Annotated in this window: 101 protein-coding genes, 3 tRNA genes and 4 pseudogenes (1 of these 108 running past the window's edge); 41 read left to right on the top strand and 67 right to left on the bottom strand. The window is 39.1% G+C overall.

Annotated features, from left to right (window positions below):
- The 3 genes from POD11_RS13775 to dxs form a co-directional block, all read right to left on the bottom strand.
- Window positions 1-972 carry the 5' portion of a DEAD/DEAH box helicase gene (locus POD11_RS13775; protein WP_016143582.1) on the bottom strand. The gene continues 891 nt to the left of window position 1, outside the view, so 972 of the gene's 1,863 nt are visible here — the first part of the coding sequence; it begins with the start codon at window positions 970-972; the stop codon falls past the left edge of the window.
- 406 nt (window positions 973-1,378) lie between these two features.
- On the bottom strand, window positions 1,379-2,209 hold the full coding sequence (locus POD11_RS13770; RefSeq protein ID WP_005078362.1) for an inositol monophosphatase family protein: 831 nt from the start codon (window positions 2,207-2,209) through the stop codon (window positions 1,379-1,381).
- Between the two features lie 121 nt (window positions 2,210-2,330).
- Window positions 2,331-4,235, bottom strand: coding sequence for a 1-deoxy-D-xylulose-5-phosphate synthase (gene dxs, locus POD11_RS13765; RefSeq protein ID WP_262457549.1), 1,905 nt, complete (start codon window positions 4,233-4,235; stop codon window positions 2,331-2,333).
- A 303-nt stretch (window positions 4,236-4,538) separates the two neighbouring features.
- On the opposite strand from dxs, the gene ribA reads away from it, so the two are divergent.
- The 3 genes from ribA (at window position 4,539) to aroE (ending at window position 7,185) form a co-directional block, all read left to right on the top strand.
- The gene (gene ribA / locus POD11_RS13760; RefSeq protein ID WP_002116908.1) at window positions 4,539-5,141 is read left to right on the top strand and encodes a GTP cyclohydrolase II; all 603 of its coding nucleotides are present in this window, start codon (window positions 4,539-4,541) and stop codon (window positions 5,139-5,141) included.
- Between the two features lie 125 nt (window positions 5,142-5,266).
- Window positions 5,267-6,217 carry an oxygen-dependent coproporphyrinogen oxidase gene (gene hemF, locus POD11_RS13755; RefSeq protein ID WP_016142953.1) on the top strand — a complete coding sequence of 317 codons (951 nt, stop codon included), beginning with the start codon at window positions 5,267-5,269 and terminating at the stop codon, window positions 6,215-6,217.
- Between the two features lie 179 nt (window positions 6,218-6,396).
- Complete coding sequence (gene aroE, locus POD11_RS13750; RefSeq protein WP_262457547.1) at window positions 6,397-7,185, top strand: shikimate dehydrogenase; 789 nt, start codon at window positions 6,397-6,399, stop codon at window positions 7,183-7,185.
- A 47-nt stretch (window positions 7,186-7,232) separates the two neighbouring features.
- Here the strand turns inward: aroE and POD11_RS13745 are convergent, their stop codons facing one another.
- A complete protein-coding gene (locus POD11_RS13745; protein WP_262457546.1) occupies window positions 7,233-9,566 on the bottom strand; it encodes a hypothetical protein in 2,334 nt (777 codons plus the stop codon).
- A gap of 256 nt (window positions 9,567-9,822) precedes the next feature.
- On the opposite strand from POD11_RS13745, the gene POD11_RS13740 reads away from it, so the two are divergent.
- Window positions 9,823-11,646, top strand: a complete 1,824-nt coding sequence (locus POD11_RS13740) for an acyl-CoA dehydrogenase C-terminal domain-containing protein (RefSeq protein ID WP_224993443.1) — start codon at window positions 9,823-9,825, stop codon at window positions 11,644-11,646.
- A 68-nt stretch (window positions 11,647-11,714) separates the two neighbouring features.
- Here the strand turns inward: POD11_RS13740 and POD11_RS13735 are convergent, their stop codons facing one another.
- Window positions 11,715-12,362, bottom strand: coding sequence for a hypothetical protein (locus tag POD11_RS13735; protein WP_262457545.1), 648 nt, complete (start codon window positions 12,360-12,362; stop codon window positions 11,715-11,717).
- 248 nt (window positions 12,363-12,610) lie between these two features.
- On the opposite strand from POD11_RS13735, the gene POD11_RS13730 reads away from it, so the two are divergent.
- Window positions 12,611-12,865, top strand: coding sequence for a PspC domain-containing protein (locus POD11_RS13730; RefSeq protein ID WP_016142948.1), 255 nt, complete (start codon window positions 12,611-12,613; stop codon window positions 12,863-12,865).
- Window positions 12,866-12,928: 63 nt separating this feature from the next.
- Here the strand turns inward: POD11_RS13730 and POD11_RS13725 are convergent, their stop codons facing one another.
- The 3 genes from POD11_RS13725 to POD11_RS13715 all read right to left on the bottom strand — a co-directional run bounded on the left by POD11_RS13725 (window position 12,929) and on the right by POD11_RS13715 (window position 16,224).
- Entirely contained in the window at window positions 12,929-14,029 is a 1,101-nt protein-coding gene (locus POD11_RS13725; protein WP_057074650.1) for an HPP family protein, read from the bottom strand.
- Between the two features lie 132 nt (window positions 14,030-14,161).
- The gene (locus tag POD11_RS13720) at window positions 14,162-14,959 is read right to left on the bottom strand and encodes a TIGR03915 family putative DNA repair protein (RefSeq protein WP_262457543.1); all 798 of its coding nucleotides are present in this window, start codon (window positions 14,957-14,959) and stop codon (window positions 14,162-14,164) included.
- A 2-nt stretch (window positions 14,960-14,961) separates the two neighbouring features.
- Window positions 14,962-16,224, bottom strand: coding sequence for a putative DNA modification/repair radical SAM protein (locus POD11_RS13715; protein ID WP_262457541.1), 1,263 nt, complete (start codon window positions 16,222-16,224; stop codon window positions 14,962-14,964).
- Window positions 16,225-16,995: 771 nt separating this feature from the next.
- Between POD11_RS13715 and glyQ the strand changes: the two genes are divergently transcribed.
- From glyQ to POD11_RS13695, 4 genes and pseudogenes are all read left to right on the top strand, one after another.
- Complete coding sequence (gene glyQ, locus POD11_RS13710) at window positions 16,996-17,973, top strand: glycine--tRNA ligase subunit alpha (RefSeq protein ID WP_002044989.1); 978 nt, start codon at window positions 16,996-16,998, stop codon at window positions 17,971-17,973.
- The gene (gene glyS, locus POD11_RS13705) at window positions 17,973-20,042 is read left to right on the top strand and encodes a glycine--tRNA ligase subunit beta (protein WP_262457539.1); all 2,070 of its coding nucleotides are present in this window, start codon (window positions 17,973-17,975) and stop codon (window positions 20,040-20,042) included. The genes glyQ and glyS overlap by 1 nt, the downstream gene beginning before the upstream one ends.
- Window positions 20,043-20,127: 85 nt before the next feature.
- Entirely contained in the window at window positions 20,128-20,601 is a 474-nt protein-coding gene (locus POD11_RS13700) for a hypothetical protein (protein WP_262457537.1), read from the top strand.
- 53 nt (window positions 20,602-20,654) lie between these two features.
- A pseudogene (locus POD11_RS13695) lies at window positions 20,655-20,780 on the top strand (hypothetical protein); the annotation flags it as partial.
- A gap of 119 nt (window positions 20,781-20,899) precedes the next feature.
- On the opposite strand, the gene POD11_RS13690 reads toward POD11_RS13695, so the two are convergent.
- The gene (locus POD11_RS13690; RefSeq protein ID WP_262457535.1) at window positions 20,900-21,802 is read right to left on the bottom strand and encodes a DMT family transporter; all 903 of its coding nucleotides are present in this window, start codon (window positions 21,800-21,802) and stop codon (window positions 20,900-20,902) included.
- A gap of 108 nt (window positions 21,803-21,910) precedes the next feature.
- On the opposite strand from POD11_RS13690, the gene POD11_RS13685 reads away from it, so the two are divergent.
- The 3 genes from POD11_RS13685 to POD11_RS13675 all read left to right on the top strand — a co-directional run bounded on the left by POD11_RS13685 (window position 21,911) and on the right by POD11_RS13675 (window position 23,873).
- Window positions 21,911-22,777, top strand: a complete 867-nt coding sequence (locus tag POD11_RS13685; RefSeq protein ID WP_262457534.1) for a LysR family transcriptional regulator — start codon at window positions 21,911-21,913, stop codon at window positions 22,775-22,777.
- Between the two features lie 148 nt (window positions 22,778-22,925).
- Window positions 22,926-23,345 carry a hypothetical protein gene (locus POD11_RS13680; protein ID WP_262457533.1) on the top strand — a complete coding sequence of 140 codons (420 nt, stop codon included), beginning with the start codon at window positions 22,926-22,928 and terminating at the stop codon, window positions 23,343-23,345.
- A gap of 96 nt (window positions 23,346-23,441) precedes the next feature.
- Window positions 23,442-23,873, top strand: coding sequence for a hypothetical protein (locus POD11_RS13675; protein ID WP_016142936.1), 432 nt, complete (start codon window positions 23,442-23,444; stop codon window positions 23,871-23,873).
- A 98-nt stretch (window positions 23,874-23,971) separates the two neighbouring features.
- Here the strand turns inward: POD11_RS13675 and POD11_RS13670 are convergent, their stop codons facing one another.
- Entirely contained in the window at window positions 23,972-25,327 is a 1,356-nt protein-coding gene (locus tag POD11_RS13670; protein WP_262457532.1) for a S8 family peptidase, read from the bottom strand.
- 35 nt (window positions 25,328-25,362) lie between these two features.
- Window positions 25,363-25,671, bottom strand: a complete 309-nt coding sequence (locus tag POD11_RS13665; protein ID WP_262457530.1) for a hypothetical protein — start codon at window positions 25,669-25,671, stop codon at window positions 25,363-25,365.
- A 590-nt stretch (window positions 25,672-26,261) separates the two neighbouring features.
- On the opposite strand from POD11_RS13665, the gene POD11_RS13660 reads away from it, so the two are divergent.
- Window positions 26,262-27,029 carry a hypothetical protein gene (locus POD11_RS13660; protein ID WP_262457528.1) on the top strand — a complete coding sequence of 256 codons (768 nt, stop codon included), beginning with the start codon at window positions 26,262-26,264 and terminating at the stop codon, window positions 27,027-27,029.
- Between the two features lie 60 nt (window positions 27,030-27,089).
- Here POD11_RS13660 and astE read toward each other — a convergent pair whose 3' ends face one another.
- The 8 genes from astE to POD11_RS13620 all read right to left on the bottom strand — a co-directional run bounded on the left by astE (window position 27,090) and on the right by POD11_RS13620 (window position 38,739).
- Window positions 27,090-28,064 carry a succinylglutamate desuccinylase gene (astE, locus tag POD11_RS13655; RefSeq protein ID WP_262457527.1) on the bottom strand — a complete coding sequence of 325 codons (975 nt, stop codon included), beginning with the start codon at window positions 28,062-28,064 and terminating at the stop codon, window positions 27,090-27,092.
- Window positions 28,065-28,076: 12 nt separating this feature from the next.
- Window positions 28,077-29,420, bottom strand: coding sequence for an N-succinylarginine dihydrolase (astB, locus tag POD11_RS13650; protein ID WP_262457526.1), 1,344 nt, complete (start codon window positions 29,418-29,420; stop codon window positions 28,077-28,079).
- Window positions 29,421-29,439: 19 nt separating this feature from the next.
- Complete coding sequence (astD, locus tag POD11_RS13645; protein WP_262457525.1) at window positions 29,440-30,909, bottom strand: succinylglutamate-semialdehyde dehydrogenase; 1,470 nt, start codon at window positions 30,907-30,909, stop codon at window positions 29,440-29,442.
- Window positions 30,909-31,940 carry an arginine N-succinyltransferase gene (gene astA, locus POD11_RS13640; protein WP_016142929.1) on the bottom strand — a complete coding sequence of 344 codons (1,032 nt, stop codon included), beginning with the start codon at window positions 31,938-31,940 and terminating at the stop codon, window positions 30,909-30,911. The genes astD and astA overlap by 1 nt, the downstream gene beginning before the upstream one ends.
- An 18-nt stretch (window positions 31,941-31,958) precedes the next feature.
- On the bottom strand, window positions 31,959-33,173 hold the full coding sequence (locus tag POD11_RS13635; RefSeq protein WP_262457523.1) for an aspartate aminotransferase family protein: 1,215 nt from the start codon (window positions 33,171-33,173) through the stop codon (window positions 31,959-31,961).
- Window positions 33,174-33,308: 135 nt separating this feature from the next.
- Window positions 33,309-34,580: a Glu/Leu/Phe/Val family dehydrogenase gene (locus POD11_RS13630; protein ID WP_032054674.1), complete on the bottom strand. Its 1,272-nt coding sequence runs from the start codon at window positions 34,578-34,580 to the stop codon at window positions 33,309-33,311.
- Between the two features lie 1,033 nt (window positions 34,581-35,613).
- Window positions 35,614-37,047 (bottom strand): amino acid permease, encoded by a 1,434-nt coding sequence (locus POD11_RS13625; RefSeq protein WP_239967083.1) that lies wholly within the window; start codon window positions 37,045-37,047, stop codon window positions 35,614-35,616.
- A gap of 414 nt (window positions 37,048-37,461) precedes the next feature.
- Window positions 37,462-38,739 (bottom strand): hypothetical protein, encoded by a 1,278-nt coding sequence (locus POD11_RS13620; RefSeq protein WP_262457521.1) that lies wholly within the window; start codon window positions 38,737-38,739, stop codon window positions 37,462-37,464.
- A 127-nt stretch (window positions 38,740-38,866) separates the two neighbouring features.
- Between POD11_RS13620 and POD11_RS13615 the strand changes: the two genes are divergently transcribed.
- Both POD11_RS13615 and POD11_RS13610 read left to right on the top strand, forming a co-directional pair.
- Window positions 38,867-39,655: a class I SAM-dependent methyltransferase gene (locus POD11_RS13615; protein ID WP_262457520.1), complete on the top strand. Its 789-nt coding sequence runs from the start codon at window positions 38,867-38,869 to the stop codon at window positions 39,653-39,655.
- Window positions 39,656-39,681: 26 nt separating this feature from the next.
- Window positions 39,682-40,215, top strand: a complete 534-nt coding sequence (locus tag POD11_RS13610) for a hypothetical protein (protein WP_262457519.1) — start codon at window positions 39,682-39,684, stop codon at window positions 40,213-40,215.
- Window positions 40,216-40,266: 51 nt separating this feature from the next.
- On the opposite strand, the gene POD11_RS13605 is transcribed toward POD11_RS13610, so the two are convergent.
- Together POD11_RS13605 and POD11_RS13600 are read right to left on the bottom strand one after the other, a co-directional pair.
- Window positions 40,267-40,830 (bottom strand): hypothetical protein, encoded by a 564-nt coding sequence (locus tag POD11_RS13605; protein ID WP_239967079.1) that lies wholly within the window; start codon window positions 40,828-40,830, stop codon window positions 40,267-40,269.
- A 139-nt stretch (window positions 40,831-40,969) separates the two neighbouring features.
- A complete protein-coding gene (locus POD11_RS13600) occupies window positions 40,970-41,437 on the bottom strand; it encodes a Holliday junction resolvase-like protein (protein ID WP_016142921.1) in 468 nt (155 codons plus the stop codon).
- 158 nt (window positions 41,438-41,595) lie between these two features.
- Here POD11_RS13600 and POD11_RS13595 point away from each other — a divergent pair, with 158 nt between their 5' ends.
- The 4 genes from POD11_RS13595 to yccS all read left to right on the top strand — a co-directional run bounded on the left by POD11_RS13595 (window position 41,596) and on the right by yccS (window position 46,531).
- Window positions 41,596-42,240, top strand: a complete 645-nt coding sequence (locus tag POD11_RS13595; RefSeq protein ID WP_262457518.1) for a ParA family protein — start codon at window positions 41,596-41,598, stop codon at window positions 42,238-42,240.
- Between the two features lie 123 nt (window positions 42,241-42,363).
- A complete protein-coding gene (locus tag POD11_RS13590; protein ID WP_016142919.1) occupies window positions 42,364-43,482 on the top strand; it encodes an AI-2E family transporter in 1,119 nt (372 codons plus the stop codon).
- Window positions 43,483-43,607: 125 nt separating this feature from the next.
- Window positions 43,608-44,177 carry a superoxide dismutase [Cu-Zn] SodC gene (gene sodC / locus POD11_RS13585; protein ID WP_262457577.1) on the top strand — a complete coding sequence of 190 codons (570 nt, stop codon included), beginning with the start codon at window positions 43,608-43,610 and terminating at the stop codon, window positions 44,175-44,177.
- Window positions 44,178-44,380: 203 nt separating this feature from the next.
- Entirely contained in the window at window positions 44,381-46,531 is a 2,151-nt protein-coding gene (yccS, locus tag POD11_RS13580; protein WP_262457517.1) for a YccS family putative transporter, read from the top strand.
- Window positions 46,532-46,573: 42 nt separating this feature from the next.
- Here yccS and craA read toward each other — a convergent pair whose 3' ends face one another.
- Window positions 46,574-47,803: a chloramphenicol efflux MFS transporter CraA gene (craA, locus tag POD11_RS13575; RefSeq protein ID WP_239967077.1), complete on the bottom strand. Its 1,230-nt coding sequence runs from the start codon at window positions 47,801-47,803 to the stop codon at window positions 46,574-46,576.
- Between the two features lie 366 nt (window positions 47,804-48,169).
- Window positions 48,170-48,538: a hypothetical protein gene (locus POD11_RS13570; RefSeq protein WP_262457575.1), complete on the bottom strand. Its 369-nt coding sequence runs from the start codon at window positions 48,536-48,538 to the stop codon at window positions 48,170-48,172.
- 236 nt (window positions 48,539-48,774) lie between these two features.
- Here POD11_RS13570 and POD11_RS13565 point away from each other — a divergent pair, with 236 nt between their 5' ends.
- The gene (locus tag POD11_RS13565; RefSeq protein WP_224992037.1) at window positions 48,775-49,362 is read left to right on the top strand and encodes an NAD(P)H-dependent oxidoreductase; all 588 of its coding nucleotides are present in this window, start codon (window positions 48,775-48,777) and stop codon (window positions 49,360-49,362) included.
- 13 nt (window positions 49,363-49,375) lie between these two features.
- Window positions 49,376-49,690, top strand: coding sequence for a putative quinol monooxygenase (locus tag POD11_RS13560; protein ID WP_262457516.1), 315 nt, complete (start codon window positions 49,376-49,378; stop codon window positions 49,688-49,690).
- A 49-nt stretch (window positions 49,691-49,739) separates the two neighbouring features.
- Here POD11_RS13560 and POD11_RS13555 read toward each other — a convergent pair whose 3' ends face one another.
- On the bottom strand, window positions 49,740-50,108 hold the full coding sequence (locus POD11_RS13555; protein ID WP_016142912.1) for a hypothetical protein: 369 nt from the start codon (window positions 50,106-50,108) through the stop codon (window positions 49,740-49,742).
- Between the two features lie 95 nt (window positions 50,109-50,203).
- Window positions 50,204-51,613 carry an FAD-binding oxidoreductase gene (locus POD11_RS13550; RefSeq protein WP_016142911.1) on the bottom strand — a complete coding sequence of 470 codons (1,410 nt, stop codon included), beginning with the start codon at window positions 51,611-51,613 and terminating at the stop codon, window positions 50,204-50,206.
- Between the two features lie 379 nt (window positions 51,614-51,992).
- Between POD11_RS13550 and serA the strand changes: the two genes are divergently transcribed.
- The 3 genes from serA (at window position 51,993) to POD11_RS13535 (ending at window position 55,163) form a co-directional block, all read left to right on the top strand.
- Window positions 51,993-53,225 (top strand): phosphoglycerate dehydrogenase, encoded by a 1,233-nt coding sequence (gene serA / locus POD11_RS13545; protein WP_224992038.1) that lies wholly within the window; start codon window positions 51,993-51,995, stop codon window positions 53,223-53,225.
- A 98-nt stretch (window positions 53,226-53,323) separates the two neighbouring features.
- Complete coding sequence (locus POD11_RS13540) at window positions 53,324-54,208, top strand: EamA family transporter (protein WP_224992039.1); 885 nt, start codon at window positions 53,324-53,326, stop codon at window positions 54,206-54,208.
- Between the two features lie 91 nt (window positions 54,209-54,299).
- Window positions 54,300-55,163, top strand: a complete 864-nt coding sequence (locus POD11_RS13535; protein ID WP_262457515.1) for an EamA family transporter — start codon at window positions 54,300-54,302, stop codon at window positions 55,161-55,163.
- A 7-nt stretch (window positions 55,164-55,170) separates the two neighbouring features.
- On the opposite strand, the gene POD11_RS13530 is transcribed toward POD11_RS13535, so the two are convergent.
- The 3 genes from POD11_RS13530 to truB all read right to left on the bottom strand — a co-directional run bounded on the left by POD11_RS13530 (window position 55,171) and on the right by truB (window position 57,528).
- Window positions 55,171-55,614, bottom strand: a complete 444-nt coding sequence (locus POD11_RS13530; protein ID WP_001019905.1) for a hemerythrin domain-containing protein — start codon at window positions 55,612-55,614, stop codon at window positions 55,171-55,173.
- 212 nt (window positions 55,615-55,826) lie between these two features.
- A complete protein-coding gene (locus tag POD11_RS13525) occupies window positions 55,827-56,603 on the bottom strand; it encodes a sulfite exporter TauE/SafE family protein (protein ID WP_125738862.1) in 777 nt (258 codons plus the stop codon).
- A gap of 19 nt (window positions 56,604-56,622) precedes the next feature.
- Window positions 56,623-57,528 (bottom strand): tRNA pseudouridine(55) synthase TruB, encoded by a 906-nt coding sequence (truB, locus tag POD11_RS13520; protein WP_239967073.1) that lies wholly within the window; start codon window positions 57,526-57,528, stop codon window positions 56,623-56,625.
- Window positions 57,529-57,681: 153 nt separating this feature from the next.
- Here truB and POD11_RS13515 point away from each other — a divergent pair, with 153 nt between their 5' ends.
- Both POD11_RS13515 and POD11_RS13510 read left to right on the top strand, forming a co-directional pair.
- Window positions 57,682-58,716, top strand: coding sequence for a lipase secretion chaperone (locus tag POD11_RS13515; protein ID WP_262457513.1), 1,035 nt, complete (start codon window positions 57,682-57,684; stop codon window positions 58,714-58,716).
- Window positions 58,717-58,831: 115 nt separating this feature from the next.
- Entirely contained in the window at window positions 58,832-59,773 is a 942-nt protein-coding gene (locus tag POD11_RS13510) for a lipase family alpha/beta hydrolase (RefSeq protein WP_224992249.1), read from the top strand.
- Between the two features lie 51 nt (window positions 59,774-59,824).
- Here the strand turns inward: POD11_RS13510 and rplS are convergent, their stop codons facing one another.
- From rplS to ispH, 12 genes are all read right to left on the bottom strand, one after another.
- Window positions 59,825-60,193, bottom strand: coding sequence for a 50S ribosomal protein L19 (gene rplS / locus POD11_RS13505; protein WP_002116654.1), 369 nt, complete (start codon window positions 60,191-60,193; stop codon window positions 59,825-59,827).
- 268 nt (window positions 60,194-60,461) lie between these two features.
- Window positions 60,462-61,214, bottom strand: a complete 753-nt coding sequence (trmD, locus tag POD11_RS13500; protein ID WP_262457511.1) for a tRNA (guanosine(37)-N1)-methyltransferase TrmD — start codon at window positions 61,212-61,214, stop codon at window positions 60,462-60,464.
- 42 nt (window positions 61,215-61,256) lie between these two features.
- A complete protein-coding gene (rimM, locus tag POD11_RS13495) occupies window positions 61,257-61,805 on the bottom strand; it encodes a ribosome maturation factor RimM (RefSeq protein ID WP_002116736.1) in 549 nt (182 codons plus the stop codon).
- Between the two features lie 20 nt (window positions 61,806-61,825).
- Window positions 61,826-62,077: a 30S ribosomal protein S16 gene (gene rpsP, locus POD11_RS13490; RefSeq protein WP_000260334.1), complete on the bottom strand. Its 252-nt coding sequence runs from the start codon at window positions 62,075-62,077 to the stop codon at window positions 61,826-61,828.
- A 147-nt stretch (window positions 62,078-62,224) separates the two neighbouring features.
- Window positions 62,225-62,650: a type IV pilin protein gene (locus POD11_RS13485; protein ID WP_239967070.1), complete on the bottom strand. Its 426-nt coding sequence runs from the start codon at window positions 62,648-62,650 to the stop codon at window positions 62,225-62,227.
- Window positions 62,647-63,129 carry a type IV pilin protein gene (locus POD11_RS13480; protein ID WP_239967069.1) on the bottom strand — a complete coding sequence of 161 codons (483 nt, stop codon included), beginning with the start codon at window positions 63,127-63,129 and terminating at the stop codon, window positions 62,647-62,649. Before POD11_RS13480 ends, POD11_RS13485 begins: the two co-directional genes overlap by 4 nt.
- A gap of 10 nt (window positions 63,130-63,139) precedes the next feature.
- On the bottom strand, window positions 63,140-66,994 hold the full coding sequence (locus POD11_RS13475; RefSeq protein WP_262457510.1) for a PilC/PilY family type IV pilus protein: 3,855 nt from the start codon (window positions 66,992-66,994) through the stop codon (window positions 63,140-63,142).
- 11 nt (window positions 66,995-67,005) lie between these two features.
- Window positions 67,006-67,815, bottom strand: a complete 810-nt coding sequence (locus POD11_RS13470) for a PilX N-terminal domain-containing pilus assembly protein (RefSeq protein WP_262457508.1) — start codon at window positions 67,813-67,815, stop codon at window positions 67,006-67,008.
- On the bottom strand, window positions 67,812-68,813 hold the full coding sequence (locus POD11_RS13465) for a PilW family protein (protein ID WP_262457507.1): 1,002 nt from the start codon (window positions 68,811-68,813) through the stop codon (window positions 67,812-67,814). Before POD11_RS13465 ends, POD11_RS13470 begins: the two co-directional genes overlap by 4 nt.
- Entirely contained in the window at window positions 68,813-69,373 is a 561-nt protein-coding gene (pilV, locus tag POD11_RS13460; protein ID WP_262457506.1) for a type IV pilus modification protein PilV, read from the bottom strand. Before pilV ends, POD11_RS13465 begins: the two co-directional genes overlap by 1 nt.
- A complete protein-coding gene (locus POD11_RS13455; RefSeq protein WP_216967680.1) occupies window positions 69,367-69,840 on the bottom strand; it encodes a pilus assembly FimT family protein in 474 nt (157 codons plus the stop codon). Before POD11_RS13455 ends, pilV begins: the two co-directional genes overlap by 7 nt.
- 171 nt (window positions 69,841-70,011) lie before the next feature.
- A complete protein-coding gene (ispH, locus tag POD11_RS13450; RefSeq protein ID WP_016142896.1) occupies window positions 70,012-70,962 on the bottom strand; it encodes a 4-hydroxy-3-methylbut-2-enyl diphosphate reductase in 951 nt (316 codons plus the stop codon).
- A 122-nt stretch (window positions 70,963-71,084) separates the two neighbouring features.
- Between ispH and gmk the strand changes: the two genes are divergently transcribed.
- The 5 genes from gmk to POD11_RS13425 all read left to right on the top strand — a co-directional run bounded on the left by gmk (window position 71,085) and on the right by POD11_RS13425 (window position 74,908).
- Window positions 71,085-71,714 carry a guanylate kinase gene (gene gmk, locus POD11_RS13445; protein ID WP_262457503.1) on the top strand — a complete coding sequence of 210 codons (630 nt, stop codon included), beginning with the start codon at window positions 71,085-71,087 and terminating at the stop codon, window positions 71,712-71,714.
- A gap of 72 nt (window positions 71,715-71,786) precedes the next feature.
- Window positions 71,787-72,065: a DNA-directed RNA polymerase subunit omega gene (gene rpoZ / locus POD11_RS13440; RefSeq protein ID WP_002116990.1), complete on the top strand. Its 279-nt coding sequence runs from the start codon at window positions 71,787-71,789 to the stop codon at window positions 72,063-72,065.
- A 38-nt stretch (window positions 72,066-72,103) separates the two neighbouring features.
- Window positions 72,104-72,259: a hypothetical protein gene (locus POD11_RS13435; RefSeq protein WP_014207816.1), complete on the top strand. Its 156-nt coding sequence runs from the start codon at window positions 72,104-72,106 to the stop codon at window positions 72,257-72,259.
- A gap of 15 nt (window positions 72,260-72,274) precedes the next feature.
- Window positions 72,275-74,380 carry a RelA/SpoT family protein gene (locus tag POD11_RS13430; RefSeq protein ID WP_016142894.1) on the top strand — a complete coding sequence of 702 codons (2,106 nt, stop codon included), beginning with the start codon at window positions 72,275-72,277 and terminating at the stop codon, window positions 74,378-74,380.
- A gap of 144 nt (window positions 74,381-74,524) precedes the next feature.
- Window positions 74,525-74,908 carry a RidA family protein gene (locus tag POD11_RS13425; protein WP_002116996.1) on the top strand — a complete coding sequence of 128 codons (384 nt, stop codon included), beginning with the start codon at window positions 74,525-74,527 and terminating at the stop codon, window positions 74,906-74,908.
- 37 nt (window positions 74,909-74,945) lie between these two features.
- Here the strand turns inward: POD11_RS13425 and POD11_RS13420 are convergent.
- Window positions 74,946-75,026: pseudogene (locus POD11_RS13420) on the bottom strand (hypothetical protein); the annotation flags it as partial.
- Window positions 75,027-75,128: 102 nt separating this feature from the next.
- Between POD11_RS13420 and POD11_RS13415 the strand changes: the two are divergent.
- Both POD11_RS13415 and bfr read left to right on the top strand, forming a co-directional pair.
- Window positions 75,129-75,323 carry a bacterioferritin-associated ferredoxin gene (locus POD11_RS13415; protein ID WP_000289091.1) on the top strand — a complete coding sequence of 65 codons (195 nt, stop codon included), beginning with the start codon at window positions 75,129-75,131 and terminating at the stop codon, window positions 75,321-75,323.
- A 243-nt stretch (window positions 75,324-75,566) separates the two neighbouring features.
- A complete protein-coding gene (bfr, locus tag POD11_RS13410; RefSeq protein WP_000678123.1) occupies window positions 75,567-76,031 on the top strand; it encodes a heteropolymeric bacterioferritin subunit Bfr in 465 nt (154 codons plus the stop codon).
- A 43-nt stretch (window positions 76,032-76,074) separates the two neighbouring features.
- Here bfr and POD11_RS13405 read toward each other — a convergent pair whose 3' ends face one another.
- The 17 genes from POD11_RS13405 to POD11_RS13325 all read right to left on the bottom strand — a co-directional run bounded on the left by POD11_RS13405 (window position 76,075) and on the right by POD11_RS13325 (window position 97,664).
- Entirely contained in the window at window positions 76,075-77,703 is a 1,629-nt protein-coding gene (locus tag POD11_RS13405; protein ID WP_262457502.1) for a PglL family O-oligosaccharyltransferase, read from the bottom strand.
- A 104-nt stretch (window positions 77,704-77,807) separates the two neighbouring features.
- Window positions 77,808-79,121 carry an O-antigen ligase family protein gene (locus POD11_RS13400; protein ID WP_262457501.1) on the bottom strand — a complete coding sequence of 438 codons (1,314 nt, stop codon included), beginning with the start codon at window positions 79,119-79,121 and terminating at the stop codon, window positions 77,808-77,810.
- A 57-nt stretch (window positions 79,122-79,178) separates the two neighbouring features.
- Window positions 79,179-79,610 (bottom strand): pilin, encoded by a 432-nt coding sequence (locus tag POD11_RS13395; protein WP_262457500.1) that lies wholly within the window; start codon window positions 79,608-79,610, stop codon window positions 79,179-79,181.
- A 348-nt stretch (window positions 79,611-79,958) separates the two neighbouring features.
- Window positions 79,959-80,519, bottom strand: coding sequence for a TPM domain-containing protein (locus POD11_RS13390; protein ID WP_224992053.1), 561 nt, complete (start codon window positions 80,517-80,519; stop codon window positions 79,959-79,961).
- The gene (locus POD11_RS13385) at window positions 80,513-81,595 is read right to left on the bottom strand and encodes a TPM domain-containing protein (RefSeq protein ID WP_262457498.1); all 1,083 of its coding nucleotides are present in this window, start codon (window positions 81,593-81,595) and stop codon (window positions 80,513-80,515) included. Before POD11_RS13385 ends, POD11_RS13390 begins: the two co-directional genes overlap by 7 nt.
- Before the next feature lie 24 nt (window positions 81,596-81,619).
- Window positions 81,620-82,210, bottom strand: a complete 591-nt coding sequence (locus POD11_RS13380; protein WP_002117090.1) for a LemA family protein — start codon at window positions 82,208-82,210, stop codon at window positions 81,620-81,622.
- 128 nt (window positions 82,211-82,338) lie between these two features.
- Window positions 82,339-83,226, bottom strand: coding sequence for a metal-dependent hydrolase (locus POD11_RS13375; protein ID WP_262457497.1), 888 nt, complete (start codon window positions 83,224-83,226; stop codon window positions 82,339-82,341).
- Window positions 83,227-83,400: 174 nt separating this feature from the next.
- A complete protein-coding gene (locus tag POD11_RS13370; protein ID WP_016142888.1) occupies window positions 83,401-84,822 on the bottom strand; it encodes an FAD-dependent oxidoreductase in 1,422 nt (473 codons plus the stop codon).
- A gap of 69 nt (window positions 84,823-84,891) precedes the next feature.
- On the bottom strand, window positions 84,892-89,367 hold the full coding sequence (gltB, locus tag POD11_RS13365; RefSeq protein WP_239967086.1) for a glutamate synthase large subunit: 4,476 nt from the start codon (window positions 89,365-89,367) through the stop codon (window positions 84,892-84,894).
- A gap of 461 nt (window positions 89,368-89,828) precedes the next feature.
- Window positions 89,829-90,713: a hypothetical protein gene (locus POD11_RS13360; protein WP_262457495.1), complete on the bottom strand. Its 885-nt coding sequence runs from the start codon at window positions 90,711-90,713 to the stop codon at window positions 89,829-89,831.
- 16 nt (window positions 90,714-90,729) lie between these two features.
- Complete coding sequence (gene aroB, locus POD11_RS13355; protein WP_016142885.1) at window positions 90,730-91,812, bottom strand: 3-dehydroquinate synthase; 1,083 nt, start codon at window positions 91,810-91,812, stop codon at window positions 90,730-90,732.
- A gap of 28 nt (window positions 91,813-91,840) precedes the next feature.
- Window positions 91,841-92,410 (bottom strand): shikimate kinase AroK, encoded by a 570-nt coding sequence (aroK, locus tag POD11_RS13350; protein ID WP_016142884.1) that lies wholly within the window; start codon window positions 92,408-92,410, stop codon window positions 91,841-91,843.
- Window positions 92,411-92,421: 11 nt separating this feature from the next.
- Entirely contained in the window at window positions 92,422-94,587 is a 2,166-nt protein-coding gene (pilQ, locus tag POD11_RS13345; protein WP_262457494.1) for a type IV pilus secretin PilQ family protein, read from the bottom strand.
- A gap of 62 nt (window positions 94,588-94,649) precedes the next feature.
- Window positions 94,650-95,177, bottom strand: a complete 528-nt coding sequence (locus POD11_RS13340) for a pilus assembly protein PilP (RefSeq protein WP_239975230.1) — start codon at window positions 95,175-95,177, stop codon at window positions 94,650-94,652.
- An 11-nt stretch (window positions 95,178-95,188) separates the two neighbouring features.
- Entirely contained in the window at window positions 95,189-95,968 is a 780-nt protein-coding gene (locus POD11_RS13335) for a type 4a pilus biogenesis protein PilO (protein WP_239975231.1), read from the bottom strand.
- Window positions 95,965-96,606: a PilN domain-containing protein gene (locus POD11_RS13330; RefSeq protein WP_262457493.1), complete on the bottom strand. Its 642-nt coding sequence runs from the start codon at window positions 96,604-96,606 to the stop codon at window positions 95,965-95,967. Before POD11_RS13330 ends, POD11_RS13335 begins: the two co-directional genes overlap by 4 nt.
- On the bottom strand, window positions 96,606-97,664 hold the full coding sequence (locus tag POD11_RS13325) for a pilus assembly protein PilM (RefSeq protein WP_224992062.1): 1,059 nt from the start codon (window positions 97,662-97,664) through the stop codon (window positions 96,606-96,608). The genes POD11_RS13330 and POD11_RS13325 overlap by 1 nt, the downstream gene beginning before the upstream one ends.
- 161 nt (window positions 97,665-97,825) lie before the next feature.
- Between POD11_RS13325 and ponA the strand changes: the two genes are divergently transcribed.
- Window positions 97,826-100,387 carry a penicillin-binding protein PBP1a gene (ponA, locus tag POD11_RS13320; protein WP_262457492.1) on the top strand — a complete coding sequence of 854 codons (2,562 nt, stop codon included), beginning with the start codon at window positions 97,826-97,828 and terminating at the stop codon, window positions 100,385-100,387.
- A 57-nt stretch (window positions 100,388-100,444) separates the two neighbouring features.
- Here the strand turns inward: ponA and POD11_RS13315 are convergent, their stop codons facing one another.
- The 9 genes and pseudogenes from POD11_RS13315 to POD11_RS13275 all read right to left on the bottom strand — a co-directional run bounded on the left by POD11_RS13315 (window position 100,445) and on the right by POD11_RS13275 (window position 110,025).
- Window positions 100,445-101,269: a putative RNA methyltransferase gene (locus tag POD11_RS13315; protein WP_016142877.1), complete on the bottom strand. Its 825-nt coding sequence runs from the start codon at window positions 101,267-101,269 to the stop codon at window positions 100,445-100,447.
- A 2-nt stretch (window positions 101,270-101,271) separates the two neighbouring features.
- The gene (locus POD11_RS13310) at window positions 101,272-101,604 is read right to left on the bottom strand and encodes a DUF7709 family protein (RefSeq protein WP_016142876.1); all 333 of its coding nucleotides are present in this window, start codon (window positions 101,602-101,604) and stop codon (window positions 101,272-101,274) included.
- A 59-nt stretch (window positions 101,605-101,663) separates the two neighbouring features.
- Window positions 101,664-102,781: pseudogene (gene mraY, locus POD11_RS13305) on the bottom strand (phospho-N-acetylmuramoyl-pentapeptide-transferase).
- Window positions 102,782-104,182 (bottom strand): UDP-N-acetylmuramoyl-tripeptide--D-alanyl-D-alanine ligase, encoded by a 1,401-nt coding sequence (locus POD11_RS13300; protein ID WP_262457491.1) that lies wholly within the window; start codon window positions 104,180-104,182, stop codon window positions 102,782-102,784. It lies immediately after the preceding pseudogene.
- 8 nt (window positions 104,183-104,190) lie between these two features.
- Window positions 104,191-105,690: a UDP-N-acetylmuramoyl-L-alanyl-D-glutamate--2,6-diaminopimelate ligase gene (locus POD11_RS13295; protein WP_262457490.1), complete on the bottom strand. Its 1,500-nt coding sequence runs from the start codon at window positions 105,688-105,690 to the stop codon at window positions 104,191-104,193.
- Window positions 105,691-105,693: 3 nt separating this feature from the next.
- Window positions 105,694-107,526, bottom strand: a complete 1,833-nt coding sequence (ftsI, locus tag POD11_RS13290) for a penicillin-binding protein PBP3 (protein ID WP_016142873.1) — start codon at window positions 107,524-107,526, stop codon at window positions 105,694-105,696.
- An 11-nt stretch (window positions 107,527-107,537) separates the two neighbouring features.
- The gene (gene ftsL, locus POD11_RS13285) at window positions 107,538-107,870 is read right to left on the bottom strand and encodes a cell division protein FtsL (protein ID WP_016142872.1); all 333 of its coding nucleotides are present in this window, start codon (window positions 107,868-107,870) and stop codon (window positions 107,538-107,540) included.
- Window positions 107,870-108,793, bottom strand: a complete 924-nt coding sequence (gene rsmH / locus POD11_RS13280) for a 16S rRNA (cytosine(1402)-N(4))-methyltransferase RsmH (protein ID WP_262457488.1) — start codon at window positions 108,791-108,793, stop codon at window positions 107,870-107,872. The genes ftsL and rsmH overlap by 1 nt, the downstream gene beginning before the upstream one ends.
- A 230-nt stretch (window positions 108,794-109,023) precedes the next feature.
- Entirely contained in the window at window positions 109,024-110,025 is a 1,002-nt protein-coding gene (locus POD11_RS13275; RefSeq protein WP_262457487.1) for a sulfate ABC transporter substrate-binding protein, read from the bottom strand.
- Between the two features lie 398 nt (window positions 110,026-110,423).
- On the opposite strand from POD11_RS13275, the gene POD11_RS13270 reads away from it, so the two are divergent.
- The 7 genes and pseudogenes from POD11_RS13270 (at window position 110,424) to POD11_RS13240 (ending at window position 115,343) form a co-directional block, all read left to right on the top strand.
- Window positions 110,424-110,723, top strand: coding sequence for a DUF4179 domain-containing protein (locus POD11_RS13270; protein WP_262457486.1), 300 nt, complete (start codon window positions 110,424-110,426; stop codon window positions 110,721-110,723).
- Between the two features lie 115 nt (window positions 110,724-110,838).
- Window positions 110,839-112,347, top strand: a complete 1,509-nt coding sequence (gene gltX / locus POD11_RS13265) for a glutamate--tRNA ligase (RefSeq protein WP_262457485.1) — start codon at window positions 110,839-110,841, stop codon at window positions 112,345-112,347.
- 57 nt (window positions 112,348-112,404) lie between these two features.
- Window positions 112,405-112,480: transfer RNA gene (locus POD11_RS13260), tRNA-Ala, on the top strand.
- Between the two features lie 25 nt (window positions 112,481-112,505).
- Window positions 112,506-112,581: transfer RNA gene (locus POD11_RS13255), tRNA-Glu, on the top strand.
- Between the two features lie 128 nt (window positions 112,582-112,709).
- Window positions 112,710-114,130, top strand: a pseudogene (locus tag POD11_RS13250) (amino acid permease).
- Between the two features lie 120 nt (window positions 114,131-114,250).
- Window positions 114,251-115,150, top strand: coding sequence for a hypothetical protein (locus POD11_RS13245; RefSeq protein WP_224992070.1), 900 nt, complete (start codon window positions 114,251-114,253; stop codon window positions 115,148-115,150).
- A gap of 121 nt (window positions 115,151-115,271) precedes the next feature.
- Window positions 115,272-115,343, top strand: a tRNA-Glu gene (locus POD11_RS13240).

The following is a 115,343-nucleotide window of genomic DNA, read 5'->3' as shown; positions in this document are numbered from 1 at the left end:
AGAAATTGTCGGTACGTCAAGACCACGTGCAGCAACGTCTGTTGCTACCAAGATTTTTGCACGACCTTCACGAATACTACGTAAACGACGGTTACGAACTGTTTGTGGCATTGCACCATGAAGTGCAACTACAGAGTGACCTGCTTCTGCAAGTTCTTCAGCCAACATATCTGTATCTTCTTGAGTGCTCGCGAATACAACCGCTTGATCAAGAGTTTCATCAGCCAACCAGTGAGTCAGAAGTTTCTTCTTATGTTCGAAACCGTCTGTCCAGTGTAAAGTTTGGGTGATGTCAGTGTTTGTGCTGTGACCTGTTTCAATTGCAATACGCTCAGGCTCATTCATCATGCGCTCAGCAAGACGAATAATACGGTCAGCGAAAGTTGCAGAGAACATTAATGTTTGACGACGGTTACCAGCTAAATCGCTGATCGCTTCTAAATCTTCTGAGAAGCCGAGGTCTAACATACGGTCAGCTTCGTCAACGATTAAAGCTTCAACTTTATCTAACTTTAATTGACGACGGTTAACTAAGTCTAATAAACGACCAGGAGTCGCAACGATAACTTGCGCACCTTTAAGCTGTTGGATTTGCTTACCAAAAGGCATACCACCCATGATTGCAGCAATACGAACACCTTTCATGTGACGTACAAAAGCAATCGCATCTTGGCTAACTTGTTGAGCCAATTCACGTGTTGGGCATAAAACTAAAATATTAGGTTGGGTCACAGCTTTCATGCGTTCTTTGAACGGAACAAAAGTTTCTTGACCAGCTAAATTATGTAATGTCGGTAATAAAAATGCCGCAGTTTTACCAGAACCAGTCTGGCTAGATACTAGAAGGTCTTTTCCTTCTAAAGCTGCAGGAATAGATTGTTCTTGCACAGGAGTCGGGGTAGTAAAACCTAAACCTTCAAGCGCTTGTTGTAAGGTTTCATGCAAAGAAAATTCGGCAAAAGTTTTGCTCATAGAGAGTTTCACCCTAGTGGGTGCTCCATTTTTAATAAATACAAAATAGACATCGGCACAAAGCGGCAAAGCAAAGTTAGCTGAAACGTTTTTTCAGCAGCAATCCGAGTAACGACGATGTGGACTAAACGCACGCTTGATTACGGCCGAACCTGAAGAATCGCTGAGCGATCGGGGCGCAAGAAATGGTCCTCTCTATGGACAGCGTGCGCTTACAATGAATAGAACAGAATGTTCAGGTAATGAACGGAAATTTAAGTGCGTGGGCGGATTATAGCAGAAAGAAATTAAAAGTCATGTGTTTTAATCAACTTTCTTCATATTTATTGAACTCAGTAATATTTACCCATGGCTTAAAAAAATAAAACCCTCTGATAAAAGAGGGTTTTATTTATAAATAATTAAATTATTTTGCGGCTTGAGCCCAAGCTGGAACTACAGTTTGCATTAAAGGTTTTAGCATTTTGAGTGAACTTGCAAGCACTTGACCATTTTCAAGAGATTCATTACCACCGCGTGCATCAACCACTACACCGCCTGCTTCTTTAATAATAAGCTCACCAGCAGCGATATCCCATGGTTTTAAACCAAGCTCAAAGAAACCATCAAAACGACCAGCAGCCACATATGCTAAATCTAGGGCAGCTGAACCACCACGACGAATTTGTGCACCTGCTTGAGTAACAGCTAATAATGAAGCAAAGTGTTGTTCTGCATAAGATACGATCTCACCAGCACGTTTAGCACGGTAAGGATGGCCTACTGCCAAGAATGTATTTTCTAAAGTATCTTTTACATTTACACGAATACGGCGTTGGTTCATCACCGCGCCGCGACCGCGACTTGCAGAGAATAATTCGTCACGTACTGGGTCGTAGATTACGCCGTGCTGAGTAACACCTTTATGCTGAACTGCAATAGAAATACAGAAATGAGGGAAACCATTAATAAAGTTTTGCGTGCCATCAAGTGGGTCGATTACCCAGCACCAGTCTGCATCATGGCCTTTGCCTTCTTGCAAACCGAACTCTTCACCTAAGAAGCTATGGTTTTTATAACTTTTACGTAATGTATCAATCGTCAATTGTTCCAAATAACGATCTACACGTGTTACTGGGCCATCAATGCCTTTCTCTTCAACTTGCAAATCGAGTTTATGACGATTTTGATGCGCTTTTAAAAGCTCTTGACCAACTGTTTGAGCCGCACGCGCAGCCATAACCACCATAGGTTCCATTGAACACCCACTACAATACAAATTTGAAGATTTTGACAAAGAATAATGCATAAAAGCGCATACATTTTAGCAAATGAATGCGCTTTAGGGGAAAAAATGTTTCAAAAATTTTATTAAAGGCTTAAACCACCTGATTTAGCTTAAGCCAAGCTCGCTCAATTGAGCTCAAAATACCTTTAGCATCTAACCCACAATCTTGTAGCATTTGACCGTGTGACGCCTGTTGTAAGAACAAATCTGGCAGACCTAAATTGATAATAGGCTTCACAATTTGTTCTTGTGCCATGAACTCATTTACCGCACTGCCTGCACCACCCATAATTGCGTGCTCTTCGACAGTAACAAATAAATGTGTGTGTTCAGCCAACTCACGAATAATTTTTTCATCAAGTGGTTTCACAAAACGCATATTTACAACGCGCACACCGACATCGTGTTTTTGTGCAAATTGCTCAGCAGCTTCTATGGCAACCATAACGCGGCTACCAAATGCCAAAATCGTAATCTGCTCATCACAAGCAGATTTAATTTCAGCAACGATTTCGGCTTTACCTAATTCAATCGCAGTTAACTCTTGCTGAATTTCAACCCCTACCCCTGCACCACGTGGGTAACGTACTGCCGCTGGTCCATTATAGACATAGGCAGTATGTAGCATTTGACGACATTCATTTTCATCTTTTGGTGCCATGATGACCATGTTCGGGACTGTACGCATGTATGCATAATCATATGCACCTGCATGAGTTGGACCATCTTCACCCACCAAACCAGCACGGTCAATACCGAAAGTTACATCAAGATTTTGTAATGCAACATCATGAATAAGTTGATCATAACCACGCTGTAAGAATGTTGAATAGATCGCAACGACAGGTTTTAACCCTTCACACGCCATTCCCGCTGCAAGTGTTACTGCATGCTGTTCAGCAATTGCAACATCGAAGAAGCGCTTTGGAAATTCTTTAGCAAACTTAACCATGCCTGAGCCTTCGCACATAGCTGGAGTAATCGCTAATAAACGTTCATCTTGTGCAGCTTCGTCACACAACCATTGACCAAATACATCTGAATATTTTGGCGGTGTTTTACCCGCTGAAGTCGCATTAACTTTACTAATTGCATGGTAGGTAATTGGGTCAGCTTCTGCCGGAGTAAAGCCCTTACCTTTTTTAGTATAAACGTGGACTAAGCGTGGACCTTTACGTTTTTTTAATGCGTTAAATACCTGAACAAGTTGATTTACATCATGCCCATCGAAAGGACCGAAGTAATCGAAACCAATAGCTTTAAATAAATTATCGGCCGCATCTGTTGCCGATTGATGTAAACGAGAGTTGTACGTCCATTTCGGATGTGGCTGTACATATGCCTCGCCATGTTCATCGACATTAACTAAATGGCCTTTTTCCCAAATTGCAGCTAAATGCTTAGCAAAGCCACCTGTGCTACAAGAAATTGACATGTCATTGTCATTAAGTACAACAATTAAATCAGCGTCATGTGCGACAGCATCGTTCATGGCTTCAAATGCCATACCTGCCGTCATTGCACCATCACCAACAATACAAACCACTTCACATGGGTCGTTTTGATAGCGACGCGCTAAAGACATTCCTAAACCTGCTGAAATTGCAGTTGATGAATGTCCTACACCGAAGGTATCAAAAACTGATTCTTCTCTAGCTGGAAATGCTGCTAAACCGTTTTTAGCACGGATGGTTGTCATTTGCTCACGACGACCAGTCAGGACTTTATGCGGATACGCCTGATGTCCTACATCCCAAACTAATCGGTCATTTGGAGTATTAAAGCAATAATGCAGCGCAACCGTCAGCTCAACCACGCCGAGGTTAGCACCGAAATGGCCACCACTCTGGCCTGCTGCATATAAAATATATTGACGCAACTCATCAGCCACTTGAACCAATTGGCTATGCTCGAGCTGACGTAATTGTTGAGGATGATCAATTGCATCTAACAATGGCGTAACAGGGCGTTGAGTTGGAATTTCGGTATACAACATATGTGGCAAAGCCTTTATAAGCCTGGCAAATCCTAAGCTGGGTCAAAATGGGTCGATCATACAATCGAATGAAGTCACCTTCAATCAGCCACATTTGCGAACGAGGTCATGCAAAGCAGTCTCTCATACAGTATGGGTATGGTTGGCAGATTATCCTGAATAATCTGACTATTTATCAACTATTATCGTCTTCTTTATACAAAAAAGAAAACCTTAGTGCTCAAAATGATTATGACAATTCGACCAATCTCCCAGCATTACGCTATACTTTAAACCGTTTTCGGTTAAAAGATGAGTTAATCTGTGCCTATAGAGTTCATTGCAACATCAAAACTCCCGACCGCTTTTGGTGAATTCAATATTTCTGTGTTTCAAGATCCAGTATCAGGTGAAGAACATGTGGCACTTTCTAAAGGGTTAGAAAATCCACCCACAGGCCCTGTTTTAGTACGTGTTCATTCAGAATGCTTAACAGGTGATGCTTTTGCGTCATTAAAATGTGACTGCGGCCCTCAATTACAGGCAACTCAAAAGCTCATCAACGAAGCAGGTCAAGGCGTTATTTTATATTTACGCCAAGAAGGCCGTGGTATTGGGCTCACAAATAAAATTCGTGCCTATGCCTTGCAAGATCAAGGTCATGACACGGTAGATGCAAATTTACTTTTAAATTTACCCGCCGATGCACGCCGTTACGACATGTGCAGCATTATGCTCGATCACTTAAAAGTAAAAGAAGTTAAGTTAATTACTAACAATCCTTTGAAAATTCAGGCACTCAAGGACCAAGGTATTAATGTGGTTGGTCGTGTTCCATTAACCGTTGGACGGAACCCTTTTAATGAACAATATTTAAAAACTAAACGTGAACGTATGGATCATCTTTATCAAAAAGATGATTTCTAAAAAATTAGAAATTTAAAAATAATTAGAAGGGATTTTTAAGACATTTCTTAAAAATCCCTTACTTTTTTTATGGTTTTGTGTTTTGATGTATCAATCTCCTATCTCAATCATCTTTGAGGGTCACTATGCAGCATCCGACTTCAACAGATATTCAACGTGTCCGCGAATTTCTCCTCGATTTACAAGCCCGTATATGTGCTGGTTTAGAACAACAAGAAAAAGCTGGGGGCGGTACGAGTGAATTTATTATTGATGATTGGGAACGTCCAGAAGGTGGTGGTGGCCGTTCACGAGTTTTGCAAAATGGCACCGTGATTGAAAAAGGTGGTGTGATGTTTTCTCACATCAATATTAGTAAACTGCCCGCTTCTGCTACAGAAAGACATCCACAAATTGCTGGTGCAAAAGCTCAAGCGCTTGGTGTGTCATTGGTGATTCATCCTAAAAACCCCAATATTCCAACTTCTCATGCCAATGTACGTTTATTCGTTGCGGAACGTGAAGGTCAAGATCCGATTTGGTGGTTTGGTGGTGGTTTTGACTTAACACCGTTCTATCCAGATGAACAAGATGTTATCGATTGGCATCAAGCCGCATACGACCTATGTCAACCTTTTGGAGACAATGTCTACACTGAACATAAAAAATGGTGTGATGACTACTTCTATTTAAAACATCGTGATGAACAGCGCGGTGTCGGTGGTTTATTCTTTGATGATTTAAATTGCTGGGATTTCGAAACCTGCTTTAAATATATCCAAGCTGTAGGCAATGGTTATTTAAATGCCATTCTGCCAATTTTTGAAAAACACCGTGAACAGCCTTACACCGAAGCTCAAAGAGAGTTCCAGCTCTACCGTCGTGGTAGATATGTCGAATATAACTTAGTCTACGACCGCGGAACATTGTTTGGCTTACAAACAGGTGGACGTATCGAATCTATTTTAGTCAGCCTTCCTAACCTTGCAGGTTGGTCGTATCGTCCAGAATGGGATGAAGATTCACCAGAGAAACGTTTAACTGACTATTACTTAAAACCACGTGACTGGTTAAATCTAAAAGAAAAAGTCGCTTAATTTTTTGCTTTTTGGAGATTCTTTGGCTTCCACCCTAGAGAATCTCCTTTTTTATTTTCAATTTTCTGAACCTCATTCAAATATTTTTTCTTATTCTAATTTGGCTTATAGTGAGGCCTACTGAAAATTCAGTACAGACTTTATCTGCCTCATGCCATTTTAAAATTTTGGATATAAGAATGACCAAACAGTTTGCAGTAATTGGCAACCCAATCGAACAATCACGCTCTCCTGAATTGCATCATGCTTTCGCTCAAAAAACAGGTGTTGACCTAGACTACCAAAAACGTCTTGCACCTCTTGATGGTTTTGAATCGAGTATGCGTAGTTTCTTTGAAAATGGCGGAAGTGGCATGAATGTTACCGTACCATTTAAAGAACAGGCTTTTGCTTTGTGTGATGTGCTGACTGAACGTGCTCAAATTGCCAAAGCCGTAAATACACTATGGATGGAAAACGGCAAATTACATGGTGACAATACAGATGGCCAAGGCTTAGTTGCCGCAATTCAAGCTTTAGATTGGAAGCTAAAAAATACTACTATTTTAATTTTAGGGGCTGGTGGTGCAACTCGAGGGGTTATTTACCCTCTTGTGCAGGCTGGCGCTAAAAAGATTGTGATTGCAAACCGGACGCTTGCTCGCGCTGAACAACTTGTAGACGACTTAAAAACAGCAGTCCCGCAAGCTCAATTACAAGCAATTTCTCTAAATGAGTTAGAAGGGAAATTTGATATTGTCATTAATGCAACTTCTGCAAGTTTGTCTGGTGACTCTTTACAATTACCGGAAAATTTAGACTTCAAATATGCCTATGAAATGGCTTATGGCAAGCCATCTAGCTTTCTTGATCAAGCTAAACAACGCAACGTACCTTATGCAGAAGGATTTGGCATGTTAGTCGGTCAAGCCATTGAAGCCTTTTATATCTGGAACGGCGTAAAACCAGAATTAAAAGATTTTCTATAAATCAAAAAAAAGAACCTACATCAGTAGGTTCTTTTTAGGCTCATCTTTTATTTTTTCGCTGTAACCATCTGCTTATAAACTTTTCGGAAAATCTCATAATCAATAAATTCGTTATGTTCAGGTTTTAAATTCTGAATTGTTTTTTCCGTAAGTTGCTGTTTACGTGCAGCGACATAGACCTTACCTAAAATATCTGCCGTTTGTGACAACAATTGTTTTTCTTCAGCAGAAGCACCATTTTGTTGTTCAAATTCTAATTGATACTGTTTTGAGAAAAGCTGCTCTGGTTGCTTATATTGTTTCTGTAGCTTTTGCCATGCTTCACGCCCAGCTTCACCTTGTATTGTTGTGATTACAATATGATCCACAGCTCGACCTAAGTCATTATCAAATTGATCTTCTTGCTCAAGATGATGCTTTTTCTGTAATGTCTCGATACGTTCTAAAGCTTTACCTTGAGGATTATAAGTTTCTTCTTCAGAGAACCAATAAGCATAAACCTCGGCAATTTCTTGTAACTGTTGAACTGAGTAATAATGAATATATGACGGTTTTTCAGCAGTCAATTTTGCAATAAAAACAGCCTTATACGTTTTGTCATAAGCATGCGTTGCATCATAAGTTTGGTTAGCCAACAGTGCTAGACTTGAATCTAAATCTTGTACATCGCTATGTGAGCCAACTGGATGTTCAGAAACATCACTCTGTCCAAGTTTTTCACTAAACCCTTTTATGAAGTTTTCAAATAAAGAACCTTTGCTTGCTTCTGCAACTGATTTCGCTTGTTTAAGTTGCTGCTGATTAATTGAGGTCGCTTTACCATAATTTAAAATTTGCATGTCTGCTTTAATATTAAAGCGATGATTAAATTCAGATGGCGTATATGCAATATCATAATCTGCGTTGACTAAACGGCCTTTTTCATCCAGCCCTACATCAACCGTAATTGGGTTTCTTTGTTTTGGTAAAGCTTGTTCAATTTCTGCCTTATGTTTGATCCATAGTGCTTTAAATGCTTCATCATCAACAAACTGGTTTTGATCATAAGCAGCGAAAGTTTGTTTTAGAGCAGCCCGATGCGCTTTAACCTGAGTTTTTTCAGTATTTACAGCGCTCTGATCAAGCACATTAATACCGTAAATTTGACAGTAATTAATATCACCTAAGGCAACTGGTTTTTTTAGAGACTGTAATTCAACACACTGGTCTTGTGTAAGTGAAGCTACTTCCTCACCTTGTTCATCGTCTGCTACAGCAGCATCCTCAGCTTGAGCTGAATCAGAAGCTTCCTCGGCTGCTGCGACATCTTGAGCTGTATTGACTTGATCTTCGTCCTCATCTTCAGAAGCCAATGTATTGCCAAAATGAGCATTAATAAGTGAATAAAGTTGCTGGCTAACTGCGGCTGCATCTTCAGAAGAAACTTTTTGCCCCTCAGCATTACCCTCTTTACTCTTCGCTTCCGAAGCAGCTAAATCAGTTGCTATAGTTTCGGCAATCTTTTCTTCATCAAAACCGAAAACATTTTTTTGCAGATATTTTTCATTGACCTGCCCATAGAGTTCCGATTGCAGCAACAACGCTTCAACCGTATCTTTTAAACGAATTTTTTCTACAATCCCCGCTTTACGCTCAGCGTCACTAACCGATAAACGTTGTAAATTTTGTGGTTCGGCCAAACGATATGATACCGCACCAGAAGCTTTCGCATATTCAACGAATTTCTTCATATCCACGTTTGTAAACAGGTTTTTATATTTTGAAAAATCGACATACGCCAAGTTATTTTGATTATCTTTATTGACCAGATAAGGCATTAATCCGAAATAATTTACGTAAAATTTATAATCCTTCAGATCCAGTACCATTGGCAATTTTGCCTGTACTAAAAGCGTCGGTTTTTCATATCTTGCCGTGAGATTTAAAGACCCCATTTTTTGACGATAATGAACTGAACCATCGTAGCTAAATTGAAGATCATTTAATAAATTAATTAATACGGTGTTTATTTTTTCTGAGCGTGATTCACCAGAAACACCTAAATCCGCTTGCTCATTTGCAATTGCGGCATAAAGCGCCTGCTTCTGTTTTTTATTCAAATTAATTTTTTGTTCACGTAAATATTGATCTACTTTTTTTTGCACTACAGCATCTAACTGTACTGTTTTTTCATCATTATTTATTTTCTTTGACTGATTTGAATCAACATTAATTTTAAAATGTCCACGGTAGTCATAGCTTGGGTATTCATACATTGCATTCATACCCTGAATGACTTTTTGATCTAACTGAGTAGATGCTACTGATGGACGTAGGTTATGTTGCGCACAAGCGGTCAAACCCAAACTAAATAAACATAAACTGAGATATTTTAAATGCATAACCTTTTTTAAAACCTTATTGCTTTATCTTTTTAGCGAATCTTGCTAAAAATAAAAAAATAGTTGTTTTTTCACATAAAAGTATAAGTCCTGAATGTAGCAGAAAATATAATTTCAGGTGTATTTATTTTCGACAAAATTCGCTTTTCTGACATTTCTTTCGGATGTCATTATCATTGTATTTTTATCATGTGAGTGAATAATCAAATCATCGATTCAGATAATCCCACAATGATTCAAAATTAGGATTAAAGCCATGCCAGCATATAAAGCTCCGCTACACGATATCCGCTTCTTAATGAATGAAGTATTAGATTACCCTGCTCACTATAAAACTTTATCAAATGGTGAAAATGCAGATCCAGATACAGTTGATATGATTCTTGAAGGTGCGGCAGATTATTGTGAAAACGTATTGTCGCCACTTAACCAATCTGGTGATGAGGAAGGTTGCCATTTTGACAACGGCGAAGTAACTACTCCTAAAGGCTTTAAAGAAGCTTATGACCAATTTGTAATGGGCGGTTGGCAAGGTCTTTCTTATCCAGAAGAATTTGGTGGTCAAGGCCTTCCAATGTCTTTAAATCTGATTAAATCAGAGATGATGGGTACTGCAAACTGGTCATTTACCATGTATCCAGGTTTAAGTTCTGGTTGTATGAATACTATTTTGCAATTCGGTACTGATGAGCAAAAACAAACCTATATGCCTAAGCTGGTTGAAGGAACTTGGAGCGGCACAATGTGCTTAACCGAACCTCAATGTGGTACAGACTTAGGCCAGGTAAAAACTAAAGCTGAACCTCAAGCAGATGGTACTTATAAAATTACTGGTACGAAAATCTTCATTTCTGCCGGTGAACATGACCTAACTGAAAATATCATTCATATCGTACTTGCGCGCCTTCCAGATGCACCGGCAGGTACTCGCGGTATCTCATTATTCATCGTACCAAAATTCATCCCTACAGCTGATAATGGTGTTGGTGAACGTAACACAGTTACTTGTGGTTCAATCGAACATAAAATGGGGATCCGTGCGTCTGCAACTGCGGTACTCAACTTTGATAATGCCACTGGTTATTTAATCGGTGAAGTTAACAAGGGCCTACATGCAATGTTTACCTTCATGAATACAGCACGTATTGGTACTGCTGTTCAAGGTATTGCACACGCTGAGTTATCTTTCCAAGGTGCATTACCATATGCCAAAGATCGTATGTCAATGCGTGCGCTTTCTGGTAAAAAAGATCCAGATAAAGTTGCTGATGCAATCATTCACCATGCAGACGTACGTCGTATGCTGTTAACTCAAAAAGCAATCGCTGAAGGCGGTCGCTCAATGATTTACTACGCGGCTCAAATCGCTGACAAAATGACAGATGCTTTAGCACGTGGTGACCAAGCTGCTTACGAAGACTATGATGATAAACTTGGTTTCTATACGCCGATTTTAAAAGGTTTCTTAACTGAACTTGGTTTAGAAGCTGCTAACCACGGTATGCAAGTTTACGGCGGCCATGGCTACATTAAAGAATGGGGTATGGAGCAAATCGCGCGTGATGCACGTATTGCGACTTTGTATGAAGGAACAACTGGCGTTCAAGCGCTCGACTTGATCGGTCGTAAAGTGTTGTTAAGTTCAAAAGGTAAAGTGGTTCGTGAATACACTGCTGAAATCTTAAAATTCTGTGCTGCACATGCACGTAATAAGTATTTACGTCGTTTTGCTTGGGACTTAACTAAGCTTTGTGCTCAGTGGAATACTTTAACCGTTCGTATCATGCTTGCTGCACGTAAAGATCGCGACATCGTATCTTCTGCTTCTGTAGATTTCTTGATGTTCTCAGGCTACGTCATGATGGCTTATTTCTGGGCTCAACAAGCTGTGGTGGCTTCTGAGAAATTAGAAGCGGGTAATGGCCAAGAAACTGCTGAATTCTATAAAGCAAAAATTAAAGTTGCTGATTTCTACTTTGACCGTTTATTGCCACGTGCTCAAGGCCATGCAGAATCGATGGTGACTACATCTCGTACATTAACCTCATTACCAGTTGAACACTTTAGCTTTGACTACTAATGATTTTTAATTAGTAAAATGAAAAAGAGCGCAATTTATATTGCGCTCTTTTTATATCAAACGGTTATCTATTCTTTAGTCAAAACATACGCCCGATTTGGAACAAAATAATTTTGCTCTAAAAATTCACGATTTTTTCCATAGTCACTATAAAGTAATTTTTCTAAATTCGTGACCAATCTTTGATTTGCATCCAGATTAAAATAAAAATTAACTTTAGATAAGGGACATTGAATCGTTAACTCATGCTCTTTTTCATCTACTTTCCAATTTAGAGTAGGACACAACTGATTTACAGCGGCACTTTTAGATCCATCTTTACTTCCTACACGACCAAAATGGACAACATTCCAATACGCCGACCCATTTGGTAATAAATTTAAAATGTACTCCGCTTCACCCGATTCACAATCAGCAAAAGCATCTTCACAGGAAATACGAGTGTGATATCGCCCGACATATTGCAATGAAGCTGCGTTTAATTTTTGGGTTTGATCTGAGGTAACTTCAGGTAAGAAAGTTCGACCAGCAACATAATCTAATGTTTTTATAGATGCGCTACTTTTTATTAAATTTTCTTCATGATTAGAATTAGAGCTTGCAGTAGAGTGATCTTTTGAGTTGGTATGGTTTATATCGCAAGCACTTAGCGTCATGCACATCGCAGCCACTATAACCAAATGCTTAACTGATAACCTAGACCACTTCAAAGACATATACATTATTCACAGATAACAGCAACAGCTACGTTTATACTCAATTCAGGCACTAGCTGATTGCTGCTTTAAACCTTTAAGCCCTGAAAAGGTGCATTTTAGTAGATGTTGGTTTCCTTCATTTCAATCCTTTACATATTTTAACTATTTTACTTTTTAAACGACTTTAAACCCTTAATTTCGTCACCATATTTCTATTAAGCAAGAGCAATAGCTTCTTGTAATTTTTTATTTTTAAGGAGAATTAGATGGCCAGTTCTGGTTTATATCGCTCGAACCGACACAGCATGATCGCCGGTGTAATGGGTGGTATTGCTGAACGTTTTGGTTGGAACGTAACTTTACTACGCATCATTTTTGTTTTGATTTCAGTTATGAGTGCTGCCTTTCCAGGAATTTTAGTTTATCTGGTTTTATGGTTAGTCATTCCGAAAAAACAGCCAGAACATATTGAAGGCTATCGACAATCCGTCCGAACAGTAAATGAAGAACAAGTACGTTAATTTATAACTTTGGTCGCTACGGTTGCATCCCCTAATCAACCGTAGCTTTTTTTATTCTGAAAATTATAGCTTTCGATTTAACTGTTGCTGTAACGCAGCAATCATATCTGCGCGGCTAATCATTCCTATAAGTTTACGATCTTCAACCACAGGAATATAGTTAAACGACTTTTCAACAAAGTACGGCACTAAATCTTGAATAGGTTGAGTTGGTAGCACCGTGACCACTCGACGACTCATAATTTGTTTTACGTAGTGCTGCCAAGAGTTTCTTGGGTCTGCTGCCCCCTTAAACCATTCTACGACTTCATATAACGCTAAAGTGCCTACCAAATGGTTCTCTGCATTGACTACTGGCAGGCTCATTAGGTTCACTTGTTTAAACTTATCTAATGCCTGATGAATATCATCATCTTCATGTAATTTAATCACATCGCGACTCATAATATCTTGACAGACATATTGATTGACCATGCGCTCATTAGCATGCTCTTGCGCTTCTAAAATGATTTTTTCTAAGTCGTATTGGCTAATATCTAAAAGTTCAGTGTGATGCTCTAATGCGTACTCAATATCTTTTGGTTGAATCGATACCTTTTGAGTAGGCGTTGGGTCCTTGCTACGCTCATTCAAATGTGCAGTAACTGGATAGTGTCGCCCAATTAATCGGTTAAAAAATACGGCAAAACCTAATAGAAGCAATGAATTGAGTAAAACTGGATAAAAAATAAAATAAAAGCCTAACTTATGAATCGCAGCTCCACCCAGTACGGCTGTAATCGCAACCGCTCCACTCGGTGGATGTAAAGAATCGGTGGTCATCATTAAAAAAATGGCAAAACCTACCGCGACACTAAAAGCCGTTGTTAAGTCAGGAATCCACTGTGCACAAGCAACGCCAATAATTCCGGCTAAGGTATTACCGACAATCACATTCCATGGTTGAGCCAAGGGACTGGTCGGCACAGCAAACAATAGAACAGATGAGGCACCCATTGGAGCGATGTACCATGCATTAATCCCCCCTAGAACATACCAGCTAATTAAGGAAGAAATTGCTAAACCACACAACGCTCCAATACCGCAAAGTAACCGTTCTTTTAAAGGTAAAACCTTAAAATTTGGTTTTAAAATCTGTAACCATTGTCGCTGTATAACACTCACAGTACACCTTTAGGGATATGCCGTCATTTATAACGGGCAAAAGTATACGCCCAAAGCCACATAAAATGCATTTAAATTATATCTTTGAATAATAAGAAAACCTGCTGAACTATTTTTTATGATTTTAAAACTTTAATATTCCATCAATTTTTCATTTAAATAACGCCAGTAGCGTTTAGGTAAATATTGCACATGGAGTTTTATATTTTGGCGTTCAGTAATATTCACGCTCTTAAAATAATCTTTCCAAAGCTGGTCATATAAAACTTCCTGCTCATCAAGCTCAAGCTGAAAGCTTTGACTCATTCCATTTTTTAAATTACGGTCAACTTCAGAAGCCTCGAGTGAAACTTCATGTATTTCTCGTAAATCATAGTACAGCCCGAACTTACGTTTCTCATCATAGATCAGCCAACGCTGATCTTGATAACGCCGTTTAAAATGGGGCTGAATAAGCGGCAAAACATTAAAATCGGGACGTACCAAACTTAAAAAAAGCTCATCTTTAGTTTTCTTAAACCGAATAAAAGCTTCCATTCGATGCTTCTCTCGTCCGACCTTTTTCGTCCACTGTGCAATCGCTAAAACACTAGGATTTGAATAATCTTTTTCTACAGAAAAATGACTAGTAAACACATAAATACAGTAATTAAATAAATGTTGATAGGCATCTAAAGATTCAGATAAAGAGGCAAAATAGAATTGTTTTAATGAAGAAGATGAAAGCTTTTTTTGCAGGGCAGACCAAACACGCTCGGCATGTTGCTCGTTATTTGAAACCTCAATTTTATCAGCAAATAAGCCATGTTGAGCCGCATCACTTAAACAGAGTCTGACCTGCAATTCTTTAAATTGAAATGCACGAAAAACACAGCTCAGCAGCCCAACCATTGAACCATCAAAATAGTAAGCCACTTCATCATTAAACATGGCTAAAACCCGAGGCTTAACTGTGGCGAGAGTTGCTGCATATATTTCGAGGAACCCTGCGTTAAAATCTGCTGCCGAATAAAACTTGAAGAAAGTTCTTTTTGGAACTTTGGGCTGTCTTCACAGCGAATAAAGAATTTTGCACGCTGATAAGCTACTCCGAGTTTTTTAAGTAAATCGATATGGATTTTTCCAAAACGGCGAGCTTGCACAATTTTCTTCGCCGATTTCACACCAATGCCTGGTACACGCAAAATCATCTGATAATCGGCACGGTTTAAATCTACTGGAAACTGCTCAGGATGTCTTAAAGCCCAGCTTAATTTCGGGTCAACATCAAGGTCTAAGTTTGGGAATTTTTCATTGACAATTTCATTGACTTCAAAACCGTAAAAACGCATCAGCCAATCGCTTTGGTAAAGTCGGTTTTCCCGCAATAATGGCGGTGCAGAACCCACTGCTGGCAAGTAATTATTTTCGGTATTAATTGGGATATAACCCGAAAAATAGACACGTTTGAGTTTAAATTCTTTATAGTGTTTGTCAGCCATAAACAAGACATCTTGATCTGACTCTTGATGAGCGCCAACAACCATTTGCGTAGTTTGCCCTGCGGGTACATATTTCGGTACATGCTTAATGATTTGGCGTTCATCTTTAAGCTGAATGAGTCTGTCACGGACCAAACCTAAATCTTTTTGCACTTCCTGATGTGATTTTTCTGGTGCAAAAGTTTTTAGGCCAACCTCTGTCGGCATCTCTAAATTAATACTCATACGGTCAGCATATAAACCTGCTTCATGAATCAGTTCAGGTGATGCCCCCGGAATTGTTTTTAAATGAATATAGCCATTAAAGTTTTCTTCAAGACGCAACTTCTTCACAACTTGAAGCATACGCTCCATCGTATGATCCGCCGATTTAAAAATGCCTGAGCTTAAAAATAAGCCTTCAATATAATTACGGCGGTAAAAATTAATGGTTAAATCTACAACCTCTTGTACCGTAAATGCTGCACGCTGGACGTCGTTAGAACGACGTGAAACGCAATAGGCGCAATCAAAAATACACACATTACTAAATAGAATTTTTAAGAGAGATACACAGCGGCCATCTTCGGTATAACTATGGCAAATACCCGAATGACTGGCATCCCCTAGACCTTTATCTTTGTTTTTACGGTCACTGCCACTTGATGAACAAGACACATCATATTTAGCAGCATCAGCAAGAATCTGTAGTTTTTCTCGAATGCGATCAGACATATCAAACGACTCATTTATGGCATCGTTTAAAAAATATCATTTTGCATTCTTAAATTTAATCCAGTGAAGTACGCTCAGCGTCATGAGATGACGTGACAATCCCCGAAAAATAAAACGGAATATCGCAATTGAGCAGATAAGCTGTGATATAAAAAGAGGTTCGCTTTTTTGTATGGGTACAACACCAATGCTGAATCCCATTTTTTCTTTTTTTAAACTTCTCATTCGTAATTTAAATGTAAATGAAGATCAAATTTGGAGATGTTTGTCATTGACTACACCTCTCTATGCTTCCATCACTATTTATGTCTTTTTTCTTATTTTTATGTTTTACCCCAACATTATTAGATTTGAACTGCCTGATTTTAACTTCATCTTTCAATTCGGATTATTTATTGGATTCTTACTCATTATCTACTACATCTTCGTATTTTTTCCTGCCATTTTTGTTCAACTTAAATTACATAGGTATCATCGTATTAATTTTTTTACCGTCATTCTAAGCGCGCTGTTTCTTACGTACGTCATTCCAACCTTACTTATGTTGATATTCGCACCACTAGAACAGTTTGAATTCTTTGTGATTGAATTCTTCTATGTATTAGGTCCATTTTCGTTGATCTATGCTGTCATCTATTGGATATTACTACTCAGAGCAGATCTCAAACAGCATTTAAAAAACGGGACGTAATTCCCCAACTAGCCTTTGCCACTCACCACCAAAATCCTTATACTTAACCACAATTTTTGTTTGATTCCAGTGGATGCACCATGAGTCGTGCTATATCGCATATTGATACATTTCAGGGTTTAATTCTTGCCCTACAAAACTATTGGGCCGAACAAGGCTGCGTCGTACTACAACCGTACGACATGGAAATGGGCGCTGGAACATTCCACACCGCAACATTCTTACGTGCTTTAGGGCCTGAGACTTGGAACGCGGCATACGTTCAACCTTCACGTCGTCCAAAAGATGGCCGCTATGGTGAAAACCCGAACCGTTTGCAACATTACTACCAATTCCAAGTGGTACTTAAGCCAAACCCAGACAACATCCAACAGCTTTATCTTGATTCTTTAAAAGCAATCGGGATTGATACGCTTACTCACGACATTCGTTTCGTAGAAGACAACTGGGAATCTCCAACTCTTGGTGCGTGGGGCTTAGGCTGGGAGGTTTGGCTTAACGGTATGGAAGTAACTCAGTTTACTTACTTCCAGCAAGTCGGTGGTGTTGAATGTTACCCAGTAACAGGTGAAATCACTTACGGTTTAGAACGTCTTGCCATGTACCTTCAAGGTGTTGACTCGGTTTATGACCTTGTGTGGACCAAAGGCCAATTCGGTACGGTAACTTACGGCGACGTATTCCATCAAAATGAAGTTGAGCAATCGACTTACAACTTTGAATACGCTCCAGTTGAAAAACTATTTGAACTGTTTGATTTTTACGAATCAGAAGCAAACCGTTTAATTGAAGCAAAACTTTCTCTTCCTGCTTATGAGCAAGTTGTTAAAGCATCTCATACCTTTAACTTGCTTGATGCACGTGGCGCAATTTCTGTGACTGAGCGTCAACGTTACATTTTACGTGTACGTACTTTAGCGCGTGCTATTGCACAAAGTTATGTACAAGCGCGTGCAGAACTTGGCTTCCCAATGGCAGAACCACATTTACGTGATGAAGTATTGGCACAGTTAAAAGCACAAGCTGAAAGTGAAGCAGCAAAGGCGGAGAAAAACTAATGAGCAAACATACTGTTTTATTCGAACTTGGCTGTGAAGAGCTTCCACCAAAAAGCTTAAAAACTTTACGTGATGCTTTACAGGCAGAAACGGTAAAAGGCTTAAAAGATGCGGGTTTAAATTTTGCATCTATTGAAGCTTATGCAGCACCACGTCGTTTAGCACTTAAAATTGTAGATATCGATGCTGCTCAAGCGGACACACAAAAGCGTTTTGACGGCCCTGCTGTTCAAGCGGCTTACGACGCAGAAGGTAAACCGACTAAAGCACTTGAAGGCTTTATGCGTGGTCAAGGCATTACTGTAGACCAGCTTTCTACTTTCCAAGCAGGTAAAGTTGAAAAAGTTTGCTATTTAAAAGATGTGAAAGGTCAAAGCCTTGATGCTTTACTTCCTCAGATCTTACAAACTGCGCTAGACAACTTACCAATTGCGAAACGTATGCGTTCTGCTGCAAGCCGTACTGAGTTTGTACGTCCAGTGAAATGGGTTCTCTTACTCAAAGACGACCAAATTGTTGATGCAACCATTCAAGATCATAAAGCTGGCAATGTGACTTATGGTCACCGTTTCCATGCACCTGAAGCTGTGACTTTAGCGCATGCAAATGACTATTTAGCTGCGTTAGAAAAAGCATATGTTGTAGCGAACTTTGAAAAGCGTCAGGCAACCATTCAAGAACAAGTGAAAAAGTTAGCTGATGAAGTGAATGCGACTGCGATTGTTCCAGCTGACTTACTTGATGAAGTAACAAGTCTGGTTGAATGGCCTGTAGCTTTACGTGCAAACTTTGAAGAGCGCTTCCTTGCTGTTCCTCAAGAAGCACTCATTACGACGATGCAAGACAACCAGAAATATTTCTGCTTGATCAATAGCGAAGGTAAATTACAGCCTTACTTCATTACTGTTTCAAACATTGAGTCTAAAGATCCGACTCAAATTATTGAAGGTAATGAAAAAGTTGTTCGTCCTCGTCTGTCGGATGCTGAATTCTTCTTCTTACAAGATCAAAAGCAACCGCTTGCATCTCGTAAAGAAAAACTAGCAAACATGGTATTCCAAGCACAACTTGGTACGCTTTGGGACAAATCAACACGTATTGCAAAACTTGCAGTTGCATTATCTTCAATCACTGGTGCAAACCCAGCCGATGCTGAAAAAGCTGCATTACTTGCTAAATGCGATTTAACTTCTGAACTTGTGGGTGAGTTCCCAGAACTTCAAGGTATTGCGGGTACTTACTACGCGCGTATTGAAGGCGAAAACACTGAAGTTTCAGAAGCTTTAGGTGAGCAATATTTACCAAAATTTGCAGGTGATGTTTTACCAAAAACCAAAACAGGTACAACGATTGCCCTTGCTGACCGTTTAGATACCCTAGTTGGTATTTTCGGTATTGGACAAGCGCCTACAGGTTCTAAAGACCCGTTTGCTCTTCGCCGTTCAGCAATTGGTATCTTACGCTTAATCATTGAAAATGAATTAGATGTAACGATTGAAGAGTTAGTAAATCTTGCGCTTCAAGGTTATGGCGATATTGTTAAAGATCACGATAAGACTCGCGCTGATGCTGTTACATTCTTGGAAGGTCGTTACCGCGCTAAGTATGAAGACCAAGGTGTTGCTGTTGACGTACTTCAGGCTGTTCAAGCACTTGCACCGAAGTCTCCACTTGATTTTGACAAGCGTGTAAATGCAGTAAATCACTTCCGCACATTACCTGAAGCTGCTGCACTTGCTGCTGCAAACAAGCGTGTTGCTAACATTCTTGCAAAAGAAGCTGCACCAGAAGGTTCTGTAGTTGAAGCAAACTTGGTTGAAGATGCTGAGAAAGCATTATTCGCTGAGCTTCAAGCAGTGACACCTGTGGTTGAACCATTACTTGCAGCAAAAGACTACACAGCTGCCCTTTCTAAGCTTGCAGCACTTCGCGCGCCGATTGATGCATTCTTTGATGGCGTAATGGTAATGGCAGATGATGCTGACCTAAAAGCAAACCGTTTACGTTTATTGGCTCAGTTACGTAACTTGTTTACTGCTGTGGCTGATGTGAGTGTGTTGCAAGGCTAAGCCTTAATTGGTTGTAATTTAATGAGAACCCCTCTATAAATTAGTGGGGTTTTTTAATATTAAGAATAAATCAGCAGTCATCATAATGAATAACACTTCAATTAAAAATTTTTACCGTATAGATGCTTACCTTGTTCTTTGCCACACTCTTTTGCTGGCATTCGGTTATGGTCTATGGAAGCTATATCCTCATATACAGACCAAACCAGATATGAGCGGCCTGTTCTTTATGATTATCTCTATTCTAGGCGGTTTTGCAGGGCTGATTATACTAGCTATAACTTTGCCTCGTTTAGATCGTTCTGTTCGTAATTTATCAGTGAACAAATTTATTTTGGCTCTGCTGTATTGGGTTTCTAGTACTATTATTTTCGTACTATTTGGCATCAGCAAATTCTTCTTCAATAATCCGCTAGTTTTGCTGGTTTTTGTTTTGGTTTTTTTCAGCAGTGTTTATCTTTCGGTGATTCGCCTTGCAGATATGCGTAAAAAAGACTGGCTGATCTTAAGCGGAATTTTTGGAGCTATTGTGCTGTTCTTCTTTTTGCCAGAGCTTTAGAAAATGGTTTAAGTAAAGATTCTGAGCTTGTAATGCTTTGCGTACTTAACAATACATTCTTTGATGGTGTAATGGTCATGGCAGATGATGCTGACCTAAAAGCAAACCGTTTACGTTTATTGGCTCAGTTGCGTAACTTGTTTACTGCTGTGGCTGATGTGAGTGTGTTGCAGGGTTAATTAGCTCGTTATTAAATAAAGGGATCTTCTATAGATCCCTTTATTTTTTTGAGTTAAACAAACTCTTTAATTTCTTCTATCTATAGTATCAATCTAAAGATCGTTGAATGATCTATAGCTTATTCGATAGGGCGCCTATTACCCCAATTCATCCACACCAGACTCCCCACAATAATTACTCCACCTAGTAACACCATCATTGATGGTTTTTCATTTAAGAAAAGCACTGCTAAACTCATCGCGACAATCGGTGAGCAATATAAAAAATTCGATGCAATCGTTAATGGCATATTTTTAAGTACATATCCCCACAGTACATAAGCCATCGCACTTGGAAAAATACCCAATAAAACAACCGACATATTGGCTTGCCAAGTAGCATGTAAAATTTCACTAGGCAAATGAGCACTATAAAATAGTAAAGGAATAGTCCCGAACCAGATGATGTAGCACATCATGCTCAATGCATCATAATTTAAGGCAAATTTTTTATATAAATTAAAGTACAGACCCCACGCAATTGCGGCTAAAACAATCAATAAACTATAAGGACTCGGTACACCAAAACCATGATCTCCACTAACCACTAACACGGCGCCGCCAAGTCCCAATAAAATACATAACCACTGTTTAAAACTGATTTTTTCTTTAAAAACTAAAACTGAAATAATAAAAGTAAATAAAGGAATGGATTGGCTTAAGATGCTGGATGCAACCGCAGTCACATATTGCTGCCCTGTATTTATGAGCAAATGATGTAGCGTTACAGAGAAAAATCCTAATACAGCAAGAGCAGGAACATCCTTCCAATTTAAAGGCTGAATGCCTTTTTTCATGACCAAAAGTAGTAAAAAAAACGATGCTATCAAAAAACGGAGCAAGGCAATATGCTGCGGTGTATATGAATGCAAGGCACTATGTACACCAATAGGTGAATAGCCCCAACAAAAAACGGTCACAGCAATACATAAATAGAGCTTAAAAGCTGGAGACTGGGTTTCGGCAGCAAGAGAAATTGCCATGTTAAATCTGCATTAGTGGAATAGAACACTTTCATCATATGCGCATGGATAGTTGAATAAAATTAACTTATATTGAGCTAAATATTCATTAAAAGTGAATGATAAAACATGGATATCGCTCAGTTAAAAATGTTCCAAACCGTGGTTGAATGCGGAACTATGGCTAAAGCCTCAATGCAACTGCATTGCGTACCATCCAACATCACAACACGCATTAAGCAGCTTGAAGAAGAACTCAGCGCACCGCTGTTTTACCGAGAAGGGAAAAGTTTAAAACTCACACCATCAGGAGAAATCTTTCTCGATTATTGCCATAAAATTTTAGCACTATGCGATGAAGCCAAACGGAGTATTCATCCTGATGCACCGCCCTCAGGTCCATTAAAAATTGGGGCGATTGAATCTTCAGCTACGACTCGCCTACCTAATTTGCTGGCGAAATACCATCAATGTTTTCCAGAAGTTTCCATTCAAATTATTACTGGCACATGGAAACAGCTATTACTCGATATTTCTCAGCATAAACTTGATGGTGCGATTGTCGCGGGTAATATTGATTTTCCAATGCTTAATAAACTCAGCATTTACCAAGAAGACATGGTCTTAATTGCATCTCACTCTTTGGGCGAAATTAATTGCCAAGAAGACCTGATTGGCAAAGAAATCTTTATGTGGACTGAAGGCTGTCCTTACCGTGCAGCCCTTGAAGAATGGCTTAAACTTAAGAATATCTCTCTTCCCATCACCAGCATTACCAGCTATGCCACTATTATTGGTTGTGTTAGTGCAGGTTCTGGCGTGGCTTTGGTGCCCAAGAGCATTTATGAGCAATATAAAAATTTAGCCCATATTCAAAGTTATAAGTTTGAATATCTGTCCTTTATGCAAAATCACTTTTTCTGGCACAAAAATGTGAGCAACCATAAAGCGAGAGACATGTTTATAGAATTGATTAAGACTGAATTTAGCTTATGAATCATTGCAATGATTGGTTTAACGCTATTAAATGATGATTTATCGTAATCAAATCGTATGGGTTTTATCTCATTGCAGTACAAGCTTTATTTTTAACAGTAAGATCACCACTTCATCTTTTGATTCTGGTTGGGGAGATTGATCCAAAATGAAAACCCTACAAATTTTATGTATTACGACCTCTATATTGGCTTCATCAACCTTATTTGCAGAAACAACACAGCCACAACAAGTTGTTGAAACAACACCTAAAACACAACCTTATGGTGACAACCCAAGCTTAGGTCGTGTATTACTGTATAAAACAGGAAAAGGCATACAAAATTTAGGAGACTCTATTCAAGGAGCTTCTGAAAAAACTTCAAATAAAATTAGCGAAAAGTGGAAAAATACCAAAGAGTTTACGGCTGAAAAAGCAGAAGTCGTTCAGCAAAAAGCAGATACCGCAAAAGCTTTTACCGAAACAAAAATAGATCAGGCGAAGCAAAATATTACCAGTAGTCGAAACGGTGAAAACATTCCGATAGAGCAAGGCGAGTTAAGCAAATCAAGCACAACAACTAACTAATTTGCTTGGACAGCGCGATAAATTCGCGCTTTTATAAATACATATATTCATCTAGAACTAATGATCATCCACTATAAAAAGCTAGGAATCTGCCTTATGAATAGTCACAAACTTCTCTTTTCCACCCTATGCTGCTTGGCATTAACTGCATGTGCAACTTCAGCACCTATCTCTCCTTATTCTCAGGCACAAGTTTTAGAGCAAGATACGAATATTGAAGCTTATCCATCAACGACAGGTAATGTAGCTAAACTTATTAAACAAGATAAGCAAGCTTGCATGATTGAGTTTACGGGATATTTAGGTGGTGGACATGTGACTGAACACTGGGTATTTAATGATAAAGGCCTAATTTCAGCTACATCGTTCACTCAACAATACCCTGATGAATCAGGCATATTAAATCAGGCAACAAACTCTACAACTAAAAGCTCAACCACTTTTAATATTCAAGATCCAGAAATTCAGAATAATTTCAAAAAACTCCAAAGCAACTTTAATCCTGCAAATTTAGCAAAATGTCATTAACTTTTTCATAAAAAACCCGTTGCAAAAGCTGCCCTTCGCAACGGGTTATAGCTATTTAAAAATTTCTTGGACTTAATTTAAAATTATAAATAAGCGATTTAATTAATGGTTAAACCATTTGTTGCTGCCAGTAAATCAATACGTGGGAAAACTAAGCCCGTTCTTGAGTCAGTAATTGGTTTACCTGTCGTTTTTAAACGGCTGATGGTTTGATCAATACTTTCTGTTGGACTTACGCTATTCGCTCGTAATAAAGCAATCGCACCTGCCACATGTGGTGTCGCTTGAGATGTACCACCCATGGTGTAGCCACCTGCCGTAATCATTGCTCCCGGTGCCAACAAAGTCACTAAGCTACCGCCATTACTAAAGCACGCCACTTTGTCTGCTGCTGTTGTCGGGTCAGAACATTTCACCGGATTCCCCCATGACACACCACCAATATTACTATCATAAACAGCCCCCACTCTTACGGCACCGGCAACACAGGCAGGAGATGAAATTCCATCTGAAAATGCATCATTACCTGAAGCTACAACCGGAACCACACCAGCAGCTCGTGCATTGGCAAATGCCGTTCCATAACTGCTATCGCTACACTCCGAGGTATATTTAACACCCGGTACACCAAGGCTTAAGTTAACTGCTTTAATATTGTAGGTTTGTGCATTATTTACAGCCCAGTTAATCCCCGCGAGAATATCACTATCATAAGCTGTGCTTACCCATTTACCTTGGGATCTGACCTTTCTAAAAACATCAATGCCTATAATTTTGGTCTTGGTCGCAACCTTAGACACAATGCCTGAAACATTACTCCCATGCCCATCATCATCTAAAACGCCATCATCTGGTGCACTATCAAATGAGTAAACAACGCGACAAGTATTTGATGGTGTGTTTACTGCCGTACAACCAAAATCAGAATGAAGATAATTCACCCCTGTATCAATCACTGCCACACTCGAGCCTTCACCAGTGAAACCATTGGTGTTTGCTTGTGGTTGATTAATCAAAGGTAAACTTTCATTGGTCGTAGTACGGTTAATACGGTTCGGATAAACCGCTTTAACATTCGGATCATTCAATAAAGTGACTAAAGCCTCGCGATTACTAATCCGATAAAAAGCTAAAGGCAAATTATTGTAGTCCCGAAGTAATTGAACACCACCAGCACGGTTAAACCTTGCCTGAATATTCTTTTTATTTGTAGCAATATAACTACGCCGTTCTAGACCGGAAGGCACACTCGCCGAAGGAATATTGTATTCAACAATTAAATCATTCGAATCATTATTGACTAAGGCATCCAAATCGATTTTGCCCTGAAATACTTTTTGTTTTGCTGCTTGATTTAATCGCTGCTTAGCACCTTTAGAATCTAAAGGAAGAGCGGATGCTGTTGTACTTAAAATCGTACATAGACCTAATAGAAATAACGTTTTACTTTGCATTATTTTTCTCCGTAGTTTTTCAACTAACAATTTGCTTATTTCGCTTTTATTTCATTTGCTGGATCTTTTTCTGGATCAATCGGTTGAATAGAAAGATCACTTTTCGTGTCATATAAAGGAACGGTATTAACTGCTACCGATTGAGAATGAGTTGAATGTTGAGATAGATTTTTAGGTTGGGTAGGCTCCTTAAGTTTTGAAAGAAAAGACGATGTATTTGGCTGTGGTGAATTCGACTCATGTAAAGCAGAATTGAACACATCAGCTGCACCGCTTGTGGGTTTAAAGTAGAAAACAACGGCGATTAAGCCGACTAATACAAGAAGGGAAGCAATAATTTTCATCTGTAAGATCTCTGTTTTTTTGTTTATAGACATCTATTTTTATTTTTGATTATTCGAAATAAAGTGTTATTTCTTTAGATATATTTCATGTGAAATTTACATTTCCTGAAATATATAACCATGAGAAAAGCTAAATTACCTTTTCCCGAATAAGCAAAAATACAGTTCTGCCCTGTACATTTATATTTCTGGCAGAATATGGTTCAAAAAAGTGCTAAAAAAGCACCCTATTCTCATAATAAGCAATTAGCATGCCGTTTCCTCTAATAAATAATGAGAACTACATCACATCTAGAGATATAGGCAAATAGCTTATGAATAATGATAAAAAATTTAGGAGATGGGAGTTAAAAAGCTGTAAGGGGGAAATAGGGCCAGCTTAATTAGAATAACTAAAAAATAAATGTTCTTTTTCACTTTATTATTAATTTTTATTAATCTTCACAATTTATCCCTAGTCTGTTTACTCAATGTAACACTGTTGTAACGTTTTGATGAAGTGAGTTCCCAAGCTCCTATTTCCTTAGCTATGATGCGATTGCGTTTATGAAATACCTCACTAAAGGGTATATTCTTTGAAGGATATCGCAATGAAAATGATGAAAACAGCTATCGTTACTGCAAGTGTTCTTGCTTCTGCCTCTATTTTTGCACAAAGTGCGGGCGTTAATGCAGGTGCTTCTGCTCAAGTAAATGTACAACCGGGTGGTCTTGTTAGTGGCGTAGCCAATACAGTCAAAAATACTGCACACACTGTAGGCAGCACAGCAAAGCATGCGGGCCATGTCGCTGCTGACACTACAGTTAAAGCAACTAAAAAAACAACAGGAAAAGTGACTGAACTTTCTTCTAAAGCTGCAACAGGTACTAAAAATGTAGCGGCTAAAGCTACAAATGGTACTAAGCATTTTGCTACCGAGGCAGTAACAGGTACTAAAGACGTAGCAACTAAAGCTGTAAACGGTACTAAAAATCTAGCAGTTGAAGCTAAAGCTGATACTAAAGCACGTGTTGATGCTGTAAAAACTAAAGTTGCTGAAAAACAAGCTGACCAAAAAGAATTTACTGCTGAAAAACAAGCTAATGCCCAAGCGCACGTAGATGCAGTAAAAACTCGTGTAGCTCAAAACCAAGCTGACCAAAAAGAATTTGTAGCTAACACTAAAGCTGATGCTCAAGCACAGTTAAATGCAGCTCAACCAGCACATGCTGTTAATGCTCAAACTGGTGTAAATGTTGGCGTAAACGTTGCTCCTGTTGGAATTAATGCAAACGCAAATGTAAATGCTGGTGCTGAAACTTCTACTCAAAAAGCTGAAAAGAAATCTTGGATTAAAGGCCTTTTCGGTACTAACTAATTTCTTACAAATAAAAAAGGGCAATCAATTGCCCTTTTTTATTTCTCTAAAATCAATGATTCAGTTTATTTCAGTTAAAACTAAACCCGCACGCAAACCAAGCTTCACATTTGGATTTGGAAATAAAATCCAGACCTGATCTTGCTCAACCACATAATTACCAGAAGGCTGAGTCGCAATGATTTCACCCTTGGTAAAAGTTGAAAAATTTGGGGCCTCAGCCGATAAATTCATCTGAAAATCTTCATCTTTTTTAATTAAAGAATCCGATACATTAAAGACCCGAATTTTTGTTTTATTGCGTGGTGGTAATGCTTGTTCAGAAACTACATTACGAATGACTTCGTCAATTGCAGCAAACTGACTCAGGTCATTTTGTCCAAATGGCAAGGCCTTGCCTAACTCTAAAGTTGCACTCGCAGCTTTAAAATTTTCACTGGTAAAATGTGTAAATGTTTTTCCGACCGCATTGTGATAAACCAAAGCATCTAAATCAGCTGCTTCAAGGCTCGCTTTCAAACCTGCATCATAAGCATGCGTTTGGTATGGAAATAAAGCAAAAGTAGGCAATAAAGAAGCACGAATTGCAGTGTGCAAATCATAGTGATAGCGTTTAGCCTCACTTGAGCTTTCCTGAAAGAAAGTCGTGACAACTTGCTCTAAAACCTCAGCACGCTTTGATTCTTCAGTCACAGGTAGATTTTTATATCCACCACAAAACATTCGATTTACATCATCATGCACATAGCGTTTGCCTTGACGCATTGCATAGGGGTTACCCAATACAAACAGCAACCTCACAGCAAGGTTTAAACGTCCTGCAAATAAATCTGTGCAAAGATGAGATAACAATTCAATTGGTGCTGTTTCATTACCATGTACTCCAGCTGACAGTACGACGGCTTTGTCGTACTGTGCGTTTGGCGTACATTCAAGAAGTCCTTCACCCAACCAACGCCAAGAAAAACTATCTTGTTTTCCTTCGCGGGTTTTAGGCTGCTCACCTTGTAAGGTTAATGCTAGAAAATCCTGCATGCCACCTCCTCACTATTTTTGGAAAGGATAAACCGAACCCAAACCTAAAATTTTGGTCAGTTCATCGAGCGCCATACGGCTTTCCATTAACAAATGCGGATCAGCTAAATCTTCTTGTGCTAAACGATCACGATAATGTTTATCTACCCATTGATTGAGTGTGCCAAACAATTGATCATTCATTAGTACTTTTGGATTTACAGCATTTAACTCAGTTTCGTTTAAAGCTACACGTAAACGTAAGCAAGCCGGACCACCACCATTACGCATACTTTCACGTAAGTCATATACCTGAATAGCATCAATTGGTGTACCCATTTGAATCATATCGTTCAAATAGCCCCACACTGCTGCATTTTGACGAGACTCTTCTGGTACAACAATAGTCATTCCACCATCTGGACGAGTCAAAATCTGGCTATTAAATAAATAGGTCGCTACAGCATCGTCAACCGTAACACGGTTTTCAGGAACTTCAATCGAGATAAAATCTTCACCGATACTTGCCATTTTTTGACGAATTTCAGCAAAAGCCTGATCTTGATTTAAGAATGCATGTTGATGATGGAATAAAACCTGTTGGTTACTTACCGCGATCACATCGTTATGGAATACACCCTGATCAATTACATCCGGATTTTGCTGAACAAAAACTGTATGTGCATCATCCAAACGGTGCAAACGTGCAATTGCTTCACTCGCCTCACGTGTCTGACGAGCTGGATAGCGTTTTGGTCCCGGTAAGCCATTATTTAAATGCTGCTGGCCATAAACAAAAACTTGAACACCGCGCTTAGCATAATCACCACCTAAACGATTGTGATTTGCTGCTCCTTCATCACCAAACAAAGCCACTTGTGGCAAAGCTTCATGATGAACAAAGTGACGTTCATTTTTAAAGATCGCTTGTAAAACCTGGCTGGTCGTTTCGGCTTCAATTGAACGGTGAAACTTATTGTTCAGATTCGCTGCGGTAAAATGCACTCGTTCGTCTTGGCTATCTGCCGAAGGTGAAACAGTTGCTGCATTTGCAGTCCACATCGGTGAAGCTGAGCTTAAAGATGATAATAGTTCTGGTGAATGACGCATTGCTTGAGCAATAACACTAATGTCATCTCCCGTAAAACCTAAACGGCGTAACATTGGAACATGTGGGCGCTCATGCGGGACAAGCACACCTTGTTTCATTCCCATGTCAGCTAAGGCTTTCATCTTTAGCAAACCCTGTTTAGCTGCTAATTTTGGATTCGAGGCGTTATTACGGTTTTTTGTCGATGCTTCATTACCAAAAGACAACCCCGCATAGTGATGCGTTGGCCCCACTAAACCATCGAAATTTACTTCATATCCTTTCATTTTTTTCTTTCCCTAGTGTTTAAGGCAACACAATCCCTGGAGATAATTTTTCTGGCAAGCTTAAGCTGTCACTTTCAAGTGAAGCCATCGGCCAAGCACAATAGTCAGCAGCGTAAAAAGCACTCGCGCGGTGATTACCTGAAGCCCCAACACCACCAAATGGTGCAGCACTTGAAGCACCAGTTAATGGCTTATTCCAATTCACAATACCTGCACGCGCTTCAATGAGTAAGTCATCAAACAGTTCACGCTTTGGAGAAACCAAACCAACCGACAAGCCAAAACGAGTTGCGTTAGCAATTTTTAATGCTTCTTCAAAGTTGTCATAACGTTGAATTGTCGTAAGTGGACCAAAATATTCTTCATCCGGAATATCTTTCACACCTGTAACATCAACAATACCCGGAGTGAGTAATGAGCTGTCTTGTTGTGGGCGCGTCATTGGTAATAAACTTTTTGCACCAAGCTCAAGTAACTTTTGTTGAGCATTCATCATGTTTGTTGCAGCAACCGATGAGATAACGCCGCCCATAAATGGTTGTTGTTCATCATTCCAACGACCAACTTTTAGGTTTTTAGCAACTTCAACAAAACGTTGAATAAATGCATCACCTTCATCACCATTTTTCACCAAGATGCGACGTGCACATGTACAACGCTGACCTGCCGAAACAAAAGCAGATTGAATAGCAAGATTCACTACTGCATCGACATCAACAATTTCATCAATAATCAACGCATTATTGCCGCCCATTTCAAGCGCAAGAATTTTTTCGGGTGCACCTGCCATTTGCTTATGCAAGTGGTAACCGGTGTTTGCACTTCCAGTAAACAATAAACCATCAATTTCATGTGAAGCAGCTAATGCTTCGCCCGTGGTACGACCACCTTGAACTAAGTTCATCACACCATTTGGCAGGCCAGCTTGCTGCCAAAGTTTTACAGTTTCTTCAGCAGTCCAAGGCGTTAATTCACTTGGTTTAAATACAACTGTGTTACCAGCCAACAAGGCAGGAACAATATGCCCATTGGGTAAATGGCCCGGGAAGTTATATGGCCCGAAAACTGCAAGCACACCATGCGGACGGTGACGTAAAGAGGCTACGCCATCGGCCATTTCAGTTGAGCTTTCGCCTGTACGCTGATGATAAGCACGAATTGAAATCGCAACCTTACCAATCATTGACTGAACTTCAGTTAAGGTTTCCCAAAATGGCTTGCTGGTTTCTTGGCTAATGACTTCTGCTAAATGCTTTTTATTTTCTTCAAGCAAAGCCGCAAATTTTTCAACAATTGCTACACGCTCTGCAAGTGGTAAACGTGCCCATGCTGGAAATGCAGTACGCGCTGCCTGACAAGCTTGCTCTACATCAGCAGCAGTTGCTTCTGTACCTGACCATACAGTTTGGTTATCAACTGGATTTGTTTTTTCAAATGTTGTGCCGTTGCCTTGTAACCAGACACCGTTTATAAATAAAGAGTTTGACATCAGGATACTTCCATTGGATTTAGTGATAACACACGAACAACGTGACCTTCTTGTACACCGAGTTTTTCAGCTTGTTCATGCGTTAAATTTATAGTGTTATCAACAAGATCAAGCTTCAACAACATTGCCTTATAGTCATGATAATTATCATTGGCAATGAGATATTGGGTCTTACCGACCGTAGCTTCACTTGTAATTTTGACGTTTAATAATTGACTTTCTTTTACTGCACGTAACTCATCAATATTGGCTTCAATCGTTGGTCCCGCATCAAAAATATCGACATATCCTTGATAACGTAAGCCTTCCGACTCAAGCACATGATAAGCAGGCAATGTTTGTGGATGCATTTTTCCAATCACCTCTTGCGCATCTTTTGGCAAGAGATCTACATAGACTGGAAAACGCGGCATAAGCTCTGCAATAAATACTTTTTGCCCGATTCCACTCAAATAGTCTGCTGTTGAGAAATCCATATTAAAGAAATGGTGACCAATCGCGTCCCAAAATGGAGAACATCCATTTTCGTCTGAGAAACCACGCATTTCAGCAATTAATTTTTTCTCGAAATATTGTTTAAAGGCAGCAATAAACATAAAACGGATTTTCGATAAGAATTTACCGTTTTGATTTTCACGACGCTCTGGATCTAAAAATAATGTACAGAGTTCGCTACTACCTGTTCTGTCATTACTTAAAAATAAAGTAGGTAGTGACTTATAAACATTTAATGCTTTTGAAGCGTGTACTTGAGTACCAACATGAAAGTTGTACCAAGGTTCAATGAGTCCTACAGCGACTTCAATTGCACTTAATCCAATAACACGTTGTGCTTCTGTATCTTCAAGAACAAACAGATAGCCTTGTTCACTTTTATGGACATTGCCATTTAAGGTATTGCGAGTACGTGAAATTCGAGCCGAAAGTGTATCCATATTTTGTGGCAAGGAAGTCAGGCCTACACCCGACTTACCCGCTAATTTATAAATATCTTCAAGGTCTCGAAACTCGGCATGACGGACGATCATCATGGCTAGCTTTCCTTTTTCTTATTTAGCCAACTTTGCCAATGCTCTTTTTAAACGAGCAATCCCTTCATCAATATCTTGTTCAGGAATAATCAGAGACGGTGTAAAACGAACTACATTCGGGCCTGCAATTAAAGCAAGTAAACCTTCTTCACCCGCCCAAGTCGTAATATCTTTCGCTTTCCCTGCATATTCAGCTTTTAATTCACAGCCAATCAATAAACCTTGTCCACGAATTTCTTCAAAAATCTGATGCTCAGCATTTAATTTATTTAATGCGTCAAGGAAATATTGATGACGGTGTTTTACACCTTCAAGTACTTCAGGCGTATTAATAAATTCAAATACTGCACCCGCAACCGCACTTGCTAGCGGGTTACCACCATAAGTCGTGCCATGTGTACCCACTGAAAAATGCGGAGCAAACTTATCGGTTGTTAACATTGCACCGACTGGAAAACCGCCGCCCAATGCTTTTGCAGTGGTTAACACATCTGGAATAACACCAGAGTTCATATAGGCATAAAGTGCACCGGTACGGCCAACACCCGTTTGTACTTCATCAAAAATCAGTAAAGCACCGAACTCATCACACAGCGCGCGTAAACCTTTTAAAAATTCAATGTCAGCAGGAATAACGCCTCCTTCACCTTGGATTGGCTCAACAATAACAGCACATGTTTGCTCATTGATCACTGCTTTTGCAGCTTCTAAATCATTAAAGGCAACATGGTTGATACCATTTGGAAGTGGTGCAAAGTCTTGTGAATATTTAGGTTGACCACCTGCTGAAACGGTAAATAAGGTACGACCGTGGAACGCATTGTTAAATGCAACGATGCCGCTTTTACCCTCAACACCACTGTCTAAACCAACTTTACGAGCTAGTTTTAGTGCGGCTTCATTGGCTTCTGCACCTGAGTTACAGAAGAATACTTTATCTGCAAAAGTGTTTTCGGTGAGTTGTTTTGCAAGACGTAGAACAGGTTCATTTGTATAACCGTTACCAACGTGCCAAAGTTTTGTTGCTTGTTCTGTTAAAGCATTTACTGCCACTGGATGCGCATGACCTAATGCGTTTACTGCAATCCCGCCTGCAAAATCGATATATTCTTTATTTTCTTGATCCCAAATACGTGAACCTTCACCACGTACCGGAATGAAATTTGCCGGTGCAAAAACTGGAACCATCCAGTCGTTAAAGTTGCTTCGAGTTACAGAAATTGGCTGTTCCATGCTTACCTCAGTATTTATTTAATATATTCGATAACACTTAAATTTGAATCATTGAGAAAAAGGGAGTGAGCAAATAAACCCTATAACATCCTTTATATTTGCTCAAACCACTTTTTCTAAAGTAATTTCCGCAGATTAGCCTGGGAAAATACCGCGCTCTTTACGAGCTTTTAAGATACGCTCACATGCCAAGATGTAAGCTGCTGTACGTAAAGTACAAGCGTTGCTGTTTGCTGTATTCCAAACGTCGTCCATAGCTTGAACCATCAATTTGTCTAAACGCTCATTGATTTCTTCTTCAGTCCAGAAGTAGCTCGCCATGTCTTGAACCCATTCGAAGTAACTTACAGTTACACCGCCGGCGTTACATACAACGTCAGGAACGACAACAATGCCACGCTCAACTAAAACGTCTTCAGCTTTAGGATAAGTCGGGCCGTTTGCGCCTTCTAAAATCAACTTAGCTTTAAGTTTTTGCGCACGTTCAACAGTGATTTGGCCTTCCAATGCAGCAGGAACAATAATGTCAACTTCAGCTGTCCAGAAATCTTCGTCAGCAATTGATTGAGCACCAGCAAAGCCACCAACACCTTGGTTTGCATTTACGTGATCACGTAATGCTTCAAGATCAATACCATCAGCATTGAAAATTGTGCCAGTATGGTCTTGAACGTGTGTAACTTTCGCTTTTGATTCAACAAATAAGAAAGCTGCTTCACTACCTACGTTACCAAAACCTTGAATAGCGATTTTCGCACCTTCAATTGGTAAATTGATTTTTGCAGCTACTTCACGACCTGTAACAAATACGCCACGACCAGTCGCTTTTACACGACCTAAAGAACCACCTAAGTGAACTGGTTTACCAGTTACAACACCTGTTACTGTATAACCTTGGCTTGTAGAATAAGTATCCATCATCCAACCCATAATATTGGCATTTGTACCAACGTCTGGAGCAGGGATATCTTTTTGAGGCCCAATAATGTGACCAATTTCAGTCGTATAACGACGAGTCAAACGCTCTAATTCACGATTAGATAATTTACGTGGATCAACACGAATACCACCTTTCGCACCGCCAAATGGCAAGTTCAAAACAGCAGTTTTAATTGTCATCCATGCAGACAACGCCATCACTTCATTCAAGTCAACATTTGGATGGTAACGAACACCACCTTTACCAGGACCACGAGACAAGTTGTGTTGTACACGGTAGCCTTCAAAGTGCTGAATAGAACCGTCATCCATCACGATTGGCACGTCTACAATAAGTGCACGTTTTGGACGTTTTAAAGTGTCGATAAACTCGGCTAAGTGGTCTAAGTATGGAGCAACACGGTCAATTTGTGCCAAGTAAGTTTGCCATGCATCGCTGTGTTCGTTTACGTATGAAAGATCTGACATCTTTTTTCCTATATACCTTCATAGACTCAGAATTGATAAATCTGCAGTCTTTATTATTCAGCAACCAAAACCTTGAAATAACAATGCTTTAGTTTATTTACTAAATCTTTTGCTCTTCTAAAGCATCAGATTTTTTAAATTCCATTTGTTGATACTAAAAGTATGATCTACTTTTATATATCGATATCTTTTACAAGCTTTCTTTCATTTAACTTACTGTTTATAAAGCTATCTTTATAAAAGTAAAGTTTAACCACAACCCACTTAATCCAGTCGGCTGAAATATAAGTACAAAAGAAATGACATAACCGTTTGGGAGTTAAAAAGAACGATGATTTATCGAAAAATCATGTGTCCATAAAAATTATTTTGACTAATCGATAGATCCCTCCATTAGTCTTTTTAAAAATAAACATTGTTCAATAATGCTACAGATTAATTATCTCTACAGATACTGCTTAAAATTAAGCCGAAACATAGCTATAAAATCTTCTAATAAATATAGCATAGAGCGCACTCATTTAGAACATTTTAAAATAAATAAGCAGAGAAAAAATAATCAATTCATACTACTTCTTATAATAAAAAAACAACAAATATTAAAAAAACCTTAACTTTGATAAAAATTTTTTATAGAAAACAAATATCCATAAATAAAAAAAATACTTCAAATTTAAACCATAAATAACAATAACTTAAAAATTAGATATCTATAAAAAATCATCAAAAAATTATGTATTCTCTACATTAAATCTATATTAAGTTCATTTCTAATACATATTCTATAAAACCCTAAATTCCTCATTATTAAATAATCAGATGAAACATAGACTTAATCAATGAGTTATAACAAATAAATATTAATAAGAATCCGATAAATGGTAATTTTATAAAACAATATTTGTTTTTATGATTAAAATTAAAAAAACATTTTAAAAAAAAATATATATTTTTTGCTTTTAAAGTTTCTTCTCAGCCATAAAAAAGGCCCCATATGGGGCCCCTAAAACTACATTTCTGTGTGCTTACAAGTTTAGCTCTGCACTTCATCTTTGTTTCGATAAAAAATGAAATAACTTAGATAACATAGAAGCATAAAAATAATGCAACAGATAAAACCAACTTGCATAGATGGATCAAACACCATACTGATACAGGTAACGATACAGAATAGCCCACCTACAATTGGAGTAAGAGGGAAAAGAGGTGCGGCGAAACGTAAATCTTTTGCTGTTTTACCTGACTTATACCATTGTCTACGGAAGTTAAATTGTGAAACACAAATCGCAATCCAAACCACAACCATTGTAAAAGCCGCAACACCCAATAAATTCTTAAAAATTGTTTCTGGTGCAAATTGTTCTGAAAGTAATCCAGGAATTGCACCAAACATAGTTACAGTAATGGCAACAATAGGTGTTCCTGAAGGAGTTAATTTAGAAAATATTTTTGGTAATTGATTTTTTGCTGATAGTGACCACATCATACGTGAAGCAGCAAACAAACCAGAATTTGCAGCAGATAGTAAAGCCGTAATAATTACAAAGCGAATAATGTCTTCTGCATAAGGGATCCCAATATAATTAAATACTGTCACAAAAGGGCTATTACTTACTTCATTCGCGCTAAGACCTGCAAGTTGATACGGTAGTAATGAACTAATCACCACAATTGTACCCACAAAGAAAATCAGTAGTCGCCAAATAGCTGCATTAATTGCTTTAGGAACTGTCTGTGCTGGATTTTCCGCCTCCCCAGCGGCTACCCCAATTAATTCTGTACCGGAAAAAGCAAAGTTAACAATAAGCATGGTGGCAAAAATTGGGAAGAGACCATTTGGAAACCATCCATGAGCCGTCAAGTTGCTAAACAATGGCGCCGTTTCATGTCCGTGATAAGGAATAAAACCAAAAATTGCCAGTAACCCAAGCCCAATGAAACAGATGATAGTGATAACTTTGACGAGTGCTAACCAAAATTCAGACTCGGCAAATAATCGAGTTGAACTAATATTAAGGAAAAAAACTAAGGCACCAAAAAAAAGAGTCCAAGCCCATACTGAGGTAGAAGGAAACCACTCCTGAACCAGTAAAGCCGCAGCGGTAAACTCAGTTCCTAAAGTTGCAGTCCAAGTTAACCAATAGAGCCAAGTAATCATATAGCCCGTACCTGGACCAATATAACGGCGGGCGTATTCACCAAAAGAACCTGATTCAGGCACATGGACCGCCAGCTCACCAAGACATAACATCACGGTATAGGCAATTAAACCGCCCAAAAAATAAGAAATAATTGCGCCAATTGGGCCGGCTTGGGAAATTACATCACCAGACCCTAAAAAAAGACCTGTACCTATGGCACCGCCAAGGGAGATCATCACCAAATGTCGAGTACTCATTGCTCGTTTCAAAGGTGCAGAACTTCCATGTTGCGATGCATCATTATTCCGATAATTTAATGATTGCATATAAAAAACTGTAACGACAATTTAGTAAAAAATCATTTTAGGAGAAAAAAATAAATATGCAATTATCTTTAAGGAGTGGACTTATTTTAACCAAGTCTCTTGCACTAAAAACAAATAATATTTAAAAACAATTATTTAATATTTTTTATAGTTATAACTGTATTTTAATTAACCTTATATTATTTCCAAAATTTATATATATTAAAACCCCATTTATTTTTAAATATAATATTTATATACATGGCTGGTCATGGCTGCTTTTAATACAGAGAATATGTACATAATAAACCCACTATTTATTTAAATAATGAGTTTTAAAATAATATACAAATAAATTTATAAAAAAATTTATTTTTAAGCAAAAAATAAAGCTCAAACTTTCAGGTTTGAGCTTTATTTAAGCGCTATAAATTTTTAATAGCTAATCGGAGTCAATTGTTCTGTAGGCTGGATTGAACCTTCTGTAAATTCACACAACCCTTGTTCATCACAAGACAAATTTAGTTGCTTATAGCTAATTGAAAAAGAGTCAGAATATTTTTTGACTACAAACGGGCTCATATCCGACGTTAAAGGCTCTTCACTCTTGAACAATTTAATAATCTTACGATCATTCATAGCTAACAAATAAATTTCATTATTTAATTCAATATGCACTACACCTGTGTGTTCAGCCACAATTGGAACCAAATAAGATTTATTCACCAGCAGAGTATCTACCGCATAGCTTTCAAACTTTGAATTAATGAGGTTGAATACCAGAATTGAACCAAAGCTGGTCTGCAAACCTTCTTTATAATTTGCTGCTTCCTGAATTCGCTGTACTTTAATCCCCAACTTTTGAAAGTCTAGCTCAGTTGCTTGCTTACTCTTTATCAGGCTACGCGTAATAGCCTGTTTAAGTGGGTTATCAAAATAACGTTCATCGAGCTGAAAATCGTTCTGGCGCAATATTTTCAACAACATTTCGTCATGATGGGTAAGAACATGCGCAAGTACATTACGGAAATAAAATTTACTTTGCTTTTTGACCTTACGAACCTGCTTATAAAAATAGATTTCATCAAAGTCATGTTCAATAAAATCATGCAATAAGCTTGAACTTGCCAATACAGACAATGCTTCATGACCAGTAAATGGCAAATGAATCGTATGTAAGTTTGGTAACAGCTCTTTTATTTTTAAATAATGTTCACGGTCAACCGAGAAATATGGATCATAAACAATCACGTATTCACGCGCTGCATCCACATCTTGCGGCTGGATTTGCATGTCTTTATTTGCCACAGCGTCGAAAAACTCAGCATAGCGTCGATCTTCAACCTGCTCAGGATCAATTGAATATTGAGGCACAAATGCAATCACACGGTTCATATTCAATAAATTAGAATATTTAATTGCTGCATAGCCGCCCATTGAACCGCCATAACCCACAATATTTTTAAAGCCTTCTAAAATAGGCGAAATCGCTTTTGCCAGCTCAATCATGCTTGCTTGAGGAAACCATGATTTTTGTTTTGGCATTACCCCAATAACATTATATTGGTATTTAATTAGGGACTTTTCAGCATTGATAGATAAGCCACTCGCTCGGGTAATCAAATCGCCAAAAGAGAGAACTAATGTATTAGAATCGCCTGGTAAAAAAATGGCTCTAATGTGTTCGTCTTCAAAAATAATTTGCTTATCCATGCTCACACCGAAAGAAAATTTACTCCCACATACAACGTCAAAAATGAAACAAAATAGGTGTTTTGCCAATTTATGATTGCGGAGTATCTTATTTTATAGATGCCAGTCAGATTAAAAAGCGCAAAATATGACACAATCCTTACATCCTGCCGCTCAAAAAGGCTTCAGTTCAGCTGCTGAACTATATCAGCAAGTTAGACCCAATTATCCCGCAGAAATAGTAAGTTGGCTGCAAAATTGCCTACAAATACAGGAAAACTCTACTGTTATTGACCTTGGATCGGGTACTGGCAAATTCTTACCCTACTTAAAACAAACACATGCAGATGTTATTGCAGTTGAGCCAATTGGCGAGATGTTACAGCAGCTCCAACAAGTTTATTCTGATATCAAAACATTACAGGCTTTTAGCAATTCAATTCCTGTAGCAGACCATATAATTGATGCCATTATTTGTGCGCAATCTTTTCACTGGTTTGATAACCTTGATACCTTAACAGAAATGTATAGGGTCTTAAAACCGCAAGGACATTTAGGACTCGTTTGGAATCAACGCGACGAACGTACGGACTGGGTAAAAGCCTTAGCTGATTTTTTACTCTCACTTGAAGGAGACACGCCGCGTTACCATAGTGAAAAGTGGAAACGTGTGTTTGAACAACAAGATTTATTCGTGTTTGATAGTCTACAAACATTTACACAATCGCAATGTGGTCCTGTCGAACAAGTCGTAAGTAAACGTTTACTCTCTACGAGTTTTATTGCTGCAATGACTGAAAAAGATCAGTTACAACTCAAAGCACAGTTTGAAAAAATTGTTTATGATTTTACGGGATTAGGTCCTCAAGATCAGATTCATTTTCCATATGTTACGTATGCATATCACTTTCAGAAAAGTACGTTAGCCGTTAAATAATTAGTGAATAGGTTTGGTTGAAAGTTATGAAGAAGAAAACACCTCAAATCATATTAATGTCTTTGCTTTGCTCTGGCCTATTTCTTACTGCCTGTAAAAAAGCGGATGAGCCTGCTAAGACGGAGCAACCTTCTGCCACCTCGTCTACCGATCAGGTTTTAGAAAAACTAAATGAAAGACCAGTTAAGACATTCCCTGCCACTGCTGAGGACGCACACGATATTGCGCTATTAGAAGATTATGACCGTCGCTTTACAGAAATGAGTGACGAGATGGAAAGCGAATTAGCAAAAATGCATGAAGCTGGAACTCTGACTACAGAGTTTGAGCAACAACGTACTCTTGATCATGTCCGCTCTTCTCTGACCATGTTAAAAGATTTAGATTTAAAAACTGAGCAAGGCCGTTACATTCAGGGTTTATTTTATCAATATTGGGAAAACCAAGAAAAACATTTGAGTGATAATCAGGCTAATAAAGATGAACAGATCAACGATCTTGCTGACTATTTACAAGCGCAAAATCAATTGAAATATTGGAAAGCATCGCAACAGAAATAAATATTAAATTGCTTATAAAAAGCCTTCATGAATATGAAGGCTTTTTTAAAATTATATATTTTGTTTTTCAACCCAATGAATTGCCTGAACGCGGAATAATTCACATGCTCCATCGCCTGTATCGGTTGGCGTAAGAGACGATTTCCAGACTAAATTTTTGTCCTTAATTTCGACAAGGTCACCTTTAAGATAGACCAGATCACCACGTTTAACGTGTTTAATCTGTTCTGCAATTTTCGGGTTTGCAGGAATGATATGCATGTTAGACACCATTTGCATAGCTTGCTCTGCTGGAACAGGTAATTTAGGAATTTTCCAGTTTAAATAACGGTCATATTGTTTCACTGAAATATGACGTGCAATTTCAGGCTGTGCAAACAATCCCCAACTTACGGCATAGTCGATAGGAGAAAATTTAGCTTGTTCATCATTTTGATAAACTTTTGAGCCCAAGATTCTGAAATTTCCTTGAAAAGGTTGTAATACAGAAATAGATTGATCTTTTTCTATGGGACTCAAACCATTGGCAATATTATATTCACTTGAGGTCGATGCAAATGCTGAACTCATGCCAATAGCAGCTAAAAAGCCCATCATCAAACGTTGTTTTTTCATCGCGTTACACCTCAAATATTGCTAGATCAAAGTGAATAGATCTTCAATTTATAATAGCTTTAAGCGATGAAAAAAATATCGAAATTTAGTAACAATACAGATCAATTTCGTCTATTTTTGTGCTGAATTAAACAGCTTATTAGTCTTCAAAATCTATTCGCAAAGTTTCAAAACGAACTCTACCTTGTTGGACCGCTTGTGCAATCGCCTGTTGACCTTTCGTCAGTCTAGCCCCACCGCTTTTTACATCGAGTAGAATAATATTGATGTCTTCTGCTGTCCCATCACCATCGCGGAAATCGGTATATCCATCAAAGATAATATAGTCCACTGGATCGCCCATGAATTTTGCATCACTGGGTAAATATTGAAATTCAGGTAAAACCGGGGCAAATTGTTCTGCCATTTTTCCTTTCAACACTGCACGGCTTGTATTTACACTTCTCTTTTGTGCTTGAGTGAGGGCTTGTTGATGCTCTAGTTCAAGTTCAGCAATATATTGCTCATATTCAGCCTTAATTCGTCCATTGCGAGTATTTGATAAAATAAGAGTAGTGATAATGATGCCAATTCCAGCACCAATAAGCATGGCAAGCCATACAGACATAAACTTTCCTTAAAAAGTGCGAATTAAGATTACAGATCTAATCATATCTAAAATAACGAAACAGCTTAAACTTTTGTCAAATGTGGTCATCTCCTTCACATAAAAAGATGCTAAGGTATAAAACATAAACAAATGTGCTGCTGAAAATAATTGGATTTATGAAAACGATACTTATTGCAAATCAAAAGGGCGGATGCGGAAAAACCATGACGGCCATTACGTTGGCAACAGCATTGGCACAAAAAGGATATAAAGTAGCATTAGCAGATTCTGACAATCAAAAATCGGCTTTACAGTGGTTAAAACAGCGCCCCGATGGTGTCGCAAAAATTCAAAGCCTCGACTGGCGTCATGAAAAATCAATTGGTGACGCACCAAAAAATCTGGATTATTTAATTATTGATGCACCAGGTGCTCTTTCAGGCGAGCATGCTGAACAGCTTATTAGTGAAGCTCACGCCATTATTACCCCACTTCAGCCATCATTTTTTGATATAGACAGTACTCGCCGCTTTTTAAAGCATTTACAAGATATTAAACGTATTCGTAAAGGCAAAGTTCAGATTTTACTGCTTGCAAATCGCGTCAAACCCAATAGTGCTAGTTCAAAAGACATTCAACAGTTTTTTGAAAAAATTGAGCAAGAACCTGTTGCCTGGATTGCGGAACGCACTGCATATGGCAGCTTGGCAATGCAAGGTTTAAGCATTTTCGATAAGCCACAAAAAAACTTTATTACGATTCAAAATCAATGGCAACCAGTTCTAAATAAATTAATTGAAGATAAAGCTGAGTGGTTTTAAAGGAATTTTAGCACTGAAACTGAATGTATAAGGTTCTTTACATTAGGATCCTAAAATTTGCCTCAGGTTATTTTTCAGTTAAGATGACTTTATTCTATGTAGAAAATTAGAGAAATATTGTTCGTGCATCCATACGCTCCTAATTTACAGCGCGTTTTATTGTTTGGGCTGTTTTTTATTTTAATTTTTTTGGGATTTAATATCCTGAAATACTTTATTGTTCCTGTACTTTGGGCTGCCATCATTGCTTATATGACTTGGCCTATTTATTTAAGAATTCAACGTTTTTTTGGAGAAAGCCGTAATACTTTAAATGCAACACTCATGATTAGCTTGGTCATTTTGGTTGTGGGCGTTCCTTTTACATGCGCTATTTTTATTTTGCAGCATGAAGGACGCAATTTATATTTTGACTTACAACGTCAGGTTTTTTCAGGCCATTTAAGTGTTCCTGATTTTATCCGGAATCTTCCTTTTATAGGAAAAGAAATCTCTCGCACACTCAATGAATTAAATAATGATCCTAATAGCACGATTCAAAATATCGCAGCTTGGGTACAAAGCCATTTAAGTTATGGTCGTGTGTTGCTCGGTGAAATTAGTAAAAATGTTGTCAAACTCGGCTTTGCGGTATTTAGCCTATTTTTCTTCTATCGTGATGGACAACTGATTTTATCTCAGGTGAGTAAAGCTTTAGAAATGGTGATTGGCCCTCGTATTCATCATTATCTTGATACGATTTCCGAGACAACTCGTGCAGTCGTGTATGGCGTGGGTTTAACTGCAATTGCTCAAGCTGTTTTAGCTGGTTTAAGTTACTTCGTAGCAGGTGTACCAAACCCTATGGTACTCACTATTGCTACTTTCTTATTGGCTTTAATTCCATTTGGTACTCCAATTTCTTATTTAGGCGTTGGCTTATGGTTGTTCTCTCAAGGTCAAACCATGGAAGCAATTGGCGTGGTTGTGTGGGGTGTAGTGATTGTCAGCAGTTCAGATAATGTTATTCGTCCACTGGTGATTTCTGGTGCTACCAAAATTCCATTCTTATTAATTATGTTCGGTGTATTAGGTGGTATTGCAAGTTTTGGATTGGTAGGTCTATTTATTGGTCCTGTCATTTTGGCTATTTTGCTAGCAATTTGGCGTGAATGGTTACATGAAACGATTGAACCAGAACCTATGCCAAAAACCACTATGATTTATGATTCTGATCATGAATCTTCAACTGATAAAGAGTGACATCGCTATTTAATTTAAAAATGTTTCTAGATACAAATTAACTATTTAAATTAACTTGTAGGTTAAACCTGCGTTTGTTTGAATCAAACGATCATACATATTTATAAGGACATCCAATTATGCAGATGTTTAATAAAATTGGCGCGGTCTGCGCGCTTACGGCTCTTTTTACGGTTGGCTGTAGTTCGGTAACAAAAACTGTTTCTGATACAGCTCAAGCATTAACCACAATGCATACAAAAAAAGTGGTTGATGTAAATGAAGTAACTGCTAACGGTATAGGTAAAAAAATTGGTACGGTTAGCTTCCAAGATAGCGATAAAGGTTTAATTATTACCCCAGCCCTTGCTGACTTACCAAGCGGTACTCGTGGTTTCCATATTCATGAAAATGGTTCTTGTGCACCTGCTGTAAAAGATGGAAAACCTGGTGCGGCTTTAGCTGCGGGTAGTCACTATAACCCGAACCAAGCACCTCATCATGGTACACCAACCACAGGCCATCTCGGTGATCTACCTGCCTTGGTGGTCGATAACACAGGTGTTGCAACAACAGCTGTGATCGCACCTCGATTAAAACTTGCTGACATTCAAGGTCGAGCTATTATGATCCACGCGGGTGGCGACAATTACTCAGACTCACCTCAACCTCTTGGCGGTGGCGGAGCACGAATTGCGTGTGGCGTGATTAAATAATTGATGTCTTTTTTAAATTGTGGGTATCTAAAAAGATATCCACAATTTTGCTAATTTTTTAATCATTACAACTTGGTCTAAGCATAATAAAATCTTAAAAATTGACTGACTTTTGTAGATAAAAAGAATAATATTTTTGAAGTAATAAAAATTTAAAGTTCCATACTGCTTTCTCACGTATTCTCTAAGTTAGAACAAAAGCCGTGAATTATCTGACCCAATTAATTAATAGCTTTAAGACAAACTCTATTTTAATTTATTGCCTGCAAATTTTGATTGTACTCACAGGCACAACTTTAGGTTTGCTTTGGTTAGGACATAACGAGCTAATTGTTCCAGTCACTTTAGGAGCAATTGCAGCAGCTTTAACGGACTTTGATGATCGTTTAAGTATTCGATTACGTAACTTGGCCTATGTCTGCCTGCTCTTTTTTACAGTCAGCAGTATCCTTGGCTTTTTAGCTCCCTACAAAATTTTCTTTATTTTATATCTCTCAATCTCAAGTGCTTTTTTTATTTTACTAGGAGCCTTAGGGCAACGTTATGCCACGATTTCTTTTGGCACAATTTTGCTCTCCATTTATAGCATGTTCGGGGTAGGTGAATATGTACATTGGTATCAACAACCTACCTATTTTGTGTATGGTGCTCTCTGGTACGGTTTAACTTCTATTTTATTTTTTATTATTAAACCTACCCTTCCCTTACAAGACAAACTCTCACAAATCTTTCAAGAAATTTCTGCATTACTGCAAGCTAAAGCACGTTTGTTTGATCCTGACAATAAAGAGAATGTAGAACAGCTTTTATATGAACTATCCTTACAAAATACGCAAGTTGCTCAAAGTCTTAATCAAATCCGCAGCTCCTTGCTTACTCGATTGAAAGCTTCGAGGGTGAGTAATAGAAGTATCTATTGGCTAAACCTGTATTTTTTCGCCCGTGATATTCACGAGCAAGCGACTTCAAATTATTTACATTACGAACATATTCAACAGAATTTTAGCCGCAGTGATCTTATTTTCCGTTTCCAAAAAAACCTACGACTACAAGCGCAAGCATGCCAAAAATTAGCTCAATGTATTTTATATAACCAGCCATTTCAGCCTTCGCAAGAAAGTCAAACCGTATTAGGACATTTGGAAAGTTCTTTAAAAGACTGGATACAACAACATCCACAAAATTTTGAAGTTAAAAATTTAAAACTTATTTTTGATAATTTAAAAGGAATGCATGAACAGTTTGAACAACTGCAATATGCCCAACCTGTTCCTGAAAATAACACTCAAACAAGACAAGAACACTTAAATTTACTTGATGATGATATTCAAGGATTTTCAGATCTTATCTTAAAACTTCGGCAGCAACTTACGCCGCAGTCAGCCCTGTTTAGACACGCTATACGAATTGCTGTCGTTTTCGCGGTAGGTTATGCGATTTCATTATTACCCTTTGCACAGCATGGTTATTGGATTTTGCTCACTAGCTTATTTGTCTGTCAGATTACTTATTTTGCGACTAAAAGCCGTCTTAAACTAAGAACTATTGGTACTTTGCTCGGCGTTTTATTAGGCGTACCTATTTTATATTTTGTTCCAAGTATTGAAGGCCAGCTCATTCTTACCATTATTTGTGGAGTTAGCTTTTTCTACTTACGCCAGAAGAAATATGCCCTAGCAACACTGATGGCAACCTTAATGGTATTGCTCATTTTTAACTTAAAAGGCGCAGGTTACAGCATTATTTTACCTCGCCTAATCGATACCTTATTAGGCTGTTTGATTGCATGGCTTGCCGTAAACTTTATTTGGCCCGACTGGAACTTCCGTAATATTCCAAACAATATTAAGAAAAGTAGCAAAGCCACCTTAGATTATTTCAATGTGATTGTTGAACAATATCAATATGGAAAAAAGCAGGATATAGAGTACCGCCGAATTCGTCGTGCTGCGCATAATGCTCAAATCGAGCTATCAAATATGATCTCGAGTTTAAGTGCCGAACCGAACCCTAACCCTCAACTCATCCATTATGCTTTTCGTTATCTGGTCTATAGCCACAGCCAACTGAGTTACGTAGCAGCGTTAGGAAGTCAGCGTCAAAAAATTGATGATGAGCAGATTTTGCAATTATTGTTACGCTGCCAGCAAATGATAAGCCAGAGTGTTCTTGAGCAATCACTTCCCAATCCGAAGCTTATTGAACAAATCTTACAAGAAATTCAAAGCATAACTGCACATGAACACCTTTCCGAAAAATATATATTAGTCTTGAAACAAATCACTTTATTGTTAGAAACCTTGCCTGAACTATTAACACTTAAAGGCAAGCTTTTAGAACAAGAAATGATGTAAAACTAAAAAAAATACCGGAATATTGATTCCGGTATTTTTAATTTAATCATTTCCTTCGAGCTTTCTTTCTTGCATTTCCTGCTTTAGAGCAATTCGCGGTTGGCTAAACCAAAGAGCAATAAAGGTAAATGCAGATAATGCAAAAGCCCATAAATGAAATTGTGTATAGAGGTAACGTACTAGCTCAATCATTGCAAAGAAACTCATCATCAACAACATCGAAACTGCTGCGGCAACTGTTCCTTTTGATACTTCAGATGACATGAGAGCAAAACGATATAAGACTGAGAAACTAATCCCTTCACCAAAACAAATCAGAGTCATACCTGTAAGCAAACAAGGTATGAGATAGGTTTGCCACATCACACCCAAGATTAAAATGAGTGTACCCAACAGCATAATAGGCAAACCCATCATGACCGTTTTCCCTAAAGCCAAACGGTCAATAATTTTAATTAAGACGATGTTACCTACAATTAAACCCAAAAATACAGGGAATTGAGCTAAACCATATTGCACACTGGTAAGTTTTAATTCATCTACTAAAATGATTGGAGATAAAGCAATCCATAACATTAAAGGCATGCCCACTAAGGGTAATGCAAGGCTTAGACCTAAAAAACGGCGGTTGGTAAACACCTTCTTAAAGTCATCAAAAAGATAACTAAAGGGTTGCTTGGTTACACTCGCTTGCTGACTTGGCATCTGTTTTTTCAAACCGATCCAGCTGAGTAATGCCAATACAGCGATGGCGACAAAACCCCAATGCCAAGACACATAATCAATTAAGAAAGCACCAAGTACAGGTCCGAGCAAGGGTGCAAGTAACGAGATATTCGCCATGAGTGCCATGACTTTAATCGCATCACGCTCAGCAAAACTCTCTTGAATGGCCGCATAACCAACAGCTGAAATTACAGTTAAGCCAATTCCCTGCAAAAATCTTAAAGCTAGAAATTGCTCGATTTGCGTCGTCAGTAAAATTAAAAAACAGCATAGAGCAAAAAATAAAACTCCTGCTAATAGTACTTTTTTACGTCCGAGCCGGTCCGACAAAGGCCCCAGCAACCATGCAACTGTGGCGCCACCTAATAAATAAAATGACATTGAAGAGGGTGCCCAAGTTGCACTCACCCCAAAATCTTCAGTAATTGCCAACATGGCTGGCTGAATCAAGTCATTACCAATATAAACCGCAAATTCAAATAGCACTAAAGCTAAAGGAAACATCAACGTTGTACGGTTCAACGTTGTCGTTTGAATATTTTTCATGAGTTTTACACTTCAAAATAGCGGCCATATGTCTCTATGACTATCTAAAAAATAAGATGTAGTCATGACGATGACATGTATGGTCAATCAATCTTTAGTTAAGTTGTTATATGCCGTGAGAGTGCATGTTTAGAATGTGAAACACCGTATTCACAGGGTGTCTAAAACGAGAAAAAATGTATGACGTGAGATTCGGTAATTTTTACCAATCGGCACAATTGCCGAGCGCAACAATAGCATTTTTTAAATTGATCAGCAATCATGCAATTTCAAGAAATTCAAATTTCAATTTTTGCCCTAAAAAACTAAAAACTTCTGTTGTGTACAAAATCAAAGTTATCCACATATTCGATAAAAAATTAAACATTAAGGACAAGGGTTAACTTGAAAGTCTGTGGTTTCCTCCCCTTTTGTACATTGATAGCTTTGCTTTTTATTCACAATTTTCCAAACTTGCTGATCTCGTTTTAATAAATATTCAGTACGTGTTTTCGAGACAGCATCTGGACTAGGCTCTGTTTGTAAAATAGTAACTTGCGCATTGGAAGGATCATCTGCAGCATTCATTTGCTGCGAAATATCTAAATTGCTTGCATCATTTAAAAGATCTGGTTGATCAAGTAATACAGCCTGTATCGGACTATCAGCAAGTTGAGTCGAAGAATTTTGAGGCGGAGCACAAGCCGTTAATATGCTTAAGCTGAAAATAATCAACAAACAATTTTTTTTCATTATCCTTCCCCTCTATTTACTCAAAATTAATGCTAAAACGAATAAGCTGTTTTTTCCTTTGAACTTTGTAAACATCCATAAGATGAGTGATATGAATGAGATAGGAAGTTTTTAAAAAGAAAAATCTTAATAATTGTTGATTTTTAATCAATAATATTTTTCCAATTCATGCATTTTTCTACAACAGTAAATCCCATAGAGTATGTCTCAAATACAGGAATTTAATGAGAGCAACTTCCATGAGTAAGATTTTAGTGATTAATGGCGCTAAACAATTTGCCCATTCAAACGGTGAATTAAATGACACATTAACCACCCTCGCAACTACACATCTCACGGAACTCGGACACGAAGTTCAAGTCACTCGTGCAGACAGCAATTATGATGCTGAAAGTGAAGTTGAAAAATACTTGTGGGCAGATGTCGTTATCTATCAAATGCCAGGCTGGTGGATGGGTGCACCTTGGACAGTCAAAAAATATATTGATGATGTGTTTACCACAGGCCATGGTTCCCTTTATGCAAGTGATGGCCGTAGCCGTTCTGATGCCTCAAAAAAATATGGTTCAGGTGGTTTAATTCATGACAAAAAATATATGCTATCACTCACCTGGAATGCACCGATGGAAGCATTTGACGATGCAGATCAGTTCTTCCATGGCATAGGGGTAGACGGCGTTTATTTACCATTTCATAAGGCCAATCAATTCTTAGGCATGACTACATTACCTACTTTTATTGTAAACGACGTGATTAAAATGCCTGACGTTGATAGTTATATTGAAGAATATAAAGCACACTTAAATACTGTATTTGCAGCAGCCTAATAAGGAGAAATCCATGCTAACCATTATTGCGGAAATTCGTACTCAATCAGGCGGACAACATCGCCAGAATGTATTGGATGCCTTTCAAAAAATCATTCCCACTGTTTTAGCAGAAGATGGTTGCCATGGTTATGAACCTTTAGTTGATCACAAGCCAAGTGCGAGCTTTCAGACTCAAGATCCTGACACAATTGTCATGTTGGAAAAATGGGAAAGTGTGGCTCACCTTGAAGCACATTTAGCTACTCCGCATATGCAAGCACATCACGCAGCAGTTAAAGATGATGTTATTGATGTCAAAATTAAAATTTTAGAAAGCGGCGTATAATTTATTTAGACCATAAAAAAAGACGATATATTTATCGTCTTTTTTATTTTTAAGAACAAAGCTGCGTTTGAAAGCCTCTAGAGCCTTTCCCTCTCGCGCATTGATAGCTCTTTTGTTTATTTTGTAATTGCCACTTTTCATCAATCAATTTAAATGAATATTCTGTTCGGATTGCAGAAACAGAATCATCCATTAAACCAGTTTGAATCACGGTAATACGGGAAACTGTTGGAGATTCTACACGGTTAAATACTTGCTGAACTGAGGTATTGTTATGCTCTTTTACGATCTCTGGTTGAGCTTTAAGTACTTGTTGCATTGGGGTTTCAGAAGCCACAAAAGGAATTAGTTTACTGGTGGTCGCACAGCCAGTAAAAAGTCCCGCACAAAGCGCTGAAATTAAAAATAAACGTTGCATTTTTATCACCAAAAAACAAAAGCCATAGCTTTATGATGCTATGGCTTTGTCGGTTACTCTGTAGAAACTATGTAGCTCTACAAAATAGATCTAACTTAAAGATCAAATAATTTACCTGGGTTCATCAAACCATTTGGGTCAAATACTTTTTTCAATGCCTTCATATATTCAATTTCTTCAGGCGAACGTGAATATTCCAAATATGGCTTTTTCGTCATACCGACACCATGTTCAGCAGAGATTGAACCATCGTATTTTTTCACGGTATCAAACACATATTTATTCACAACCTGACACTTCGCAAAGAACTCATCTTTGGTTAAGTTTTCAGGTTTTAAAATATTTAAGTGCAAGTTACCGTCACCGATATGACCAAACCAGCAAATTTCAAAGTCTGGGTAGTTTTCTTGAACAATCGCATCAATCTCACGAATAAATGCAGGCACGTGAGTAATTAACACTGAAATATCATTTTTGTATGGAATAAACGGCGCGATAGATTCAGAAATATCTTCACGTAAACGCCATAAACTTTCTACTTGGTCAAGGCTCTGGCTCATTACACCATCAAGTACCCAACCTTGCTCCATGCAATGCTCGAAAATCTCCATTGCTTTATCGATAATCGGCTCGTATGGCGCTTCAAACTCAAGCAATACATAGAACGGGCATTCAGTTTCGAATGGACGTTGTACATGACCATTATTTAAAACTTTTTGCATTGCAAGTTCACCAAAGAACTCAAATGCAGTTAAATCGATATCTTTTTGGAATGCATGTAGTACAGGCATTACTGCATCAAAGTCAGGAACACCTAAAACTAAAACTTGTAAGTTTTGTGGTTGACGCTCAAGTTTAATTTCTGCTTCAGTCACTAAACCTAAAGTACCCTCCCCACCAATAAACAAATGCTGTAATGCATAACCAGTTGCATTTTTGACCATGCCTTTGTTTAAACGTAAAATATCGCCTTTACCAGTCACTACGGTTAACCCAAGCACCCAGTTACGTGTCATGCCATATTTAATAACTTTAATACCACCGGCATTAGTACCGATATTACCGCCAATCTGGCTAGAACCTGCTGACGCAAAGTCCACTGGATAATACATGCCTTGTTCTTCTGCATAATTCTGCAATTGCTCAGTCACAACACCAGCTTGCACTCGAACCATACGATCTGCTGGGAAGAACTCAAGAATTTGGTTCATTTTATCCATGCTAATGACAATTTCACCATTGGTTGCTACCGCACCAGCAGAGAGACCAGTACGACCACCTGACGGTGTAATCGCGATATTAAATTGGTTCGCAAGCTTTACAACTGCCTGAACTTGTTCAGTCGTTGATGGAAAAACGATGACCGATGGGTTTGGATTAAAATGCTTGGTATGATCTTTACCCCAGTTTTCGAGACTATCAGCATCGGTTTTAATACGGTTTTCACCGACGATTGCTGTTAATTGGGTGAGTAACTCAGGTGTTAAAGCGACTGGAGCATTCATCGTTTGCAGACCTAGCAAGAAGTAAACTGTGGTGGGACTATGACCTTATATTTCTCAAGGTTTTCACCTGAGCAAAGCCATAATGTTCAAGGAACTCCTATATTCTACATGTATCCGCGCAAGCGATAAAGTTCAGAATAGAGATACAGTCACTACAAAACATGTTTAACGTAAATAAATACTTTCTATGGGGCTTTCAGAGAAAAATCGCATTTAAATAACAAACAAAGCGTATTTTTAAATGCGCGACAAGCCATAAACAGAAGTGATTAGACATAGATAAAATTGCCATAAGGCGATGGTATAAACGAAATATCTATAGCGCTGCCCAGTATGTTATTATACCGCCACCAAATTTGGCCTTTGTAGCGGAGCCGTAATGAGCCAACATCTTTCACTACCTAAAGATAAAATCCGTTTCCTTTTGTTAGAAGGCGTTCACCAAAACGCAGTCGATACTTTAAACGCTGCGGGTTACACCAATATTGACTATCGTAAAACTGCTCTTGAAGGCGAAGCGCTTAAAGAAGCAATTAAAGATGCTCACTTTATTGGTATTCGTTCGCGTACCCAATTGACTGAAGAAGTTTTCGAAGCTGCAAATAAATTGATCGCAGTAGGTTGTTTCTGTATCGGAACAAACCAAGTTGATCTTAAAGCAGCAATGGCACGTGGTATTCCTGTATTTAACGCACCGTATTCAAATACGCGTTCGGTTGCAGAGCTTGTACTTGCCCAAACGATTCTTCTTCTTCGCCGTGTTCCTGAAAAATCGGCAGCTTGTCATCGTGGTGGTTGGGACAAGTCTGCTGTCGGTTCTTTTGAAACTCGTGGCAAAACTTTAGGTATTGTGGGTTACGGTTCCATCGGTTCTCAACTTTCAGTTCTTGCTGAAAGTATGGGTATGCATGTCATTTATTATGATGCAGTAACTAAATTACCAATGGGTAATGCTCGCCAAGTTGGTTCTTTAGATGAGCTTTTAGCAACTGCAGATGTTGTGACTTTACATGTGCCAGATGTTCCATCTACACGCAACTTCTTCACTAAAGAACAATTTGCGAAAATGAAAGAAGGCGCGATTTTCTTAAATGCTGCACGTGGTACATGTGTAGTGATTGAAGATTTAGCTGATGCAATCAAATCTGGTCATATTGCTGGTGCAGCAGTTGACGTATTCCCGAAAGAGCCAAAAGCAAACGGTGAAGAATTCCAGTCTCCACTTCGCGGCTTAGACAACGTGATTTTAACTCCTCACGTTGGTGGTTCAACCATGGAAGCGCAAGCAAACATCGGTTTAGAAGTTGCAGAGAAATTTGTTGCTTACTCTGATAAAGGTATGACACTTTCTGCGGTTAACTTCCCAGAAATCGCATTACCATTGACAGCTGGCCAACACCGTTTATTGCACATCCACAAAAACGTGCCAGGTGTATTGTCTAAAATCAACAACTTGTTTGCTGAACAAGGTATCAACATTTCTGGTCAGTCACTTATGACTAAAGGCGACATCGGTTACCTCGTCATGGACGTTGACGCTTCTGCTTCTCACGAAGCTTTAGATATGTTGCATGAAGTTGAAGGTACAATTCGCGTGCGCGTATTGTTCTAATACGAACTGTAAATTTAAAAGCCACAGCTTTGTCTGTGGCTTTTTTATGGGCATTTACATTATCATGTGAAAAGTATACCAATCGATCAAATAATAAAATGTCCAGTTCGAACCAGAAATCTCAGCTGCATGCTTTGGGCTTTCTCATTCTCGCTATGTTAAGCGTACAAAGCAGTGCATCTTTAGCAAAAATTCTGTTTCAGAACTTTCCTGTGCTCACTGTCTCTGCAATGCGCTTATGTCTAGGTGCAATTATTCTTGCCATTATTTTCCAAATTTGGCGAATTAATTTTAGTCAGGTTCGCTGGAAAGCTATCTTGGCTTATGGATTTGCGCTGGCAGGAATGAACGCACTGTTTTATCTGTCGATCGAACGCTTACCAATTGGGATCGCGGTTGCTTTTGAGTTTATTGGTCCTTTAAGTGTGGCGTTATACCACGCACGCCAAAAATATGATTTTGTTTGGGTGAGCTTCGCAATTATTGGGCTGATTTTACTTTTCCCTTTCAATCAGGCCCATAGTTTAGATTGGATTGGGGTCTTATTTGCTGTTAGCGCAGGCGCTTGTTGGGCGCTTTATATTATTGCTGGGCAGAAACCTTCAGGTATTTCTGGTAATCACACGGTGTGTTTAGGAATGAGTGTGGGTGCATGTATCTTATTACCCATTACTCTGTTCTCAGGCTCAATTGGGCAAGTGATAGAACTTCCCTATCTTTTTTATTTTATCGGTTTAGCCATTTTAGCCAGTGCACTTCCGTTCTCATTAGAAATGTTGGCGCTGCGCAATTTGACACCTTTAAGCTTTGGAACATTGATGAGCCTAGAACCCGCAGTTGCAGCGCTATCTGGTTTTATCTTTTTAGGCGAATATCTGTTATGGAACCAATGGCTAGCACTTGCAACCATTATTACTGCTTCTGTTGGTTGCACCATAACCACCCAAAAAGCTCGCCAAGAACGTGAAAAAGCGGCAAGTTAATTTAATGATCTTTGCTAGTTAAAACTCAGTATTCGTTATAATTGACTCCTATTATTTTTTAAATATCAAATGAAGCGCTAAGGTTTTTCCCATGCAAAATCTTCCAATTATTGCTGTGCTGTATATGATTTTGTCGATGGTTTCTTATCAAATCAGCGCTTCATTTGCCAAGCAGCTCATTGCCACATTAGATCCGCTCACTGTCACAATTTTACGACTCTGTTTTGCAGCAGTTATTGTTGCCGTCATGTTTCGTTCATGGAAAATCTGGTCTCGCTTACCCTACTTAAAATGGCGTGATTTGTTGATGTACTGCGCATCTTTAGGGTTAATGAATATCCTATTTTATACTTCGCTCGGAAAATTACCCCAAGGTATTGCTGTTGGCTTAGAGTTTATTGGTCCATTAGGCCTTGCGCTTCTTTCTATTAAACAAAAGAGTGACTACATTTGGGTAGCGCTTGCCATGTTAGGTATTGCACTCATGGTACCTTGGCAAAACCCAGTTCAACATCATTTCTCGTATGTAGGTGCAGCTTGTGCCCTAGGAGCGGGCCTTTGCTGGGCCTTCTATATTTATTTTGGCCATAAAGTTGTGACTCAAAATATAGGGATGCACGCATTAACAATTGGAATTGGCGTATCTGCACTTGCATTACTACCAATTGGGATCTGGCATAATGCTCCTGCATTACTTGAGACACAGTACTGGGGTAAAGCATTACTTATTGCGGTTTTAGCAACTGCTATTCCCTATGCACTCGACTTAATGGCACTCAAACAACTCAATAAATTGACTTACGGTACTCTAACAAGTTTAGCACCAGCATTGGCAGCATTAACGGGTTTCTTATTACTTCACGAAGAAATCAGCACGCTGCAATGGGTGGCTTTGGCTTGTGTAATGCTGGCCTCGATTGGGGTTACTTTAAGAAGTACTAAAAAAGCTGCGTAGGTTTGCTCTACTGCTGCTTTTTATACTTTTTATATTCCTTTAAATATTTATTACCCAGCGTTTCTTTTTCACTGTCTTTCAGAATTTTTCCAGCTTGCTGGAAAAACTTATGCTCTTCTTCTTTTAAATGGTGATGGACTTTTTCACTCAACTGTTTTGCGGTTGCTAACCAGCTAGGGCTACTCATATCGGTTTTTTCAAGCTGTTCAACCAACTCATCCATTTCATGATGTTCGGATAAAGCATGTCTCGTAATATCCAAACCCACATCATCAAACATTAAAGGAATATAGAGATAACGGTCTTCAGCAACTGAATGGGCATAAAGTTCATTTTTTAATGCATCAAATAATTCTTTTCGTTCTTCGGTTAAACCATGTGTCTGGATTAATTGCTCAGAAAGGTTTCGTTGATTTTCATGGCTTTCTCTTAATGCTTCGAAAATATTCATTCTCTTCCTCATTTTTAGCTAAAAAATCTTTTTTATTTCAAGGTTTATCATACGTTGAAATTTATATTATTTAAGTAGCTTAAAATGAGACTATTTTTTACACAGTTTTCTTTCTAGTAAGTTTCTGTAATGATTTTTATATTTTCAATGAGGAAGGATACATAAAAAGTATGAACTGCTCCTTAAAATCAGCTCATACTTTTTTATCTTATTTAGCCTGGAACAAACATTTGGTAGCCCAAACGGCAAATTAGAATACTGACTAAAATTAAAAAGATAATACGGACAAAACCACTACCGTATTTAAGCGCGGTACGCACCCCAACAATAGAACCAAGCACGTTAGCTACCGCCATCATCAAACCAATATGCAAAATAGCGTGACCAGTTGGAATGAAGAAACTCAATGCAGCCAAGTTCGTCATAAAATTACCAATTTTTGACAAAGCTGAGGCATGTAAAAAATCAACTTGTAAAAAACGGATAAAGAAAAAGATAAAAAAGCTACCGGTACCCGGCCCAAAAATACCGTCATAAAAACCAATCGCCAAACTACCAATAGCAGCTAAAATTAACATTTTGTTGGTAATTTTTTGCTCTGTATGGACTTGACCAAAGTTCTTTTTAATTAAGGTATAAATAGCTATTACAATCAACATTACAAACACGAAAGGACGTAATACCGATTGGGGAATAAGTGACAAACAGGCCGCACCAGCAAAAGAACTAATCAGTGCACAAATGGCAATAACGGCTAAAAGCTTCCATTGCAACTTTACTCTTTTTGCAAAAGTATAAGCTGCAGATGCAGTACCAAAGATTGAAGATAATTTATTTGTACCAATAACCGTTGCAGTCTGCATGTTCGGAAAAGTACTCATGATACCGGGAATCTGGATGAGTCCGCCGCCACCTACAGCAGCATCAATTGCTCCCGCAGTAAACGCAAAAAAGATCAAACTAAGGATAACATCCCATTCCATGCCCATGCTCTATACTCTACATCTACTACAAATTTAAGATACGCTTAGGTACCAACCGTTTTTTATCGGTAATCTCAGCTAAGCCTAAACAGCGCTCACCCGAAAACACCAAAACTTCTGCTTCTGCAGAATGCTCAATATTGCTTTCCAAACCGTTGCAAAAATATTTTTCACGTCCTTCTGGAACTTGAATTTTTAGGAAATGGTCAACTGGAGCATAAACTGGAAGTAGCAAAGCTTCTCTTTGCTCTTCTGTTAAGCTTTCCAGATATTCAATGGTATAACTCGGAATAAGCTCAAAATGTCCTGTTTGAGTCCGGTTTAGCATCGTTAAATGCCCACCACAGCCAAGAGCCTCACCAATATCTTCACCGAGTACACGGATGTATGTCCCTTTAGAGCAGGTTACATCCAGAGTAATCGTATTTTCGGTAAATTCTAAGAGCTCTAAAGCATAAATTGTAACTGGGCGAGCTTCACGCTCAATCTCAATACCTTTTCGGGCAAGCTCATATAAGGGTCTGCCTTCTTTTTTCAAAGCCGAATACATGGGCGGAACTTGTTGAATATCACCTCTAAATTTCTCTAAGGTTTGTTCAATAAGCTCTTGGTTAAGAACAGGGACAGAACGTTCTTGTAAAATATCCCCTTCCACATCACCTGTTGTTGTGGTCTGCCCTAATCGAACAGTGGTTTGATAGCGCTTTGTGGAGTCCAGCAAATAATGTGAAAACTTGGTCGCTTCTCCCAAACAAATCGGGAGCAAACCTGTTGCCAACGGGTCTAAAGCTCCAGTATGACCTGCTTTTTGGGCGCGATATAACCAACGCACTTTTTGCAAAGCCGCATTTGAACTTAAGCCTAATGGTTTATTTAATAGAAATACACCACTGATATGGCGACGAGAAATTTTTTGATTTTTTGTCGTCATTTTTACTGGAACACAAAGCTAGAAAAAAGTGCCGACATGTTAGCAAATTCGGCAAGATATTTTCACAATATTTAGGTGCCTTTTCACTTATTTTGTGGCACATTAATGATCGAGTAAAAAAACAACAAATTAAAACTTAAGGAAGATATCTTTATGCAAGGAATGCAGAAGAAGGTATTGTGGTGCGTGCTCGGATTTTTTATTTTGAGCCTCATTGCATGTGTATATTGGTTAAGTCCTGATTCAAAAAATACATCAACTCAACTAAATCAGGATGAAGCTAAAACCTTAGCATCTACGCCTCAAACCTCTTTAAATTCAACGTTAAATGCAGATGCTTACCATAGTAAAAGTCAGCAAGATACCGAAGTGAACTGTCAGTTAAAAATTGATAGTTCCCAACATTTGGTTGTTAACAGTCAAACACGCGACTGCTTTGAGTATTTTATTACCCAATATGGAGAAAATAATTTAGAGCAAATCAAAAATCACTTTGGGAAATTTATTCAAGGACAATATTCTGAGCCCGCTCGCTCACAGATTATAGATTTATGGGACCGTTACTTAAAATATCGCGAACAACTGGCTCAAATTCAAACGCCTCCATCAAAACAACAAGATAAAAATTATTTTCAAAAGATTTTTAATTCAATTCGAGATTTAAGAAAACGTTTCTTCTCCGTCACAGAAATTGAAGGGCTTTTCTCAACCGAAGATATCTATCAGAACTACACGCTTGACCGTATGCAAATACTTGAGGACTCGTCTTTAAGCGAAATTGAAAAGGCACAAAAACTCAAAGAACGCTTTGAACAACTACCAGAAGACTGGCAACAGAACCTACAAGAACTCTCTAAACTTGATGATTTACATACACTGACCAAACAAATTAAAGCTCGTCATGGTTCAGCAGAAGAACTTAGACAAATGCGTACAGCACTCGTCGGAGCTGAAGCAACTCAAAGGCTAGAAACTTTAGATACACAGCGTAGTGCTTGGCAGCAGAGAGTCACAAGTTACTTGAGTGGACGAGATGAAATTATTAAAAGCAATATGAGTGATAGTGCTAAAAATCAAGCCATACAACAATTACGCCAACAACAATTTAACTCATCACAAGAACAATTAAGACTTCGAACTTTTGAGACGGTCCATGATCAGGGAGGTGAACTGCCATTTAATTATTAAGCCTTTTCTTTTAGGAATAGGCTAAACATTCACTAGCAGTAAGAAGCTGCTTTTCATACAAAATAAAAATAGTGAGTAAAAAATGAAAAGGAAGTTAATATTTTTTTGCGCTGCAATACTCTCAGGACTGAGTATTTCGGCGGCCCATGCCACAAATGCTGAACAAGTTAAAAACTCGTTCGTTTATTCATCTTACGCACAAACCAAATATCCATTGGTTTTTAACCATGGTATGGCAGGTTTTAACAGAGTTGGAACAGATACTCTTGGTCTCGATTACTGGTACCAAATTCTTCCTGATCTGGCACGTAATGGAGGAAATGTCTGGGCAACAAGGGTATCCCCTTTTAACTCAACAGAAGTGCGTGGAGAACAACTTGCCCAACAAGTAGAAGAAATTATTGCCATTACCGGTAAACCTAAAGTCAACTTAATCGGTCATAGCCATGGGGGCCCGACAATTCGCTATGTGGCCGGTATCATGCCAGAAAAAGTTGCCTCACTCACCACAATTGGTGCACCTCATAAGGGCTCACCAATGGCAGATGTCATCCTGAATGTCGAGGGTACTCCTCTATCTGGACTGGCAACGTTAGTAAACTGGTTTTCAGCAGCAATTACTTGGGCAGGAGGCCTAGATCCGACAAGCTATCCGCACGACTCTCTAGCTGGAGCTCATAGCTTATCTACACAAGGTTCAGCAAAATTTAATGCTCAGTTCCCAATGGGTATACCGAGCACTTCTTGTGGTGAAGGAGCATATCAAGAGAAAGGTATCTATATGTATTCTTTCTCAGGAAATAAAGCTCTCACCAACCCATTAGACCCATTTGATATTGCGCTAACTGGCAGTAGTTTAGTAGTCGATCCATTCGGTGATAATGATGGACTTGTTTCCCGATGCAGTGCCAAATTTGGTAAAACAATTCGTGATGATTACAACTGGAATCATTTAGATGAAGTGAACCAAGTACTTGGGGTACGTTCTATTTTTGCTTCCGATCCTGTCTCGGTTTACCGTCAACATGCCAACCGTTTGAAACTTCAAGGATTATAGTTTTTAAACAAAAAATGCGCCAAAAGGCGCATTTTTTTACTCGCTATAAGCTTACGCTTTACGAGCTGGTAATTTTTCACGAATACGTGCAGCTTTACCAGACAAGTCACGAAGGTAGTAAAGTTTAGCACGACGAACGTCACCACGACGTTTCACTTCGATTTTAGCAACAACTGGTGAGTGAGTTTGGAATACACGCTCAACACCAACACCGCTAGAAATTTTACGTACTGTGAACGCAGAGTTCAAACCACGGTTTTTCTTAGCGATTACAACACCTTCAAATGCTTGAAGACGTTCACGATCACCCTCTTTTACTTTTACTTGAACGATGACAGTGTCACCAGGAGCAAAAGCAGGGATATCAGATTTTAACTGTGCATTTTCAACAGCTTGAACTAAAGGATGTTTACCACTCATTGTGGGAATCTCCAATATGTGCGGAGTCAGAAGAGGTCTGAGATTCCGCTGGGGATAGAGGCTAAAGCGCATATCAACCCGTTTATCTTTCCCTTTACGACAATATGTCTATAAAGAGCCTTTAAATATACATAAAACTATTCATTAAATAGAATTATGCTTTAACTCGAAGCATTGCTTCTCGTTTCATACTCAGACAAACATGATTCATACATGTTTATCCTCATTGCAAAAGCATAGCTTTTGCCTTGCACTCGGGCAGTGATAATTAATCACTGCTATTCCCTCGTTCATCTTTTAGCCATTTCTTTTGCTGCTTAGTCAACTCAACCTTTTCAGCCAACTCCGGTCGGCGCTCTAGAGTTCGTTGATATCGCTGCAAAAAACGCCATTTTTCAATATTGCCATGATGTCCAGATTTTAATACCTCTGGCACATCCAGCCCTTCAAAATGATCAGGCTTTGTATATTGTGGACAATCTAAAAGACCATCAACAAAAGAATCTTGTACTGCTGATTGTTCATCTGACATTACATTCGGCAAACGGCGAATAATACTGTCAAGTAACACCATAGCGGGCAGTTCACCACCAGATAAAACATAATCACCAATTGACCATTCTTGATCAACATAATGCTGGATCAAACGTTCATCTACTCCCTCATAACGTCCACACAGTACGATTAAGCCGTCATAATCGACAAACTGCTGTACTGCCTTTTCATTTAAGGTTTTGCCTTGTGGGGACATATACACCACAGGGACATGAACATGTCCTGCTTGTGAGGCCAGCTGTTTGGCATGCGCAATTGCTTTCGCCAAAGGCTCAGCCATCATCACCATACCGGGACCACCACCAAATGGACGTTCGTCCACTCTTCTGTAGTTTCCCTCAGCAAAATCACGAGGATTAATACAAGTGACTTGTACAATATCTCGTTTTGCCGCACGTCCGCTGATGCCGTAGGCTGTAATCGCTTCAAACATTTCAGGAAAAAGCGTAATGACTGCAAAAAACATTACAGACTCCTCTATTTTCCTGCTGTATTAATCCTAAAAGGATTAATAATCTACGCCCCAATTGACGTAAATACGACCAGCTTCAAGATCAACACGTTGTACTACATCTTTGTGCCAAGGAATCATGCGTTCTTCTGAATCAATGCTGTCTGGGGTAGCGTGTACCACCATCACATCATTGGCTCCAGTTTCAAACAACTCATGAATTTTTCCTAAGTTTACTTCCTGTTCTTCTTCATCAAGACCTAACACTGTTAAGCCCTTTAAATCCGACCAGTAGTACTCATCTACATCTGCTTTTGGCAGTTGAGACTTAGCAATCCAGATATTAGCGCCAACCAAGCTTTCCGCTCCAGTGCGATCACTCACACCTTTCAACGCGACAACTAGGCCTTTGCCATGGGGTTTCCAACGTTTTACATCTATTGTTTGCCAACCGGCCTTGGTCTCAATGTACCAAGGCAGGTAGTCAAACATGTTGCTCATGGGTTCTGTATTTGAATACACCCAGAGCCACCCATTCAATCCATAAGCTGAACGTAACTGTCCAATCTGAATACGATCTTCGGGAACATTCTGTGTTGATGTCATGGGCTACCTACTACAAAAAATTATGCAGTAGCTTTTTTAGCTTGAGCAGCTAAAGAAGCAACACGTTCAGAAGGTTGAGCACCTTGAGAAACCCAGTGAGCAAAACGGTCTGCATCTAAACGAAGTTTTTCTGCTTGACCTTGTGCAGTCGGGTTAAAGAAACCGATACGCTCGATGAAACGACCATCACGTGCATTGCGGCTGTCAGTCACAACGATTTGATAGAATGGACGTTTTTTTGCGCCGCCACGTGCTAAACGAATAACAACCATGATAAAAGCCTTATAATTCTTACGGATTATCCCTGCGCCGACCATCGGCAACACTTCAAACCCCTTTCATAGAGGGCGACATTCTACGTGATTTTCGCCCTGAAAGAAAGATTATTTTTTGAGTTATCCGCAGTTTTGAATTTAAAATTACTCTAGCCAATTTGATGCAGCAGATAACGCACAATCAGTTGCACCTTTTGCCCAAAATTTTTGCCCTTGATCATTAAGACAAATGATCCCATCACCAGCTTGTGAACTAGTAGCAATAGGCGTAGCCGTTAACACCCAACTTGAATCAGTTATACTAGCAAAAGCCAAGTTATATAAGGCTTGGCCTTGTTGAGGACTTACACTAGAACCATAAATCGATGTAATAGTCGCATTCGATGGATAACGATTGTGAACTACTTTTTCTGCTTCTAATGTTTGGGCAATATTCATCATTTCAGATTGAACAGCTGTACGATGTCCTTTGCGTAAATACTGTAAATACGAAGGTGTAGCTATAGCTGCTAAAATTGCAATTATTGCGACTACAATCATGAGCTCTATTAAGGTAAAACCATTCTTCATTGCCAATTCTCACTATTTGTTTCACATACATTGCAAGTGACTGTTCCACCACAGTCATTATCAACAGCCGTAGCTGTTAAACTTTGGCAACGCAAACCTGAATTTTTAGCAATAAAATTAAAGTTTCTTGAATCTGTAGTTGTCGCTTTAATGACCCATGTTTGCCCATTCGCCGCACCATTCGTCAATAAATTTCCTGTCGTCGTATCATCACTAATTTCAATCGTATAACCGCCCCGTGGCAACGTTACAGATGTGGTGGTAAATCCTCTATAGGTAAAGTTCTTGGATTTATGCCGTTCCAATTGTTCTGCCAATTTTAGAATTTCACCTTTAGCAGCAGAAGCCGTCGCTCTACGGCTATAACTTTGATATGAAGGGATAGCAATCGAAGCAAAAATAGCGACAATCACGATGACAACCATGAGCTCAATCAAGGTAACACCCTGATTAAACCGCAGAATATAATATTTATTCATCAGTCATCCCTTAACGATAACGCTCATACCAACGCGTAGGAACTAAATGACTCGTACATTGCCACTGTCCAGTCCCTTGCTCATTACCAGACAGCTTTAATTTCCCACAACTATTAGTCGCAGGTGGGTTATCCTCCGTTGGTACAAATGTTACGCCACGAATACCGGAGCCAATAACATTTTCATTACATTCAGAAACTCCTACTGGACAGTTACTCCCAGTTTCAGTTTCAAACCCACTGTGATTTTCTTTATTTTGATCAATTGTTCCATCAGAATTAAGGCAGGCGCCAAATGGTAAACAGAACGTCTGCTGGTCAGTTTCACCGACTACACGTGGTAAACATGGGTCTGCCGCTACAATACCTGTTCCCTGTGGATCATAAACAGGCACAATTAAAGTCCCTGTAATTGCCATAGGCTCTTCAAAAGCTTTGAGACCTCCTTTAATACGGAAACTATTATTAGCTTTCTCTGTGCCATCGCTCATACTAGAAAGCGAGCGATACCAACCGTTTTGTCCCGTCCCCGTATTGGGAAAGAAAATCTGTGCTACTCGTGTTTCTCCAGATCGTAAAATTTGTGGATTTTTTCGAAGCGTTGATCGAGTAATATCTTTCGTTTCAAGTTGGCTATCCGTTAAAGACATTAAATTCTTTTTAATAAAATCTTTGTCGATAATTCCATAGATGTTGTTTACAGGTCTTCCGCTTAATGCTGTGCTTGGTGACATCCCCTCACGACCTGTAAGTGGATAAACATCTAACGGTGTACTACGGTCACCTGACGCAATACCTACAGTAATAAAAGTGCGGATTCCATAATCGTGAATTGTCACTGTTGGCGGTTCATAAAAACGCGGCGCATTCCCAGCTGTATAGTCGTTCGAGCTATCATAAGTAGCATCATTCGTTGCCAAATTGGCTAATCGAACAACTCGAACCCCGAAACTGCTATAAGTCGAATTTGTTTTGGTCTGGTTATTATTAAGATCGATACGGAAAACTTGTCCACCTAAATCGCCAAAATATAAATGGTCTACTAAACCATCAGCATCTCGATCTAAGGTACTAATACGACTCACAATACTGTGCTTCATATTAGAGTTATCTACACTAGAGCCTGTATCACTAGTCCACCATAAGCGTTCCCCAGTTTTAGCATCAATAATATAGACAGCGTTTCCTTTTGCTTTTCCATTCGTAAAGCAAGAGTTACTCAAGGTAATATTCGGGTTTTCATAACATTGGTCGTAGCCACCACCAACAATCATGACCCGTTTAATCATCCCGTTATAACGTATATTTGCAAGTACAGGTTTAGACCAACTCTGCCCCATACGACTATAATCAGTTTGGTCTGCACCTACTCTAAAGAGGAGCTTAGGTGAAGCAGGATTTAAGACATTTAAGCCATAATAACTGCTGCCCCCCATTCGCATGCCACCATAAATATTCATTTGCTTTGCAATCACTTTTGATACTGCTGAGCTACCACCTCCCGTTGTAGTAATACTATATGCAGGGTCGGATACCCAAGCTCCATCCATACCGTGTGCAGGTGCTGTAGCATCACTTTGACCAACAACTAAAGCTTTTGAAGCGACTGGATCATTTAAAATATCGGCAGGAACGAAAGCCATTTGTTCTATACCAGTTGAAGCATCCACAATATGCAGACCACCTTCCATCGTTCCATAGAGAATGGATTGTTCACGCGCAGATGTTAAATTCCCATTTTCATCTAATGTTCCATTATAGGTAAGCTGTACCGGTAAAGAATGAATACTACCGCCCATCGATAAATATGGTTCATTCGATGTAACTAATGACGAAGGTAAAGACGTAGCGCTAATATCAGTTGAATAACCTAGATAATTTAATATTTTTAACTTCAAGCTAATCGGGAAAGCTTTTAAAATATCTTGTCCAGTTGATGCATTAAATTTTCCTAAAACATAACTTGCTGTATTAGCCACACTATCAAAAGGATTAGTTCCTTCTGGTGGAGCAGCTGGAATTTTTAGCAAATTAGTTCCAGAAGTTGATAGCTTCGTTAAGCTACCATCCGCTGCAACAGCGGAAACATCAGTAAATAAGTTGCGGATTTTAGTTTGTACTGCGTAATAATATTTTGTGATATTTCCTTCTTCATCACGTGTTTCATTTTGTCCAACAATTGGTAAAGGCACCTTCGAATAAGCCCCACCAAAAAAGACTTTACCTCCATCATTATAAGTAGAGCTATTCCAATAATCTTTTGTACCCGTTCTAAAAGCCCCAGTTGCGTTGTAAACCAACCCACCAGTATTAGCTTCAAAAGCACCAGCATTTGTTCCCGATAAAACAACATGGTATTTCTTTAAATTTCCTCGCCATGTTAAGTAGGTGTTAGCCGGATTTGGCTCAAAAGCACGTAAGTAACCATATTCCTGTAAATTTTTAGGATTCAGTGCATCATAAGGAACTGAGATAGCACCTGTAGTTAAGGGTTCTAAAGGAACTTTATCTAAGTTATTAATAAATGCGATAACGCTATCTGTTACACCTTGCGCACTTTGGGTAGGGTAAAAACCTCCATTTCCATAACCAGGTGCAGCGACCGCATTTGTGGTCTGATTCGGCGAACAATTATCATCACTTTTACGATCAGATTGGGTTCTCGAACTCAAACGACAGGCATTTTTTACATCAGAAGAACTTAAACTAGAAAAGTCACTACCAAAACCCACAAATGCTGTTTGAATAGAAACTCTGGCAGGATTCTTTGTTTTATCAAATAGTCGTTTTGCAAACTCCCCCATACAGGCCCAACCAGAGTCTGCTGTAGTGTTAGATAAACCTCCAGAACAATTAAAATCAGCTCCAAAAGTACTACCTAAAGCAGTCGACATGACACTTGCCGAACGTGTATTTGTTGTATTGTTCGGCTCACCATCTGATAAAAAGTAAATACCCTGCCCATCACAGCTTTGACGATTGGCCACCGCAGGCAAAGGAGATTGGTAAATGGCATTTAAGTTAGAAGCATTTCTATCTACAACAATATTTGGATTGCTCGTCGTATCATTTGTTTTTGATTTTGGAATGCCACTATCTGCATTTGCTATCGCATAGTTAAAAGTAGTGTAGTAATAAGTATAAGAATAGGTCCAATCCGATGAAGTATCATAAGCAGTTGCCGTATCCACACCCGGATTAGAGGTTGACCAGTTACTCCAATAGTTACTAGAGCGGCATGGTTGCCATAGATTTGCCGTATCAATTTGTGAATCGCGATAACTGGTACAATATGAATATTCCGTTCTATTATCAGATTTTCGCACACGCTTTATATAGCTATCTTTTCGAATAGCATAATTCGCCTCTGAATAGGTCGTTGTACCCATCAAATAAGCAGCAGCTTCTGCATAAGCATGCGCTGAAGGTGTTGACCCACCAGCAGTTAAATTTGCAACGGCCTGTTTTAATTTATAACGCTGAGAACCTACCGTATTTAAAGTACTCGCATCTCCTAAAGGAGCAGCAGCCACCAAAATTTGTCCACTTCGGCTATCACCATTGGCAGAGAAATTCCCCAAGCCCACACGAGTATCATTTAAAACAGGATTATTGCTGGCTAAAAAAGCATTCATACCATTTTTAAGCATAGCCAGACGGTTTTCACCATAACTATTGTTGGTCATACTTCCTGATGTATCCAACATCATCACAATGGTTTTTTTACCCGCTATAGGTGAAGCATAAATTTGTAAATCACTTGCCTGCACCACAGAGCTTGTCATCAACCATGTAAAAGCAACCGAACTCGAACAGATGGCATACCATAAATTATTTGGCTTAAAATTCTTCAATTTTAGTTTCACGATATTCCCCATTATGAACCCGGTGCCGTAATTTGAGTGAGCTTATTGGTATAGTTAAATTCTTGAACTTGAGTACTAAAAGGCACGTTATGATTTGCTAAACACTCCGCTAATGTTTGTTTAGCCGTTAAAGCGATATCAAAATTGTCGCTAATTTTTGCTGAACTCGTGCTTAAGCAATCTCTTTGTAAAGTTTCGATAGAAGTGGAAGCATAGGCTGGTAAAAAAGCTGTTGTAATCACTCGAATACGCTGCGTAGACAACATGCTTTTAGGTAGTTGCGTACCTTCCGAGGTGTTTGTTCCTCGTGGTAAATTTGAACCTGGAATATCACTTGCAGCATCTGTTGGAATACTTACAGCAACTTGGGTAACCACTGCTTGGCGATTACTCCCATAGTCACTTGTTAAATCGCAGAAACCCGCCACGCCGCCATCTTCAACGACTGCATTATTAGCGCTCCCAGCCCGAAGCAAACTAGCCTCCCGAGTTTGAGCAAAACTTATAGATGTAGAGGTTGGTTTATAACAAAAGTTGTATTCTGCACCTGGGTTACTTTCATGCTCTTTGAGCGCCGCCCCAATCACGTTAGTAATATTAGTTAGAATGGTAGGATTCATCTGCACAATGAGTTCTAAAGGCGTGTCAGATGACTGAAAATTTAATTGGCTAACTTGGCTATTGGTAGCAACTTTTAAAGAAACAATAGCCACTCTTATGGCTAAAACACCTACAGAAATTACAAGCAATAAAATAATAAGCACAACAATAAGGGTTGCCCCTTTTTCTTTAGATCTACCTTTATGAGTTAAATGGGTCATAGACTTTCCCCCATCGCATTGCGTAGAGCAATTGTTACGTTATAAGTACGGCGTAAGAATCGAGTTGTATTATCAGAAGCATGCACGGTCTGATCTAACATAAAAAAAGACTGCGCCGGATCTATTGCTTTGTTTTGAGCATTATTAGTAGAGCGCGCTAATACAGATATTTGTATTGAAAGAATTCGTGGCGGCATCACAGATGGTGTGGCATCTCGGGCAGCCTGTGCAGCAGTCCGATATTGGGGAATGGTATAATAAGCAAAATTGCCAGCCGCATTTTTTGCACCAAACAGCACATGAAAATGATCAATACGCGGCAATACAATTTGACCAGCGTCGCCCAACCCGGCAATCGTGGTCGGTTGAGCTGTGGCGACATTAGAGGGAGTATTTGCATCACATGCAAGTGCATAATCTTGCTGGGAGGTACCATTGCTATCCAGTCGTAAAAAATAACGCTCTACAATTAAATCTCCTGCAAGAACATTCACACCTTCACAATTAGTCATATTCGTAGGCGCAATAAATTGAATCGTCAATTGATCACTTTGCACAGCTGTATTTGAACTATTCTGTATATTTGAAAAACCTTTCCAGTGATTACTCACTGTACTCACCGTATCGCCTGCACCACGGCTCAATAATGTGTCAGCAATATAAGTATTTGCTCCGACATTAGGGACAAAATTAACAGTGTTATTATTAGTTGCTGTTGAACCAGTTAGCACAACGCCGCCCCAAGGCGTCATATCAGTTAATATTGGGTTGGTTACATTTCCATAATTTAGAAGGCGTATATCACGGGCAATATATTCCAAACCAAAAATACCGCTATCTTGTATTTCAGCATTTGCTTTTTGTAGACGGCTTGATAAAAGTCCACCAATAAATAATTGAGTTGCTGCAGCTACTAAAATTAGGCCTAAAGCCAGTGCAACCATAAGCTCAATTAATGTAAAGCCCCGTTGTTTCCACGATACAAATGAGTGAGCCATTAATATGCCTCCATCATCAAACAATTTGAATTATTGGCATAAACACCATCTGTACTCATACAACTCGACACATCCGCGCTAGTGACTCCCGCATTTGTTGTAATTACCGGAGAAGTTTTCCCCCAAAAAACAAACAAACACTGCCTCTGCTGGGCCATTGTGGTTGTAACTCCAGGACAATTTGTCATTGTGATTTTCATGCCAAGTTGATCGGCATTTCTTGCTGCTTGATATGCATCAAATTGAGCAAGTTGAGAAGGCGTACAAGCGGCATTGAAACAGGAAGTCGGAGCTGCGGTAGTAGATGAATAATTGCTATAACTACGAACAAATGCAGGATATTGACTAGCTTGAGAATTATTTACGCGAATATTTTCTGCTAATCCCCTCATCACTAGAATGGCTTGAGATTTACTTAATGCTTCTGAAGAAGCATCCATAGCCCGAATTTGCAAAGCGACATATCCTAAAATTCCTATCGCAAGTAAAATTAAGGCGACCAATACTTCTAATAAACCAACCCCAGCTTGAGTTTTTTGCTTAGAGCCCCGCATTAACATGTCTCCTCAGCTTTAAAAATTAATGTGCCAAGCTTCGTTAAAATAATAATTTTCTTTTTATTTATTTTTGAATTACAAATAGATAAAAGCGTATCTTGAGTAATATTGGTTACCACTCCATTTGCATTAAAAGTTAAAGTCGTCGCTGTTGATGAGCTCTGTGTACCATTAGCAGCGATATTTTTAAGCTCAAGAGTGCTATTGGAAGCAGCTTTCCAATTAAAAGAAGTCGGTGTATTTGAGGCTGTTGAATTCAGATTAATGGATACATCTTGGCGACCAAGTATTGCTTGGCTCTTTGATTCTGACAAAGTATTGATTAGGTCTCGTTGATTTTCATCTAGTCGTTTGCTTTCTAATAAATTCGACATAGATGGCGCGGCCATCATCGCGATAATAGCCATGACCGCAATCGTCACCATAAGTTCAACCAAGGTGAACCCATCTTGCGGAATAATTCCCCTCATCCCCAGAACCCCAAATAAACTTAAAAATTTTTTATTTATTAATTAAATTTTACGCTTTATGTTTACAAAACAAATACAAAGCAGATGAAGGGTATAAAAAAACAGATAACTGTCATATCAACAATTATCTGTTTAACTATTTTAAAATCAGTATGTTAAATAAGTCACACTTTACGCTTGAGTCACATGAATGCGTAATTCTTTAGGAAGGCTAAAAGTAATATTCTCTTCACGCCCCTCTAACTCTTTCGGTGCTTGAGCACCCCAATCTTGTAAACGTTGAATGACTTGTTTAATCAAGATTTCTGGCGCAGAAGCACCAGCGGTCACACCGATCTTGCAAGTCTCATTGAACCATGACTGCTCTAACTGATCAGCATTATCTACAAGGTAAGCAGCTTTACCCATACGCTCTGCAAGCTCACGTAATCGATTTGAATTTGATGAGTTAGGTGAACCTACAACTAATACCACATCACACTTCTCAGCTAAATCACGTACAGCATCTTGTCTGTTTTGAGTAGCATAGCAAATGTCATCTTTACGAGGACCCTGAATATGCGGAAATTTAGCACGCAAAGCATCAATAACTTTAGCTGTATCATCAATAGATAGCGTTGTTTGCGTTACAAATGCAAGCTTTTCAGGATGTCGTACGGTGAGTGCAGCAACATCAGCCTCATCTTCAACCAAATAAATATCACCGCCTTTTAATTTGTCATATTGGCCCATTGTGCCTTCGACTTCCGGGTGCCCTTCATGACCAATTAAAATGGCTTCAGTACCTTCACGCGCATATTTAGTCACTTCAATATGAACTTTAGTCACTAAAGGACAAGTTGCATCGAAAACTTTTAAACCTCGGCGTTCAGCTTCCTGTTGAACAGCTTTTGAAACACCGTGCGCACTAAAAATTACAATTGAGTCATCTGGAACCTGATCTAGTTCATCAACAAAAACGGCCCCTCTCTGACGTAAGTCATCAACCACAAATTTATTGTGTACAACTTCATGACGTACATAAATAGGTGGATTAAAACATTCCAAAGCCCGATTGACGATTGCTATGGCTCGATCAACACCGGCACAAAAACCACGCGGATTAGCTAACACAATTTCCATAACAGCCTCAAAATTAATAAAACAGGGGAATTTCTCTTGAATATTTGCAATTAAAACTATTCAGTTTAAACGCACGGTACACTACAATAGCGAAGATATTTTATCATATCAGGAAAAATATCATGTCGGGTCTATTGTTTGTCGTTTCTGCTGCATCAGGAACGGGCAAAACATCTTTGGTAAAAGCCCTGCTTGACCGTGTGAGCAATTTACATGTTTCAGTCTCGCATACAACCCGAGGTCAACGTCCCGGTGAGTTAGATGGTGTTCACTATCACTTCACTACAAAAGATGAATTTCTAGACCAAGTCAACCATGACGGCTTTATCGAATACGCTGAAGTATTTGGTAACTACTATGGCACTTCTCAAGCTACGGTAAAACAACAGTTAGCTCAAGGACACGATGTCTTACTTGAAATTGATTGGCAAGGTGCAGAACAAGTCCGCAAACTTTTCCCTGAATCAAAGCAAATATTTATTTTACCCCCAACTCAATTTGATCTGCGTCAGCGTTTATCTAATCGCGGCACTGACTCAGTTGAAGTCATTGAGCATCGTTTAAGCTGTGCAGTAGAAGATATGCAGCACTACACGAACTTTGACTACATCATTATCAATGATGATTTTAATAAAGCCTTACATGAGCTTGAAGCTGTGATTACAGCGAACCGTTTAGTGCTATCTCAGCAAGCAAAACGTCATCAAACATTAATCCGAGACTTGATTACTCCTCAACCAAAACAGGAATAACTTGAGTCTAGATCGAAAGCCTTTTATACTATTTAGTCTGTTCAAATTCACCATTCCAAAACGAGAACTTTTATGGCACGCGTCACCGTTGAAGATTGTTTAGATCATGTAGACAACCGTTTTGAGCTTGTGCTCGTTGCAAGTAAACGTGCTCGTCAATTGGCACGTCAAGGCATGGAGCCAACTGTAGAATGGGATAACGACAAACCGACTGTAGTTTCTTTGCGCGAAATCGCGGCAGGGCACGTTACGAAAGAAATTCTTAAACAACGTGAGCAAGATTACCAAACTTCTAGTCTTGATCTTGCCCTTTCTACAAACAGCTTGAATTTAGAAGGTTTTTCTTTCTAATTCACTCTGTTTCATAAAAAAACCATCGTTTTTTTGCGATGGTTTTTTATTTGGCTTTGCGCCATATTCAAACATATTGGGAAAAGCAATTATTTTCATTGAAAAAAAAATACACTTTTTCAAATGAAAAAATTGACAAGTTCCGCAATATGCTTTTCATTAAGAAGCAGATAGATTTAGTTTTTCAGCAATAGGAAAAAGGGTGATTTATGCCAGGCGAAGAGGTCAGCCAAGCCAAGCAACAGCTCAAATTAATTATCGACCCTTACTTATCGGTAAGCGAAGTCGAAAAAGTGCTTGCTGCCTGCGATTTTGCCGATCTAGCGCACACTGGCATTACACGTAAAAGTGGCGAACCCTATATTTTGCATCCGATTGCGGTAAGCTGCATTCTTGCAAACATGCGTTTAGATGCTGAAACTTTAATGGCAGCACTTTTGCATGATGTTATTGAAGATACTCAATATACAAAAGAAGATATTATTGAGAAATTTGGCCTAACCGTTGCCGAGCTAGTCGATGGTGTAACCAAACTTAGCCAATCAAGCGATAAAGAATATAACAAGGCAGCTTCATTCCGAAAAATCTTGCAAGCGACCTTACAAGATCCACGTGTCATCATTATTAAATTAGCAGATCGCTATCATAATATGACAACTCTAGGTGCTCTACGTCCAGATAAACGTGCCCGTATTGCTCAAGAAACTTTTGATATATTTGTACCGATGGCAAGATTAGTCGGCATGAATGAAATGGGCGATAATCTAGAGAATCTCTGTTATCAAAACCTTGATCTAGATATGTTTGATAATGTTCAAAATGCACTGCTTCAAACAAAGCCAGAACGTTGTAAATATCAAAGTATTTGGGAACAAAACCTCGCTGAACTTCTGCATAATTATCATATTCAAGGCCGTATTAAAAAGAAAAATAACAATATCGAATTATTGCGCCATTTCGTTAAAAACGAGATGGATCTCCAAGAGCTTACCCATAGTCATGCTTTTGAAATTGTTTTACAGTCTATTGCCGACTGTGACCGCTTAGTCGAAGCATTAAGAGAAAACTTTCAGGTTATCCAATATCAAGACCATATTCGTCGCCCATTACCTGGCGGGAACCAGTCTTTACTCATTAAGCTTAAAGGCGAAAAAACGACGCTATCTCTTACAATTCAAACCGAGTTAATGCGTAAAGCTGCCCGCTTTGGAGTCGTGTTAGGCGAAAATGCGCCGCAAACTTGTCGCTCTGCCATTCAAGCTTCAATGCAGAACTTAAATACATTAATTGATGGCGAATGTGCTAAAACAACTTTCAATGATTTACTCGATTACCTACACCAAGAAAAAATCTGGGTATATACGCCACATGGTCAACTGCATGAGCTGCCACAAGGCGCTACCGTAGTTGATTTTGCTTATTCAGCAAGTTTATTTTTAGGTAACCATGCCGTTGGCGCAAAAGTCGATGGTGAGATTAAACCACTTTCTACCCCATTAGTTAGCGGTCAGGTTATCGAGATTATTACGGATGTTTTGGCAACACCAAACCCAGACTGGCTAAGTTTTATTAATACGCAGAAAGCTCGTCGTGCATTACAGCATGTGCTTAAAGATCAAGATATCGAAGAACAACGTCTAGTTGGTGCGCAAGCCCTTTCTCGTGCACTGAAACTCTTTAATCGTTCAATCAATGACCTTTCTGACGCTGATTGGCTAGATCTGTTGCAATGGCGTCATATCGATAATAAAAATACATTGTTTGAACAAATTGCAGTAGGCGATTTATTACCTCAACTTGTAGCAAATCATCTGTTTGCCCATGACAAACACCCACAAGTGGAAAACTCAGATCGACTTATTCAAAGCACTGAAGGTGTCGACGTTAAATATGCACACTGCTGCAATCCAATTTTAGGCGATCCAATTCAAGGACACTTAACACGTCGTGGATTAATTGTGCATCGGATTCGCTGTCATAACTTACTACATGAACAACATCTACACCCTGAAAATATTATGCCGCTTCAATGGAAAGCAGATGATGTAGATGATGTCCGTTTTACAGCTTACCTTGCTATTTATATGGCAATGAATGATGAACAGGTATCAGATCTGATTTATCAATGCCGTAAAAACAATGCTGGGGTAGAGATGGTTCACTCAAATGAGCAAAGAACTTTTGTGAATATTGTAGTGAATAACCGTAAGCACATTGCAAAAGTCATCCGTGATTTACGCATGCACTATGGTTTCCCACGTATTGAACGTTTAGATGCTCCTACGCCACAAATGGAAATTTCAAAAGTAAGCTAAGTTTCTCTAGAGATGATTGACTAGATTTATGTTTCCTTAACAAAATCAAACTTTCCAAATTCACTTAATCAATTAAATCGATGGTACTTTTGTCCAAAGCTATCATCGATTATGATGGAAATAGATTTAATCAAGGAGAACCAAATGTCCCGCCAAGTCATTCATACTGAAAATGCCCCTGCTGCTATCGGCACCTATTCTCAAGCTATTTTAGTAGACAATACGCTATATCTTTCAGGGCAAATTGGTTTAGACCCATACAGTATGGAACTTGTAGAAGGTATTGAAGCTCAAATTCGCCGTGTATTTGATAATTTAAAAGCAGTTTGTGAAGCTGCTGGTGGATCACTTGCAGATATTGCTAAGCTCAATATCTTTTTAACTGACCTATCAAATTTCCAACTCGTAAACCAAATTATGGGTGAATATTTTGCTCAACCCTATCCTGCACGTGCAGCGCTTGGAGTAGCAAGCTTACCGAAAGGTGCACTAGTAGAAATGGACGGAATTGTAATTATTAATCAATAAGATATAAAAAATTAAAATATCTAAATTTCACTATTTAGCTTTTTAAAATATGAACCACCTTGGCATAAAAATCTAAATTATTTTTAGATTTCCGCTTAGGTGGTCTTTTTTTATTCAAAATCCCAATAAGTATAAATGAGATTTTAAATGAATTTCATTGACAAACGATAATAATTATCAATAATATCAATTATCGCATTTATATTTGGGGATCACTCCCATGTACGTTTGCTTGTGTCGTGGCATTACCGATCAGGATATTAAAGACGCTATTGAAAATGGCGCTGAAAGCTATCGTGAAATTCGCGACTTGCTTGATCTTGGTACATGCTGTGGACGCTGTGCACCAGAAGCTCGCGCTATCATTAGCGAAGAATTAGCAGAAATCGCTGCTCGCATTTCTGTAGCTGCATAATAAAAATGAATATTTAACAAAATTTATTGACTCCTCCACCGCTTTTTGCGGAACGTTCATAGTTCCTCATTCAAGCGGTTTTTTTTGGCATAAAAACCTTCTTTCTAATATTGTGTTGTTTTTGATTGCGATTTTCATTTGCTGTTCCATAAATTACTCGCCATCTCCATGATTGTTCACTAAAATGGATTTATAGATTGCCTTGATTAAGTTTGAGGCAGAAATTGTTTTGGAGTAGCTACAATGAAAGGCAATCGTGATGTCATTAATCAGCTCAATCAAGTGCTGTATCATCATTTAACTGCAATTAATCAATACTTTTTGCATTCACGTATGTTTAATGACTGGGGAATTGAGCAGCTTGGTTCTGCTGAATATAAAGAATCAATTCGTCAAATGAAACATGCTGATAAAATCATTGAACGTATTTTATTTTTAGAAGGTCTGCCTAACCTTCAACATTTAGGCAAACTTTATATTGGTCAACACACAGAAGAAGTTCTCCAGTGTGATATCCGTAAAGTAAAAGAAAATATAGAAGCAATTCAAAAAGCGGTTGCTTTAGCTGAAACAGAACAAGACTATGTGACTCGTGACCTTGTTCAAGAAATTTTAGAAAAAGAAGAAGAATATTGGGACTGGTTAGATACCCAAATTGACCTTATTGGTAGCGTAGGTATTGAAAACTATATCCAGAGCCAAATGTAATTTCTTATAAAAAAATCCCCTTATACTTAAGGGGATTTTTTTATTACTTTTCTTTTAGTAATTCCGATAGCGTTATTTTCTGTCTATAGAGATGCTGTAAAATAAATATCTGCTGCTGTGCCTGCTCTACTTTTCCATTATAAGCAAGCAATTTTGCGTATTTACGTAAGTTATATGGGGTAGGCTTATTCTTTACAAAATTTGCCCACTCAACCAAATCAGCTTCAGATAAAACATTTTGGGGATTAAGTTCAATCCACTTTAAACGCTGCTCAAACTGCGTTAAAACAAAAATTTTACCGCTTCCCATAAATTCAGCGTTTGGACGCTTATTATCAAAAAGTAAATTACTATTTAGAACGTAGACATTGTAATCACGTAGAATTGCAATAATAAGCAGCAAACTTACAACACATGACAAACGAAGCAAACGTTTACTGAGGACAATTCCTTTAAGCACAGGAGTCTGAGCTTGTATAATACCCAGTAGGAATCCACAAGTAAGTAAGAAATAAGCGTAACGCTGTGGAAACTCTAGCATGGCATGAATAAGTACTGTACATACCATCATAATCGCAATAATTGAGACGGTATTTTTAGCTTGTTGGTTTAACCAAATAAACCAGCAAGCAAAGTAAGTAATGATTACAGTACCCAGTGGAATACCATTCCAGATAATTAAATCGAGCAGCACATTATGAGCACTAGTCGTCCACTCTCCAGTTGGGAAAGCATGATAAACCGTCATTTGTGCCACACTGGTTTGATTCCAACCATAACCCAACCAAGGGTGCTGCTGTACAGCAAGTAACATTTGTGACCAGATATTAAAACGCATATACCCAGAGCTTGCTCTTTCAACCAAACTATTTGCTTGGGTTACATCAGTACTTGACCATGCTTCAATTAAACTAGTAGCAAACGGCAGAACTATGCCAGCCATTATGAAAAAACCAATACACCACAAGAAACCTTGAATAATCCCAAATCTTTTTTGCTTTTTAAATTGTTTAACTACCCAGTAGATGAATAAGAATGGAAAAACGATCCATGAAGTGCGTGACTGACTCAATGCAATGGTAAATAAAATAATCAGTGCTGAAGGCAATAATAACCACAATGTTACTTTATTTTTTTCATATAAATATAAACATCCTAATAACCCAATAATTAGGAATGTTGCCATATTATTGGGCTGACCAAAATTTCCATAAGGACGATTACCAATCAGATGAAGCATATGGACAAAATGTGACTCGATATTTAACCACTGGCAGATTGAAATAAAACAGGTCGCAATTGATACAATAATTATTAATAAACTAAAGCCAGAAAAAATTTGATCTCTCTTTTGTTGATCTAAAGATAGGTTGTAACCTGCCAAGACCATAAACCAAAAACCTAGCAAGTAAAATGAACTTAGTAAGGCCGTACTCAAATCAAAAATGAGACCAAAGCCCCATTGTACTAGCGGAATAAAAGTAAATGGCAGTAATAAGAGCTGTGCTCTAGGAATTTTAATATTTTGTTGAATTAAGGCGGCTGATACGCATAACCCAGCCCCGAATGTACTTACTTCACTTGAAAACATTACCCAAGGGCTATAATGAAATGGCGACAACCATGCAAAGCCCAACAGGATTGCAGCGAGGAATAGGAGGAATACTTGCATAGTGAGAGGTTAGAGACCAAAACTTGAGAGAATTATACATGGAACACTAAGGAACCGTTTAGATTCTCTATGTATGACTCTTTTGCAGTTACACGGTATTATCGTTAGGGAATCTGATTAGCAGGTATGAGATGTTCCGCTCCACCATAAAACCAAAAATTTGGTGCCATTCTTCCGACATAGCTACCACACCCCCAACACATTAAATCTTGTCCTAAGTACGTAATCGTAATGTACAAAAATAAAGCACCCCATAAACCAATTAATAGTTTCGTCGGTGTATAAGGATATTTCAAATATTCTTTAGAGGGTTGCCGCTGAGAAAAAGCAAATGCTAAAAATAAGGTACAGGCTATTTGTGAAGCAGGATAAACCATACTTCCTGAGAACATCGCATCAACTAAAATTGCAGCTAGGCCAGCTTTTGCAATAGGCAAAGTATTCTTATCTCGAAATAACCTAACAACTTGATATATCATCCAAACTAAAAAAATACATCCAACTATTCCCCATTCAAAAATTAATCTTAAGTATAAGTTATGTATGTGATGGCCATATTTATACTGAGTTTCTGAGAGATATCCTCCCCCCACTCCAGTCCATGGTTTTTCTTTCCATTGCTCGAAAACAAAACTCCACATCTCTGCACGCATAGATGTCCCAGCTCTCATTACGGTCATGGTATTTTTATCAGCAAAATAAATCGTAGTTTTATAAACAAAAAAAGCTAAAAAAATGTAAATACAGCTTTGTAAAATAAGCTTTCGATTTTCTCGAGAGCATATAAAGATAATCAATAATCCTGTCGCTACAGCAAGTAAGGCAGATCTAGCTCCGTCAAAAAACCATGCTAGAGCAAAAAAGAAAATAGCAAATGGATAAAAGTAATGAATATATGGATACTTTTTATTTTTCAAAAAAATTAGAAAAAAGAATATAGGCACGATAACACTGTCATAAATTCGGATCGTGCCAGAGTTAAATTGCCAATCGAACCATTGTTTATATAAAATAAAATTAGCGATAGAAACACAAATAAATAAACTAGGAATAAATGCTGAAACGACGATTAATGCTAGGCCATGCTCAATATTTCTTACACTCTTTAACTCATAGGTTAAAGCAGAAAATATAAATAATAATGCTATCGCAGACCAAAGTTCTTGAAACTGAAAGATGCTATAAGCTGTTACCTGTATAGTAGTTAATATACCAATCAGAAAAAAAATAATTTGAGTGAAAATTGAATATTCTATTTTTTTTGTAAAAATCAAAATGAATAAGGCACATAGTGCTAATGGGAATTGTAATAGACGAAGCTCATCATATTGAAAGACAGACCAGCCAATTTGATAACCTAATAATGCTGTAATAAGATAAATTCCTATTAGCAGGAATAGTATATTTTTTTTTAACATATTTATTTTCTTCAATAAAAAGAGAGGTTAAAACCTCTCTTTTTATTTATCTTAAAATTAAGATGCAGCACATCCTTTAGGAGCAAGCACTTTATTATCTGCATCTGTAATACCTGTAGTTGCACAAGTCCAAATGCCAGTTGCACCAACTCTTGTCCAAGTCATTACTGCACCAGTAACTTGAGAAGGAGCATTTTTAACAGTACATGCAATAGTTCCCGCACCGCTACCTGCTGCAAAGCCAGTTACAGCAATATCACAATTTGATGTATTTGCCTGAAGACCAAGATCACCTAAAGTAACTGCCTCGCCATTATTAATTCGCTCTTCAGCTACGGTTTTACCTGCTGAAATTTCTGACAAACTTGCTGTTAATTTAGACTTTGCTTGATATTTACTATATTGCGGAATCGCAATTGCTGCCAAAATACCAATAATGGCAACTACGATCATGAGTTCAATTAATGTAAAACCTTTTTGTGCATTCATAGCCTTTTCCCCAAAGATTGTATGTATGTTTTTATATAAGCTTTTTCAGCTATCAACTATATTGCAGCATCCATGCCAACTTTTATTAATATTTAAAAACAAATACTTATACTAAATTCAATTATTATTAGACTTATAACCGCTGTAAATAATTGACAAAAATTGTCACTCAAACTTTATTAATAATAGGTCACTAATAAAAAATCGCTCATTACTTATTTCAATTTTTTAATTCTTTATTGTGATAAAAATCTCATTAAAAATAGAAAAAAAGGTGACATTTTTTGTCAGTCACCTTTAAAAGTAAAAATAAGAAAATTAGCTAATATAGGAAGGTTACAAGGCAGCTTAATTCAGAATAATCGGAGCATTGCCTAATTCATTGGATTGATCGGGCATGTTTTCATCATAAAACCGTGACATCACCTCTCCAATTTGTTGTACGCCCATCACTACAGCTTGTTGATATTCTTTTTGCTTAAGCTTTTGTACTATTGCTTCACAAATCTGTTGCCAGACTTGATCGTTAGTCGCATTTCGAATGCCACGATCAAATACGATTTCTACTGTCCGTTCACATAAATTTAGGTATAACAATACACCACTATTTAATGCAGTGTCCCAAACGCCTAACTCTGCAAATAATTGCTGTGCTCTTAAACGTGTATTTTGTCTATACGCTTGTGAACATGGAATATGGCCTTCAATTACAACCTGTATTTCTCCAACATGCCCATGTTCTGCCTGCTGTACCGCATCAGCAATAGCTTGTTTATCTTGTTTGGAGAAATATCGGCTGCTGGCTGGCAAGTAACAAAAGTGCTTGAACCAACGTTTTAGGCTAGGTTCTACTGATTCCTCAATTTTTGGTTGAGTAATAATTTGTGTTGTTTCTGATGTTGTTACCATGAGCCTGAAGCACCTCCACCGCCAAAACGACCTCCGCCGCCGCCATAGCCTCCACCACCTCCACCGAAGCCACCTCCGCGACCGCCCCCACCAAAACCACTTAAAATGGCCTGTAAAATAAGTTGGGCAATTGAAGTAATGAGTAAAAAGAAAATACCAAAACCAAGTAATAAGCTGGTCACTAGCCCTGCCCCATTTACGAAACCTGCTACCGCAGCAGCAACACCTGCTGTAGAGGCACTAAGTGGACGACCGACAATAAATGACCCCACAATTCCAGCAACCAGAATAAATAAAGCCATTGTCAGCGTTGTCTGTTTGGCTTGTTGTTCTTCAGCAGCTTGATGTTGGCGCTCTTTCAAATCTTGAGCAGCTTGCTGAGCTACTTCTGGGTCAAGATTTAAAATTCTACCAATTTCATCCAGACCTGCATTTAAACCTTGCGCATATTGGGCTTGTTTAAAATAAGGTGTAATTTGGTTTCGAATAATCCGGCTTGCCACAATGTCAGGTAACACACCTTCTAAACCATAGCCGGTTAAAATTTGCATACGGCGATCATTTACAGCAACTGCAATGAGTAATCCATTGTCACGTTTAGATGATCCCAATTGCCACTTTTCACCAATGCGTAATGCATAATCAAAGATATCTTCTTGGCCAGTAGTAGAAACAATCACAATACCAATCTGTGCTTTGCCTTGTTGATATAAACTTAGAATTTTTTGATCGAGCTGCTGTTTCTCAGCCTCACTTAAAATGTTAGCTTGATCAATTACTGGCTGATTTAAAGTTGGCAAACCACGTATTGATTCACCATCAGCCATATCGTTAGCAACTTGGACTTGCGGGGCAGCGCTTAAAGCAGCTTGCCCCTCTAATTTAGTTGAAGAAGCTTGAGCTTGTTGCTTTTGTATAATTTTGCCAGCAACTACTGTATCAGTCTCATCCGTAGCAGTTGCAATATTACTTTCACTCCATGCCGTATTCTGAAAAAGAACACCACAACAGAGCAAAATTAAGGTCGAAATAAAGACCTTAATTTGCTTTGATTGAAGCAATAGAGTATTTATCATCCGGCACTCCTTTGATTTATAAAATTAATCAAAAGAAACTTTTGGAGCCTGTTGAGCAGAAGCTTCTGCAGAGAAATTGGCTTTTGGATGCATACCAATTACTTTTGCAGTTACTGCTTGCGGGAATTGACGAACATATGAGTTATAATCTTGTACCGTTGTAATATAACGATTACGTGCAACTGCAATGCGGTTTTCTGTACCCTCAAGTTGAACTTGTAATTCTTGGAATTGGGTATTCGCTTTCAAATCTGGGTAATTTTCCGAAACAGCAATGAGTCGAGATAATGCCCCTGTTAATTGACTTTGAGCCTGTTGATATTTTTCAAGTAAAGCTGGGTCTTCTAAAACTTCTTTATCAACTTTTAAACCCGCAACATTAGAACGCGCTTGGGTTACTTCGGTGAGTACTTGCTCTTCATGTTTAGCATAGCCTTTCACTACATTAACCAGGTTTGGTACCAAATCTGAACGACGTTGATATTGGTTTTGTACTTCAGACCAAGCTGCTGTTACAGCCTCATCTTTTACTTGTAGAGTGTTATAACCACATCCCGAAAACAGCAAGGTACTGGCAAGTGTTGTTGCAATCGCAAATTGTTTCAATGTTTTCATCGTCACATTATCCTCAAGTTTTTCTTTATATTTTTAACCTCTTTGCCTGATTGTATGATGATTTTGGCATTATTGTGTTGCTTTTATTTTATTGATTTTAAAAACCGGATTTTAGATCCGGTTATCTACTAGCTCAATCGCTGGTCTTTTTCTTGTTCAAAACTTGCCATTTGATATTCTTCTGCTAAAGAGCTTTTCCAGTAATTAACCATCCTGCCATAATCTTTTTGACTCGGATGAAAGTCTTTTTTGTAATATGCAAAGTATTCTGGCATTAACTGAACAAGCATCTTCAGTAGCAAATACAATCCAAATAGATTACCTCCAATTTTAGGCAAGCTGTTCCATTTATCTTGCCAAAATAAACGCGTTGTCCCATAAAAAGCGAGACTCGCAAATCCTGTAGTGACACTACGCATCAATAAACGTCGGATACGATCATCACCATACACATGTTGATAGACATCAAATGCGACCGAACGGTGTTCAATTTCTTCAATCGCATGCCATACCCAAAGTTTTAGCGCATCTTCATCTAGCGTTCTTAATAGCTCTGGGTGCTGCAATATATATCCCCCAAGTAAAGCAGTGAAATGCTCAAATGCACAGGTCAATGCCAATTGCAGCTTAGGTGGAATTGTTCTTAAATATTTATCGCGCTGATTTAGCCAATTTTGAAAACTGTCCAGATTATAATCATCACGTCGCCAAGCTTCATTAAACTCGCCATGTGCTTTGGAATGCATAGCCTCTTGTCCAATAAAAGCCGCAATTTGTGCTTGTAGTTGAGGATCTGAAACTTTATCACGCACATTACGTACGCTATTTACGAAAAACTGCTCTCCTACGGGAAACGTTGACGAGAGTGCTGTTAAAAAATGAGACATGAGAGGCGATTTTGCAAAATAGTGTCGCTTAATCGCTTTCGGATTAAACTCAAGACGACGTACTGTAATACCCAACGCTTTTCGACGATTTAAATATGATTTTTCTGCCGTCATACCTGCGATGTTCATATTCAACACCTATTGTATTGAAGAAGGAAGTTTCAAGTATGTCGCGAGTCTAAAAAGCTAAAAAGGGCGAAAAAGCTTATTGTATTTGCCAAAAACATCAAACTGATTAATGGTAGATAATAAAAAAGCCTACTTTTAAGTAGGCTTTTTTGAGTCTTTTAACAAATGGCGTTATTAAACACCAAGGTAGTCCAAAATACCTTCAGCAGCTTGGCGGCCTTCCCAGATCGCAGTTACGACAAGGTCTGAACCACGTACCATATCACCACCCGCAAAGATTTTCGGGTTTGATGTCTGGAATTTGAACTCTTGCTTTTCAGCTGCCACAACACGGCCTGAACCATCAAGATTAATATTCGCATTACCAAACCAGTCCGCTGGACTTGGACGGAAACCGAAAGCAAGTAAAACTGCATCTGCTGGCAATACTTCTTCAGAACCAGGAATTGGCTCAGGGCTACGACGGCCACGACTATCTGGTTCTCCCATTTGTGTCGTTACCACTTTTACGCCTGTCACTTTGCCATTTTCACCAACGATCTCGATCGGTTGACGATTGAATAGGAATTTTACACCCTCTTCATAGGCATTTTTTACTTCACGTGCAGAGCCTGGCATGTTGCTTTCATCACGGCGGTATGCACAAGTTACATCGTGAGCACCTTGACGTAAAGACGTACGGTTACAGTCCATAGCGGTATCACCACCACCTAGAACAATAACTTTTTTACCATCTAAACTGATGTATTCACTTGGATCTTTTTCCCAACCTTGGCAACGGTTCACGTTGGAAATTAAGAAATCAAGTGCATCATAAACACCGTCAAGATCTTCACCTGGGAAACCACCCTTCATGTAGGTGTAAGTACCCATACCCATGAATACAGCATCATATTCTGCAAGTAATTCATCAATCGTGATGTCTTTACCAATTTCCGTATTTAAACGGAATTCGATGCCCATACCTGTGAAAATTTCACGACGGCGTTTCATTACATCTTTTTCCATTTTAAATTCTGGAATACCGAATGTAAGTAAGCCACCAATTTCAGGACGCTTATCGAATACAACTGGTTTAACACCGCCGCGAGCTAGAATATCTGCACAGCCTAAACCAGCAGGACCAGCACCAATAATTGCAACTTTTTTGTCAGTCCATTTTACGCCTGACATATCTGGACGCCAGCCCAAAGCAAAGGCTGTATCGTTGATATATTTTTCAGCATTACCAATCGTCACTGCGCCAAAACCATCATTTAAGGTACAAGCACCCTCACATAAACGGTCTTGTGGACATACGCGACCACATACTTCAGGTAGCGTATTCGTTTGATGACAAAGCTCAGCAGCTTGGAAAATTTGGCCTTCAGCAATGAGTTTTAACCAGTTTGGAATGTAGTTATGTACAGGACATTTCCATTCACAATAAGGGTTACCACAGCCTAAACAACGGTGTGTCTGATTAGTGACAGTTTCCGATGTAAAAGGTTTATAAATTTCCACAAATTCTGCTTTGCGGACAGTAATATCTTTTTTCTCTGGATCTTGACGAGGTACATCCAGAAATTGAAAGTCATTATTTAGGCGTTCTGCCATGTCTCTCTCCGTGGGTAGGCGCGGATTTCCTTGTTGCCCGCACCTGCCTATGTCTTTGCAGTCGTGGAATTATTGTGGATCAGCTTGTGTTGTTTTCAAAAGCGTTTGCAAATTAGCAGCTTTTGGTTTCACAAGCCAGAATTTACGGCTGTAGAAATCGAACTCATTGCGGATCTTATAAGCCCAAGCACTACCAGTTTCTTTAATGTGCTCATCGATAATACGCAACAAGAACTCTTTATGATCTTCCATAGATTCTGTTGAAATACGATTTAAATCAATCAACTCGTGGTTGTAGTAATCTACGAAGTCATTATCAAGGTCAAGTACATAAGCAAAACCACCAGTCATGCCCGCACCAAAGTTATGGCCTACTTTACCAAGTACAGTCACAACACCACCTGTCATATATTCACAACAGTGATCACCAGCACCTTCGATTACAGCAAATGCACCAGAGTTACGAACTGCAAAACGCTCACCCGCTGTACCTGCTGCAAAAAGCTTACCGCCAGTTGCGCCATACAAACAGGTATTACCAATAATTGCCGTATTTTGTGTTTGGAAAGGCGAACCTTGTGGTGGGAAAATCGAAATACGACCACCAGCCATACCTTTACCTACGTAGTCGTTTGCATCACCCTCAAGACGGATATGTAAACCACCAGCATTCCAAACCCCTAGAGACTGACCAGCCGTACCAGTTAAGTTCATTACAACCGGATGTGCTTCCATACCCAAGTTGCCATAGCGACGAGCAATTTCACCTGATACACGAGCACCGATCGAACGGTCACAGTTCACGACCTTGAAGTTGAACTGACCACCTGCACTTGATTCAATTGCAGGAAGTATTTCAGCAACCATTTTCTCAGCTAAAACGCCTTTATCAAATGGTGCATTACCTTCTACTTGACAGTATTGCGCTTTACCTTCAGCAGAAGGATGTGAAGTTAATAACGCACTTAAATCAAGGTGAGCATGCTTTTCAGTTTCGCCCGGTAATACTTCAAGTAAATCAACACGACCAATTAAGTCTTTCAACGAAGAAACACCTAAAGCAGCCAACCATTCACGCGTTTCTTCCGCAATAAAGTGGAAGAAGTTGATGAGCATTTCTGGCTCGCCAATGTAGTGTTCTTGACGTAAATGATCTTGTTGAGTTGCAACACCAGTTGCACAGTTGTTTAAATGACAAATACGGAGGTATTTACAACCTAAAGCGATCATTGGTGTTGAACCAAAGCCGAAACTTTCCGCACCTAAAATTGCTGCCTTGATCACATCAAGACCAGTTTTTAAACCACCATCAGTTTGTACACGTACTTTTCCGCGCAAGTCGTTTACACGAAGTGCTTGATGCGCCTCACTAAGACCCAATTCCCATGGAGAACCCGCATGGTGAATTGAAGAAAGTGGAGATGCCGCCGTACCACCGTCATAACCAGAAATGGTAATGAAGTCCGCATAAGCTTTAGCAACACCTGCTGCAATTGTTCCTACACCCGGTTCAGATACCAATTTCACAGATACCATTGCTTTCGGGTTAACTTGTTTCAAGTCAAAAATTAACTGAGACAAATCTTCAATTGAGTAAATGTCATGGTGTGGCGGTGGTGAAATCAGAGTTACACCCGGTACCGAGTAACGTAAACGCGCGATTAAGCCATTTACTTTACCACCTGGTAACTGACCACCCTCACCTGGTTTTGCACCTTGAGCAACTTTAATTTGCAATACTTCAGCAGAAGTTAGGTATGCAGGAGTTACACCAAAACGACCAGATGCGATCTGTTTGATTTTCGAGTTACGAATTGTTCCGTAGCGAACAGGATCTTCACCGCCTTCACCAGAGTTTGAACGGCCACCAATCGTGTTCATCGCGATTGCAATTGCTTCATGTGCTTCTGGAGAAAGAGCGCCTAAAGACATGCCTGCTGAGTCAAAGCGAGGCAAGATATCTTCAACTGATTCAACTTGCTCAACTGGAATTGAATTCGTTGTTTTTAGCTTAAATAAGTCACGGATTGTCGCTACTGGACGGTTATTCACCAGCTCAGCATATTCTTTAAAGTCTTCGTATTTACCAGAGCGAACAGCTTTGTGTAATGCATTAATTACATCTGGGTTGAACGCATGATACTCTTTATCAAATACGAATTTAAGCAAACCACCCTGATCAATTGGCTTACGATTTGACCAAGCTGTTGCTGCTAATTTTTTCTGATCTTTTTCAAGGTCAGCAAATGTTGCGCCCTGAATACGGCTTGGAACGCCCAAGAAACATTGATCAACAACTTCAGATGACAAACCTACTGCTTCAAAAAGCTGACCACCGCGGTAAGACGCAACAGTAGAGATACCCATTTTTGAAAGAACTTTTAATAGGCCTTTCTCAATACCTTTACGGAAGTTTGCTTGCGCATGAATTGGATCACCTAAAAGTTCACCTTTAGCAATCAAATCATTGATCACGTCATATGCAAGGTATGGGTAAACTGCGGTTGCACCAAAACCAAGTAATACCGCAAATTGGTGCGGATCACGTGCAAAACCAGTTTCAACCATGATGTTCGCATCAGTACGTAAACCAGTTTTGATAAGGTAATGATGTACCGCACCTGTTGCAAGCGCTGCGTTTGCAGGTAATAAACCTTGGCGGATATTTTTATCTGTTAAAACAATTAAAGTTTTGCCGTCACGAACTGCTTGCGCCGCTTCTTCGCAGATACGCGTAATCGCAGCTTGCAAACCTTCTTCTTCAGCATAGTTTAAGTTGATATCAACTGCCTCATAACCCGGACGCTCAATGCTACGGATTTGCTGCATTTTTGAATTTGACAATACAGGGCTAGAGATAATGATACGATCAGCATGCTCAGGACCTTGCTCAAATACATTCTGCTCACGACCTAAACAGGTTTCGAGCGACATTACAATTGACTCACGAAGTGGGTCAATTGGCGGGTTTGTTACTTGAGCAAACTGTTGACGGAAATAATCTGTCACGTGGCGTACTTGACGAGACAATACAGCCATTGGCGTATCATCACCCATAGAACCTACAGCTTCTTGTCCACTTTCAGCAATTGGACGCAACAATTGATCGCGCTCTTCAAATGTCACCATAAACATTTTTTGAGCCGCTTTTAAAGCATCGCCAGTTAAACCTTTATCGACTAATTGTTCTTCAAGTTCCGGGGCTGCTTTTAAACGAATCGCATGGTCACGTAACCACTCACGGTACGGGCGCATGTTTTTCAAATGAGTACTAACATCTTTGGTATCAAGTACTTTACCTGTTAAGGTATCAACTACTAAAATTTGGCCAGGGCCTACACGACCTTTAGAAATAACATCTTCAGGCTCATAACCCCAAACACCAATTTCAGATGCCAAGGTAATGTAATCATTTTTGGTAATCACCCAACGTGCAGGACGTAAGCCATTACGGTCAAGCATACAAATCGCATGACGACCATCTTGAATAACAAGACCAGCTGGACCATCCCAAGCTTCCATATGCTTAGAGTTGAACTCATAGAAAGCACGTAAATCTGCATCTAGAGTTTCTACGTTTTGCCAAGCTGGTGGCACGAGCATACGTAAGGCACGGAATAAATCCATACCACCACCCACCAAGATCTCAAGCATATTATCTAAGCTTGATGAGTCTGAACCCGTACGGTTAACGATTGGGTCAAGCTCAGTGAGACCTGGTAATAATGGGTTTTCAAATTTAGGAGTACGCGCCAACGCCCAGTTACGGTTTGCTGTAATTGTGTTGATTTCACCATTGTGGGCAAGATAACGGAATGGCTGAGCCAAAGGCCAACGCGGTAATGTATTGGTAGAGAAGCGTTGGTGGAATACCACGATATGTGATTTTAAACGCTCATCTGCTAAGTCTGTATAGAACTCAGCAATTGCAGCCGGCATCATCAAGCCTTTATAGCTGATTACTGTTGAGCAAAGAGTAGTCACATAAAATGATGGATCATTTTGTAATTGTTGTTCTGCACGACGACGTGCCAAGAATAATTTACGATTAAATTCAACTTCAGTCACACCCATTGGACAGTTCACAATGACCTGTTCAAAAGCAGGGAGCGATTGAAGTGCAATTTCACCTAGTGCATCGTTATTTGTAGGGACAACACGCCAAGCCAGTACACGTAAGCCATCTGACTCGATTTCTTTCGTTAAAATATTTTTAGAATGTTGCGCTAATGCTGGATCAGTATTTAAAAATACAGTACCCACAGCAAAAATTTCACTCAGTGTAATATCACTTAGTTTTTTTGCTTCATCACGGAAAAATTGCTTTGGCATCGCCAATAGTAAGCCGCAACCATCTCCCGTCTTGCCATCTGCGGCAATACCACCACGGTGCGTCATGCAACTTAAACTGTGAATCGCGGTTTCCACAAGATGATGACTTGATTCACCCTTCATATGGGCAATCAGTCCAAAACCACAGTTATCCTTAAACTCATCAGGCTGATATAAACCTTGAGCGGGAGCTACAGTATTAGGCGATGGCATGTGCATAGCGTACCCTTCTTTCAATAAGGCTCTTTCGAGCGTCAAACAAACAACTTATTTCTGCGATATTGCCTATGGACGATAGTTAGCTCAATGTTTCGCAAAAAAAAATTTTGGGCTGATAAGCCAATATACGCTGTTCCATTTTTACGTACACTGGTTTTTGCTAGAAAAATGTTTTGACTTATTTCGCACTCTTTTAAAGCAGTTCGACCCCACGACTCTGCATAGAATTCACTCTTTAGAGCGCCAAAATAGTTTGCAGCACATTAATAAGCACAAGAATAAAGCAAAAACTATGCCAATATAATTTTTAGAGGTTAAGTGTTTATATTTGTTAAAAATAGATAGGTTTTATTCAGGTTATCATTTTAATAAATGACCAAATATGCACCACTGTCGATCAAAATATATATACGTTTTTTATTTTTGCACCACAATAGAGCAATTTAACCTTATGATTAATTGCCTCGTGCGCCCTCATTTGTTGCATTTTTTGTAGAAACTTCAGTTGTGCGATTTTGTTGATCCTTTTTAGCCGCATCAGCTGCACCAGAATTAGACTGATGCACATCTACTACATTTCCCTCAGCATCTCGACGAATAATTGTTGTTCGAGTTGTAGAGTTTGTTGCTGGAGTAGCTACTTTAGGTTGGGTATTCACGGTTCCACCTACGCCCGATCCTATGAGTAATGACTCATCAATTTTAGGCAAGGCAGCTGGACGTAAGCGCACTTCATAAGTTTGGCTCATTCCACCTTTCATTTCATCCGCTCCTAAATCATTGACCAATGGTGCATAGGTCGAGAATTGTTGCGGATGAGGTTTAACTGACTCAGGCAAATCAAGATTCAGTTGAGTTAATTGTTGAATAGCATCTTCAGAACGTTTAAATACGCCATACGTCACTACATATTGTTCAGATTGCTTATCTCCACTTAAACGGAAGTAGATAAATTTATTGCGCTCTGGACGATTTTTTAAAAAGTTTTTAATAATATCTTCATCAGACGCACGGAAAAGCTCAAGCGTCCATTGTTTCTTATTTTCATTAATAAATTTTGTACCGCGGAACTCTGCCTCATGCTGACCAGAAGCAACCGTACGGGTCGTTAAATCAAGAGGCCTAACTTCATCAGCTAAAGCCCCTAAATTAGCAGTTGTTGCTACTTTTTCAGGCTGAATTTGCACTGGTGCATCTGCATCAGCTGCTTTTTCAACTTCAACTAGCTTCTTACTATCGGTCATGACCCAGAAAATAAAGGCCAGAAACAAGCAGACGATACCACCCACCAACCAGATATATTGTTGAACATTCTGCCAAAGTGTACGTGATACAGTCATGCGTTACCTTAATTTATTATCCGTGTTGATTCGCCAAAATAGCTTGTTTCATGAGTTCGACATCAAAGTCTTTGGTAATTACTGCTTGTCCAAGTTGCTTTAACAACACTAAGCGTAATTGACCATTGAGGACTTTTTTATCATGAGCCATATATCCAAGGAATTCATCCAATGGAATTTTTGGACATGATATCGGCAAATTAGCGCGTTGAATAATTTTTTTTGTACGCTCTACATCATCGCTTGAAATCCAACCTAAGCGTTGTGATAAATCAGCGGCCATTACCATACCTGTTGCTACTGCTTCACCATGTAACCAAGTGCCATAACCCAAGTAAGATTCAATTGCATGACCGAAAGTATGCCCCAAGTTGAGTAAAGCTCGTTCGCCTTGCTCTTTTTCATCATTAGCCACAATACGCGCTTTATGAGCACATGAACGATAAACAGCTTCCGCTAAAAGCTCAGCATCCCGTCCAATCAACCCATCCATATTCTGCTCTAACCAAACGAGAAAATCAGCGTCGCCTAATAAAGCATATTTAATGACTTCCGATAATCCAGCCGATAACTCTCTATCTGGTAAAGTATTGAGTTGTGCCATATCGGCCAAAACGACTTGAGGTTGCTGAAATGCACCTAGCATATTTTTACCGAGTGGGTGGTTAATACCAGTTTTACCGCCTACACTTGAATCTACTTGTGAAAGGAGCGTAGTTGGAACCTGAACAAAATAAACACCGCGCTGGAAACATGCCGATGCAAAGCCAGCCATATCACCAATAACACCGCCGCCTAAAGCTAAAACCGTACAATCACGATTAAAGCCAGCTTCAAGTAATGCATCAAAAATCAAATTTAAATGCTGAATATCTTTATATTTTTCACCATCAGGCAAAATACAAGTCGCTACAGTTTTACCCAAACTTTTTAAAGCTTCTTGATAGTGAGATAAATATAAAGGAGCAACCGTTTCATTACTCACGATCATAACCTGTTGACCATGAAGATAAGGCTCAAGCAACTGCTTAGGATCAAGTTGACTGCCAATAAAAATAGGATAACGGCGTTCGCCTAATTCAACATGTAAAGTTTGCATGAGTTTATAAAACCACAAGTAAGTTTGGCTATTTTAGCGGGTTGGACAAAATAAGTTGCAGAATCTTTTGAGCAAGATCACGAGCAGCGCCCTGATTGGTTTCAATCGTGTAATGAGCAACTTCACGATATAAAGGGTCACGTATTTTTAATAAATCTCGTAATTTTTGTTCAGGATTTTCAACTTGTAATAACGGTCTGTTTTTATCGCGATAAGTTCGTTGTAATTGTAGTTCTACAGGGGTGTACAGATAAACAACTATACCACGTTGCTTTAGAAATTCGCGATTGGGTGCTTGAGTGATCGCCCCTCCTCCTGTCGCTAACACCAAGGCCTTACGGGAAGTCAACTCATTTATGACTACGGTTTCACGAGTACGAAATCCAATTTCCCCTTCTTTCTCAAAAATCCAGGGAATAGTGGCGCCTGTTTTGCGTTCAATTTCATGATCACTATCTAAAAATTCACGCCCTAATAGTTCGGCTAAATGACGTCCAACGGTTGTTTTTCCTGCCCCCATGGGCCCTACCAAATAAATATTTGGCAGGGTTTCAAACGCTTTGCTTGGCAAGGCGCCACCTATTTCAATTGCTTTCATTAAAAAATATATTAATGATTTCTCACCAAAGTGTCATTAACAATTCGTGGCGTAACGAAAATCAGTAACTCTTGCTTATCATCAGATTTCACATCTTTTCTAAATAAACGTCCAACGACAGGAATGTCTCCAAAGAAAGGAACCTTGGTTTGTGAGTTAGAAGTTGTCTGCTCAAATACCCCCCCTAAAATAACAGTCTCACCATTATTGACGAGCACATTAGTATTAATCTGATTCTTATTTAGAATTAACTCACCATTAGGAGCCGCGCCAGCCACAGAATCCTTTGAAATATCCAATTTCATTTGAATTTTGCCATCAGGCGTAATGCTCGGAGTAACATCCAAGCTTAAAAGCGCATCTTTAAATGATGTACTTGCTGTAGCTCCAGCAGCAGAATTCGTCGTGGTTTGATATGGAACCTGTTGACCTGTTGCAACTTTTGCAGGTTGTTTATCTGCGGTCATCACTTTAGGGGTGGAAATCACCTCACCATAGCCATCAGCTTGTAGTGCAGAAAGTTCGAGATCAAGCATAAAATCCGACATACTAATCAAACCAAAGGCAATACTTCCAGCTGGATTAGTTACCCCTAAATCGACATTTAAATTGTCTGGGCGTTCAATCGTATATTTATAACCACCTGTGGTTTCATCTTTTTTAGGTTCTCGTAAATTCCACAAGGTTGTTTCACTACCACCCACTAACAAATTATTATTATTGGTAATCCCTTGCGATAATATGCCCCATTTAACACCGAGTTCTTTAGTAAAAGAAGTAGAGGCTCTTACAATACGTGCCTCAACCATAACCTGTTTAACTTGTACATCCAAAAGATCAATCATTTTACGAATTTGATCAATCGACTGAGCCGTATCATTAATAATTAAGGTATTGGTACGGTCATCTTGGGTAATTGTTCCACGTGGACTCAATAAACTTCCTACATTATTACCTAAACTATCAACGCCAGTATTTAAATTGGTTGAGGTTGAAGTACCCCCGCCAGATGTACTCTGCAAACCATTACTATTGTTTGAGCCTTTGGTAACTAAGCTCATAATATCTTGAGCTCGTGCATATTTCAGTTGAATATACTCAGTTTGTAACGGCGCTAATTTCACACTCTGTGCAACAGCTTTTGCCTCTTCTTCTTCAGCCTTAATCAATTCTGTAACTGGAGCAATCCAAATTACATTTCCATTTCTGCGTTTATCTAAATTTTTAGTTTTTAAAATAATATCAAGTGCTTGATCCCATGGAACATCTTTTAAACGCAAAGTAATATTACCTTGAACGCTGTCAGCCGCAACCATATTAATACCAGTAAAATCAGCCAGTAACTGTAAAACACGACGAACTTCAATATCTTGAAAATCGAGAGAAAGCTTATTACCAGAGTAATTAGGTGTCTTATATAAAGAGGTTACATTTTTGTCCTGCGGACGTTTTAGGCTGATGGTCAATTTATTTTCTGCCTGATAAGCCATATATTCATAGCTACCAGTAGATTGAATCGTAATAACGCCATTGCCTTTTTCGTTATAAGATTCAATTGTCGAAACAGGCGTAGCAAAATCATTTACATTTAGGCGTTTAGCTAAGTGTGTAGGAATTTTAGAGCCTAACGTTCTCACCACGACCTTACTCCCTTGTTGTTGAACATCAACAGGGGTATTACTTCCCAGCAAGTCAATAACAATAAGGCCTTCACCTTGACTACCGCGCTGGAAACCAATATTTGAAACACCTTGGGGTTGCACAACACTTGTTGGTACGGGCTTCGCTACAGCTTGAGCTGAATTAATTTTTAAAATAAAAGTATTGCCTTCAATACGAGTAGTAAAAGCACCTGCCTCATTTAAATTTACTGTTAAACGTGAACGCTGATCATCAGAGCTTACATCGACCGAGCTCGCCTCATTAGTTCCAATCGCTACTTTTGTCTGTGTGAGATTCTGCTGTGCTTTATTAAAATCTAAAATTAAGCGTGAAGGATTTTCAAGTTGATATGCTTGTGGTTGCGGCGGCAAACCATTAAACATCACTCGAATTTCCGTACCCTGACCCGCTATTTGCTTCGGTACTATGTTGGTCATGCTGACCTGTGCAGATGCAACCTGCATAATTGCAACCGCTACAGCCCCCATAGAAAACTGACTGAATACGTGATTCATTGTCTAACCATCCCCAATTAAATAATCTTTAAAAATACTTTTTCTTTGTTATTCCCTAAATTTTAGGGTGCAGGTCCAATTAACACTAAGGTTCTTGGTCTCTCCACATAGCCTTCTCGTCCGTCAGGAACAATTTCCACCAGATCAATCTGAGTCGGACCAATATGGGTAATCCGGCCTTGATTCATTCCGATATAGTTCCCCACCTGTACACGCTCAATTTGGTGGTCAGGTGTTTGGATAAGCGCCATGACTTGCCCGCGGTTGTTACGCATACTTCCTTTCATATTTAAGGATTCTAATGCATAGCTTTCGAGTGGCTGAGGTGCGCGGGAGAAATTCGGATATACCTGTTTTCCAGCCATAATTTTGAGTTCAGCCGCAAGTGAGCTTGGTAAAAAAGGACTCTTTAACTGATGGGCTGCATAATTAAACTGGGGCACAGGTGTAAAAACAGGTGCAGGTTCTATAGCTTGCGGTGGCTGATTACGTATATCGGCCATTTGCTGATTTACGGCGTCGATTCTTGAGTCGCATCCAACTAAAACCAAGCCTATCCCCAGAGAAAGTAAAATTTTCTTTAGTTTCATTAATTATCCTCCTACTTTCGCTTTGACTTCTTGATAGAAGGAATATTTACATTATGGCTATCGGAGGTGTTGGCTTGGTTCTCACCATTTATCCCTTGTGAATCATTATTATTTTGGCTTTCACTTGCGCCCATATAGCGATAAGTTTTTGCTTTAATAGCGTAATTAAGCACAGGAATATCTGATTTACTATCTTTAACAGGAGCAGCTTCAACGACAAAATCGTGCATGGTTACAATACGCGGTAATGCGGCAATACTGCTGACAAAAGCACCAAAAGCGTGATAATCGCCTGTTGCCTCAATCGTAATTGGCTGTTCAATAAAAATTTCCTGCTTCACTTCATCTTCTAAACGGATATTTTTAAACTTCAGACCAGAATTCACCCCTGTTAAGTTAATATCTTCAACTAAACTTGGAATTTCGGTCTCCTTTGGCAATTGTTCTAACTGCTGATTAAAGTTCGCTTGCATTTCTTGAAGTTGAAGCTGATATTGCTGCAAGTTACGTAATTTTGAATCTTTTTCTCGAAACTCATTTAATAAATTACTTTCTTGTGCTTGAGCATTATCAATTGCTTGGAGCTTTGGCTGAATAGCAACAAAGTACCCCAAGGCCAATACAGCAAAGAAAATAAAAATCCAGCACGTAATTTTCACAGATAATGGCCAGCTACCATAACTGTTCATATCAAGTGTGTTAAATTGCTGAAGAAATTTTTCTAAGGTAATCTTTTTTTTCTTAGATGGAGCTTGTTCTAAAGACAGCTCATGAAGTTCATCAAGACTCATTTTGCTACCTCCTTATCCGTACTTACAGACGTGTTGGCGGTATCATCTGTTGCTGTCACTCCCATTTCCCCTAAATCAACAGTAACGTCAAAACTGCCGTAGCTATCTTCCACTCGGGGAAGCAAAGAACTCACAGCCTTATCTTTTTTCTCTTCAGTCGCCAAGAAAGAGTTCATAAAAGCATTGCGATACCATGGGGATGCTTCAAGATTACGTAATAACTCTGCAACTGTATTTGGACTTTCTGCTTTACCTTCAATGGTAAATTTATCTCCAGTTCGACTGAATTTAGTCAAATACATGGCTGCCGGAGTTACGCGCACCAATTCATCTACCAAACGCACGACGACTGGACGCTGACTTTGCAAACCCTGAATGAGTTTCATACGCTCAATAATGGCATCACGCTGTTCTTGCAAACCATTTAAGGTTTTAAGTTGTTGATCTAGATTTTGGTTTGTACTGATGATGAGCTGATTCGCTTGTTCTTGATCATCTAATTTTTGATTCAAATAAAACCACCCGGAAAATACAGTGGTTATCCCCAAAACAACGACCCCAAAACATAAAATAATAAATTGTTTTTTACGCTGCTCCCTAAGCCCATCACGCCAAGGAAGTAAATTAATTGTTGCCATTAATCAAAACTCCTTAAAGCCAAGCCACATGCCACCATTAGTGATGAGGCATCGTTTTCAATTTTTTGAATGTCGACTTGAGGAGAAAAACCCATTTGTAAAAACGGGTTGGCAATAGTGACTCGGTAACCAAGTTTTTGTTGCAACAATTTAGCTAGCCCTGGAATATTGGCATTCCCGCCTGCTAGCAAAATATGGTCAATTTCATTGAATTGAGATGAAGAAAAGAAAAATTGTAGCGATCTAGCCGCTTGCTGTACTACAGCATCTAAAAATGGCTCTAAGATTTCGATGTCATAATCATCTGGTAAAGAACGTTCTTTTTTAGCCCGTCCCGCCTCTTCTAATGACAAACCATAACGGCTTTGAATTTCGAGAGTAAGCTGTTTACCACCGAAGACTTGTTCACGGGTATAAACGATTTTGCCATTTTGCATAACCGATAATGTGGTCATGGTATGGCCAATGTCTAAAATACCAATGGTATTTGCACCCATGGGTAAGCTATCAGCAAACACACTAAAAGCACGTTCGACAGCATAACTCTCGACATCAGCAAGTTTAGGCGTTAAATCTACCAGTTCCAGTACTTCTACGCGTGTTTCAACATTTTCTGTGCGCGTTGCGACTAAAAGTACATTCACACGATTTGGATTTGGCAGTCGATCTGGTAAAACCTCAAAATCAAGGCTCACCTCATCCAAAGGGAACGGTATATATTGCTCCGCATCTAATCGAATCTGAACTTCACGTTCATCATCGTTCATATCTGCATCCATTTCGATGGTCTTATGTATGACCGTCGATGTCGGAACAGCAATTGCAGCGTTACTGGTTTGGGGATTTGCTAAATTCATCGCCCGCTCCAAAGCTTCTGCAACTGCTTCTGGATTTAAGATATTTTTTTCAACTACACTGTTCTCAGGTAAAGGCGTCAAAGCATAACTTTCCACCCAATATTTACCGTTCTTAACAGAGAGCTCTAACAACTTAACAGAAGTCGAACTAATATCGACGCCCATTAACCCCTTATTCGGTTTACGATATAACCTGAGCACACTATTGTCCTATTATTTTTTTATCCCCAAAAAAAATTACAAACCAATAATCTTGGTCTTTATTTTTACACGGATACAATATCTCATCTAACAATCCGCATGTCTAAAGGCTATACTGACCACAATTAGTTTGTATTCGATCTTATTAAAGCTTACTTATCATGAAAAAGCTATCCAGTTTGGGCTTCGTGCGTCCAATTTTTTTGATCATTATTATTATCTTAGTCTCACTTCCGATGGGCTTTTATGGCATGTATCTCTATATCGCCCCATCGCTTCCAGAAATGAGTTCACTAAAAAAAGCTCCGCTTTTAAAACCGCTTCAGGTCTATACTTCAGACAATCAACTGATTGCCGAGTACGGTGGTAAGCTTTCTATTCCAGTTGAATACAAACAAATTCCTCCTGCTTTTATCCATGCATTTTTAGCAGCAGAAGACTCTTCTTTCTTTGAACATAGCGGGATCAGTTTTAAAGGCTTAGGTCGTGCTTTAAGTGAAAGTGTAACAGGTTCAGATGTGCAAACTGGTGGTTCAACGATCACCATGCAAGTTGCAAAGAACTATTATTTGAGTCCAGAAAGAACCCTAAAGCGTAAAATAACCGAGATCTTTTTGGCTCGAAAAATTGAGCAGAATTTATCTAAAGAAGAAATTCTCAGTCTCTATGTGAATAAAATCTTCTTAGGCAAAAATGCGTATGGTATCGCCGCAGCAGCCAAGATTTATTACAACAAAAGTATTAATGAACTGAGCGTTGCCCAAATGGCAATGATCGCCGGTTTGCCAAAAGCACCATCTAAATACAACCCAGTGGTTAATCCGGAACGTGCGCTCGAACGACGCAACTGGATTTTGGGTCGTATGTTACAACTAGGTTATATCACTCAAGCAGAATATCAAAAAGGTGTGGCAGAACCGATTAACCTGAACATGCCCAATCGAGATTTAAATAATATTCACCCGTACGCTGGCGAAATGGTTCGTTCAGAACTTGTAAAGCACTTTGGTGAACAAGCGATTGATTCTGGTTATAAAGTCTACACAACGATTAATGCTAAACGCCAAGCGATTGCAGAAAAATCCGTACAAGATGGTCTTGAAGCTTATGACCGTCGTCATGGCTGGCGTGGTGCAGAAGCGCATGACAAACCATTAAATGAATTTAGAGCATATGCCAACACTTATCCTGCGCAAGTTACTAAGGTAAATAGCAGCTCTTTTGAAGCATTAATGCAAGATGGCTCAACCGTTACTGTTCAGTGGTCAGGCATGTCATGGGCACGCCCCTATCGTAATGCAAATAGTGTAGGTGGTGCTCCTTCGCGTGCATCTCAAATTGTAAAAGTTAAAGATATTGTTCGTTTACGCCCAAATGATAATAAAACCGCATGGTCTTTAGTTCAGGTTCCTAAAGTTCAAGGTCAACTCATTGCAATTAACCCGAATGATGGCTCAATTGAAGCAATTGTAGGTGGCTATAACTTCTACCAATCAAAATTTAACCGTGCCTTACAAGGCTGGCGCCAACCGGGTTCTACGATCAAGCCATTCCTCTATGCTTTAGCATTAGAAAGAGGTATGACACCATATAGTATGGTGAATGATAGTCCAATTACGATCGGCAAATGGACACCACGAAACTCTGATGGACGTTACCTAGGTATGATTCCATTACGTCGTGCTTTGTATTTGTCTCGTAATACCGTATCAGTGAGACTTCTACAAACTGTAGGAATTGAACGTACTCGCCAATTATTTATGGATTTTGGTTTACAAGAAGATCAAATTCCACGTAACTACACCATTGCACTAGGTACGCCTCAAGTATTACCAATTCAAATGGCAACTGGATATGCAGCGTTTGCAAATGGTGGCTATCGTGTACAACCGCACTTCATTCAACGTATTGAAGATGCTTACGGCAAAGTTATTTATGAAGCCAAACCGGAATACGCATGTATTCCATGTATTAATGCACCTGACACAACAGGTGATGAGCAAAAACCTACAACGACTGATGATGAAGTCATCGAAGTTACGAACAAAGACATAGAGCAGAAGGAAAAGGCCGCTAAGCAGCTTAATCTTAAACAGACTGATAAAAACAACAGTCAATATCGTCAAGCTCAACGTATTTTAAAATCAAGCTCTGCTTACGATATGGCGAATATCTTACGTGACGTAATTGAGCATGGTACAGGTCGTGCTGCGCTTAAAATTGGCCGTAGTGATTTAGGTGGTAAAACAGGTACTACGAACGATGCAAAAGATGCATGGTTTGCAGGCTTTAACGGCAAGTTAGTGACTGTAGCATGGGTTGGATTTGACCAACCGACTACGCTTGGTCGCCGTGAATATGGTGGTATTGCTGCATTACCGATCTGGATTAACTTTATGGGTCAAGCATTGCAAGGTACGCCAGCAGCTTGGGTTCGTTTAGATAAAGACGCGCAAGGTCCTATTTCTCGTGACAAACAACAAACCGTTACTGAGGTAGGCGATAAGAAAACTTATCGTGCTGCTCCACCATTAGCGCGTCCGCTCTACCGTCCAGCACCGCCGCAACCGAAACTGAGCAATGACAATGACTTCTCTGATTTACCGGGCGAAGAAATTGTTATTCCATCTAAGGCTACGCCTCCTGCTATGAAACCTTCACAGGAGCCTGCGCCTAAGCGTGAAAAAGATGAATTAGAAAATCTGATTAATCAGATTGAATAGCAAAAAAAGAAGCCATCATCAGATGGCTTCTTTTTTTGCGCTCTTAAAAATAGATCATCAGATGGCTTTTTTATTGCGCTTCTGAAAAACATATATTTGAAAAGATGCTGTTACTTCTAATTGTGAGTGCTGCTCTAACTGTGAACGGCGCTCAGGAGAAGCTTTGTAAGCATAAGGCGTCATAGCAATCAGATTTTTTAAAGCCTGCTGCTCAAGCACAAAAGGTGCATCAATAATTTGCTCTTGTTTTAGCTCAAACAAATCTTGCAACTGCTCTACAAACTTTTCTGGTGTGTGAGGGTTCACTTGTTCAAAAAGAGCCTCACGCATGGCGTACAAATGTTCAGAGGCAGGCGTAACAACTATTAAATAACCCTCATCTTTTAAAACACGCGCAATTTCGGCTTGCGGAATCGGGCTAAATAAACTGGTGCAGGCATCCATGCTATGGTCTAGCACCGGTAAAGTCGCCCCTGTTCCTACAACCCAAGTTACTTCAGGATTGAGCTTTGCCGCGCGCTGTACAGCAGTTTTTGCAATATCAACACCAACACAATGCTCAACGACTTGCTGCATAGCACTTGTATAGTAGCCCTCACCACAACCAATATCGAGTATCGCTTTTACATCGAGTTGCTTTAATAAATCGACTACAGCCTGCTGTAATGGCTGATAGTAACCGCCTTGTAAAAAAGCACGGCGCGCATCTACTGACTCGGGTGTATCCCCTGGGTTTTTACTATGTTTATGTTGCACAACATGTAAATTGACATAGCCTTGTTTAGCCACATCGTAACTATGCCCTTGCTCACATCGCCATGTTCTTTCAGTTAAATTTAGAGGCTGACGACACACAGGACACATTAAAATTTGCTTAGCCACTTTTAATTATTCTCTTGTTCTTTTTGTTGTAAATAAGCCTTTGCATGCAGTCCAACAAAGGTGCGACCTGCATTTGTTCCCTTAATCCATTCATCTACCTGAAATAAATCAAACAGACCTACTTTGATCAAGGTTGGAATTGCAATTTTCAATTCTTCCTCAATTTGTCCTCTTTCCCCTGCATTATATAATTCAATATTGTGTAGCATTGTCGCTACAGTTCCTGTTTGAACCTGACTTCCATCTTTAAGTACAACTTGAGGTAATACTTCGCCCTCTCCAACTACTTTTTGATTAATCACAGATAATTGGTCTAGACCAGCAACTTTTGTCATTCACCTCTCCAATAAAAAAAGCCAGTAGAACTGGCTTTATATTGACACTAAAATAAGATCTATCGCAATTTTAAAGTCATTAGACCTAAAACTACTAATATAATTGTAATAATCCAAAAACGAATCACGACTTGCGTTTCTTTCCAGCCCTGCTTTTCATAATGATGATGCAGCGGCGCCATTAAGAACACACGTTTATTACGCATACGCAACGAGCCGATTTGTAAGAATACAGATACTGCCTCCATTACAAATACACCGCCCATAATTGCAAATACGATTTCTTGGCGCACCATAACTGCAATTGTTCCAAGCATCGCACCCAAAGCTAAAGCGCCAACATCACCCATAAATACTTGAGCAGGATGCGCGTTATACCAAAGGAATGCTAAACTGCACCAATCATGGCAGAACAGATCACCACAAGCTCAGAGGTATATTTCACATATGGAATATGTAAGTAGTTAGCGAAACGGATGTCACCAGACAAGTAAGCAAATACGCCCAAGCCCGTAGCTACCATGACAACCGGCATGATTGCCAAGCCATCTAAACCATCTGTTAAGTTAACTGCGTTAGAAGCACCATTAATTACCAGATAGGTAAACACAATAAATGCTAAACCTAACGGAACAATTGAGAGTGGAATTGAAAGATTCTTAAAGAATGGAATCAATAAATCCAGCATGTTTGCGGTATGTTCTGCATTGGACTGTTGAGTTGCGATTAAATATAACGCAATACCTGCCCCAAGAGACGCAACAGAAGTCCAGAAAAACTTCTTACGTGCAGGTAAACCCGCATTGTCTTTATAGCGAATTTTAATCCAGTCATCTGCCCAGCCTACAGCACCGAACACAACCATTACACCAAGCACAATCCAGACATAAGGGTTAGATAAATCAGCCCATAGCAAGGTACTAATACCAATTGAAAGCAGAATTAAAATCCCGCCCATAGTTGGTGTACCCATTTTTTTAGCATGATTTTCAGGAGCAAACGAACTTACTGCCTGACCGTATTTTAACGCTTGTAATTTACGAATCATGATCGGTCCAAGGACCAGACCAATGGTCAGTGAAGTTAATACACTGAGTAAAGAACGTAATGTTAAATAACGAACGACCTGAAACGAGCTATGATAGCCCGCAAGTTGTTCAAACAACCATAACAGCATTTAAAGTTTCTCCATCAAATCAGCCATCAACGTTTCCATATGAGTAAAGCGAGAACCTTTAAACAGGAAACTCATGGACTGGGGTTGATGTGTTTGGATTAGATTAATTAAAAATGGAAGCGCCTCAGCTTGTGTCTGAAATGCTTTCATTTTATTAGAATGAGAGCCTGCACCCTCGAGAGCAGCTGGAGCAAACTGCCCAACCGCAATAATATGGTCTAAAGGAAGCTCGGCGAGATCACGCCCTAAATCATGATGCTCTTGCCAACTGCTATCACCTAACTCACCAATATCCCCGATGACCATCACTTTTACGCCTTGTTGCTGCAACAACACTTGTGCAGCAGCGCGCATAGAAGTCGGATTGGCATTATAGGTATCATCAATAAATAAGTAAGGTGACTTTTGAATAAAGTTAAGACGGCCTTTCGCACCCTCGGCTTGCTCTAAACCTTGAACAATATCTTCTAGTCCAATACCAAGTGCCAAAGCAAAAGCTACGGCTGCGGTCGCATTTTGAACATTATGCTCGCCGGCAAAAGGAAGCTTAACAACACTACTACCTTGCGGCGTATGAAGGTTAAAATTCGTTGACTGAGGCAATAAATCAATATCTGTTGCATAGACATCGCCTCCTACACCAAATGTAGAAATGCGATGCGCCTTTGCAGCTTCAAGAATTTCGGCAGTAAAGTCATCTTGTTGCGGCACGATTGCAACGCCATTCGGTAAAATATGGTGATAAATTTCCGATTTAGCGCGGCAAATACCTTCCCGCCCACCAAATTCACCCAGATGAGCTGTACCAATATTTAAAATGCCTGCAACATGGGGCTGAACAATTTTTGAGGTGTAATCAATCTCGCCTTGATGGTTTGCACCCAACTCCATCACCGCATATTGATGTTCCTTGCGAAGCTCTAGCAACATCATCGGGACACCAAGGTCATTATTTAAATTGCCTCGGGTAATTAATGTCGGTGCTAAGCGCGACAATATACTTCCCAACATTTCTTTGGTCGTCGTTTTACCACTACTGCCCGTCAAGGCAATTACCTTTAATTGTGGGTTTTGCTCACGGCGATAAGCGCTAAGTTGTCCTAAAGCTAAACGGGTGTCGGTAACAACGAGTTGAGCAATATCGACATCTAGCGGACGTTCAACAATGGCGATTTGACAGCCATTTTCAGCAACTTGCGCAACGAAATCATGCGCATCGAAACGCTCACCTTTTAGCGCTAAAAAGGCATCCCCAGTTTCCGCATGACGCGAGTCCGTCAAAATACGTTTAATTTCAGTTTGAGGGATCTGGTCTTTATGCCAGTAGCCCTGTGTTGCCTGTTGTAATTGTTGAGCTGTCCACGGTTCCAAAGGCACGGTACTGGTGGTTGAAGTATGCATAATTTGTCCTATTGTGCAGGGTAAGCAGCGTCTACAGTATGATATTGCGCAGCAATCGCTGATTGCACTTCGACAACATCATCAAACCAATGACGTACGCCATTAATTTCTTGATAATTTTCATGTCCTTTACCAGCAATCACAACGATGTCGCCAGGCTGAGCCTGTTGTGCAACAAATTTGATTGCTTCACGGCGGTCATGAATTTCATGCATACGGTGCCCTGAAAAATCGATTTCTTGTTTCATGTCTGCAAAAATCTGTTCAGGGTCTTCTGTTCGTGGATTATCAGAAGTCAAAATAATCGGGTTTGCGCCATCTAAAGCTGCTTGAGTCATAAGTGGACGCTTACCGCGATCACGGTCTCCACCACATCCAAATACTGCCCAAAGTTGATTCGAAACATGGCGTTTTAATGTTTTAAGTACTTGAATTAATGCATCTGGTGTGTGCGCATAATCAACAACAAATAAGCGATCACCATCGCGAATGACCTGCATTCTGCCTGGCGCACCAATCAGTTGAGGAACGAAAGCGACTAGTGCTTTTAAATCAAAACCCGCTTGTTCAGCAGCGATGAGTGCTGCAACCAAGTTTTCGACATTAAAATGCCCCAATAACGGACTTTGTACCGCAAAAGAACCATGCGGACTCACTAAATTAAATGTTGCCCCAGCTAAACTGTAACTTAGGTCAGTAATATAATAATCGGCAATATTCTGAGTAAGTGAATACGTTAAAATTTTTGGTTGAGCAGGATTTTGCTTTGCTGCATTTATCATGAGAGCAGCATGCTCATCATCTAAATTAATAACAGCTACTTTTAAAGAATTGAAACGGAATAAAAGAGCCTTTGCTTCTGCATAAGCTTCTAAAGTTCCATGATAATCCAGATGATCACGACTCAAATTACTATAAACGGCAATCTCAATAGCACAGCCATTTAAACGTCCTTGCTCTAAACCATGTGAACTTGCCTCTAAAGAAGCAAAAGTCGCACCTTGTTTAGCATAATCATGCAATGCATTTTGTAGATGTAAAGCATCAAGCGTAGTATGAGTTGATGGCGTTAAGTCTGGCAAAATACCATTACCTGTAGTACCCATCACGGCACAACGCTGTTGTTGTGAGCTAATTAATTCAGCCACTAGACGCGAAATTGTGGTTTTACCATTTGTACCAGTCACGGCAATAATACGTGCTGGCGTCACAGGATCTATACGCTGTAAATAACGCTCTTGCCATTCGCCAATACGTTGACGCACATCAGGACATACCCACTCATTTGCCACACCCAGCTCAGTCTCACTAATGATGGCAAGCGCACCATTCGCTAAAGCCGACTCAGCAAAGGTACGCGTTTTTTCAGGTTGGCTATAACTGGTCAAAGCGATAAAGATCTGGCCTGACTCAACCTTACGGCTGTCTAAACTAAAACCATGAAAAGGCTGCTTAGACCAGTGTGCATCAATCTCGACTGGATTAATTTCTTGAAAAGAAACAGACATAGCTTACCTGCGAATAGGATTTACTGAAGTATCAAGGGGCTTATCAAGCGGCACATTCATTAAACGCAATGATTCTTGCATAATACGTGCAAAAACAGGGGCCGCAACCAAACCACCGTAATAACGACCTTGTGGATTTTCAACAACGACAATAACTGCTAAACGAGGGTCGCTAATTGGAGCTACACCTGCAAATAAAGCACGGTATTCATTATTTGAATAACCTTTACGGTCTGCACGAAGTTTATGAGCCGTACCTGTTTTACCGCCAACACGATAACCCGGAATATTAGCTTGCTTTGCAGTACCTCCTGGCATAGTTACTTGCTCGAGCATAAGCAAAACCTGATCAGCAATTTTTGGAGCAAGAACTTGCTCACCTTTAGGTGCTTGATCGAGCTTATGTAGGCTTAAAGGCATTTTCACCCCATGGTTTGCAAGCATTGCATAGCCTTGCGCCAACTGGAGAATAGTTGCGTTTAGACCATAACCATAAGCCATAGTACCGATTTGAGAAGAGTTTAATTTACTTACGGGAAGCACTAAACCAGAGCTTTCGCCAGGGAACTTCACAGCAGAACGTTTACCAAAGCCAGCACGATTAAAGAAGCTCGGTAATGTTTCCTTAGGAAGTGATAACGCAATTTTTGCCGAACCTACGTTTGATGACTTGATAATTACGCCACTAACCGTCAAAGCACCATAGTTATGTGTATCGCGAATGGTATGCCAACCTAAACGCATTGAACCAGGTGAAGTGTTGACAATCGTATTTGGTGTGTATTTTCCAGTTTCGAGCGCAGCAGAAATCGTAAAAGGCTTCATGGTAGAACCCGGTTCGAACATATCAATCGCACCTCGGTTACGCATAGCATCTTTATTAGATAAACCGTTTTTATCATTCGGGTTATAAGATGGCCAACTGGTCATTGCCAGAATTTCACCTGTTTTAACATCTACAGCAATTGCTGTTGCCGAACGGGCATTATTTGCAACGCCAGCAGCAGTCAACTCACGATACATAATATATTGCAAACGAGAGTCGATACTTAAAGTGATGTTTTCGCCTGGCTCACCTTCACGAATAACCTCTGAAACTTTTAAGCGGTTACCACGTTTATCACGAATAATTTTTTGCTCACCATCCACACCTGACAGTTGTTTATTCAACTGCATTTCCAAGCCTTCAATCCCTTGGCCTTCACTATTTGTTAGACCAATAATCTGAGCATTTGGCTGCGGTTGAGGATAATAACGTTTATACGTTTTCTCGGCATAAACGCCTTGGAAGTTACCCTTTGTAATCAGATCTGCCTGTTGCGGTGGCACTTCTTTTTTCAAAACTAAATAACGAGAACGTGGACGTGCATTCATCTGTTTCTTAAGATCAGCACGGTCTAAGCCAACCACATCAGCCAATTCATCAAGATTCAGGTTTTTATCTGGTAATTGGCGTTTTAACTTACGATTATTCGGATCTTTCTTTAATTCTGCCGTAATTTCGTCATATAAATGCTTAGTATCAAAATAATCACGCGGATCCATTACGATTTTCATGATCGGAGTGCTGATCGCTAAAGGCACGCCATGGCGATCGCTAATCACCCCACGCATTGCCTCAATACGTTCCGTACGCAAAATATTGGCATTGGCCTTGTTTTGTAAAAAGTCTTTATTAATGACTTGCACATAAAATGCACGTGCAATTAATACAACAAAACAGAGCAGTACTGTTGCCCAGAGCAGATAAAACCGCCACATATCAAAGGCAAGAGTTGGTTTTTCCGAAATAGACTGCTGTTTTTTCCGTGTTTGCTTTGTTCGCTTATCTACCATACAGCAAGGCCTTACTTATTTTGCTCTGAGGTCATCGGTAAAGAAATTACCACCGTTTCTGCAGCAGGTGGCGAAAACATCCGTAGTTGGGTTACAGCACGCGTACCAATCTGTGCTGTTGCACCGAAGGTTTGTTGCTCAATAAGCAAACGCCCCCATTCAGCATTGAGATCATCACGCTCACGCATATAAGAGCTAAGCTCTCTATAATCATGACGATATTCAAATACTTGAAATACCACCATCATGGCACTGATAAAAACAAGTGCCACTAGTACGGTATATACCACAACTTTTTTCACCACTTTATTTTCGGTGGTTTCAATTTCATCACTGCTTTTCATTACGCGCCTTTTTGTTCCAAGCGTTCAGCAACCCGAAGCCATGCACTACGTGAACGAGGATTCGCTTTTACTTCTTCTTCACTCGCACGAACCCGTGAAATTTTCTTTAACCTTCTTGTATCTACCTGTTGCTGTGGCATCCCCCAGCCAAAATCTTCTGCCAAAGTCGATTCTTTTTGAATAAATTGTTTGATCAAGCGATCTTCAAGAGAATGAAAGCTAATCACAGACAAACGTCCTTTTGGTTTTAGCAAGTCTATAGCTTGTGGTAAAAATACTTCAATATCATCTAGTTCTTTATTAATAGCAATACGAATTGCCTGAAATGTACGTGTGGCCGGATGCTTATGTTTTTCCCATTTAGGATGAGCTGTTTTAACAAGTTCTGCCAACTGTGCTGTCGTGTCGAGTCTTCCAGCCTGTTTAATAGCTTTTGCAATACGTCGACTATAACGTTCTTCGCCATATTGATAAATAATATTTGCCAATTGTTCTTCTTCAATTTCAAGCAACCACTCAGCCGCAGTTAATCCTTTAGAGTTATCCATACGCATGTCTAATGGACCATCTTGCATAAAACTGAAACCACGCTCAGCTTGGTCGAGTTGAGGAGATGACACCCCTAAGTCGGCCATAATGCCATCAACACTCATCACACCAATTTCCTGCATTTTTTCTTTAATATCAGCAAAACTGGCATGAATAATGGTAAATCTTGGATCTTCTTGTGCCAAAGCAGCCGCAACTTCCAAAGCTTGAGGGTCTTTATCAAATGCATACACTCGTGCATTTTCATCAAGTTTCGAGAGCAATAAACGTGTATGCCCACCTCGTCCGAAGGTTGCATCGATATACACCCCTGTTGTGCGATCTGCCAATAAGCTCTCAACGGTCTCAAAAAGTAAGACAGAAATATGCGACATAGGTGTTAAATCATTGCGTAAAAATGTAACTGCACATTATCACCTTGTTTATGTCCAACACCAAACGGCTTTTTGTAGGAAAATATTAATTTTTCATAGATAAAACCGTTTTATTAGCATTTTTTAAGCAAAAAAAGAAAGCAAGCCCACTTTTTTAAGTTTGCTTACTTTCTTTATGAATATTTAGCTTTTAACTTTTCTTTTGGACTACTGTTTTTTAAACATTCTATTTACTGTTTGCCACCATAAATTTGGTCAAAAATAGCGCCATTTGCAAAGTGAGTTTTCTGTGCTTTAGCCCAGCCACCGAATACATCATTAATGGTAAATAATTTAATTTTTGGGAATTGCGCTGCATATTTCGCAGCCACTTGAGCATTACGTGGTCGGAAATAATGTTTAGCAGCCAATTCTTGGCCTAAAGGTGAATATAAAAAGTTCAGATAACCTTTTGCCAAGGTTCGATTTCCATCTTTATCTACTGTTTTATCTACAATCGCAACAGATGGTTCAGCTAAAATTGAAATTGATGGATAAATAATTTCATATTTATCTTTATCTAGTCCTTTTGTTGCCAATAATGCTTCATTTTCCCAAGACAATAAAACATCACCAATGCCACGTTCAGCAAATGTTGTAAGTGAACCACGTGCTCCTGAATCAAGCACTTTCACATGGTGATAAAGCTTTTTAACGAGCTCTCGTGCTTTAGCATCATTTCCACCCGGCTGTTTTAAAGCATACCCCCACGCAGAGAGATAAATCCAACGCGGTGCGCCACCTGTTTTAGGGTTAGGTGTAATAATTTCTATTCCCGGTTTTGTTAAATCATTCCAGTCGCGTATATTTTTTGGATTACCCTTTCGTACTAGAAATACGACAGTTGAAGTATAGGGGGCAGAATTATTCGGAAATTCTTTTTGCCAATTTGGCTGAATAAAACCAGCTTTCACAATCTCGTCAATGTCATTCGCAAGTGCTAACGTTACTACATCAGCCTCAAGCCCTGTTGCTACTGCACGAGCCTGTTTACCAGATCCCCCATGTGATTGTTTAAATTCAACTTCCTGCCCTGTACGCTGTTTCCAAAACTTACCAAAAGCCTGATTATATTCTTGATAAAACTCCCGCGTCGGGTCATAAGAGACATTTAAAAAAGAAGTAGCTGCTTGAGCTGCTGTTACCGCCATTCCCATATACAAAGCGACAGCCATTATTGATATTTTTTTCATTTACAAAATCCATCATTCATTTTAGTTTTACTATATTTTTAATTTTATTTTTTACAATCAATTACTTATATTTATATCTTTATTACTAATCTTTTTTAAAGATATACTTCAGAATGTCTGAGTTATTCATTTTTGAAAAATTTTGTAATTATTCTTACAACTTATTTAGGGCCTTCACTTTATCTACACATTAATTTGATAAATAATGAAGTGCAAAGGATACATATGGTTTACATTTAAGTCGGCCAGATTAAAATATAGGTGAATTTTGTAAAAATTGTGACACAGTTCAACTTTTTTATTAAGATTTATGTTTAAATCGTAGCATTACCGTAATTTTACATTTTGTTAAACTCAAAAAATAGATGAAATGTAATGAACAGAGGGGATGATTAACAATGAAAATTCATTATGGAAAAGCGTTAAGCTTAAGTTTGGTGCTGGGCTTGGCATCACAGTTCTCTGCAGCAGCAGTACTTAAAGATACTCCAATTAAAACTAGTTCAGATAAGCAAACTTCGCTTATTGAAAAAGCTTTAGATCAACAAAAACGCAACCCTATTGTGTTACCGTCTACAAATGATGAACTTAAAGTTCTAAATACGATTCGCGTTACACCAACTCAAAATTTTCTAGCTGCACAACATGAACGTTTTTCACGTTTTGTTCAGGCAATCTTTCAGCCGCATGCTTCTTAAAATCTGAAACACCCCCTCTACGTTCAGTTTTAGCCCAGACTGACGTTAAATAAAACGTCAGAATACTGGGCTTTTTCGTTATAATAGTTTCAATTTTTATTCTGATCCTTTATCTATGAAAGTTCGTACTCGTATTGCACCTTCCCCTACTGGTTTTCCTCATGTCGGCACAGCCTACATTGCTTTATTTAACATGTGTTTTGCAAAACAACATGGTGGAGAATTTATTTTAAGGATTGAAGATACAGACCAACTTCGTTCTACACCAGAATCTGAAAAAATGATTTTGGATTCATTACGTTGGTTAGGTTTGAATTGGTCTGAAGGTCCAGATGTAGGTGGTCCGCATGCACCATATCGTCAATCTGAACGTATGGGAATTTATAAGCAATACGCATTAGAACTTGTTGAAAAAGGTCATGCTTTTTACTGTTTTGCAACAGCAGAAGAACTCGACCAGATGCGTGCGGAACAACAAGCACGTGGCGAAACACCAAAATATGATGGTCGCGGCTTAAAGCTTTCTCAAGAAGAAGTGACTCGCCGTCTTGAAGCGGGTGAACCTCATGTCATTCGTATGAAAGTGCCTGAAGATGGTGTTTGTAAATTTAATGACTTGCTCCGTGGAGAGGTTGAAATTCCTTGGGCACAAGTCGATATGCAAGTTCTTCTTAAAACAGATGGCTTACCAACTTACCATTTAGCTAACGTTGTTGATGACCATTTAATGGAAATCACTCATGTATTGCGTGGCGAAGAATGGCTTCCATCTGCACCGAAGCATCAATTGCTTTACCAATATTTTGGTTGGGAAATGCCAACACTTTGCCACATGCCATTGTTGCGCAACCCAGATAAATCAAAACTATCTAAACGTAAAAACCCAACATCAATTAACTACTACCGCGATATCGGTGTATTACCAGAAGCCTTGTTGAATTATTTAGGCCGTATGGGTTGGTCAATGCCAGATGAAAGAGAAGTTTTCACATTACAAGACATGATGAATAACTTTGACATTCAACGTGTATCACTAGGCGGACCAATTTTTGACGTTGAAAAATTGAACTGGCTTAACGGTCAATGGATCAAAGGGTTAACTCCAGGTCAATTATTAGACCGCTTATTAACATGGAAAAGTGATCGCAGCACTTTAGAAGATATTGCTGCCGCTATTCAACCACGTATTAATTTACTTTCAGAAGCTGTGAATTGGGCTGGTTTCTATTTTAACCATATGCCACAAATCACAGCAGAAATGTTCGAAAGTAAAAAATTGACTCAAGAACAAGTTCGTCAAAGTTTGCAATTTGCAATTTGGCGTCTTGAAGGTCAATTTACTTGGAATAATGACACCGTTAGTCAAACCCTAATGGATCTTGCAAATCAGATGGGCATTAAATTACGTGATTTTATGCCAGCGTTCTTTATTGCAATTGCCGGTTCAACGAGCTCAACACCAGTTATGCAGTCAATGGTTACGCTTGGACCTGATTTAACTTTCGCTCGCTTACGTCATGCCCTAGAAATTGTGGGTGCGCCAAGCAAGAAAGAAGTTAAAAATTGGGAAAAACTCAACGAGAGCTTAAAATTGCCGAAAAATGACGCAACTAGCGAAGTTTAATTCATTTTTTTGTTGACGTGTGAGCGCATTCACCCTAAGATTGCGCTCACACAAACTGGGGTCATAGCTCAGTTGGTAGAGCGCTACAATGGCATTGTAGAGGTCAGCGGTTCGATCCCGCTTGACTCCACCACGCTCCTTTGTGTTTGCCTCATCAAGTCCCTATCGTCTAGAGGCCTAGGACATCGCCCTTTCACGGCGGTAACCGGGGTTCGAATCCCCGTAGGGACGCCATATTCTGCTTTAATAATTATTAAAAGACTCTATCGTCACCTTACTGTTTATTCTTTATCTCTTTCTAGATTGCACATTTGTCTATTTTATCTAAAATAGCGTCTTTCTTAATTCTCTCAATGTGTAATATGCAGCCATCTGACAATCAACTAGATGCTCATCAGCATCAGAACAGTACTGCACCTTTAAAAAGAGCCATGAGTACTCGCCATCTTGTGATGTTATCACTGGGCGGAGCGATCGGAACTGGTCTATTTTTAGGTTCAGGGGAAGTCATTTCACAAACTGGAGCTATTGGCGCAATTATTGCCTATATTCTTGGTGGCGCGATCGCTTACATGGTTATGCTCTGCCTAGGAGAACTCGCTGTACACATGCCTGTTTCAGGTTCTTTCGGTGCATATGCCAAAAAATATATTAGTCCAAGTACGGGCTACATGATTTCTTGGATGTACTGGCTAACTTGGACGGCAACGCTTGGAACCGAATTCACAGCCGCTGCTCTACTCATGCAAGAATGGTTCCCGCATATTTCAATGTGGATTTGGACAATTATTTTTGCGGTTACTATTTTTGGCTTAAATATTAGTTCAACTCGTATTTTTGCTGAGTCTGAATTCTGGCTGGCCCTTGTTAAAGTCGTTACCGTCATTGCCTTTATTGTGCTTGGCTTATTAGCAATTTTTGGTTTAATTCCATTCCATGGTTCCCAAACTGCTCCCCTATTTAGCAATCTGACAGCTCAAGGCTGGTTCCCTCATGGTTTAATTCCTATTTTTACAACCATGTTAATTGTTAATTTTGCTTTCTCAGGAACCGAATTAATTGGGGTAGCAGCAGGTGAAACAAAAGATCCGGCTCAAAATGTTCCAAAAGCAATTAATGCTGCAATCTGGCGTCTACTTATTTTCTTTGTAGGTACCATCATTGTTATTAGTGCCTTACTTCCTTTCCAACTTGCTGGCTTAGGCGGTGACGGCGTAAGTAGCAGCCCTTTCGTTACTGTATTTAATTATATTGGCATTCCATATGCGGATGATATTATTAGGTTTGTAATTATTACAGCTCTGCTTTCGGCAGCAAACTCTGGACTTTATGCTGCTTCACGTATGATGTGGTCGCTGTCGGAACAAAAATTACTGCCTAGCGTATTTGCCACTCTATCAAAAAGTGGAACACCGATTGTAGCTCTAGTGGTAACGATGTTCGGTGCAATTCCAGGTTTGTTATCAGAGCAATTTGCACCAGAGACTATTTTTAAAAATCTGCTTGGTGTCGCGGCTTTTACCATGGTCATTGTATGGATGAGTATTTGTTTAAGTCAGTTCAATTTCCGTCGCCAATGGTATCGATCAGGCCATACGGTTAAAGACTTACAATATGCTGCCCCTCTATTCCCTATTGTGCCAATTTTAGGTTTCGTTTTCTGTTTTATTACTTGTTTAAGTATGGCGCAGACCCTGAAATGCGTGCCGGTTTTGTAGGCTGTCTAATTTTCACAGCTTTATGTTATCTCAGTTATTTTATTTTTTACCGCAATAAGGCCTAAACTTATTGTTGTGAACAAAAAGTGTAGCAAAAAGCTACACTTTTTTTTGCCTACATACTGGTTTTCAACAAGATACCGTTGTAGATTGAAATTCATATTAAAAACAAAATCTTGTATAGAATGAAAATTATATTTATCCACGGGATGAATCAACAAAACTACACAGCACATCGCTTGAAAGAGCATTGGTTAAAAGTATTTAAGCTCGGCCTAAAACAAATGCCTTGCAAAATTAATGTCCGCGATCTTCATATTCATATGCCGTTTTATGGCGACCTAATGACTAAATATCAATTAAGCAATCAATTAGACCTTAATACGTTATTACCTAAATCATTTTTAAATAATTATTTGCCCATTCACTTCCATCACAACAATCCCCCAGCTAAGGAACACACCCCATTTGTTCCCTTATTACATCCAGCAACAGACCCAGCGGAAAAAAGCTTTTCGGAACGACTTTATCTCACTTCTCAGCTTGTAAAAGACCGCGTACTCAAAGAGTTAGTTGTACTTTTAAATAACTTCCCTAAATTGCATGAAAGTTTAATTCAGCAGTTTCTGATTGAAACATATATGTATTTGTCTAATCCTGAGTTTATGCAGGAAGTGAATGAACGGATTTTAAAAAAAATGCGAGAAGACGAAGATTATATTATCGTTGCTCATTCTCTCGGCTCGGTTATTGCTTTTAACCTTCTTTCGGACCCTACTTATCAGTTTTCGATTAAACGATTTATAACGCTAGCTTCTCCTTTATCTTTTCGCGTGATTCAAAGCAAGCTTGCCAGTCCAATTTCTAGACCACCCTGTATCCATGGTGATTGGTTTAATTTTTACTCACAAGATGATTTTTTAACCGCATTTCCACTATGCGAGGCTCCATTTAATTTTGAGCCGCCTATTATTAATCAGAAAATTTATACTTTCGCTAACCAGCCGCATGAGATTTTAGGGTATCTACAACACCCCTCGGTTATAAAGGCAATTATTGAGCCTTTTCAGAAAAATGAAGGCTAAATGTATATATTTTCTACAATTTGAGTTATTTTTAATCGCTTGACTGTTTTTTTTAATATTTCTTCAGAAAACTATTTGACACTTTTATTAAATCGACCTAATATACGCCCACCTCTGAAACGTCCCTATCGTCTAGAGGCCTAGGACATCGCCCTTTCACGGCGGTAACCGGGGTTCGAATCCCCGTAGGGAC

This window comes from Acinetobacter sp. P1(2023) (genome assembly GCF_028367635.1).
GTDB classification, from domain to species: domain Bacteria; phylum Pseudomonadota; class Gammaproteobacteria; order Pseudomonadales; family Moraxellaceae; genus Acinetobacter; species Acinetobacter pittii_E.
Note: the sequence above shows the minus strand (reverse complement) of the source record. Positions and strands in the feature narration are given on the sequence as shown.

What these genes read in the sequence shown, in the direction of transcription:
- POD11_RS13770 (WP_005078362.1), bottom strand. Translation starts at nt 2,209, where the DNA reads ATGGAACCTATGGTGGTTATGGCTGCGCGTGCGGCTCAAACAGTTGGT.
- dxs (WP_262457549.1), bottom strand. Translation starts at nt 4,235, where the DNA reads ATGTTGTATACCGAAATTCCAACTCAACGCCCTGTTACGCCATTGTTA.
- hemF (WP_016142953.1), top strand. Translation starts at nt 5,267, where the DNA reads ATGCAGCATCCGACTTCAACAGATATTCAACGTGTCCGCGAATTTCTC.
- aroE (WP_262457547.1), top strand. Translation starts at nt 6,397, where the DNA reads ATGACCAAACAGTTTGCAGTAATTGGCAACCCAATCGAACAATCACGC.
- POD11_RS13745 (WP_262457546.1), bottom strand. Translation starts at nt 9,566, where the DNA reads ATGCATTTAAAATATCTCAGTTTATGTTTATTTAGTTTGGGTTTGACC.
- POD11_RS13740 (WP_224993443.1), top strand. Translation starts at nt 9,823, where the DNA reads ATGCCAGCATATAAAGCTCCGCTACACGATATCCGCTTCTTAATGAAT.
- POD11_RS13735 (WP_262457545.1), bottom strand. Translation starts at nt 12,362, where the DNA reads ATGTCTTTGAAGTGGTCTAGGTTATCAGTTAAGCATTTGGTTATAGTG.
- POD11_RS13730 (WP_016142948.1), top strand. Translation starts at nt 12,611, where the DNA reads ATGGCCAGTTCTGGTTTATATCGCTCGAACCGACACAGCATGATCGCC.
- POD11_RS13720 (WP_262457543.1), bottom strand. Translation starts at nt 14,959, where the DNA reads ATGTTTAATGATGAAGTGGCTTACTATTTTGATGGTTCAATGGTTGGG.
- POD11_RS13715 (WP_262457541.1), bottom strand. Translation starts at nt 16,224, where the DNA reads ATGTCTGATCGCATTCGAGAAAAACTACAGATTCTTGCTGATGCTGCT.
- glyQ (WP_002044989.1), top strand. Translation starts at nt 16,996, where the DNA reads ATGAGTCGTGCTATATCGCATATTGATACATTTCAGGGTTTAATTCTT.
- glyS (WP_262457539.1), top strand. Translation starts at nt 17,973, where the DNA reads ATGAGCAAACATACTGTTTTATTCGAACTTGGCTGTGAAGAGCTTCCA.
- POD11_RS13700 (WP_262457537.1), top strand. Translation starts at nt 20,128, where the DNA reads ATGAATAACACTTCAATTAAAAATTTTTACCGTATAGATGCTTACCTT.
- POD11_RS13690 (WP_262457535.1), bottom strand. Translation starts at nt 21,802, where the DNA reads ATGGCAATTTCTCTTGCTGCCGAAACCCAGTCTCCAGCTTTTAAGCTC.
- POD11_RS13685 (WP_262457534.1), top strand. Translation starts at nt 21,911, where the DNA reads ATGGATATCGCTCAGTTAAAAATGTTCCAAACCGTGGTTGAATGCGGA.
- POD11_RS13680 (WP_262457533.1), top strand. Translation starts at nt 22,926, where the DNA reads ATGAAAACCCTACAAATTTTATGTATTACGACCTCTATATTGGCTTCA.
- POD11_RS13675 (WP_016142936.1), top strand. Translation starts at nt 23,442, where the DNA reads ATGAATAGTCACAAACTTCTCTTTTCCACCCTATGCTGCTTGGCATTA.
- POD11_RS13670 (WP_262457532.1), bottom strand. Translation starts at nt 25,327, where the DNA reads ATGCAAAGTAAAACGTTATTTCTATTAGGTCTATGTACGATTTTAAGT.
- POD11_RS13665 (WP_262457530.1), bottom strand. Translation starts at nt 25,671, where the DNA reads ATGAAAATTATTGCTTCCCTTCTTGTATTAGTCGGCTTAATCGCCGTT.
- POD11_RS13660 (WP_262457528.1), top strand. Translation starts at nt 26,262, where the DNA reads ATGAAAATGATGAAAACAGCTATCGTTACTGCAAGTGTTCTTGCTTCT.
- astE (WP_262457527.1), bottom strand. Translation starts at nt 28,064, where the DNA reads ATGCAGGATTTTCTAGCATTAACCTTACAAGGTGAGCAGCCTAAAACC.
- astB (WP_262457526.1), bottom strand. Translation starts at nt 29,420, where the DNA reads ATGAAAGGATATGAAGTAAATTTCGATGGTTTAGTGGGGCCAACGCAT.
- astD (WP_262457525.1), bottom strand. Translation starts at nt 30,909, where the DNA reads ATGTCAAACTCTTTATTTATAAACGGTGTCTGGTTACAAGGCAACGGC.
- astA (WP_016142929.1), bottom strand. Translation starts at nt 31,940, where the DNA reads ATGATGATCGTCCGTCATGCCGAGTTTCGAGACCTTGAAGATATTTAT.
- POD11_RS13635 (WP_262457523.1), bottom strand. Translation starts at nt 33,173, where the DNA reads ATGGAACAGCCAATTTCTGTAACTCGAAGCAACTTTAACGACTGGATG.
- POD11_RS13630 (WP_032054674.1), bottom strand. Translation starts at nt 34,580, where the DNA reads ATGTCAGATCTTTCATACGTAAACGAACACAGCGATGCATGGCAAACT.
- POD11_RS13625 (WP_239967083.1), bottom strand. Translation starts at nt 37,047, where the DNA reads ATGCAATCATTAAATTATCGGAATAATGATGCATCGCAACATGGAAGT.
- POD11_RS13620 (WP_262457521.1), bottom strand. Translation starts at nt 38,739, where the DNA reads ATGGATAAGCAAATTATTTTTGAAGACGAACACATTAGAGCCATTTTT.
- POD11_RS13615 (WP_262457520.1), top strand. Translation starts at nt 38,867, where the DNA reads ATGACACAATCCTTACATCCTGCCGCTCAAAAAGGCTTCAGTTCAGCT.
- POD11_RS13610 (WP_262457519.1), top strand. Translation starts at nt 39,682, where the DNA reads ATGAAGAAGAAAACACCTCAAATCATATTAATGTCTTTGCTTTGCTCT.
- POD11_RS13605 (WP_239967079.1), bottom strand. Translation starts at nt 40,830, where the DNA reads ATGAAAAAACAACGTTTGATGATGGGCTTTTTAGCTGCTATTGGCATG.
- POD11_RS13600 (WP_016142921.1), bottom strand. Translation starts at nt 41,437, where the DNA reads ATGTCTGTATGGCTTGCCATGCTTATTGGTGCTGGAATTGGCATCATT.
- POD11_RS13595 (WP_262457518.1), top strand. Translation starts at nt 41,596, where the DNA reads ATGAAAACGATACTTATTGCAAATCAAAAGGGCGGATGCGGAAAAACC.
- sodC (WP_262457577.1), top strand. Translation starts at nt 43,608, where the DNA reads ATGTTTAATAAAATTGGCGCGGTCTGCGCGCTTACGGCTCTTTTTACG.
- craA (WP_239967077.1), bottom strand. Translation starts at nt 47,803, where the DNA reads ATGAAAAATATTCAAACGACAACGTTGAACCGTACAACGTTGATGTTT.
- POD11_RS13565 (WP_224992037.1), top strand. Translation starts at nt 48,775, where the DNA reads ATGAGTAAGATTTTAGTGATTAATGGCGCTAAACAATTTGCCCATTCA.
- POD11_RS13560 (WP_262457516.1), top strand. Translation starts at nt 49,376, where the DNA reads ATGCTAACCATTATTGCGGAAATTCGTACTCAATCAGGCGGACAACAT.
- POD11_RS13555 (WP_016142912.1), bottom strand. Translation starts at nt 50,108, where the DNA reads ATGCAACGTTTATTTTTAATTTCAGCGCTTTGTGCGGGACTTTTTACT.
- POD11_RS13550 (WP_016142911.1), bottom strand. Translation starts at nt 51,613, where the DNA reads ATGAATGCTCCAGTCGCTTTAACACCTGAGTTACTCACCCAATTAACA.
- serA (WP_224992038.1), top strand. Translation starts at nt 51,993, where the DNA reads ATGAGCCAACATCTTTCACTACCTAAAGATAAAATCCGTTTCCTTTTG.
- POD11_RS13540 (WP_224992039.1), top strand. Translation starts at nt 53,324, where the DNA reads ATGTCCAGTTCGAACCAGAAATCTCAGCTGCATGCTTTGGGCTTTCTC.
- POD11_RS13535 (WP_262457515.1), top strand. Translation starts at nt 54,300, where the DNA reads ATGCAAAATCTTCCAATTATTGCTGTGCTGTATATGATTTTGTCGATG.
- POD11_RS13530 (WP_001019905.1), bottom strand. Translation starts at nt 55,614, where the DNA reads ATGAATATTTTCGAAGCATTAAGAGAAAGCCATGAAAATCAACGAAAC.
- POD11_RS13525 (WP_125738862.1), bottom strand. Translation starts at nt 56,603, where the DNA reads ATGGGCATGGAATGGGATGTTATCCTTAGTTTGATCTTTTTTGCGTTT.
- truB (WP_239967073.1), bottom strand. Translation starts at nt 57,528, where the DNA reads ATGACGACAAAAAATCAAAAAATTTCTCGTCGCCATATCAGTGGTGTA.
- POD11_RS13515 (WP_262457513.1), top strand. Translation starts at nt 57,682, where the DNA reads ATGCAAGGAATGCAGAAGAAGGTATTGTGGTGCGTGCTCGGATTTTTT.
- rplS (WP_002116654.1), bottom strand. Translation starts at nt 60,193, where the DNA reads ATGAGTGGTAAACATCCTTTAGTTCAAGCTGTTGAAAATGCACAGTTA.
- trmD (WP_262457511.1), bottom strand. Translation starts at nt 61,214, where the DNA reads ATGTTTTTTGCAGTCATTACGCTTTTTCCTGAAATGTTTGAAGCGATT.
- rimM (WP_002116736.1), bottom strand. Translation starts at nt 61,805, where the DNA reads ATGACATCAACACAGAATGTTCCCGAAGATCGTATTCAGATTGGACAG.
- rpsP (WP_000260334.1), bottom strand. Translation starts at nt 62,077, where the DNA reads ATGGTTGTTATTCGTTTAGCACGTGGCGGCGCAAAAAAACGTCCATTC.
- POD11_RS13485 (WP_239967070.1), bottom strand. Translation starts at nt 62,650, where the DNA reads ATGAAGAATGGTTTTACCTTAATAGAGCTCATGATTGTAGTCGCAATA.
- POD11_RS13480 (WP_239967069.1), bottom strand. Translation starts at nt 63,129, where the DNA reads ATGAATAAATATTATATTCTGCGGTTTAATCAGGGTGTTACCTTGATT.
- POD11_RS13470 (WP_262457508.1), bottom strand. Translation starts at nt 67,815, where the DNA reads ATGACCCATTTAACTCATAAAGGTAGATCTAAAGAAAAAGGGGCAACC.
- POD11_RS13465 (WP_262457507.1), bottom strand. Translation starts at nt 68,813, where the DNA reads ATGGCTCACTCATTTGTATCGTGGAAACAACGGGGCTTTACATTAATT.
- pilV (WP_262457506.1), bottom strand. Translation starts at nt 69,373, where the DNA reads ATGTTAATGCGGGGCTCTAAGCAAAAAACTCAAGCTGGGGTTGGTTTA.
- POD11_RS13455 (WP_216967680.1), bottom strand. Translation starts at nt 69,840, where the DNA reads ATGAGGGGAATTATTCCGCAAGATGGGTTCACCTTGGTTGAACTTATG.
- ispH (WP_016142896.1), bottom strand. Translation starts at nt 70,962, where the DNA reads ATGGAAATTGTGTTAGCTAATCCGCGTGGTTTTTGTGCCGGTGTTGAT.
- gmk (WP_262457503.1), top strand. Translation starts at nt 71,085, where the DNA reads ATGTCGGGTCTATTGTTTGTCGTTTCTGCTGCATCAGGAACGGGCAAA.
- rpoZ (WP_002116990.1), top strand. Translation starts at nt 71,787, where the DNA reads ATGGCACGCGTCACCGTTGAAGATTGTTTAGATCATGTAGACAACCGT.
- POD11_RS13435 (WP_014207816.1), top strand. Translation starts at nt 72,104, where the DNA reads ATGGTTTTTTATTTGGCTTTGCGCCATATTCAAACATATTGGGAAAAG.
- POD11_RS13430 (WP_016142894.1), top strand. Translation starts at nt 72,275, where the DNA reads ATGCCAGGCGAAGAGGTCAGCCAAGCCAAGCAACAGCTCAAATTAATT.
- POD11_RS13425 (WP_002116996.1), top strand. Translation starts at nt 74,525, where the DNA reads ATGTCCCGCCAAGTCATTCATACTGAAAATGCCCCTGCTGCTATCGGC.
- POD11_RS13415 (WP_000289091.1), top strand. Translation starts at nt 75,129, where the DNA reads ATGTACGTTTGCTTGTGTCGTGGCATTACCGATCAGGATATTAAAGAC.
- bfr (WP_000678123.1), top strand. Translation starts at nt 75,567, where the DNA reads ATGAAAGGCAATCGTGATGTCATTAATCAGCTCAATCAAGTGCTGTAT.
- POD11_RS13405 (WP_262457502.1), bottom strand. Translation starts at nt 77,703, where the DNA reads ATGCAAGTATTCCTCCTATTCCTCGCTGCAATCCTGTTGGGCTTTGCA.
- POD11_RS13400 (WP_262457501.1), bottom strand. Translation starts at nt 79,121, where the DNA reads ATGTTAAAAAAAAATATACTATTCCTGCTAATAGGAATTTATCTTATT.
- POD11_RS13395 (WP_262457500.1), bottom strand. Translation starts at nt 79,610, where the DNA reads ATGAATGCACAAAAAGGTTTTACATTAATTGAACTCATGATCGTAGTT.
- POD11_RS13390 (WP_224992053.1), bottom strand. Translation starts at nt 80,519, where the DNA reads ATGGTAACAACATCAGAAACAACACAAATTATTACTCAACCAAAAATT.
- POD11_RS13385 (WP_262457498.1), bottom strand. Translation starts at nt 81,595, where the DNA reads ATGATAAATACTCTATTGCTTCAATCAAAGCAAATTAAGGTCTTTATT.
- POD11_RS13380 (WP_002117090.1), bottom strand. Translation starts at nt 82,210, where the DNA reads ATGAAAACATTGAAACAATTTGCGATTGCAACAACACTTGCCAGTACC.
- POD11_RS13375 (WP_262457497.1), bottom strand. Translation starts at nt 83,226, where the DNA reads ATGAACATCGCAGGTATGACGGCAGAAAAATCATATTTAAATCGTCGA.
- POD11_RS13370 (WP_016142888.1), bottom strand. Translation starts at nt 84,822, where the DNA reads ATGGCAGAACGCCTAAATAATGACTTTCAATTTCTGGATGTACCTCGT.
- gltB (WP_239967086.1), bottom strand. Translation starts at nt 89,367, where the DNA reads ATGCCATCGCCTAATACTGTAGCTCCCGCTCAAGGTTTATATCAGCCT.
- POD11_RS13360 (WP_262457495.1), bottom strand. Translation starts at nt 90,713, where the DNA reads ATGACTGTATCACGTACACTTTGGCAGAATGTTCAACAATATATCTGG.
- aroB (WP_016142885.1), bottom strand. Translation starts at nt 91,812, where the DNA reads ATGCAAACTTTACATGTTGAATTAGGCGAACGCCGTTATCCTATTTTT.
- aroK (WP_016142884.1), bottom strand. Translation starts at nt 92,410, where the DNA reads ATGAAAGCAATTGAAATAGGTGGCGCCTTGCCAAGCAAAGCGTTTGAA.
- pilQ (WP_262457494.1), bottom strand. Translation starts at nt 94,587, where the DNA reads ATGAATCACGTATTCAGTCAGTTTTCTATGGGGGCTGTAGCGGTTGCA.
- POD11_RS13340 (WP_239975230.1), bottom strand. Translation starts at nt 95,177, where the DNA reads ATGAAACTAAAGAAAATTTTACTTTCTCTGGGGATAGGCTTGGTTTTA.
- POD11_RS13335 (WP_239975231.1), bottom strand. Translation starts at nt 95,968, where the DNA reads ATGAGTCTTGATGAACTTCATGAGCTGTCTTTAGAACAAGCTCCATCT.
- POD11_RS13330 (WP_262457493.1), bottom strand. Translation starts at nt 96,606, where the DNA reads ATGGCAACAATTAATTTACTTCCTTGGCGTGATGGGCTTAGGGAGCAG.
- ponA (WP_262457492.1), top strand. Translation starts at nt 97,826, where the DNA reads ATGAAAAAGCTATCCAGTTTGGGCTTCGTGCGTCCAATTTTTTTGATC.
- POD11_RS13310 (WP_016142876.1), bottom strand. Translation starts at nt 101,604, where the DNA reads ATGACAAAAGTTGCTGGTCTAGACCAATTATCTGTGATTAATCAAAAA.
- POD11_RS13300 (WP_262457491.1), bottom strand. Translation starts at nt 104,182, where the DNA reads ATGCATACTTCAACCACCAGTACCGTGCCTTTGGAACCGTGGACAGCT.
- POD11_RS13295 (WP_262457490.1), bottom strand. Translation starts at nt 105,690, where the DNA reads ATGTCTGTTTCTTTTCAAGAAATTAATCCAGTCGAGATTGATGCACAC.
- ftsI (WP_016142873.1), bottom strand. Translation starts at nt 107,526, where the DNA reads ATGGTAGATAAGCGAACAAAGCAAACACGGAAAAAACAGCAGTCTATT.
- ftsL (WP_016142872.1), bottom strand. Translation starts at nt 107,870, where the DNA reads ATGAAAAGCAGTGATGAAATTGAAACCACCGAAAATAAAGTGGTGAAA.
- rsmH (WP_262457488.1), bottom strand. Translation starts at nt 108,793, where the DNA reads ATGTCGCATATTTCTGTCTTACTTTTTGAGACCGTTGAGAGCTTATTG.
- POD11_RS13275 (WP_262457487.1), bottom strand. Translation starts at nt 110,025, where the DNA reads ATGAAAAAAATATCAATAATGGCTGTCGCTTTGTATATGGGAATGGCG.
- POD11_RS13270 (WP_262457486.1), top strand. Translation starts at nt 110,424, where the DNA reads ATGAAAATTCATTATGGAAAAGCGTTAAGCTTAAGTTTGGTGCTGGGC.
- gltX (WP_262457485.1), top strand. Translation starts at nt 110,839, where the DNA reads ATGAAAGTTCGTACTCGTATTGCACCTTCCCCTACTGGTTTTCCTCAT.
- POD11_RS13245 (WP_224992070.1), top strand. Translation starts at nt 114,251, where the DNA reads ATGAAAATTATATTTATCCACGGGATGAATCAACAAAACTACACAGCA.